This window comes from Pseudomonas sp. efr-133-TYG-23, from assembly GCF_030209215.1.
Taxonomy (GTDB): domain Bacteria; phylum Pseudomonadota; class Gammaproteobacteria; order Pseudomonadales; family Pseudomonadaceae; genus Aquipseudomonas; species Aquipseudomonas rhodesiae.
Map to the genome: position 1 here is coordinate 57,436 of NZ_JARVSL010000022.1, position 107,574 is coordinate 165,009.

Here is a 107,574-nt window from a genome sequence, read left to right on the forward strand (position 1 = left end):
CACGCTTTGCCTTGCTGCGCGGGCCGATCGCGCGCCTGCATCGCGCCCTGGCGCAGTTCATGATCAACCTGCACACCGGTGAGCACGGCTACGAAGAAGCCTACACGCCTTACCTGGTTCAGGCGCCAGCGCTGCAGGGCACCGGCCAGCTGCCGAAGTTCGAGGAAGAGCTGTTCAAGATCAGCCGCGACGGCGAGGCCGATTTCTATCTGATTCCGACCGCTGAAGTGTCGCTGACCAATATCGTCGCCGGCGAGATTCTCGACGCCAAGCAACTGCCGATCAAGTTCGTCGCCCACACGCCGTGCTTCCGTAGCGAAGCCGGCGCATCGGGGCGCGACACCCGCGGCATGATCCGCCAGCACCAGTTCGACAAAGTCGAGATGGTGCAGGTGGTCGAGCCGTCCACGTCGATGGAAGCCCTGGAAGGCCTGACCGCCAACGCCGAGCGCGTCCTGCAACTGCTGGAGCTGCCGTATCGCGTACTGGCGCTGTGCACCGGCGACATGGGCTTCAGCGCGGTAAAAACCTACGACCTCGAAGTGTGGGTGCCCAGCCAGGACAAGTACCGCGAGATTTCCTCGTGCTCCAACTGCGGTGATTTCCAGGCCCGTCGCATGCAGGCGCGTTTCCGTAACCCGGAGACCGGCAAGCCGGAACTGGTGCACACCCTCAACGGTTCGGGCCTGGCCGTAGGCCGTACGCTGGTGGCCGTACTGGAAAACTACCAGCAAGCCGACGGTTCGATCCGTGTACCAGAGGTGCTCAAGCCGTACATGGCGGGCGTTGAGGTCATCCGCTAAATGGAATTTCTGCCGCTGTTTCATAACCTGCGCGGCAGCCGCGTGCTGGTGGTCGGGGGCGGGGAGATTGCCTTGCGCAAATCCCGGCTGCTGGCGGACGCCGGTGCCGTGCTGCGAGTGGTTGCGCCTCAGATCGAAGACCAGTTGCGAGAGTTGGTACGGGGCAGCGGCGGGGAGCTGATTTTGCGCGGTTATCAGGAGGCGGACCTGGACGGCTGCACCCTGATCATCGCTGCGACGGACGATGAGCCGCTGAATGCGCAAGTGTCCAGCGATGCCAAGCGTCGGTGCGTGCCGGTCAACGTGGTGGATGCGCCGGCCTTATGCAGCGTGATTTTCCCTGCCATCGTCGATCGTTCGCCGCTGGTGATCGCGGTGTCCAGCGGCGGCGACGCGCCGGTGCTGGCGCGCTTGATCCGGGCCAAGCTGGAAACCTGGATTCCGTCTACCTATGGCCAGTTGGCCGGGTTGGCCGCGCGGTTCAGGGCCCAGGTCAAAAGCCTGTATCCGGATGTGCAGCAACGTCGCGCATTCTGGGAAGAGGTATTTCAAGGCCCGATTGCTGACCGTCAACTGGCCGGGCAGGGCGATGAGGCCGAGCGCCTGTTGGTGGCGAAGGTCAACGGAGCGCCGCCTCATGCGCCGGGTGAGGTTTACCTGGTGGGTGCCGGTCCGGGTGACCCCGATTTGCTCACATTCCGCGCGCTGCGCCTGATGCAGCAGGCCGACGTGGTGCTGTATGACCGTCTGGTCGCTCCGGCGATCCTGGAGTTATGCCGCCGCGATGCTGAGCGTGTGTATGTCGGCAAGCGTCGCGCCGAACATGCGGTGCCTCAGGAGCAGATCAACCAGCAACTGGTGAACCTGGCCAAGCAGGGTAAGCGCGTGCTGCGCCTTAAAGGTGGCGATCCGTTCATCTTTGGTCGTGGGGGCGAAGAAATCGAGGAACTGGCCGCCCATGGCATTCCGTTCCAGGTCGTGCCGGGTATTACCGCAGCCAGCGGGTGTGCGGCGTATGCCGGTATCCCGTTGACCCATCGTGACTATGCGCAGTCCGTGCGTTTTATCACAGGGCATTTGAAAGACGGCACCTCCGACCTGCCCTGGCAAGACCTGGTCGGGCCTTCGCAGACCCTGGTGTTCTATATGGGCTTGATTGGCTTGCCGATCATCTGCGAACAGCTGATTCAGCATGGTCGCGCCCCGGATACCCCGGCCGCGCTGATCCAGCAGGGCACCACGTCCAACCAGCGCGTGTTCACCGGCACCCTGGCGGATTTGCCGCGCATGGTGGCCGAGCATGAAGTGCATGCCCCAACCCTGGTGATTGTCGGTGAAGTGGTGTTATTGCGGGAGAAATTGAAGTGGTTCGAAGGCGCCCAGTCTCAAGTCTGAAACTAAAGCGCCACCACCCTTTGGAAGGGGGCTTGCCCCCGATGCGGTCTGGCAGTCAGCCAGGCTGTTGGATCAGCTCCACACCCCTTTTCCGCTCAACCGCTGCCGATCGTGCACGGTATCGAACGTCTGCAATGGTCCTTTCGGCACAATCCCCGTTGGGTTGATGGTGCGGTGGCTGGCGTAGTAGTGCCCTTTGATGTGTTCGAAATCCACCGTCTCGGCCACGCCAGGCCACTGATACATTTCCCTCAGCCAATTGGACAGGTTCGCGTAATCGGCAATGCGCCGCAGATTGCATTTGAAGTGGCTGTAATACACCGCATCAAAACGAATCAGCGTAGTGAACAGCCGCACATCGGCTTCGGTCAGGTATTCCCCGGCCAGGTAGCGGTGCTCGCCTAGGTGCTGTTCCAAGTGATCCAGCTCGGCAAATACATCGTCGAAAGCACTTCCATAGGCTTGCTGCGAGGTGGCGAAGCCCGCGCGATACACGCCGTTGTTGACCGCCGGGTAGATCCGCGCGTTCAGTGCGTCGATGGTCGGGCGCAACGGCTCGGGGTAGAAGTCCAGGGCGTTGCCAGTCAGCCCGTTGAACGCGCTGTTGAACATGCGGATGATCTCCGCCGATTCGTTGCTGACGATGCGCTGGCGTTGCTTGTCCCACAGCACCGGTACGGTAACGCGTCCAGTGTAGTCGGACGTGTCGGCGGTGTAGCGTTGGTGCATGTAGGCAAAGTCGTCGAGTCGATCACCAGTTGAGCCTGTGGCCTTATCAAAGGTCCAACCGTTTTCCAGCATCAGCCAGCTGACCACCGACACGTCGATCAGGCTTTCCAGGCCCTTGAGCTTGCGCAGGATCAACGTGCGATGTGCCCACGGGCAGGCCAGGGAAACGTAGAGGTGATAGCGCCCGGCTTCGGCCTTGAAGCCGCCCTCGCCACTGGGGCCAGGCTGGCTGTCGGCGGTGACCCAGTTGCGGCGTTGCGCCTGTTCGCGCTGGAAAGCGCCATCCGCGCTACTTTCGTACCACTGGTCTTTCCAGTGTCCTTCGATCAGCAAACCCATGACTGGCTCCTCGACTAATAAGCGTTGGAGCCCAGTCTAAAGATCAGGGTTCGATTTAAAAGCGCAAAGACTGCGGGTCACTTATCGATTAAATCGATCTATCCCGCGTTTGCCAGTAATCCTCCGCCATCGCAAACGCCTGATCGCGGGGGTGCCCAAGGCCGCGCAGCGCCAGTGCCATGGTGGCGATCAGCGCCAGTTGCGGATAGCTGTCCTCGACATCGCCGCGCCATACGGCTTTGAGGTGTTCAGGCTCCAGGGTTGCCGGTTTGACGTGGCGTTGGACGGACAGCGCGGGCCATTCTTCGTCCCAGCTCTGGCCGCCGGTGGTGCCGTAGAGATGGCTGAGGGTATCGGGGTTGATTTCGATCTCGCCGCCATCGCCCTTGACTACGATCACCGTGTCGCCGAGCAGGCCGCTGGCATCGCGGTGCACGCCTTGGTAACCGGGGTGGAAAATGCTTTGCAGGCCGCACCGAGCGTTCAGCGGGTTGAGCAGGCGCGCCAGGGAGTGGATCGGCGAGCGCAGGCCCAGGGTGTTGCGCAGGTCGATCATGCGCTGCAGCTGCGGCGCCCAATCGCCCAGCGGAATAAACGCCAGGTTGCCTTGGGCAAACGCCGCCTCCACCTGCTGCCAGTCACGGCACAGCGGAATCTGCAAACCGTGCAGTAATTGCTCGGTGTACAGGCGCCCGGCGGTGTGGGCGCCGCCGCCGTGCATCAGGATACGCACGCCGTTTTGTGCCAGGCACTTGGCGGCCAGCAGGAACCACGGCAGGTGGCGCTTTTTACCGGCATAGCTGGGCCAGTCGATATCGACGTTCAGCGCCGGGGCGTTGAGACGCTCGCGTACCGCCTCGGTAAAGCCGGCGAGCTCTTCCGGGCTTTCCTCCTTATGCCGCAGCAGCATCAGAAACGCGCCGAGTTGGGTGTCCTCGACTTTTTCGTCGAGCAACATGCCCATCGCCTCGCGGGCTTCTTCACGGGTGAGGTTGCGCGCACCGCGCTTGCCTTTGCCCAGGATGCGTACGAACTGCGCAAAGGGGTGCTCGGCAGGGGGTTGCAGGGTCAGCGGGGCAAAGTCGGTCATAAGCAATTCGTCGGCCTGGGCAGGCCCGCCAGCTTGGCGGCGAGTTTGGCGGGAGTGCCGTTGAACAGTTTGTTGAGGTGCAGGCTGTTGCCCTTTTCGGGGCCCAGCTTCAAGGCGGTGTATTTGATCAGCGGGCGCGTGGCCGGGGACAGTTGGAATTGGGCGTAGAACTCGCGCAGCAGGTTGAGGATCTGCCAGTGGTCCGGCGTCAGTTCCAAGGCCTCGGCGGCGGCCAGGGCGTTGGCTACTTCGACGGACCAGTCATTCAGGTCGACCAGGTAGCCGTCCTTGTCCAGTTCCAGGCTGCGCGAACCGACCGTGAGCGTATTCATAGCCAGGTATTGACCTTGTCGTAATCGATCGACAACTGCACGAACCCCGAATAATCCACGCTGCTGGCCCAGTCCGGCACTGGCAGGTTGCGCGCCTGGCTGTCTTCGGCCAGCACAAAGATTTTCACACCTTGACTGTGCAGCGCCGGGTTGTGCAGGGCGTAGGCGCCGTCACCGCACAGCAGGATTGCGTCCTTGGCGCCGCATACCCGTAGGCAACTGGCCAGGCGACCATCGGTAAAGGGCGAGTGGGAAACCACATGGAGAGTCGACATCAGAGGGTTATCACCTGGTCGTAACGGTCAATCAATTGGGAAATCGCAGCGCTGTCCATAGGCTGCGCGCTGGCGGGTGGGGTGAGCCCGCGTTCCGTGAGGCTGTGGCTACAGGCAAACACGTCGTCGATGCCAAACAGCCCGAGGGCCTGCAGGTTGGCACTGAGGTCTTTTTGCTGAACGGCTTTGGCGTCCTGGCCGGGCGCCAGTTGAAACACGCCGTCGTCCATAAACAGCAGGCCGATCGGCAAATCGAAGGCTCCGCCGGCCAGTACGATGTCCAGCGCTTCCCTCGCGCTGGGCCCAGACCAGGGCGCCTGGCGGCTGATCACCAATAGGGATTTGGACATGTCACGGCCCTCCAAAGCAGATCAGGCGGTCGGCGGCCTGGGCGGCGTCGTGCAGTTGGCCAAGGCCCGAGAGTGCCCAGGGGGCCTCCAGGTTCACCGCGCTGCGTTGATAGCGCGTGGCCTCTTCGGCATTGAGCACGCCTCGGCGCAGGGCAGCGGCGATGCACACCACGCCATCGAGCTGATGCTGGCTGACAAACTCACGCCACTGGCGCGCGATGTCCTGCTCATCCTGGGGGGCGACAATGCTGTTGGCCGCGCTGTAAACGCCGTCCTGATAGAAAAACAGCCGCACAATCTCATGCCCGCCAGCGAGCGCGGCCTGGGCAAACAGCAGGGCACGGCGCGAAGAAGGCGCATGGGCGGCGGAAAACAAGGCAATCGCAAACTTCATGGAACACTCGGCAAGCAAACGTGGGGCAATGATAAAGCCGACTGCGCGAAAAAGCCCGCCGTGATCAAAACGGTCAGTGTCGCTGACCGTTCTGACGATTGCCGATAGGCGCCGGGCTGCCTAGGCTGTGGGAACTCGCAACCCTACAGGAGTCCCTATGTCCGGTCCCTTGGCGTCCCTTAAAGTGCTGGATTTTTCCACCTTGCTGCCCGGTCCGTTTGCTTCATTGATGCTGGCGGACATGGGCGCCGAAGTGCTACGCATCGAGTCGCCCACGCGTCCGGACCTGTTGCGCGTGCTGCCGCCCCATGACCGGGGCACTTCAGCGAGCCACGCGTACCTCAATCGCAATAAACGCAGCCTGGCGCTGGACCTCAAGCAGGCCGAGGCGCTGGAGATCGTGCGCACGCTGGTGGCGGATTACGACATTGTGCTCGAACAGTTCCGCCCCGGCGTGATGGAGCGCTTGGGTCTGGGGTATGAGGCATTGAAGGCGATCAACCCGCGATTGATCTACGTGTCGATCACCGGTTACGGCCAGACCGGCCCCTACAAGGACCGCGCCGGCCACGACATCAATTACCTGGCACTGGCCGGCGTGGCCAGTTACACCGGGCGTCAGGACCGCGGGCCGTTACCTCTGGGCGTGCAAGTTGCGGATGTGGGGGGCGGCTCTCTGCACGCAGTGGTCGGTTTGCTGGCGGCGGTGATCGCGCGGCAGCAGAGTGGGGTGGGGCAATACCTGGATGTGAGCATGACGGACTGCTCGTTCAGCCTCAATGCCATGGCTGGCGCGGGGTATCTGGCGTGCGGTGTGGAGCCGGAATGGGAAAGCCAGGTGCTCAATGGCGGCAGTTTCTACGATTACTACCGCACGCGGGACGGGCGCTGGATGTCGGTGGGTAGCCTGGAGCCTGCTTTCATGCAGGCTCTGTGCGCAGCCTTGGGCCGGCCCGAGTTGGCGGCGCACAGCCTCAAGCCCGAGCAGCAACGGGTTCTTAAACAGGCGTTGCAGGTGGAATTCGAGAAGCGCAGTTTCGATGAGCTATGTGAATTGTTTGCCGGGTTGGATGCGTGCGTGGAGCCTGTGCTGACGCTCAGTGAAGCCGTGGCTCATCCGCAGCTAAAGGCGCGGGCGTTGGTCAGCCAAGTACCCAGAGGCGATGGCTCAAGCCAGGCGCAGATTGCCTGCCCGCTGAAGTTTTCAGAAGGGTTGCCGGCGCCTCGACACATTGGGGTAGCCGTGGGCGCACACAGCGATGAAGTGTTGGCGGAGCTGGGTTTCAGTGCTCAGCGGATAGCAGAATTGCGGCGCAGCAAGGTGGTCGGTTGAATGACCCACTGCTATCGGTGAATGGGTATGCACCTATCTTCATCGAAAACATCGACTATCAAAGGTGGGAGGGGGCTTGCCCCCGATGGCGGTGGGCCAGTGACAGATAGGCTGACAGACCCACTGCTATCGGTGCATGGGTATGCACCTATCTTCAGTGAAAACATCGACTATCAAAGGTGGGGGGGCTTGCCCCCGATGGCGGTGGGTCAGTGGCAGATAGGCTGACAGACCCGCCGCTATCGGTGCATGGGTATTCACCTATCTTCAGTGAAAACATCGACTATCAAAGGTGGGAGGGGGCTTGCCCCCGATGACGGTGGGCCAGTGGCAGATAGGCTGACAGACCCACTGCTATTGAGGGCAAGCCCCCTCCCATCTTTTGAGCCGGTTCTTTCAGTTAATACTGGTGATACCTAGGGCTAGTAGGGCAAGCCCCTTGCCACATTTAAATCGGTTGCTCGGCTCTAAATGGGCGCTTGCCTCGATAGCACCCGATGACCACCGACCCCATCACTCCACGCGAGTCTCTCCGGTAAACACCAGTGTCTGCCGACACCGCCGGCATAAATACCTGCGCCCCTGACGCACCAGGCCGTGACGCTGTGAGGAAAATGGAAAATCGCTGTCGGCACACGGGCAGCGGTAGATGTAGCGCGTTACCTGGCGCCGTTTCACCGCGTAGGTATGGCAGCGGTCCGGCGGCAGTTCGTACACGCCGCGCATGATCAATTGCCATTCTTCGCCATGGGGCTGGATGCGCTCGCCGAATAGTTGGTGGGCGATCAGGTGGGCCACTTCATGGGCCACGGTCTGCTTGAGGAAGTGTTGGCTGTTTTCCTGGTAAAGCTGGGGGTTGAAACGCAGCAGATTCTCGTGCAAGTGCGCGACGCCGGCCTTTTGACCGCGCAGCTTGAGGCTGACTTGGGGACGCTTGAAGCTTCGTTTGAAAAAGGACTCGGCTAGCTGGAAACACTCTTCGACGCGGGTATTGAGTTGCTCGGGCATGCTGTATCTATCTCCAGAGACGCCCAGTATGCCGTAAAACCAGGTGTTTCCGAATCTGTCAGGCGCCGAATGGTCATGCCAGACGCACAAGGCCACCTTGCGGTGGCCCTGCCTGCGCGGTGGTGTGCGTCAGTTGGTGTAGATCGGCCCAACGCCCAGGCCCCAGACAATCACGGTAAACGCCATGATCGCCACCAGCACCACCAGCCCCACGGCCAGTATGGAGCTGGAAAACAGGAAGCCTTCATCCGGATCGATGCTCATAAAGGTCGGCACGCCGACATACAACAGGTACACCGTGTAGCAGATCGCCGCCGTCCCCACGACCATGCCCAGCCACATATGCGGGTACAAGGCCGCCAGCCCGCCGATAAACAACGGCGTCGCGGTATAAGTGGCGAAGGCTACACAGCGCGCCATGCTGGGGTTAGCGTCATAGGTGCGCGCCATCCAGTGGATAAAGGCGCCCATCACCGCCACGCCGGCGAGCATGGCCGCGTAGGACATGATGGTCATCCACAATGCGCTTTCCTGGGTCAGCATAACGGGTGCGCGATTGCCGATGACCCAGCCGACCTGGGTGGTGCCGATAAAAGCCGATAGGGCGGGGATCGCCGCCAGGATCAGCGTGTGAGTGAGGTACATGTGGCCGATGCTTTCTTCTTTATCGCCACGGATTTCCCGCCATTCCTGATCGGGATGGGTAAACAGCCCCACGACGTGATGGATCATGCCAGTCACTCCTGTCGTTATTACTATCGCCCCCCAACGGAGCGCCCACGGGCCAGTTGGCCTGAAAGGTCTGGATAGCTTGTGCGCGACCTTATGTCGCAGTATAGGAATGGATGACCGGAAAAACTGTAAGGCCTTTAGAGCATATTGCACTGTAAACACTGGGCGTAATCGCCGCAGGCTCTGTAGAAGGAGCAATATAAGCGCGCATTGGACTCGCTGGCGCATACCGGTAAAATGCTGCGCTTTTCGTCACACACCTCAAGCGGATCCAAGCGCCATGGGCACTCTTACGGTCAACCAGAACAAACTGCAAAAACGCCTGCGTCGCCTGGCCGGTGAAGCGGTCGCCGATTTCAACATGATCGAGGACGGCGACAAGGTGATGGTCTGCCTCTCCGGCGGCAAAGACAGCTACACCATGCTTGACGTGCTGCTGCACCTGCAAAAGGTCGCGCCGATCAAGTTCGAGATCGTTGCCGTCAACATGGACCAGAAACAACCGGGCTTCCCCGAGCATGTGCTGCCGGCCTACCTGAAAGAGTTGGGCATCGAGTATCACATCGTCGAAAAAGACACCTACTCGGTGGTCAAGGAACTGATCCCGGAAGGCAAAACCACCTGCTCGCTGTGCTCGCGCCTGCGCCGTGGCACGCTCTACACCTTCGCCGATGAGATCGGCGCGACCAAAATGGCCTTGGGGCATCACCGCGACGATATCGTCGAGACGTTTTTCCTCAATATGTTCTTCAATGGTTCGCTCAAGGCCATGCCGCCCAAGCTGCGCGCCGATGACGGGCGCAACGTGGTGATTCGTCCGTTGGCCTACTGCAATGAGAAAGACATCCAGGCCTATTCCGACTTCAAGCAATTCCCGATCATCCCGTGCAACCTCTGCGGCTCCCAGGAAAACCTGCAACGCCAGGTGGTCAAGGAGATGCTGCAGGACTGGGAGCGCAAGACCCCGGGACGTACCGAAAGCATTTTCCGCAGCCTGCAGAATGTGATCCCGTCGCAGTTGGCCGACCGTAACCTGTTCGACTTCACCAGCCTGAAGATCGACGAGACCGCCGCGTCGCGCTTCGTTAATGTGGTGAACCTCTGAGCCGTTTCAAGGCTCTGACACACGGCGCTTGCGGGCGCCGTTTTCAATTCCACTGCCAGGAGAGGGCATGCGCGATTACAAGTGGCTGCACGAATATTGTCTGAACCGCTTCGGCTCGGCGGCCAAACTGGAAGCCCATCTGCCGGCTCCCAAGACCCCGGCGCAATTACGCAAGATCAGTGATGATCGCTACCTGTCGACCCTGGCGCTGCGGGTGTTCCGGGCCGGGCTCAAGCACAGCGTGGTAGATGCCAAGTGGCCGGCCTTCGAGCAGGTGTTCTTTGGCTTCGATCCGGAAAAAGTCGTGTTGATGGGCGCCGAGCACCTGGAGCGCCTGATGCAGGACACCCGCATCATCCGTCACCTGGGCAAGCTCAAGAGCGTGCCGCGTAATGCGCAGATGATCCTGGATATCACCCAGGAAAGAGGCAGCTTCGGCGCGTTCATCGCCGATTGGCCGGTGACCGACATCGTTGGGCTGTGGAAATACTTGAGCAAGCACGGCCACCAGTTGGGTGGGCTATCGGCCCCGCGCTTTCTGCGCATGGTCGGCAAGGACACCTTTGTGCCCAGCGACGACGTGGTCGCGGCGTTGAATGCGCAGAAAATCGTCGACAAGGTCCCCACCAGCCTGCGCGATCTGGCGACGGTGCAGGGCGCGTTCAACCAGTGGCATGCCGAGAGTGGTCGGCCGATGTGCCAGTTGTCGATGATGCTGGCGTACACCGTCAACCACTGACACATGCGGTGAGCGCAACTTTCGTGGCGAGTCACCTCGCCACGGTGACTTACGCGGCCAGACGCCGGTTCAACTGATGGCGCCAGCGCACGTACAGCAGCGCGGTACAGAACACCGCCAGGCTTGCCAGCATTTCCAGCACGCCGAACCACTGCCGGTTCGGGTCGTACGCCGCCAGCGCGCCCTTGATGAAATACAGGTTCACCGCAAAGCACATCCATGAATGCCCGCGCGCGCTGCCGAGCAGCATGCCCGGTGCCAGAATCAGCAACGGCACCAACTCGATCAGCAGGATCACCCAAGGGCGTGCGCCGTGCAGGTCGGCAACGAACAGGTAATACCCGCACAACAACCCCACCAGCGCAAAAAACGCCAGCAGGCTCAATGCGCGTGCCACCTTGACCCGCGGCTCCAACCACGCTTGTGGGGGCAGTACTTTAGGCTTTTTGGCCACGGCCGTTCTCCAGCAACGTGGCGGTGTTGGCCAGGCGTAGGCCGAGGGCTTTGCATAGGGCCATTTCATGTGGGTCGAGCAGGCGTTTGCCGTCCGGCCCGGCATGGTGGCTGGCGCCGTACGGCGTGCCGCCGCCCTGGGTGTCGAGCAGGGCCTGTTCGCTGTAGGGCAGGCCGGTGATCAGCATGCCGTGATGCAGCAGCGGCAGCAGCATCGACATCAGTGTGGTTTCCTGGCCGCCATGCAGGCTGGCGGTGGAGGTGAACACCCCGGCCGGTTTGCCGACCAGGGCGCCGGTGAGCCACAGGTTGCTGGTGCCGTCGAGGAAGTACTTGAGCGGCGCGGCCATGTTGCCGAAACGCGTCGGGCTGCCGAGGGCCAGGCCCGAGCAGTTTTTCAAGTCATCGAGGCTGGCATACAACGCGCCTTCGTCCGGAATACTCGGCGCCACCGCTTCGCACTCAGTGGACACCGCCGGCACCGTGCGCAGGCGCGCTTCCATGCCGCCCAGTTCGATGCCCCGGGCAATATGCCGGGCCATTTCACTGACCGAGCCGTTACGGCTGTAATACAGCACCAGCACATAAGGCGCAGTCACGGCAGGATCTCCAATACGTTTTCCGGAGGACGGCCGATGACGGCCTTGTCGGCGGTTTCCAGGATCGGGCGCTCCATCAGCTTGGGATGAGCGGCAATGGCGTCGATCAACTGGCTTTCACTGAGGTTGGGGTCAGAAAGGTTGAGGCTTTTGTATTCGTCTTCGCCGGTGCGCAGCAGTTGGCGCGCAGACAGGCCGAGTTTGCCCAGCAGGGCCTGGATTTGCGCGGCGTTGAGTGGGGTTTCCAGGTAGCGCACCACGGTCGGGGCGAGGCCGCGGGCTTCCAACAGTTCGAGAGCACCGCGGGATTTCGAGCAGCGCGGGTTGTGATAAAGCGTCAGATCGGTCATGTGCGGGTCGCATCTTGCAGGAGGTGGCGGGTATTCTACCTGCGCGGCGCCCGGTCCTTAAACCGTAAGAGGCATCCGGTCGCAGCCAACGTCTATTTTCACGAAGGATTACCCCATGACACGTCGACTGATCGGTGCATTGGCGATCATCACAACCCTGCTGCTCAGCGGCTGCGGGAATGACTATGGCATTGACCAATACGGCCAGAAAGTCGCGGCCGAGCGTTTGGACAAACAGTGGGTGGTGATCAACTACTGGGCGGAATGGTGTGGCCCGTGCCGCACGGAAATCCCTGAACTCAACGCGTTGGCCGAGCAGCTCAAAGGCCAGAATATCGGGGTGTTCGGGGTCAACTTCGACAATGTGCAGGGCGAAGAACTCAAGGCCGCCAGCGAGAAACTTGGGATCAAGTTCACAGTGCTGGCGCAGAACCCGGATGGCATCTTCGAGATCCCGCGCAGCGAAGCGCTGCCGGTGACTTACATCATCGATGACAAGGGTAAGGTGCGCGAGCAGTTGATGGGCGAGCAGACGGCCGAGGGGGTGCAGGCCAAGCTCAAGGCGTTGCGCGGTTAAAGCGACATCTCAAAGCAACGGTGGGAGGGCTTTTCACCCACCTTTAAATGTCCATCGGGTCAGAACCCGGATCAGCCTTCTTCGAGCCACAGGCGGATCGGCTTGCCTTCGGCCGGCCAGAAACGGGTCTGCTCGATGGGCGAGATGTCCCAGCGCTGCACGCCTTGCAGGGCCTGGAAGAAGCGGTGCTCCTGCTCCATCAAGGCTTCGGCGCAGAGCTTGCGGGTGCTGCCGATCTTGCCGAAGCTGAGTTTGTCGCCATCCAGGGTGTAGGGCGCGAACCAGTGGTTGCAGCCACCATTGCCGTAGGCACGTCCGTCATTGCCGAGGGTGACGGTCAGGTGCGCGTAATCCATCAAGGGCCGCTCACCGATCCATTCCACCACGTAGCTGTGGTCCTGCTGGAGTTTGACCGCATCTTCCGCGCAGCCGGCCAAGCCGGCGCCGAGTGCGGCGAGCAACACCAGGCCTTTCATTGGGTGGCCTTCTGGCAGCTCGGGCAGCGGTGCTTGTCGCCTTCACTGGCCCAGCCCAACTCGGCAATGCGTGCATTGGCGGCCGGTTGCAGCGGCTCTTTGGTCAGCTTGGTTTCCACGGCGAACTCAAACTCCAGCACGGCGTCGCAGCTGTCGCAGTTGACCTTCCAGGTGTGAATCTCCAGCTCGCCGAATTTCGGCCCCTGGGCCATGGCGACCCATTGGCCGGCCGGGCGGATGGAGTAGCGCGCATCGCCTTCGACGGTAAGGCGCATCGACAAAGTTTTACTGCCACGCAGGGTGACGATCAGGACGTCGCCATGCTTGATCGAACCACCGTTGCCGGTGACTTGGTAACGGCCCGGCACCAGGGCGCGGCATTCGATCAGGGTGTGTTGCGGGCTCAGCAAGCTGAAGCGGAAATCGTGTTCGGCCATGGATCCTCCAAATAGGCGCGGCATCCTATCACGGGTGCCGGCCTATCATGAGCGCGGTATGTGACCGCTGATCAACCTGCCACCTGGTTTTGCACGCGACCGTCGGCCCAAGCGGCGATATTGTCCAGCGTAGTGGTGGCGATTGCCGCCAGGGCCTCGTGGGTCAGGAACGCCTGGTGGGCGGTGATGATCACATTGGGAAAGGTCAGCAGGCGCGCGAGTACGTCGTCCTGCAGGGGCAGGTCGGAGCGGTCTTCGAAAAACAGCTGGGCCTCTTCCTCATACACGTCCAGCCCCAGGTAGCCGAGTTGGCCGTCCTTGAGAGCTTCGATCAATGCGGGTGTGTCCACCAGGCCGCCACGGCCGGTGTTGATCAGCATCGCACCAGGCTGCATCTGCGCCAGGGACGCGGCGTTGATCAAGTGCTTGCTGTCGGCGGTGAGCGGGCAGTGCAGGCTGATGATCCGGGCTTGGGCGAGCAACTCGGGCAGGCTCACGTAACGTGCGCCGAGCGCCTGCACATCGGGATTGGGGAAGGGATCATAGGCCAACAACGTGCAGCCGAATCCGGCCATGATCTTGGCGAAGGTTGCGCCGATCTGCCCGGTGCCGACCACGCCGACGGTCTTGCCCACCAAGTCGAATCCGGTCAAGCCGTGCAGGCTGAAATCGCCATCGCGGGTGCGGTTATAGGCACGATGCAAGCGCCGATTGAGCGCCAGGATCAGCGCCACGGCGTGCTCGGCCACGGCGTGGGGCGAGTAGGCGGGCACGCGCACGATGGTCAGGCCCAGGCGTTTGGCGCTGGCCAGGTCGACATGGTTATAACCGGCCGAACGCAGCGCAATCAGGCGCGTACCGCCCTTGGCCAGGCATTCCAGCACCGGTGCGCTGAGGTCGTCGTTGATGAACGGGCAGACCACTTCGTGGTGCTCGGCCAGCGCCACGGTATCGAGATTCAGCCGCGCCGGCTGGAACTGCAGTTCCAGGCCCGCAGGCAGCGGGGCGCCGAGGAAGCTGTCGCGGTCGTAGGTTTGGCTGCTGAACAGAATCATGCGCATGGCAAAGCTCCCTGCAAGTCAAATCAATGGAAAGGGACGCATCAGGCACTGACTCGCGCTTCACTGGCCAGGCGGGCAATGGCCATGTCCAGTTCGTCCAGCGCGTGCAGGGCCTTGGCATCGTCCTGCTTGAGCAGGGTTTCGGCGCGCTGGCAGGCGGCGCGCAGTTGCGGAACGCCACAGTAGCGCGTAGCGCCGTGCAGGCGGTGGACGCGTTCGATCAGCGCATTGTTGTCATTGGCTTCGCGGGCGATGCTGATGGCGGTGCGGTCGGCTTCCAGGGAGGCCAGCAACATGGCGAGCATGTCGGCGGCCAGGTCGGTTTTACCGGCGGCCAGACGCAGGCCTTCCTCGTGGTCCAGCACAGGCAGTTGCACGCCAGGAGCCAGGCCGTCAGTGGCGCGTTCCGGTGCCTGATTGCGCAGGGCCAGGCCCGTCCATTTGAGTACTACTTGGGCCAGTTGCCGTTCGCTGATGGGTTTGGTGAGGTAATCGTCCATGCCGCTTTGCAGCAAGGCGCGTTTTTCGTTGGCCATGGCATGGGCCGTGAGCGCCACCACTGGCAGCGGCGAGCCATGACGCTCGCTCTCCCACTGACGAATCGCTTCGGTGCTCTGGCGACCGTCCATGCCCGGCATTTGCACGTCCATCAGCACCAAATCGTAAGTCTCCTGCTTGACCGCGTCGACGGCGGCGTAACCGCTTTCCACTGCGTGCACCTTGGCACCCATATCCTCCAGCAAAGTTTGCACCAGCAACAGGTTCGCCGGGTTGTCATCCACGCACAGCACCCGTGGCGCGCGGCTGGCCAGGGGTTCGCCCGGCTCGCTGCGCGAAGGGCGCGGGTTGATCAGGTCGGACAATGCCCGGCGCAGTTTGCGGGTGCATGCCGGTTTGGCCTGCAATTGGCTATTGGGGTTGGGCACCGACTGGTTGAACAGCATCTGTTCGGTGGTCGGGCATAGCACCAGCACTTTGCAGCCCAGATGTTCGAGGTCCCACAGGTGCTGGTTGAGGCGCTCGGGGGGTATGTCGTTGGCGGTCACGCCGAGCACGGCCAGGTCGATAGCCTGCTCGGTCTGATGAGCGCTGGTAATGCCGTTGGTCAGGCTTTCCAAGGTGTTGAAAGGCGTGACCTCCAGGCCGCAATCTTCCAATTGGTGTTGCAGGGCCTGGCGCGCCAGTTCGTGGTTTTCCAGCACCGCCACGCGGTGGCCCAGCAGGGGCGCGCAGGGCAGGTCTTCAACGTCATCGCGGGTTTTGGGCAGGTTCAGGCTGATCCAGAATTCCGAGCCTTCGCCCGGCGTGCTGTCGACGCCGATTTCGCCGCCCATCTGTTCGATCAAGCGTTTGGAGATCACCAGCCCCAGGCCCGTGCCGCCGGGTTGACGCGACAACGAGTTGTCGGCCTGGCTGAAGGCTTGGAACAGCGCACGCACGTCCTGGCTGGAGAGGCCGATTCCGGTGTCCTGCACGCTGATGCGCAGTTGCACGGTATCTTCCTGCTCGTCCTCGATCATCGCCCGAGCCACGATGGTGCCCTCGCGGGTGAACTTGATCGCGTTGCTGATCAGGTTGGTAAGGATCTGCTTGAGCCGCAACGGGTCGCCCACCAGCGCCAGCGGCGTATCGCGGTAGACCAGGCTGACCAGTTCCAACTGCTTGGCATGGGCGGCGGGGGCGAGGATGGTCAGGGTGTCCTGTAGCAGATCGCGCAGGTTGAATGGAATGCTGTCGAGCACCAGTTTGCCGGCTTCTATTTTCGAGAAATCGAGAATCTCATTGATGATGCCCAGCAGGTTGTCGGCGGATTTTTCGATGGTACCCAGGTAGTCGAGCTGGCGCGGCGTCAGTTCGCTTTTTTGCAGCAGGTGGGTAAAGCCGAGGATGCCGTTGAGGGGCGTGCGGATTTCATGGCTCATATTGGCCAGAAACTCCGACTTGATGCGGCTCGCCTCCAGGGCCTCCTTACGCGCCAAGTCCAGCTCGATATTCTGGATCTCGATGGTTTCCAGGTTCTGACGCACGTCTTCGGTGGCCTGGTCGATGCTGTGCTGCAATTCTTCCTGGGCATTCTGCAAGGTTTCGGCCATGCGGTTGATGCCTGAGGCGAGTTGATCCAGCTCCTGGCTGCCCAGCGCGGGCAGGCGGGTTTCCAGGTTGCCGTCCTTGAGCTGGGCCACGGCTTGCTTGATCAGGCCGATCGGCGAGGTGATCGTGCGGCTGATACGCAGCGCCAGCGCGGCGGTGAAGATCAGCCCGATGGCGATCAGCAGCAGGCTGGCGAACAGGCTTCGATAGCCGCGCAGCAGCATGCCGTTGTGGGACAGTTCCACCTCGACCCAGCCCAACAGGCGGTCGCTTTCGTCGGGGATCAGTTCGCCCGCCAGGTTGCGATGGCGGCCGAACACCGGCAGCAGGTAGCGGGTGGCGTCGTTGCCCGTGCGCTGCAACAGATGTGAACTGTTGCCGGCCGGCGCCTGATTGAGCATGGTCGGACCGGCGTGGGCGAGGGTGCTGCGGTCCGGCGCGAGGAACGATACAGTGCGTACGTCCTGCTGCTCCAGGGATTGGGTGGCGATGCGCTCCAGCAAATCGACGTTTTTATTGCTCAGGGCCGGCGCCACCAGCGGTGCCAATTGCTCGGCGATCATTTCGCCGCGCTGCAGCAACTGGGTTTGCAGCTCCGACAGCTGCATCCAGGTGAAATAACCGCCCAACAACAACGCCATCAGGCTGGTCGGCAATAAGGTCAGCAACAGTACGCGGCCTTTTATCCCCATTCTTCTAAGCACGCCACTCTCCTGCTACCACATTGGAATCAATCTTTCGCGCCGGCATCCGGCCTGCGCCACCTGCGCAGTGTAGCCATTTGCGCGGCGAGGAATCTCGCAAAATCATCACAGGAGTCAATCTTCGGGCCATTGGCCGGCGAGTAGCGATTGCCTGTGGCGGGGTAATCTTGAATAATCGGCGATTGAGAATTACTTGCAGACGCTAATGAATCCCGCAGCCAGTATCCTGACCATCGAAGATGACCCCGTGCTCGGCGCCTACGTCCATGAGGAGCTGGCGCGCAGTGGCTTTCAGGTTACATGGTGCCAGAACGGCCAGCAGGGCCTGGACATGGCGCGTGAGCGTGCTTTCGACGTGGTGTTGATGGATATTCTGCTGCCGGGGCTGGACGGCCTGTCGATCCTGACGTATTTGCGCAAAAGCCATTCGACCCCGGTGATTCTGATGTCGGCCTTGGGTGCCGAAGCCGACCGCATCAGCGGTTTTCGCCTGGGCGCGGACGACTACTTACCCAAGCCTTTCAGCATGCTTGAGCTGCGCGTGCGCATTGAAGCGATCCTGCGCCGCGTGGCCCTGGATCGTCGGCCGCTGCCTGCTCTGCCAGTGCGGCGCGAGAACGCGCCGAGCTTGCGCTTTGACGATGAGTTAGGTGATGTTTTTTACCTGCAACACGCCGCCGGCCTGACCCGTAGCGAATTCCGCCTGCTGGAAACCCTGCATCGCAACGTTGAAGAGGTCTTGAGCAAAGCCTTTCTTTATCAGCATGTGCTGCAACGCGGTTATGCCCCCCATGACCGTAGCCTCGACATGCATATCAGCCAGATCCGCCGCAAGCTCAAAGCCATCGGCTACAGCGAGCGCGAAGTGCGCACCGTCTGGGGCAAGGGTTATGTGTTGAGCGGTCACGATGACAGCCTTTGAACGACCGCTAAAACGCCTGCCGGGCCGGCACTCATTGTTCTGGAAACTGGCCTGCCTGCTGATCGCGTTCTGTTTGTTGATGATCTGGCTGAGCTGGTCCTGGGGTCGCTATATGGAGCAGCAGAATGCCTATCTGTCCGAGGAGGCGAAAACCACCCTGAGCGGGTACGCGGCGCAAGCGGAGCAGGCGTGGAACCTAGGCGGCCCTTCAGGCGTCGATGCCTGGCTGCAGGCCATGGGCAAGCGTGAAACCACTTGGATCGGCGTGATTGGCAACGACCTGCAATCGTTGAGCAGCTACCCCTTGAGTAGTGCGCAAAACCAGCGCCTGACCTTTTTACGCGGCCTGGACTGGCCGGTGAGTCGGCATGTCAAGGGGCTGCCCTGGCTGAAGATCGCGTTTCCCGGCGACCCGGAGGCCGGGTCGTTGGTGATCGAACTGCCACAGCGCTTTATGCCCGGTCGCTATCAAGTGTTCTGGCGGGTGGTGACCAACGGTGTGATCCCCGGTCTGTTCACCCTATTGCTGTGCATAGGCCTGTACCGCTTGCTGATCATGCCCCTCAATCAATTGCGCGAGCAGGCCAACGCCTGGCGAGCCGACCAGTTGAATACGCGTCTGTCCCAGGATGCGACCAGTCGCCAGGATGAGTTGGGCGAGCTGGGCCGTGCTTTTGATCATATGTCCGAACGCTTGCAGGGGACCGTGGTGTTGCAACAGCAGTTGCTGCGCGATATGTCCCATGAACTGCGTACGCCCCTCAGTCGCTTGCGGGTGGCCTGTGACAGCGAGCAGGACCTCGCGCAACTGCGTCAACGCCTGGGCCGGGAAATCGATGCCATGCAGCGACTGGTGGAAGACAGCCTGCAATTGGCCTGGTTGGACGCCGAACGGACGCCGTTGACCAAAGAAACCATTCAGCTTCAAGCGTTGTGGGACATATTGCGTGAGAACGCATGCTTTGAAAGCGCTTGGCCAGCATCGCGCCTACCGTGTTTGCTGGGCCCCGAGTGCTGGGTGCGGGGCAACCTGAATGGCTTGGCCCAGGCCCTGGAAAATATCCTGCGTAATGCCATACGCCACTCTCCAGCGGACGGGGTGGTGTGCCTGGACGGGCGGCGCGAGGGTGAGTACTGGCACCTATGGCTGGAAGATCAGGGCGGCGGGATCGATGAGCGGGACCTGGAACGCATTTTTGCGCCGTTCACGCGCCTGGACGGCTCTCGCCCGGGCGATGGCGGCTTCGGCCTGGGGCTGAGCATCGCGCGCAATGCGCTGCAACGTCAGGATGGCAGCCTATGGGCGGAAAACACCGGTGCGGGCCTGCGTGTACATCTGCGCCTGCTGGCGCTTTAGGTTTTACCCGCGCCGCTGTTTGCGTTTCTTCCATTGGTGGGCCACCCACCACCGCCAGTAACCCATGGTCAGGCAATAGGCCAATGCGCCCAGTACCAGGCCCAATACCACCGAACCCAGCAAAAACGGTTGCCACAAGGTGCTCAACTGGCCGCTGATCCATTCCCAGGTGAGGTCGTCGGGGAGGCTGCGCGCAGGGACGTTCATCAGCCAGGCGCCGGTCAGGTACGTGCAAATGAACACCACCGGCATAGTGATCGGGTTGGTCAGCCATACCAGGCTTATGGCGATCGGCATGTTGCCGCGTACCGTGATCGCGAGGATCGCCGCGAGCAGCATCTGCAACGGAATCGGAATGAACGCCGCGAACAGACCCACCGCCATCGCTCGGGCCACCGAGTGCCGATTCAGGTGCCAGAGGTTCGGATCATGCAACAACGTACCGAGAAACTGTAATGACTTGTGTTCCCTGATACTGGTGGGGTCGGGCATGTACCGTTTGAATAAGCGCCGAGGCATAAGGGGTCCAGGTCGATTCGAGGGGCAAGTATGCCCGCATTCTATAAACAGGAAATTCAGACTTTGTGACAAAACATCATAGGCCGCGCCGAATGCACGGCTAAGACTGAATGGATCTCTCAAAAGGATGATCCATGAAGACAGGGATGTTCGCGCTTGCATCAGGGTTGCTTGCTCTGGTTTTTCTACCGGCACTGCCCGCCACGGGCTGGCTGATCGCCATGCTGGTGCTGGCGTTGATGGCGTTGCCATTTCGCACGTACCCGCTGGCGTTTTTTCTGATGGGGTTGAGTTGGGCGTGTTTCAGCGCGCAGTGGGCCTTGAATGATCGGCTGTCGCTGAAGCTGGATGGGCAGACGCGTTGGGTCGAGGGCTGGGTGGCCGGGTTACCGCAACAGACCGACGATGGCGTGCGCTTCGACCTGATCGACGGGCGGTCGCGTAAAGCCCGATTACCCCAGCGCATCCGCGTGTCCTGGCGCGGAGGTCCGCCCGTGCGCAGCGGTGAACGCTGGCGCCTGGCAATCAGCCTCAAACGACCGTCCGGATTACTGAATTTTCACGGCTTTGACCGCGAAGCCTGGCTGTTGGCCCGGCGCATCGGTGCAACCGGCTCGGTAAAGGACGGTGAGCGCCTGGCCCCGGCGCGCAGTGCGTGGCGCGATGGCCTGCGTCAACGGCTGCTGGCCGTGGATGCCCAAGGCCGCGAGGCGGGCCTGGCCGCTTTGGTGCTGGGGGATGGCTCCGGTCTGTCCGCTACGGATTGGCAGATTCTGCAGGACACCGGCACCGTGCATCTGCTGGTGATTTCCGGGCAGCACATCGGCCTGTTGGCGGGGTTGATCTACGGGCTGGTTGCCGGGTTGGCTCGTTACGGAGTTTGGCCGCGAGGTTGGCCATGGCTACCCTGGGCGTGCGGGCTGGCCTTTACCGCTGCACTCAGTTACGGCTTGCTGGCCGGGTTCGGTGTGCCGGTGCAGCGCGCGTGCGTGATGGTGGGGTTGGTGCTGCTCTGGCGTTTGCGCTTTCGCCATCTGGGCGTGTGGTGGCCGTTGCTGCTGGCCTTCAATGGGGTGCTGATCCTGGAACCCCTGGCCAGTCTGCAGGCGGGTTTCTGGCTATCATTTGCGGCAGTGGCGGTGCTGATCCTGGCGTTCAGCGGCCGCTTAGGACCGTGGAGCCCTTGGCAGGTGTGGACCCGTCCGCAATGCGTGATCGCCATCGGGCTGTTTCCGGTGTTGTTGGGGCTGGGGTTGCCCATCAGTATGAGTGCGCCGCTGGCCAATCTGGTGGCGGTGCCGTGGATCAGCCTGGTGGTGCTGCCACTGGCGCTGCTGGGCACCGCGCTGTTGGCGGTGCCCTTCGTGGGGGAGGGTTTGTTGTGGCTGGCGGGTGGCGCGTTGCAGGGGTTATTCGTCGGCTTGGGCTGGCTCGCCGGGTACGCGCCCGCTTGGGTACCGGCGCAGGTGCCCTTGGCGGCCTGGCTGATCAGCCTGCTCGGCGCGGTGTTGCTGTTATTGCCCAAAGGCGTGCCGTTGCGCCTGCTGGGTTGGCCGATGTTGCTGCTGGCCGTGTTCCCTCCTCGAGAATCGGTGCCCTATGGGCAGGTCGAGGTGCTGCAGTTGGATGTCGGTCAAGGGCAATCGCTGATTCTGCGCACACGCAATCACACCCTGGTTTACGATGCTGGCCCACGCTCGGGAGCGCTCGACCTCGGCGCGCGCGTGGTGCTGCCGTCGTTGAAAAAACTCGGCGTGGGCAGCTTGGACCTGCTATTGCTCAGCCATGCCGATGCCGATCACGCGGGGGGCGCGGCCGCAGTGGCCCGAGGCATGCCGATCAGGCGCGTGGTAGGCGGCGAAACCGAGGGCTTGCCGGCGTTTTTGGGCACCCAGCCTTGTGTCAGTGGCGAGCAGTGGCAATGGGACGGGGTCATGTTTGAAATGTGGCAGTGGCCTGATGCTATCAGTGGCAACGCCAAATCCTGTGTCTTGCAGGTGCAAGTCAACGGTGAGCGTCTGCTGCTGACCGGCGATATCGATCGCGACGCTGAACGGGCGCTGCTCAACTCGTCGCTGGCGGTGCCCACCGACTGGCTGCAAGCGCCGCATCATGGCAGTCGAAGTTCGTCCTCCAGGCCTTTCCTGCAACGGCTGGCGCCCCGGTCTGTGCTTATTTCACGCGGGCGCGGCAACGCCTTCGGTCATCCCCATCCGCAGGTCATGGAGCGCTATCGGGCACTCGGCAGTCGGGTCTATGACAGCGCCGAACAAGGCGCCGTACGCGTGCAATTAGGGGCCTTTGCCGAACCGGTCGTTGCCCGTGGTCAACGGCGTTTCTGGCGCGAACGGTTACCCTGACGGTGTAAGCGCGAAGGTCGTCGGCGGTGCCACGCTCGACGAACCCCGCTGCGGAACCTATATGGTAAAGTGGCGCACTTTTTCGAGGGGACATTCACTGTGTGGGAATTGGTCAAATCCGGCGGCTGGATGATGTTGCCGATCATCTTGAGTTCCATCGCCGCGCTCGGCATCGTTGCCGAACGCCTGTGGACCTTGCGTGCTAGTCGTGTCACCCCTGAGCATCTGCTGGGGCAGGTCTGGTCCTGGATCAAGAACAAACAACTGGACAAGGAAAAGCTCAAGGCTCTGCGCGCCGATTCGCCGCTGGGTGAGATTCTGGCCGCGGGCCTGGCCAACTCCAAGCACGGTCGCGAGATCATGAAGGAGTGCATCGAAGAGGCCGCCGCGCGGGTGATCCACGAACTGGAGCGCTACATCAACGCCCTCGGCACCATCGCCGCCATGGCGCCGCTGCTCGGTTTGCTGGGTACGGTGCTGGGCATGATCGATATTTTCAGTTCGTTCATGGGCACCGGCATGAGCGCTAACGCGGCCGTGCTGGCCGGCGGTATTTCCAAGGCGCTGATTACCACGGCGGCGGGCTTGATGGTGGGGATTCCATCGGTGTTCTTCCACCGGTTCCTGCAACGGCGCGTCGATGAGCTGGTGGTCGGCATGGAGCAGGAAGCCATCAAGCTGGTCGAGGTGGTGCAGGGGGATCGCGACGTGGATCTGGTTGGGGACAAAGCGTGAAATTTCGCCGCAAGCAACGGGAAAATGTCGATATCAACCTCGCGTCACTGATCGACGTGGTCTTTATCCTGCTGCTGTTTTTTGTCGTCACCACCACCTTCACCCGGCAGACCGAGCTGCGTGTCGACTTGCCGGAAGCGGTGAGCGGTTCGCCGGCCGAAGATCAGGAGGTCAAGCAACTGGATATCACCATCAGCGCCGAGGGCGTGTTTTCGGTGAATAACCAGGTGCTGGAGAAAAACGATCTCAACAGTCTGATGGACGCTTTGCAGAAGGAGTCCGGTGGCGATACCAAGATGCCGCTATCCATCAGCGCCGATGGCAAGACCCAGCACCAGGCCGTCATCACCGCAATGGACGCCGCCGGCAAACTTGGCTTCAGCCATTTGCGCATGAGCACCGTCGAGGCGGCGAGCCAACCCTGATGGCCATGTCCGATCGATTGCTTAAAGGCTGGTACGAAGGTCATCCGGCGCTGCTGTTGTTGCGGCCGCTGGAGGCGATGTATCGCCGGGTGGTTGAGCGCAAGCGCGCGCGATTCCTGGCGGGAGAGGGCCAGATCTATCGAGCGCCGGTGCCGGTGGTGGTGGTCGGCAATATCACCGTGGGGGGCACCGGCAAGACGCCATTGATCCTGTGGCTGATCGAGCACTGCCGACGTAGCGGCCTGCGCGTGGGCGTGGTTAGCCGAGGCTATGGCGCCAAGCCGCCGCACTTGCCGTGGCGGGTCGAGGCCGGCCATAGCGCCGAGACGGCGGGTGACGAACCCTTGCTGATCGTGCAGCGCTGCGGTGTGCCCTTGATGATCGATCCGGACCGCAGTCGTGCGGTCGAGGCATTACTGGCCAGCGAACCGTTGGACCTGATCCTCTCCGACGATGGCTTGCAGCACTACCGTCTGGCCCGTGACCTGGAGCTGGTGCTGATCGATGCCGCCCGTGGCTTGGGCAACCGCCGTTGCCTGCCTGCCGGGCCTTTGCGCGAACCGTTGGAGCGACTGCAGAGTGTCGATGCGTTGCTGTACAACGGTGCCCCCCGTGACCGCGACGACGGGTTTGCCTTCAGTCTGCAACCCACCGCTCTGGTTAACCTACAGACCGGTGAGCGCCGGCCGGTGGATCATTTTGCCAAGGGCCAAGCGGTGCATGCGGTCGCCGGCATCGGTAACCCGCAACGTTTCTTCAATACCCTTGAAACGCTACACTGGCGGCCGATACCCCATGCTTTTGCCGACCATGCACCTTATAGCGCCGAGGTCTTGAATTTTACCCCGTCATTGCCGCTGGTCATGACCGAGAAAGACGCGGTGAAGTGCCGCGCCTTTGCCCAGCCCGACTGGTGGTACCTTGCGGTGGATGCGCTGCCGTCGCCGGCGTTCGTCGCCTGGTTCGATGCGCAACTCTTACGCCTGTTGCCCACCCGTCACTTGCCTTAAACGCTGCCTACCAGGACATATTCATGGACACCAAACTGCTCGATATCCTCGCTTGCCCGATCTGCAAAGGCCCGCTCAAGCTCAGTGCCGACAAAACCGAGCTGATCAGCAAAGGCGCCGGTCTGGCGTATCCGATTCGTGATGGCATCCCGGTGATGCTGGAGAGCGAAGCCCGCACCCTGACCACCGAAGAGCGTCTGGATAAATGACCACCGCCTTTACCGTTGTTATCCCCTCGCGTTATGCATCGACCCGTCTGCCCGGCAAACCGCTGCAGTTGATCGGCAGCAAGCCGATGATCCAGCTGGTATGGGAACAGGCTTGTAAAAGCAGCGCCGAGCGGGTGGTGGTCGCCACCGACGACCCGCGCATCATCGACGTTTGCAAAGGCTTTGGCGCTGAAGCAGTGCTGACGCGTGAAGATCACAATTCCGGTACGGATCGCCTTGCCGAAGTGGCCACGCAACTGGGTCTGGCGCCAGACGCTATCGTGGTCAATGTGCAAGGCGACGAGCCGCTGATCCCGCCCAGTGTGATCGATCAGGTCGCCGCCAACCTGGCTGCCCATGGTGAAGCGCGCATGGCGACCCTGGCCGAGCCGATTGAAGATATCGAAACCCTGTTCAACCCTAACGTGGTCAAGGTGGTCAGCGATATCAATGGCCTTGCCCTGACTTTCAGCCGTTCCACCTTGCCGTGGGCGCGCGATGCGTTTGCCAAGCGCCCCGACGCGTTGCCCGAAGGTGTGCCTTATCGCCGCCATATCGGTATCTATGCCTACCGCGCCGGGTTCCTGCATGACTTTGTCAACTGGGGCCCGTGCTGGTTGGAAAACACCGAATCCCTAGAGCAACTGCGGGCTTTGTGGCATGGCGTGCGCATTCATGTGGGCGACGCCCTGGAAGCACCGCCGGCCGGTGTCGATACCCAGGAAGACCTTGAGCGCGTCCGTCGTTTGCTGGGGGCTTGATGGAAGTTTTGTTCGTCTGCCTGGGCAATATCTGCCGTTCGCCGACTGCCGAGGGGGTTCTGCGCCATAAATTGCGTGAGGCGGGCCTGGCGGGTCAAATTGAGGTCGCATCGGCCGGTACCGGCGACTGGCATGTCGGCAACCCGCCCGACCAGCGCAGCCAGCGGGCGGCGCTGGTGCGCGGTTATGACTTGTCGGCCCAGCGCGCCCAGCAGGTCTCGCGCGCCGATTTTGCTCGTTACGACCTGATCCTGGCCATGGACCATAGCAACCTGCGCAACCTCAAGGCGCTCCAACCCACTCAGGGCAAGGCGGAACTTGACCTGTTTTTGCGCCGTTACGAAGGGGAAGTGGACGAAGTGCCAGACCCGTATTATGAGGGCGAACAAGGCTTCGAACGGGTCCTGGACCTGATCGAGCGGGCCTGCGATTTATTGGTGGTTGAATTGAAGGGGCGGTTATGACTCTGCATGTGCGCCCGCAAGCGTCGCTCAAGCCATTCAACAGCTTTGGCATCGATGTGCGTGCTCAGCTGTTTGCCGAAGCCCACAGCGATGACGATGTGCGCGAAGCGCTGGCCTTTGCTGCGACGCGGTCGCTGCCACTGTTAGTGATTGGCGGCGGTAGCAACTTGCTGCTGACCCAGGATATTCCAGCGCTGGTGCTGCGCATGGCTACCCAAGGCATCCGGATATTGCAGGATGACGGCATGCAGGTAGTGGTCGAAGCCGAGGCAGGGGAGGCTTGGCATCCCTTTGTGCTGTGGACCCTCGCGCAGGGCTTATGTGGGTTGGAAAACCTCAGCCTGATCCCAGGCACCGTCGGCGCGGCCCCCATGCAAAACATCGGCGCCTATGGCGTAGAGATCAAGGACGTGTTTGCAGGCCTGACCGCTCTGGATCGCCACACTGGGGAATTGCGCGACTTTAGCCTGGAAGACTGCGGCTTCGCCTATCGCGACAGTGTGTTTAAGCATGAGACCGGTCGTTGGCTGATCCTGCGTGTGCGCTTTGCCCTCAGTCGTGCCAATCACCTCAAGCTTGATTACGGCCCGGTACAGCAACGATTGGCCGGGCAGGGCATCACCGAGGCCACGCCGAGTGATGTGAGCCGGGCAATTTGCAGTATCCGCCAGGAAAAACTGCCGGACCCGGCCGTGCTGGGCAACGCCGGCAGCTTCTTCAAAAATCCGCTGGTGTCCAAGGCGTTGGCCGAAGAGCTCAAGGCGCTGTATCCGGATCTGGTGGCCTATCCCCAGGCCGACGGGCAGATGAAACTCGCCGCCGGCTGGCTGATCGACAAGGCCGGCTGGAAGGGCTTCCGGGAGGGCGACGCAGGCGTGCACGCGCTGCAAGCGTTGGTTCTGGTCAATTATGGCGGCGCCTCAGGACACGACATCGCCCATCTGGCCCAGCGCATCCAGCGCGATATTGCTGAGCGCTTCAAGGTTGAGCTGGAAATGGAACCCAACCAGTATTGATCCCGCGAAAATAAAAATGCCCCGCATCTTTCGATGCGGGGCATTTTTTATACCGCAGTGAATCAGTCGTCACGGCTCATGATGCCGAAGATCTGCAACAGGCTGATGAACAGGTTGTAGATCGATACATACAGGCTCACGGTCGCCATGATGTAGTTGCGCTCACCGCCGTGGATGATGGCGCTGGTCTGGAACAGGATGCACACCGAGGAAAACAGCACGAAGCCGGCGCTGATCGCCAGTTGCAGGCCACTGATCTGGAAGAACATGCCCGCAACCACGGCCGCCAGCAACACGAAGAAACCTGCGGTGATGAAGCCGCCCAGGAAGCTCATGTCTTTACGGGTGACCAGCACATAAGCCGACAGACCACCGAACACCAGCGCGGTCATGGCAAAAGCCGAACTGACCACTTCCGCGCCGCCAGCCATTCCAAGGTAACGGTTAAGGATCGGGCCGAGGATAAAACCCATGAAACCGGTCAAGGCAAACGCCGACACCAGGCCCCAGGCCGAGTCGCGAAGCTTGTTGGTGAGGAAGAACAGGCCGTAGAAACCGATCAGCACCACGAAGATATTCGGGTAGCCGACACGCATCTGCTGCGCCACGAACGCCATCAGGCCACTGAAGGCGAGAGTCAGGGCGAGCAGGCCATAGGTGTTGCGCAACACGCGGCTGACTTCGAGCTGCTCAGCCTGCGCGTTGCCATTCACTGCGTAATTCTGTTCGCGCATGGCGACACTCCTTGGGTTTTGAAACGTTCAGTCGCAAAGATCATAACAGACGCTCTGTAACAAGCGATGGCGAGAGTTTGACAGTGTGTTTCATTCGGGTATTATGGCGCCCGCTGAGACGGGATGGGCTATTATCCTCCTGTGTCACACAAGGGAAATTGGCAGAGTGGTTGAATGCACCGGTCTTGAAAACCGGCGGACGTTAATAGCGTCTCCAGGGTTCGAATCCCTGGTTTCCCGCCAAGATTCAAACGAAAGCCCCGCAATTGCGGGGCTTTTGTGTTTCTGGGGTTTGGCAAAACTCTCAGCGTAGGGATGGATCGTTTCCAGATCATTTCAGCTGGTTTCCTACGGTCCCCACCAGATTTGTGAGCGAGGTGTGTAATGCGTAGCGCCACTCGATCAACCCTGCGGGTTTGGTCGCCTCTTTAAGTGCAGCCATTTTTGCACTGTGTATTCCTTCCAGGAATGCGCCACATAAAACTAATGAATTTTTATTATTGCGGTGTCTGGCTTAGCTTGGTGTCAGGACATGGAGACCCGCATTGAAATCATCCCCTCTCGACTCAGTTGAAAAATTTGATACCGCCCGAGCCAATGAGTACGGTCGACAGAGCCGTATTGCGTTAGCGGGATATGACGCCTGCCAAGACTTGGCTGCGTGCATGCTGGCGGCAAGCCTGGGTAATACAAGTTCGGCAAAAATCCTGGTCGTTGGCGCTGGCGGTACGGCGCAGGAGATTATTGCGATGGCTAAGCTTGAACCGAGTTGGCGCTTTACGGCCGTTGACCCTTCCGAGCCGATGCTGGAGGCAGCAAAGCAGCAGTTAAACGCAAACAACTTGCTTGAAAGAACGATCATGTATCTTGGGCAAGTTGAAGACCTGGCAGCAGATGGGTCATACGACGCAGCGACTTTGATCGGTGTACTCCATCATCTGAATGGAGATGAAACCAAGCGAAAAATTTTACGATCCATTCGGGCTCATCTAAAACCGGGTGCGCCGCTGATTGTCGCGGGGAATCAATACGCTTACGCCAGCCAGCCGTTACTGCTTGCGGCCTGGGGGCAGCGGTGGCGGCAGCATGGGGCCAGCGCGGATGAAGTGAAGGTCAAGCTTGGGAAAATCCTTCAAGGCGCTGATCCTCCACATTCCGAGGCGGCGGTTCAAAAACTCTTGTATGACGCCGGATTTGGAGACGCTACCCGTTTCTTCAGCAGCCTTTTCTGGGGGGCGTGGTTGACGTGCAAAGTGGTCTGAACATAGCCGCGAATGGCTGCTTCTAGTCGATTCTGTTGAAAACGGTCAACCATCCCCAGCCGATCCAAGTGCACGACGTCTTCGTCGCCCTGCAATTTCAATGCAGATGCCACCGGCTGTGAGGGTTTTTGCCGGGTCTTTGCCAAGATGTGGCTGGTCGGTATTTCGCGCCCACCCGCAGCATTCTCCCACAGCGACCGCGACGAGACACAGCCATGATGTCGCGTGTCGCCGACACCTCGGCGTCGTCACGCCTCCACCCACTGAGCCTGCTTATCGCGATCGCGATATTTAGGGCTAGAAACCGGAACCCTTGAAGGACTTTAACAAGAGCGGCATTGCGCCTGGTGCCTGTTGATTGGCCGAACTATTGCTAGCGTCGCCGTACTCATCCGTCAGCGACGCTTTTTCCGCTCAATGGCGCTGCCGATGAAATGGCAGTGGCGGTTCGCACGGGCATTACTGCGCGATCAACAAAAAAGCTGAGCCACCGACAGCAGGCAAATCATCTGTGCAAACATTTGAGCACGAATAGGATGTCTCATTGCCCTGACCCTCACGGTAAGGTTCCGGTTAAACAAGTCGTTGCCCGTATTCAGTATAGGTCGTGTAATGAATTGTCCACGGGTGCAGCACGTTCCCGTTACGACAACTGTAGACCTGCGCTGCACTTTTCGTCATTTTTCCGATCTATCTGTGTCCGACCCATGCCGACTTCCTGCGTGGGCAGAGTCGTCAAATCGGGTGCCAATGGATCGCAGGTCAACGGTTTCAATCTTTAATCGAATGCGTCGGCTGTCGCTACCAGCGATGGCTTTTATCGTGCTGGCGGCCTCCGGTTGCACCCAGCAGCAGGGCCGTGATATCGCCAAGCAGTTCAGCAATGGCAAGCCCGATGAATTCTTTCAGACCAGCGTCGACCGTATGGCCACCCTGGGTATGCGTGACAATCTGCAAAGCCTGTATTTACTGATGAGCAAGCTGTATTTGCGTAACCCCAACCAGTGGCGGCAGTCGGGTTACCCGGATGCGGTGAGCGCGCAGCGGGAGATTCGCCAGGCCATTGAGCAACGTCGGCCGCTGGCGGCCTTGGGCGAACGTCGGGACCTGGCGGCGTTGAGTTATTCGTTGAGCCCAGAGTTCAAGGGCGACCGCGTCGGTGCGTTTATCTATGCCATCGGCAGTATGATCGTGACCGCCCATGGCGGGCGTACCGAGTTCTACTTGACCGATTCGATCAACCCGCAGTTCGTCAGCAACGCGGCGCGCAATATCGAGAAAGCCACCTGGCTGCTCAGCCAGCGCCAGGATGCGAACGGTGTGCTACTGCTGTTTTCCAACGAAATATCGGAGGAGGGCAGCAACCTCAGTTTTGCGGTCGAGTTCGGCAAAATAGTGGCGCGCTTGGACCTGCTCACGCAAATGCTCGATGAGCGCTATCGGCGCATCGGCCTGAATTATGCGCAAAGTCTGCTGCTGATGAATTTTCTACCGGTGCAGTGATCGCCGTTTTCGTCCCGGCGGGTGCGTTGCTTCCCTTTCCTCCGTAGGAAACAGCCTATCTTGCATGGCGGTGCTTGAAACACTTCTGCCTCGGCAATAGCCTCGGACTTTTCTGAAAAAACGAGGCCCTACCTTGGGTAAGCGGAAAACGGTCTGGCCTACTGATCGCGAAATACGCCTGCGCTTTATGCTCTTCGCTGTGATCAATGCCGCAACGGTCCAGGATGTCGGCGCTGAAGTGCTGTTGCCGGCGCATAAGTTACTGAGTGAGTCGCCTAACGAAACGCAATTGCTGGCAGCCCTTGGGGAAATACTGGCGACCGAGGAAATGGAGGGCTTCAGGTTTACTCCAGGTTCCGAGGCCGATGAATTGATGCAGACGCTGCAAATACCCATCCCCTGAAACGCTCATACCACAGGCCGCAAGACGGCCTGGCGCGTCTTCAACCGAGAGCTATCATGACAGTTCGTCGACCGGTGTTTAAGCATTGGACGACTTAGCCGATGCAGTGATGACAACCCTCAGTGGACGCCAACATGTTTAATCGACGCTTGAAGAAGGACCTTCTGGACCAGGACGACGAACTCTTCCTGCTCCGTCAACTCGTCGCTCAATGTGATCGAGGCATGATCTCGATACGCTTGGATGCCGACTTTCGCATCACGGTCGTGAATGAGGCGTTCGCGCGGGCCTTGGGCTATTCCCGTGAGCAAGTGGAGGGACGCCTGTTGAATGAAATTGTCCCGGCTTACGTCAAGGACCTGCCGTGCTTTCGAAATTTCAATGCGGCGGTCGCGCGCTGCGAGCCGGTCAACGATGATTATCGCTACCTGCGTAACGATGGCAGCCTGGCCTGGTTCCACCTGACCTGGCTCCCCATTAAAGGGCGTGATGGCCAGCTTTCATCTGTACAGGCATACGGCGCAGAAGTCACTCGCGCCATCGAAATCGGCAAGGAAAACGAAGCGTTTATCAACGCGTTGTTGCGCTCGACGGCGGTCATCCAGTTCAAGCTGGATGGCACCGTAGTCACCGCCAATAAACAATTTCTCGACGCCATGGGTTATACGCTCGACCAGATCGTGGGCAAGAAACACAGCATGTTCTGCACCGCGCAGGAAGCGGCGTCGCCGGCGTACAGCCATTTCTGGCAGACGCTCAACCGCGGGGAATACGTGGCCAGCCGTTTCAAACGCTTGGACAGTCGTGGCCATGAAGTGTGGCTCGAAGCGACCTACAACCCTGTGCACGATGCCGAAGGTAACCTGTGCAAAGTGGTCAAGTTTGCCAGTGTGGTAACCGACCAGGTCTTGAGGGAGTCAGAGGTCAAGGAAGCTGCCGGGGTGGCCTATGAAGTGTCACAGCAAACCGATGTGACCGCCGAGCGCGGCGCGGCGGTGGTGCAAAATACCGTGCAGACCATGCAGAACATCGCCACGCAAATGCAGTCGGCCACCGGCAGCATTGAGGCGCTGGGCAAGCAATCGTTGTTGATCAGTGCGATTGTGCAGACCATCGGTGGTATCGCCGCGCAAACCAACCTGTTGGCGCTCAATGCGGCCATTGAGGCCGCGCGGGCGGGTGAACAGGGCAGAGGATTCGCAGTGGTCGCCGATGAGGTCCGGCAGCTGGCCAGTCGTACCAGTGCCGCGACGGAGGAGATTGTCAGCGTGGTTCAACAGAACCAGAGGCTGGCCGATGAAGCCATCGCCGAAATGTTCAGCAGCCGCGAACAGGCCGAGCAAGGCCTGACATTGGCCAACCAGGCCGGTGCGGTCATCACCGAAATCCAAGGCGGCGCCAAGCAAGTGGTCAGTGCAGTAGGGCGCTTTGCCAACGAGCTGCAATAGCGCCTGACGCGCTCGATCAGGCAACTAACGGGCTAAGTGCGTTCAGTCATCCAGGCTGAACGTCAGCCAGTGGGCGTTATCTGTTTGCCGATTGATCTCCACGATCACCCCCTTTATTTCCCGCCCCTGGGGCAATGTCACCGTGACATGGTTGGCGTGCCCCGGCCATTGCAGCGGACCATCCGCCTCCAGGCGCACGATGGTCGGCGTGCCATTTTCCGACAGACGAATATTGACCGATGGGTTCGGGCATTCCTCCGGCTCGGCGCCGAGGTGGCGTGAGGCCAGGAGTACATGGGCGGTACCTTCGTGTGTCAGCGACATAGTGGTTTCCTTTTGAATGCGCGCGGTGAGTTGAGCAGTGGACCTCACGCAGGTGCTGGAGGTTTCGTCGGGTTGCGACGTGCTGTTCTGCCTTCATTCGGTTCTGATGCTGTCGTGGGAAAGTTCGATGTGCTAATCGGGCGTGACTTGTCGCCCACCGTTGCCTTCCCAACACTGCCCGCGTGCTGGGCCAAGCCTTGCACGCCTCCGAATTTCAAGGATTTGCCCTCATGCTGTTGCGTCAACCTCCGTTTCTGTTTGCTGCCTTGGCCCTGACCTCTCTGGCGCATGCCGAAGAACTGCAATTGGCGCCGGTGGAAGTCACCAGCAGCGAGGCCAGTGCTGGCGAAGTGGCACAGGTGCAATTGCGCAGCGTGCCTGGCGCCACTAACTACATCGACATGAACAGCGTGCAGCAGGGGCGGGTCAGTTCCAACGAGGACGTGTTCAAGTACCAGGCTGGGGTGTACGCCAAGGCGGCTAATAACGAAGGGGTGAAACTGTCCATTCGCGGCTCGGGCCTCAATCGCGGCCCAGGCGCCCACGCCTCCGGCTTGTACGAAATGTTCGACGGCCTGCCATTGACTGGTCCCGGCGGCACGCCCTACGAACTCAAAGACCCGCTATGGCAAAGCCGGGTCGAGGTGTTGCGTGGCGCCAACGGTTTTGACCAAGGCGCGCTGGCGCTGGGTGGGGCGGTCAATTACGTGACCCGCACCGGCTACGACGCGCCCAAGCTGCAACTGCGCTATGAGATGGGCAGCCGTGGCTACGGGCAGCGTGAGATCAGTTCGGGCCAGGTGCTGGGGGATGCCGATTACTACATCAGCCTTACCGATTCCGAGTCCGACGGCTATCAGCACCAAAGCGCCGCCACCGGCAAAGGGGTTGCCGCCAACTTCGGCTATCGCTTCAACCCGAATCTGGAGACGCGTTTTTACCTGCGCTACCGCGAAACCACCAACGACACTCCCGGCAAACTCACCCGTGACCAGATCAGCCATGATCCACGCGCGGCCAATCGCCTCAATGCCGCCCGCGATTCCAAGCGCCTGCAACCCGGTTCCACCTGGTTGGCCAACAAGACCACCTTGCAGTTGGATGACAACAGTCGGGTCGAGGTAGGCCTGGCCTACCACGATTACCCCATGGACCTGCGCGAAGGCACCAATCGCCTGAAAGTCGCCTACACCGATATCAGCGGCACCCTCAATTACATCCGCCAGGACACGCTGTTCGGCCACGACAGCAAGACCACCGTGGGGCTGCGCACCACTCAGGCAATGCCCAACAATGGCACGTCGGAATATGTACGCACTCCCGCGGGTAATACTGCGTCCTACGCTCCCGGCACTAAAACCCGCGACTACAGCTACCTGGGTTCCGACACCGTGCTGCATGTGGGCAACGACTTGGAGCTGGTTCCGGACCTGTGGCTGACCACTGGCCTTGCGGCGATCTACACCCGCCGCGAAACCGAAGTGACCTACCCGGCCACGGGCACGCCGGTCAGCCAGCACGATTGGGACTACGCGCCGCGCATCGGCCTGCGCTATGACTTCACCGCGCAATTGCAGGTGTACGGCAACCTGAGCCGCTCGGTGGAGCCGCCGCACGCCTGGTCGATGATCTGGGGTTCCAACCGCTATTTCCCTAAAGACAGCGGCCCGGCCACTGGCTTGCAGCGTGAAGGCGTGAAGTTGAAAAACCAGACCGCCACTACCCTGGAAATCGGCGGGCGGGGCGAGCAGTGGTTTGGTCAGTGGGACTTGGCGCTGTATCGCTCCGAGGTGCGCCACGAACTGCTCAGCGTCGAGACCCAGGCACAAACAGCCACGTCCAATGCCGTGATCGCCGAATCCAATGCCAGCCCCACCGTGCATCAGGGCGTAGAACTGAGCCTGCTCAGTCCGCTGTGGGAGGGCGGCCGCAACGGTCAGCTCGCCCTGCGCCAGGCCTACACCTTCAGTGACTTCCATTACCGCGACGACGAGCGCTTTGGCGACAACAGCTTGCCGGGCATCCCCAAGCATTACTACCAGGCGCAACTGCGCTACAGCCACCCGACGGGGTTCTACACCAGCCTCAACACTGAGCATTCGTCGCGAGTGGCGGTGGATTACGCCAATTCCTACTACGCCGCGTCCTACACCACACTGGGCGCCACCCTCGGCTACGACGCCCCCAAACAAGACTGGCAAGCCTGGGTCGATCTGCGCAACCTGACCAACCGGCGTTACGCCAACACCGTGACGCCCGGTTACGACGACAAAGGCTTGGATGCCGCGCGTTCAACCCCGGCGGACGGTCGTGGCATTTACACCGGTGTGTCGTGGAGCTGGCGTTAAGCCGGGTGTCAACCCTTGCTCCCATAGCGTTTTACTGGCATTGTTCGCGCAATTGGTAATATTTCCCATTTGAGAAGTTTTTGCGCATGCATGACATTCCGGCCGCGCTGGGCGATCCAGTGCGTCAGCAGACCCTTACGGCGATGTACCGCGAACACCATGGCTGGTTGCACGGTTGGCTGCGCAAAAAACTCGGGTGCTCGCAACAGGCTGCGGACCTGGCCCATGATGCGTTTATTCGCGTCTTGATGCTGTCCGAGCCGCAGCACATCCAAGAGCCGCGAGCTTTTTTGGCGACCACGGCGGGGCGCCTGCTGATCGATGGCGCGCGTCGGCGGCGCATTGAAAAAGCCTACCTGCAAGCGCTGGCAATCCAGAGTGAAGATGCCGGCATGCCCGATCCGGCGGCCATTCATGTGGCACTGCAAGCCTTGGAGCGTATCGCCGAGATGCTCACCGGTTTGCCGGCCAAGGCCCGCGAAGCGTTTCTGCTGAGCCGCCTCGACGGGCTGACCTACAGCGAAATCGCCCTGCGCTTGAACGTGTCCCCCAGCTCGGTCAAAAACTACATTTCCAGTGCCCTGGTGCACTGCTACCACAGCCTGCACGCGGCGGACCCGCTGTCGTGAGTTCCGAACAGATCATTCAGCAAGCGGCGAATTGGCTGACGCGTCTGCACGACGAAGATGTCAGCGACGCCGAGCGACGGGCGTTCGAGGCCTGGTGCCAGGCCGACCCGCGCCACGGGGTGGCCATCGAGCGTATGCGCGGCCTGTGGGGGAGTTTCGACACCGTTCCCGCGCAACCGGCGCGCATTGCCCTGAAGCGCGCTTTTCCCACGCCACGCGCGCGCGGAGCCCAGGTGGTGGGCCTGCTCGGTGTGTTGCTGTGCGGATGGCTGAGCCTGGAACATATGCCGGTGTGGATGGCCGACCAGCGCACCGGCGTCGGCGAGCGGCGCCAAATCGCCCTGGCAGACGGCAGCCAGTTGCAGCTCAACAGCAACTCGGCGGTGGACGTGAAATTCGACGGCCATCAGCGAGTGATCGAGCTGTTGCAAGGGGAGCTGTGGGTCGATGTGGCCAAGGACGCGCAACGGCCCTTCGTGGTGCGCACCGACCAAGGCACGGCGACGGCGTTGGGTACGCGCTACCTGGTCAAGCGCGCGGCGGACGGCTCGACGGTGGTGACGGTGATCGAGTCCACCGTGGCGGTCAAAGGGCAGGCCAGCGAAAGCGTCAAGGTCACGGCCGGGCAACGCTCGGTGGTGGATCACGGCCGCGCCCAGCCGCCCCAGCCTATCGGTAATGCCGACGCGGACGCCTGGACCCGTGGCCTACTCAAGGTCAACGACCAACCCTTGGGCGAGGTGCTGCAAACCCTGGCCAGCTACCGCCACGGCCTGTTGCGGTTCGATGCCGCTGCTTTGGGCGATATGCGCGTGTCCGGGGTGTTCAAGCTGGATGACACCTCGGCGGCGCTGTCGGCATTGGCCGATAACCTGCCGATTCAGGTTGAGTACTTCACCGACCTGCTGGTAGTGGTCAAGCCGCGCTAGTGCTGGCGCAGGCGTTTATACAAGGTATTGCGGCTCACTCCCAGTTCCCTGGCAAGGTGGGAAATATTACCGCCGGCGGCTTTGAGGCGCCGGGTCAGGTCGTCGCTGTCGTCCAGCCCATCGTTGGCCGGGGCCGGCGCTGCCCGGTCCAGGTCGACGAAGAAGTCGTCCGGCAGATGCTCGACGCGGATCGGCTGCTCTTCGGCCATCGCCAGCGCCACCTGCAGCACGCTGCTGACCTGGCGCAGATTGCCCGGCCAAGGGTGCTGCTCGAACAGCGCCAGCACCTCGGCGCTCAAGCCGGCCCTTTGCGTCGGCTCGCGATGCTGTTGCCACAGTTGTTGGAACAGCGCCTGTTTGTCACGGCGTTCGCGCAATGGGGGCAGTTCCAGGGTCAGGCCGCCGATGCGGTAGTACAAATCCTCGCGGAAACGCCCGGCCTGCACCCACTCGCGCAAGGCTCGATTGGTGGCGGAGATTATGCGCAGATCCACCGGGAACAGGTCGCTGCTGCCCACCGGTTGCACGCAGCGTTCTTGCAAAACCCGCAATAGCCGCGCCTGGGTCGGAAGTGGCATGTCACCAATTTCATCGAGAAACAGTGTGCCCTTGTCCGCTTTGCGGATCAGGCCGATGCTGCCTTTCTGATTGGCACCGGTGAACGCGCCTTTTTCGTAGCCGAACAACTCCGATTCCACCAATTCGGCGGGAATCGCCGCACAGTTCACCGCGATAAAGGCCTGGCGGCTGCGGGAACTGGCCTGGTGCAAGGCTTTGACGAACACTTCCTTGCCCACCCCGGTTTCACCGTGGATCAGCAGCGGAATGTCTTTTTCCAGCAGGCGCTCGGCCTGGCGCACGGCTTTTTCCACGCGCGGGTCGCCAAAGTGCAGAGTCTTGAGACCGATGGCCGTGGGGGCAGGCGTAGGGCGCGGTTCGCGAGCCTTGGGATCGGTAAATACGCGGGCCTGCACCGGCTGCTGGAGGGGGCGCTTGAGCAGGCACTGGAAACGGTTGCGCCCGGCCGCCTGCAATGAGAACGGCAAGCCTTCGGGCTGGTTGAGCAATTCCAGCAACGACACTTTGAACAGGCTGTCGATCATCACGCGCGACAAACTGATGCCCAGCAGGTTGTCGGCGCGACGGTTGGCCGAGAGCACCTGGCCGCTTTCATCGAAAATCAGCAACCCCGCCCACTGGCTATCGAGATTGCTCAAACCGGTGTTGAAGGTCAGCTGGAAGTGCTCGCCGCGAAACAGGTTGAGGATCAACCGGTTCTCCACGGTCTGGCTCATCATCTTGACCATGCCGAGGGTATGGGAGGGTGGCAGGTAGCTGTCGCTGGAAACGTCCAACACCGCGATGATTTCGCGCTGGGCATCGAAGATCGGCGCCGCGGAACCGGTCATAAAGCGGTTGGCCTTGAGAAAGTGTTCGTCGTGCGCGATGTGCACCGCCTGGGCACAGGCCAAGGCGGTGCCGATGGCATTGGTGCCGCTGGCGCGCTCCAGCCAGCTGGCGCCGGCGCTGAAACCACGGGCCAGCTTGGGTTCGATAAAACGCTGGGTGCCCCACGACGTCAGCACTTGGCCCTGGTTGTCAGCCAGCATGATCAGGCAGTTGGAGTTGCTGAGGATATTTTCGTAGTAGGGCAGGACTTCCTGGTGAGTGGTCTGCACCAGGGAATGCTGGCTCTCCAGCAATTGGCTGATGCCCTCTGCAGGCAGTTGGTCAAAGCTGGGCGGGCTTTGGTGGTCCAGGCCAAAAGCGCGGCAACGGCGCCAGGAGTCCTGAATGATGGTGTCGTGAGCCAAGGGTTCGGCCATGGGGCGACCTTCTTTTTATTGTTTTGGGGTCTTGCGCAATCTACTGACGCCACCGCTACAAAATGCGTTGAGCATTCAATCGGCTTCAAAGAGTGTTGTTCAGAACTGTTCACTGTCAAGCCCCAAACTGTTCACTTGCTCAACCAAATTGTTCACTCCTGAACATCACCTAAGCCCCATTTCCTTGTGAATCAAGTACCTGCATTTTTGGCACGAAACTCGCTCTGACGACTGGCCAGATTCATTCCAATAATAAAAAGGTCGTGTCATGTCATTGACCCTGGAACATGTCTCCCGCGTTGTCGAAGGCCAGACTTGGATCGACGACGCCAACCTGCGTTTCGAACCCGGTTCCTTCAACGTTCTGCTTGGCCGGACGCTCTCCGGCAAGACCAGCCTGATGCGTCTGATGGCTGGGCTGGACAAGCCCGACAGCGGCCGCGTCCTGATGAACGGCGTGGACGTCACCCACAAGCCGGTGCGCCTGCGTAATGTGTCGATGGTCTATCAGCAGTTCATTAACTACCCGACCATGACCGTGTTCGAGAACATCGCCTCGCCGTTGCGCCAGGCCGGCATGGCCCATGAGCTGATCCAGAGCAAGGTGCTGGAAACCGCCAGGATGCTGCGCATCGAAAAATTCCTGCAACGCCACCCGCTCGAACTGTCCGGTGGCCAGCAGCAACGTACCGCCATGGCCCGGGCCTTGGTGAAGGATGCCGAACTGATCCTGTTCGACGAGCCGCTGGTGAACCTGGACTACAAACTGCGCGAAGAGCTGCGTCAGGAAATGCGCGAGCTGTTCGCCGCGCGGCACACCATCGCCATCTATGCCACCACCGAGCCCAACGAAGCCCTGGCCCTGGGCGGCACCACCACCATCCTCCACGAAGGCCGAGTGATCCAGAGTGGCAAGGCCGCCGAGGTCTATCACCAGCCCCAGACGGTACTGGCCGCCGAGCTGTTTTCCGAACCACCGATCAACCTGATGCCCGGGCGGATCAGCGGCAACGAAGTGAGCTTCGCCAATTTCGTGCATTTCCCCCTCAATGTGGACCTGCGTCCGATCGGAGAGGGCGAGTTCCGTTTCGGGGTACGCCCCAGCCATATCAGCCTGGTGCCGAGCAACGACGATGACCTGGAGCTGGCGGTGACCGTGGAAGTGGCTGAGATCAGCGGCTCCGAAACCTTTTTGCATGTGCGCAGCGAACATTTCCTACTGGTGCTGCACCTGCCGGGGGTGCATGAGTACGACGTCGATGCGCCGATCCGCGTGTATATCCCCACCCATAAACTGTTTGTGTTCGATGGTCAGGGCCGCTTGGTCCAGGCCCCCGGGCGCCGTGTCGCGAGGGTTGCCTGATGGCCGAGATCCATTTGCAGAACCTGGCGCACAGCTACAGTCCTACGCCGAACGGGCCTGAAGACTACGCGATCCGGGCAATGAACCATGTGTGGGAGCAGGGCGGTGCCTACGCCTTGCTCGGCCCGTCGGGCTGCGGCAAGTCGACCTTGCTTAATATCATCTCCGGGTTGCTCAGTCCGTCCGAAGGCCAGGTGCTGTTCGATACCCAAGTGGTCAACGACCTTACGCCGGAAAAACGCAACATCGCCCAGGTGTTCCAGTTCCCGGTGGTCTACGACACCATGACGGTGTTCGACAACCTGGCCTTTCCATTGCGCAACCAGGGCATGGCCGAGGCGAAAATTCACAGCAAAGTGCAGGAAATCGCTGAAGTCCTCGACCTGCAAAACCTGCTGAACAAAAAAGCCCGCAACCTCACCGCCGACGAAAAGCAAAAAGTCTCCATGGGCCGCGGCCTGGTGCGTGACGACGTGTCGGCGATCCTGTTCGACGAGCCGTTGACGGTGATCGATCCGCACCTGAAGTGGAAGCTGCGGCGCAAGCTCAAGCAGATCCATGAGCAGTTCAATATCACCATGGTCTACGTCACCCACGACCAGTTGGAAGCCTCGACCTTCGCCGACAAAATCGCGGTGATGTACGGCGGGCAGATTGTGCAATTCGGCACGCCGCGAGAACTGTTCGAACGGCCCAGCCATACCTTTGTCGGCTATTTCATCGGCAGCCCTGGGATGAATCTGATCGAGGTGCAGGCCGAGCCGGGTGGGGTGCGCTTTGCCGGCACCCATCTGCCGCTATCCACTGCAATGCAACAGCGCCTTGCCGAGACAAGCTACCAGAGGTTACAGGTCGGCATCCGCCCGGAATTTATCCACGTATGGGACGAGCACAACGCTGACGCCCTGCAAGCCGATGTCACGCATCTGGAAGACCTCGGCACCTACAAGATCATGACCCTCGACCTCGACGGTGCGACGCTCAAAGTGCGCCTGGCCGAAGACAAACCGGTGCCCGAACTCAAGGCTTCCATCAGTTTCCCCGCGCAATGGCTGATGCTCTACGCCGACGACTACCTGCTGGAGGTGTTGCCATGAACAAGGTGCAGAACAACAAAGCCTGGTGGCTGGTACTGCCGGTGTTCCTGCTGGTGGCGTTCAGCGCGGTGATCCCGATGATGACCGTGGTCAACTACTCGGTGCAGGACATTTTCGACCAGTCCAGCCGCTACTTTGTCGGGGCAGACTGGTACAAGCAGGTGCTGCTCGACCCGCGCCTGCACGACTCGTTGCTGCGCCAGTTCATCTATTCGGCCTGCGTGCTGTTGATCGAAATCCCGCTGGGTATCGCCATTGCCCTGACCATGCCGACCAAAGGTCGCTGGTCGTCGCTGGTGCTGATCATCCTGGCGATCCCGCTACTGATTCCGTGGAACGTGGTGGGCACCATCTGGCAGATCTTCGGCCGCGCCGATATCGGCCTACTGGGCTCGACCCTCAACGCCCTGGGGATCAACTACAACTACGCGGCCAACACCATGGACGCCTGGGTCACGGTGCTGGTGATGGACGTATGGCACTGGACCTCACTGGTGGCCCTGCTGTGTTATTCCGGCCTGCGGGCGATTCCGGACGTGTACTACCAGGCTGCGCGTATTGATCGCGCGTCGGCCTGGGCAGTTTTCCGACATATCCAGTTGCCCAAAATGAAGAGCGTGCTGTTGATCGCGGTGATGCTGCGCTTTATGGACAGCTTCATGATTTACACCGAACCCTTCGTCCTGACCGGCGGCGGACCGGGTAACGCCACCACGTTCCTGAGTCAGACATTGACCCAGATGGCCGTAGGTCAATTCGACCTGGGCCCGGCGGCGGCGTTTTCCCTGGTGTATTTCCTGATCATCCTGTTGGTGTCCTGGCTGTTCTACACCGCCATGACCCACTCCGACGCCAACCGCTGAGGCCGCCAACATGAGCAAACGCAAGCTGATTCCATTGTTGCTGTACATCCTGTTCCTGCTGGTGCCGATCTACTGGCTGCTGAACATGTCCTTCAAGAGCAACACCGAGATCCTCGGCGGCCTGACGTTGTTTCCGCAGGATTTCACCCTGGCCAACTACAAGGTGATCTTCACCGATCCGAGCTGGTACACCGGCTACCTCAATTCGTTGTACTACGTGAGCCTGAACACGGTGATCTCCCTGAGCGTGGCGCTGCCGGCGGCCTATGCGTTTTCGCGCTACCGCTTTCTGGGGGACAAGCACCTGTTCTTCTGGCTGCTGACCAACCGCATGGCGCCGCCGGCGGTGTTTTTGCTGCCGTTTTTCCAGCTCTACTCTTCCATCGGCCTGTTCGACACCCACATCGCTGTGGCGCTGGCCCATTGCCTGTTCAACGTGCCGTTGGCGGTGTGGATTCTGGAAGGTTTTATGTCCGGCGTGCCCAAGGAAATCGACGAAACCGCCTACATTGACGGTTACTCGTTTCCTAAGTTCTTCGTGAAGATTTTTGTGCCGTTGATCGGCTCCGGCATCGGGGTGACGGCATTTTTCTGCTTTATGTTTTCCTGGGTCGAGCTGCTGCTGGCGCGCACGCTCACGTCGGTCAACGCCAAGCCCATCGCGGCGGTGATGACCCGCACGGTGTCGGCCTCCGGTATCGACTGGGGCGTGCTGGCCGCGGCGGGGGTGTTGACCATCCTGCCGGGCATGCTGGTGATCTGGTTTGTTCGTAACCACGTGGCCAAGGGCTTTGCCCTGGGCCGGGTCTAGAGGATTCGATGATGGAATGGATGGCCTGGACCACCCCCACCGCACTGTTCTTTGGCGGCATCGCCCTGATTCTGGCGGGCATGACTACCTGGGAGCTGCGTTCGCCGAGCATCCCGCGGCGCGGGTTTCTGCCGATCAGCACCACCCGTGGCGATCGTTTGTTTATCGGTCTTCTCGGCAGCGCCTACCTGCATTTGCTGGTAATCGGCGTTACCGACTGGAGCATCTGGGTAGCGTCCGCGCTGTCCCTGGTATGGCTGTTGAGTGTGATGCGTTGGGGCTGATGCCCTTATGAAATAAACAACCAGGAGGTCTCTATGTTGAATAAGAACAATAAGCTGCGACATAGCATTTCATTGGCCGCCGTACTGGCCCTGAGCGGTTTGAGCGCTTCGGCCTGGGCCGATGCCTACGAAGACGCCGCGAAAAAATGGATCGGCAGCGAGTTCAAACCGTCCACCCTCACCGAAGCCCAGCAGCTCGAAGAGTTGAAGTGGTTTATCAAAGCTGCGGAGCCGTTCCGTGGGATGAAGATCAACGTGGTGTCGGAAACCCTCACCACCCACGAGTACGAATCCAAGGTGCTGGCCAAGGCCTTTAGCGAGATCACCGGGATCAAGCTGACCCACGACCTGCTGCAGGAAGGCGACGTGGTGGAGAAACTGCAAACCCAGATGCAGTCCGATAAAAACATCTATGACGGCTGGGTTAACGATTCCGACTTGATCGGTACCCACGTTCGCTATGGCAAGACCGAATCGATCACCGACCTGATGGCCAACGAAGGCAAGGGCTTCACCTCGCCGACCCTGGACCTCAAGGACTTTATCGGCCTGTCCTTCACCACCGGTCCGGACGGCAAGCTCTACCAACTGCCTGACCAACAGTTCGCCAACCTCTACTGGTTCCGCGCCGACTGGTTCGAACGCCCGGAGCTGAAAGCCAAGTTCAAGGAAAAGTACGGCTATGAACTCGGTGTGCCGGTGAACTGGTCTGCCTACGAGGACATCGCCAAATTCTTCAGCGAAGACGTCAAGGAAATCGACGGCAAACGCATCTATGGGCACATGGACTACGGCAAGAAAGACCCGTCCCTGGGCTGGCGTTTCACCGATGCCTGGTTCTCCATGGCCGGCGGCGGCGACAAAGGCCTGCCCAACGGTTTGCCGGTGGACGAGTGGGGCATTCGCGTGGAGGACTGCCACCCGGTGGGTTCCAGTGTCACCCGTGGCGGCGACACCAATGGCCCGGCGGCGGTGTTCGCCACCCAGAAATACGTGGACTGGATGAAAGCCTACGCGCCACCGGAAGCAGCGGGCATGACCTTCTCCGAATCCGGCCCGGTGCCGTCCCAGGGCAATATCGCCCAGCAGATTTTCTGGTACACCGCGTTTACCGCCGACATGACCAAACCGGGCCTGCCGGTGGTGAATGCCGACGGCACACCGAAATGGCGCATGGCGCCGTCGCCGGTAGGGCCTTACTGGGAAAAGGGCATGAAAAAGGGCTATCAGGACGTAGGTTCCTGGACGTTCCTCAAGTCCACCCCCGAGAAGCAGAAACTGGCGGCCTGGCTCTACGCGCAGTTCGTGACCTCGAAAACCGTGTCGCTGAAGAAAACCATCGTCGGTCTGACGCCGATTCGTGAGTCCGACATCAACTCCCAGGCCATGACCGACATGGCGCCGAAACTCGGCGGGCTGGTGGAGTTCTACCGCAGCCCGGCCCGCGTGGAGTGGACGCCTACCGGCACCAACGTGCCGGACTACCCGCGCCTGGCGCAACTGTGGTGGAGCAATATCGCCGCCGCCGCCAGCGGCGAGAAAACCCCGCAACAGGCGTTGGACAACCTGGCCAAGGAGCAGGACGCGATCATGACGCGCCTGGAACGCTCCAAGGTGCAGCCGGTGTGCGGCCCGAAAATGAACCCCGAGCGTGACGCGCAATACTGGTTCGACCAACCGGGCGCACCCAAGCCGAAACTGGCCAACGAGAAGCCCAAAGGCGAGACTGTCGGCTACAACGACCTGCTTAAACAATGGGAGGCGGCGCGCAAGTAAGCGCCTATTTGTAGTGAGCGGGCTTGTCGAATCGTCGCACCGCCCGGGCTGGGCTGCGTAGCAGCCCCTTTTTAAGGTGCCTCGGTGTGTCAGATGGGACACATCGCCTGAGATAGGGGCTGCTTCGCAGCCCGGCGCGGGGCAAGCCCGCTCACCACAGCAAGCCCCCTCCCACAGTTAAACTCCTCTGGGCCACCACCCGGCAACTCGGTGCATCTGGCCCAATAGCCATAGATCTCTACACAAGTTTTAAGGCTGAAATAGCTCTGTGGTGAGCCCCTCCCACAGTTAAGTTCCTCTGGGCCACCACCCGGCAACTCGGTGCATCTGGCCCCAATAGCCATAGATCTCTACACACGTTTCAAAGGCTGAAATAACTCTGTGGTGAGCGGGCTTGCCCCGCGCTGGGCTGCGAAGCGGCCCCATTCCAGGCGATGTGGTTTAGCTGACACACCGAGGTGCCTGGGTTTGGGGCTGCTTCGCAACCCAGCGCGGGGCAAGCCCGCTCACCACACAAACGTGCCCGTTCACTACACAAGTCTCTCCACCCCATAACCTCTGCCAGGCCTTGCCCTGCCAAGGCTTTCAGGCCGATTCTGCGCTACAGCAATCGACCGCTGGTCCACCCCGTCTTAATCGGATTTGAATTTTCCGCACCTCCCGAGGCTCTGCATTCTAGACACGCGCCGTTCAGCGTGCTTATGGGGCCGCCTTGTCGGGAGGCCTGGTTGTTTAGGACTTTGCGGACACTGCCATCATGACGTTCCTCACAGCGCTCTCAGGCCAGCCGGCCTCGATGCATCATTCGGCTCACGGTCGTTATCACTCCCTGTACCAACAGCTGTACAGCGAAGCCGAGGGCGCAGGAGAAGCCGCACGGGATTTTGTGCAAGCGCAATTGGCCCAGGCGCGCAAGTTGCCCGGCGACCTGCCCGAGGTGCCTGAACATCTGACCGCTTGGGTTGAGCAGCGCTGCGCCGAAGTGGCCCAGACCTACGCCGACTACCTGGAGCAACGCCAGCAAGGCCGGCCCCGTCGATTTTTTCACAACAAGGCCCATGCCTTGTATTGCCTGCAGCGCGTGGCGCCGACCAAACAGGTCGACGGCGCCTGGCTGTATGGCCTGCTGCCCCATTGGCACGACCCGCGCTTTGACGGCCTGCTCACCACCTACCTGGAAGAGTTGGGCGACGGCCACGCCGCGCAGAATCATGTGGTGATTTACCGCAAGCTGCTCAGCGACCACGATGCCACCAGCGAAGCCGGCCTGGACGACGATCACTACCTGCAAGGCGCTCTGCAACTGGCGCTGGGTCTGTGCGGTGAGGACTTCTTGCCGGAAATCATCGGCTACAACCTGGGCTATGAGCAGTTGCCCCTGCACCTGTTGATCACCTCGTACGAACTGAGCGAACTGGGCATCGACCCCTATTACTTCACGCTCCATGTAACCATCGACAACCCCAGCACCGGACACGCCTGCAAAGCGGCGCAAGCGGTCATCGACCTGCTGCCGTTGGGCGAGGGCAGGGCGGACTTCTATCGACGTGTGGCCGAGGGCTATCGCCTCAATGACTTGGGCCCGGGCACCACAGCCGTGATCAATAGTTTCAACCTGCACGACGAACTGGTGGCCATGCTCGAGCGCAAGCGCACCTTCGGTCAGCACATGCATTCGGACTATTGCCGCTTCGAAGGCAAGACCGTCAACCAATGGCTCGCCAAGCCCGGGCAGATCGGCGCGTTTCTCCAGGCACTGGAAGACAAGGGCTGGATCAAACGCAACAAGAACCCGGCCGAAAGCCGCTTCTGGCAACTGATCGAAGGCGCCGGTGCGGCGATGTTCGGGGTGTTCAGCGGCTATGAAAAACAGGTGCTGCATGACTGGATCGCCGGTGATTGGATCAGCGCCGAACGCGTGCCTGCGGTGCGCCCCGGTCGTGGCAAACCGCTGCCCCGCGACACGCATCGGCCGACGGACCCGGACACCCAGGCGCTGGTCGAATCGCTGTGCAACCTCACCGATCAACAGCAACTCATTGCGCTGCTGCCGTGGTTATCGGCCCGTCGCCACTGCACCCCCGCGGGGCTGTACGCCACGCGCCGCTTTATCCAACTGCGCGCGCGCCTGCGCTAAGGAACCTGTTTTATGTCCGCACAACAACTGGCCGACCGTGCGCTGCTGAACCTGGGACGCGGTTTGCAACAGAGCGGCTACCGCTTTATCACGCCCACGCCGTTGACCCATGACCGCGTCTACGCACGCCTGGCGACGCCGCTGGCCATGAACCTGCGCGATGTCTTCGGCTGGTCGATGCCGTTCGACCGCGACCTGTTGCCCGACGCCTTGCGCGAAGAGTTGCAACACGCCGATGTCGTTGAAGAGCACGATTCGCTTTGGCGCAGCGCCGTGCGCTGGTCGAGCCTGGATGACCTGTTGATCGCCCACTCGGCGTATCCCACCACCCAAGCGGATGCGGTGTTTTTCGGGCCTGACAGCTACCGCTTCGCGCAACTGATCGATGCCCACTTGCAACAGCGCTTTGAGCCGATCAAGCGTGCCGTGGACATCGGCTGCGGCGCCGGCGTCGGTGCGCTGGTAATCGCCCGTTCGCGGCATGACGCCCAGGTGCTTGCGGTGGACATCAACCCGCGCGCCTTGCGTCTCACCGCAGTGAACGCTGAGTTGGCCGGCCTGAGCAATATCAGCGCGTATCACAGCAACGTGTTGGACAGCGTGGAAGGCGAGTTCGACTTGATCGTCGCCAACCCGCCTTATATGAACGATGACCGCCAGCGGGCCTACCGGCATGGCGGCGGCGCCTTGGGCGAGCAGCTGTCGGTGCGGATTGTCAGCGAGTCCCTCGGGCGCCTGGCGGTGGGCGGCACATTGGTGCTGTATACCGGTGCGGCGATTGTCGCCGGGGAGGATCCGTTCCTCGCGGCGGTCAAACCGTTGCTCGGCGGCGATGCCTACGGCTGGACCTACCGCGAACTAGACCCGGATGTATTCGGCGAAGAGTTGGAAAAACCCGGTTATGAGCGCGTAGAGCGGATCGCCGTGGTCGCATTGGCAGTGACCCGTTTGCGCTGAGGGCCGGTTTAGCAACTCTCGGCCCGCCCATCATCGACGAAGCGTTTAGCCAGAAAACCGTACAGCACATAACCGAACGCCAGCACCAGCATCGCGCCGAACACCGCTTCTTCGCCGCAGGCGTAGATCGCATACAGTGAATACGCCGCAGCCACCAGCACCACCAGCGTATTGCGTACTTGCAGCGCTTGAGGGGCGCGGGCCTTGTGCATCATTACCATTAGCCCGGTGAGGGCGGTGACGTAGGGCACCAGGTTGGTCACCACCGCCAGGCTGACCAATTTGCTGAACTGCGCTGAGGCGGTGGGCGAGATGGTCGACAAGGCGATCAGGCTTTGCAGAGCGGCGCAGGCCAACAGGCCCAGGAGTGGCGCGTTGGCTTGGGTGATCCGACTGAAGAAACGCGGAAACATGCGCTGGTCCGCCGACATTTTGGCCGTCTGGGCCAGGGTGAACTGCCAGCCCAGCAATGAGCCGATACAGGCCACCACCGCCAGCGCCATGATCACCTCGCCGACCCACGGCGCGAACATCTGCGCATACACCACCGCGAAGGGCGCGGACGCGCTCGCCAGTTCGGCGTTCGGCACGATGCCCTGGATCACAGTGGTGGACAGCACGTACACCAGCGCCGCGCCGAGGGTACCGAGCAGGCAGGCCAGAGGCACGGTGCGCTGCGGGTCTTCCACGGCGTCATGCCCCTGGGCCGCCGACTCCATGCCAAGGAATGCCCACAGTGTCAGCGGAATGCTCGCGCTGATCGCGTCCCATCCTTGAAGCTGGTGCGGGTTCCAGGCCGCCACGAACACCTCGACCTTGAAATAAAACCAGCCGATCACACTCAGCCCCACCACCGGGATAATCACGCCCCACACCGTCACCACGCCTATGCGCCCGGTCAGGCGTGGGCCGCCGAAATTGGCGGCGGTGGTCAACCAGATCAGCGCCAGGCTGCCGATAAACAGCGGCACCGGGCCACTGGCCAGCCATGGAATAAACGCCGAGAGATAGCCCACCGCCGAAATCGCAATCGCCACATTGGCGATGATCAGCGACAGAAAATACAGAAACGAACACAGGAAGAACCCCGACTTGCCGTGGGCTTCTTCGCTATACGCCGACATCCCCCCGGCGCGTCTGCAGAACACGCCGCATTGGGCAAAGCCATATGCGATCGCCATCGAGCCCACCGCCGTGATCAGCCACGACAGCAATGAAATCGCGCCCAACTGCGCCATGCTCGCCGGCAACATGATGATGCCCGAGCCCATCATATTGATCGTCACCAACGTGGTGAGGCCCAGCAGGCTCATCTTTTTGCTTGGCGTGGTCATCGAGTACTCCGTTGAGCCTGTGGGCCGGTATGACCGTCAGCAATAGCGCGGATTCAGGCGTTTGTCTCGCTCGGGCAACCAGGGGCCAGCGCCTGGCGCGGCAGCAACGTCATCACATCGCAGAACAATGCGCGCTTTTGCCAGTCGTTGCGGTCGCCGATCACGTACAAGCGGCGCTTGGCCCGGGTGGCGGCCACGTTCAGCAGGTTCGGCTCGCTGACCACCCAGTCCCGCGCACCGGCGTTTTCGCTGCTGCCGCCCAGCACCATGATCACCACGGGCGCCTCCTTGCCCTGCATGGTGTGAATGGTGCCGTAGAGCATTTTGCGCGGCAGCAGCTCTTTAAGGCGATCGCGCACCGCCTGGAAGGGTGTGACCACGGCAATATCGGCGATTTTCACACCGTCCTGGCGCAGCATCGCCAGCAGGCGCATCAGGGCATCGCCTTCGGCCGCGACCCAGTTGCCGGACGAAGGGCCATGGGCTTGGACCCAGCCGGTGGCCAGGCTGGCCGGTGTTTCTTTGGCCGGGGAGGGCGGCACAGTGCCGAAGACCATGGCGCCGTCGTAGGCGATGCGGTTCGCCAGCGCATACATCGGACGGTCGCAGCGACGATGCACCACCAGCGGCAAGCCGACCCAGCGCTTGGCCTGCGGCGGGCCCATCATTCGGCCCCAGCGGGTGGCTTCGTCGGCCAGGGTTTGCGCGGACTGGCGCGTCGGCATCCAGTATTCGTCGACGCCGTAGCGGGTGCGCATATGTTCCAGCACCGCTTCCGACACGGTGACGATGGGCTTGAGTTGCAGCGGATCGCCTACCAGCACGGCACGGCGCGCGCGCCATAGGGCACCGACCGCCCCTTGCGGAGTGGCCTGGCCGGCTTCGTCCACCAGCAGCCAGCCGATTTCACCAACCCCCAGGGAGCCGAACGAGCGCGCGAACGAGGCAAAGGTGCTGCTCAACACCGGCACGAGCATAAATAACGACGCCCAGCTCGAACGGATCGCCGCGCGCGAGACGCCCTGGAAGCGCCCGCCCTGTAACACACGGTTGATGAAATACAGATTGGCGCGAACGCGCTTGGCTTCCAGCTCGAAGAAGCATTGGTGCAACTTCAGAGCCTGGATAAACACTCGGGCGCGGGCCTGGCGCCAGCCTTTGATCGACCACGGTTCAATCAGCTCAATGGCCTCGCCGCGTCCGATAATGCCGTGGCGCAGCCAGGCCAGCAGGTGCTCTGCCTTGCACGCCTTGGCCAGTGCGGTGATTTGCTCGATCTGCTGGCGCTGACGCTCGCGCAAACCACTCAGGGCTTGCTGGTGTTCCGTGCTCAGGTGATTGAGCGCCTTGCTTTCGCCGGTCAGACGCGCGGCGCTGCGTTTGACTTGTTCGAAGCTTTCCTCGGCCAGGGTATGCCGGCTGCGGATAACACCTTGTACTGCATTCCAACGCCGCTGCTCGCCCCACAGGCTCAGGAGGTTGGCAAAGAACCCGGGCTTGGCCGCCAGGTGCTGCTGCACCTCGTTCAGGCTGTGTTGCAGAGCGTCGTGGGCGGGCTTGAACTCGCGCTCGTCGAGTTGTGCGATACGCGCATCGGTCTCTTTGATCGTGTGGGTCAAGCGCTTGAGTGCGTCCTCTTGCTCAGCGATTTGCGCGCGCAACGCGCTGACAGCCTGCAAATGGTCGTTGATGCGCTGGGCGTCGGCGCTCAAGCGTTCGGCGTGAGCCTTGGCCGCCTGATAATCCGCCACTGCCTGCTGCCAGGTGCTCAGGCGTTGCGCGGAGGTGCGGCTGATATCGGCCTGGGTTCCGAGCCAGCCGAGGAAGCCACGGCGCGCCTGTTCTGGGCTGTCTTCGCCGGGCTCGTCTTCTTCTTCCTGGTCATCGTCCAGCTCCTCGGCCTCCAAGGCCGACAGCCAGTCGTGCGCCTGTTCTTCGAGGTCGCTGGCCTTGGGTTTGCGGGGTGGCTGGCCGTAGAAGTAGCGGCATAAAGGTGCGGCGCCGCGCTTTGCTGCCCAGCGCGGCGGAGATCAGGCCCCAGGCGGGTTTACCGCTGACCAGTTCACCCAGTTCGCCGAAATAGTCAGCGTCCGGCAGCCAACTGGGGTCGATTTTGTCGCGCTGCGGCAACTCCAAGGTGACGTTTTCGACGGCGCCGTTATTGGACGACGCGATCACCATCTCAAAGCCGAACAATACCGGGTTGAGCGCATGCACCGTTTGGAAGTCGGTGCCGTCGCTCACCCGTTCGGGCGTGCCGTCGACAAAAGCGGCAGACGCGCGGGGCAGGGCGGCCAGGGCATCGGCGCGCTGGGTGACCACGGCGGCCAGCAGATCACGCAACAGGGTGGTTTTGCCGGTGCCGGGCGGGCCGTTGATGCCCAGCACACCTTCGCCATCGCTCAACGTATGCAGCAGGGTATTCACCGCCAATTGCTGGGAATGCACCAGCCCCAGGTGATGCTCGGCCGGCCAGCAGCCCAACGGGTAGTGTTTGGGCGCCAGACGCTCGATTAACGCCAGGGAGGCATCGTCATCGTCGATGTGCAAGCGCTGTTGCGGGGCATGTCGCGCCAGGTACTGCGCCAGCGGTGCGCTGGTGATGCCATTGCGCAGGCTGTCCGCCACGTCGGCCAGGTCCGCGAGCAGAAAGCTGTTGAGCGGGTCGTCTTCCTGGGCGGGGTTCTTGACCTTGATGGGCGTGGAGCGCCAGCGGTGGGTGTAGCGCTCGGTGGCGCTGAAGAAGTCGTCCAGGCCGAGGAAGTTTCGAATCTTCTCCGTCAGCTCGACCAACATCGCTGCATCGACTGGGCCGCCCATCAGCGGCTTGATGTCCTCGCGCAGATAGTTTTGTTCCTCGTCGAAGCCGCGGGTCCAATCCCTGTTTGCCAGGGCGCGGCCGAGGAACCAGGCTTCGCTGGAGAGCACCAGGCTGTCTTGCACCATCAGCCCCTGCTCGGTGAACTTCAGCGCGAAAAGCGCGGATTCGCGGGTTTTCGGCGGCTCTTTATAGCCTTGGTCGGCACCGTAGAGTTGCTTAAGGCTTTCGGCCACGCGACGGCTGTCGTACAGGTGGGCGAAGAGGGTGTGGCTCCAGACCCGGTCTTTAGGTTTTTGCTGGCCGTGCGCCGGGCTGCCGGCAGCCCATGGCATCACCGGCCGCGCCGCATTGCAGTCATGCAGGAACGACGCAAACAGACTGTCGCGCTTTTCGATTTTGGGGGCCGATTGCGGTTGCAGCAGCTCCACGGCGTGCCAGTAGCGGGTGATGCTTTCTCGGGTCATCAATCTCAATCCTTTGCGTAAAACGCCGGTTCATCCCGGTTCGGCGCGCATTGCGGGGGGCTTTAAGCCAGTTGGGGCAACAGGTTCAAGTGACCGTCGACCTCGTTGACCAGGCCGCTGGCCAAAAACAGTGGCACCAGGCGTTTGTGCAGTTGCGGCTCGACAAATTCCTTTACGGTATCCAGGGCCAGCACACCGGTAGTCGGCAGCTCTGCCTTGGTATAAGACAACCAGGCCTTTTTCAACGCCTGCAACACATCGCTGCCTGCCGTGGATGCAAAGCGGCGATGGGTGGGTTTGCCGTCGAAGCTGAAGGTGTGCTGGAAGGCGTAACCGCTTTCGTCGCCGCCGCTGGCGGTGCAGCGGATGCAGGTGCAAGGGCCGTCGCCGAACGCGCTGCGCAGGTAAGTGTTGAAGTCCACCACCGGTTTGAGTGACAGGCGCTTATCGACCTCGAACAGGTCCCCGGTCATTTTTTCGTCAGTGTTCAACGTCCGTTTCCTCGCAGTGGCATGGCAGCTTTTCAAAGCGCCGCACAATAACAGTCGAGGGCGGGTTTGGGCACTACTTGCGCTCGCGGGTGGATGAGTTGCGATGGAACGACAGGATTGCCAGCAACTGAACGACCACTGTCGCGGCCACCATCGCCCGGCCAGCGTTGCTCGCACCTGGGCCGTGCGTTGGGCGCAGTTGCTGACGCATATGCTGCATGAGCGCTGGCTGATGCGCACGCTCGATACCCGCGCGTTAACGGTCACCCCGAAAGGCCGCAACCGCCTGGCTGCTGTATTTGATATTTCATCCTGACGCGGGGCTCAGCGGAAAAACTCCCCCGGCGTGGCATCGAACTGCTGGCGAAACGCATTGATGAACGCCGACGTCGACTCATACCCGCTGGCCAGCGCCACGTCCGTGACCCGTTCGCCATGTTCCAGGGCGGGCAGGGCGCTGAGTAGGCGCAGGCGTTGGCGCCAGGCGCGGAAGGTCAGGCCGGTGTCGTGCAGGAACAGGCGGCTGAGGGTTTTTTCGCTGACCCCCAGTTTGTCGCTCCATTGCCCCAAGGTGGTTTGCTGCTCCGGGTGGAGGTTGAGGCTGCGGTAGATTTGGCGCAGGCGCGGGTCCACCGGTAGCGGCAGCATCAGGTCGACCTGCGGCGCGGCGGCGAGTTGGTCGAGGATCACCTGGGCCAGCCGCCCGTCGGGGCCGTCCTCGGCGTATTCCACCGGCAGTTCGCTGAAGCTGCGGATCAGCTCGCGCAGCAGGTTGCTCACCTCCAGTACGTGGCAGTGCGCGGCCGCCCATTGGGTGACGCTGCAATCGAGGTACAGGCTGCGCATCTCGGTGTGGGGCGTGCTGTACACCCGGTGCGGCATGCCCGCCGGAATCCACACGGCTCGTTGCGGCGGAGCGACAAAGCGGCCGGCGCTGGTCTGGATCTCCAACACCCCGGAAATTGCGTAGGACAATTGCACCCACGGGTGACTGTGGCGGCGGGTCAGTGCGCGATTGGGCAGCGATTCAGTGCGCCCATATACCGGCCGTGGCAGGCTGGACAGCCCGGGAATGCTGCGGCGCACGGTGTTGGCATGTCCTTTAAGCGGCATTTACTGGCTCGTTGGCGTTAGTCGGTAACAGAGCGTTACGTTAGAGTCGCCACGACGCTCTTGGCAACCCCTGGATGACCTCACTATGACTCGGCCCCGCTTTCTGCCCGACAACTTCACCCTCACGTTGATCGCGACGGTGATTCTCGCTTCCTTGCTGCCCGCCAGCGGCCAGACCGCCGTGGCATTCGGTTGGGTCACCAACCTGGCCATCGCGCTGCTGTTTTTCCTGCACGGCGCCAAACTGTCGCGCCAGGCCATCGTGGCCGGTGCCGGCCATTGGCGTCTGCATCTGCTGGTGTTCAGTCTGACCTTTGTGCTGTTCCCATTGCTGGGCCTGGCACTTAAACCGCTGCTGTCGCCGTTGATCGGCAAAGACCTGTACATGGGCATGCTCTACCTCTGCGCGTTGCCGGCCACGGTGCAGTCGGCGATTGCCTTCACCTCCCTGGCGCGCGGCAATATCCCGGCGGCGATCTGCAGCGCGGCGGCGTCGAGCCTGTTTGGGATCTTCCTCACACCGTTACTGGTGACCCTGTTACTTAATGTCCATGGCGACGGCGGCTCCACCGTCGACGCCATCGTGAAAATCAGCGTGCAGTTGCTGCTGCCGTTTATCGCCGGGCAGATCGCGCGGCGCTGGATCGGCGAGTGGGTAGGGCGCAACAAGGCGTGGCTGAAATTCGTCGACCAGGGCTCGATCCTGCTGGTGGTGTACGGCGCGTTCAGCGAGGCGGTCAACGAAGGCATTTGGCACCAGATCCCATTGTGGGAGCTGGGCGGGCTGGTGGTGGCCTGCTGCGTGCTGCTGGCGCTGGTGTTGGTGGCCTCAACCGTGCTGGGCAAGGCGTTTGGGTTCAATCAGGAGGACCGCATCACCATCCTGTTCTGCGGCTCGAAGAAAAGCCTGGCGACCGGCGTGCCGATGGCCCAGGTGCTGTTTGCCGGGGCGAGTATGGGCGTATTGATTCTACCGTTGATGCTGTTTCACCAGATCCAACTGATGGTGTGTGCGGCGCTGGCACAGCGTTATGCCAAGCGTGCGGAGAGTGTTGCGGAGTTGATGGCGCAGGTGGATCCATAACATTTTGTTGCTCTGCGACGATTAACCTCAAGTTAGTACCTGTGCTGACGACTTACTTCTTAATCACCAGGAAGGAGTATCAGCATGCGTATCAACGGTTTTTCGGCAGCGACAGCTCTCCTTTGCCTCTGGGCAAGCGCATGCGGCGCGGCGCAGCCGGCAAGTCAGGGCACCATCGGGTTTACCGGCAGTATCGTCGAGCCGATGTGTGCGACAAATGCGCACAGTGACGCGCAGTTTGACGTCACGGGGTGCCCCAGCGCCAGCCGAGGTAACCAGTTCACGGTCCGCAGCGTGGCACCCGTGGTCAGCGTCAACGGGGCCAGTCTGCGGCTGGTGGCGGACAGCGGCAGCGGGCGTTATTACGATCAGCGCTACCTGTTGGTGGACGGACGCGGTCAGCCGGTCAAATCGGGTGGGTATGTGGTGACGCTGACCGCGCCCTGATTCTGCGCTGCGGATGAGCGCCAACAGTCGGCCCAGAAACCTATAGAATGCTCGGCGGCGGCGCTTGTCCTGGGTGGCCGCTCGATCACCGTCAGAGTACCGCGCCCGTCAATGAGCCTTTCAACCGCAACTCCCCAGCCCAACTGGCAACCGGTCATCGCCCTGGCGTTGGCCGCTTTTGTGTTCAACACCACCGAATTCGTCCCCGTCGGGCTGCTCAGTGCGATTGGCGCCAGCTTCGACATGCCCATCGCCAACGTTGGTCTGATGCTCACGATTTATGCGTGGATCGTCTCGCTGACCTCGCTGCCGGTGATGCTGCTGACCCGCAACATTGAGCGGCGCAAGTTGCTGATCGTGCTGTTCGGGTTGTTTATCGCCAGCCATATCCTGTCCAGTGTCGCCACCAGCTTCGGCCTATTGATGGTCAGTCGTATCGGCATCGCCTTGTCCCATGCGCTGTTCTGGTCGATCACCGCCTCCCTGGCCGTGCGCCTGGCGCCGCAGGGCAAGCAAGTGCAAGCCCTGGGCCTGTTGGCCACCGGCACATCCCTGGCGATGGTGCTGGGCATTCCCCTGGGGCGTCTGCTCGGCGAAGCCATGGGCTGGCGCACCACGTTCCTGGTGATCGCTGCCTTTGCGGCGGGCCTGGTGTTCTGGCTGGCGCGTACTTTGCCGCTGTTGCCGAGCCAGAACTCCGGCTCCCTGCGCAGCCTGCCACTGCTGTTCAAGCGCCCGGCGCTGGTGGCGTTGTACGTGCTTACGGCAATGACCGTGACCGCGCAATTCACCGCCTACAGCTACATCGAACCGTTCGTCGAAGGCGTGGCAGGCCTGGGCGGCGGCGCCGTGACCCTGATCCTGCTGGTGTTCGGCGGCGCCGGCATCATTGGCTCGCTGCTGTTCAGCCTGGTACATCGCTTCAACCCGCACCTGTTCGTGGTCGGGACGGTGTTCCTGCTGGCGGGCTGCCTGGCGCTGTTGCTGCCATTGAGTGGCGCCGAATCCTACCTGGTGGGCTTGAGCGTGTTCTGGGGCATGGCGATCATGGGCTTCGGCCTGGCCATGCAGTCCAAGGTGCTGGTGCTGGCACCCGACGCCACGGATGTGGCCATGGCGATGTTTTCCGGTATCTACAACATCGGCATCGGCGGCGGCGCCCTGATGGGCAGTTGGGTCGGCAGCCATTTCGGCTTTGCCTGGATCGGCGCGGCGGGCGGGTTGCTGGCGGCGCTGGCGTTGGTGGGGTATTGCCTGGCGATTCGGCGGTTTGGGACGGGGGTGGTGCCGCGGGAGTAGCCAACCAATTGGCTACTCCGGGTTTTGTCAGCGAGGGACGTGGTTGCGTCCATACATCATCAGGAATCGGTCCAGTTCAGAAAAGCTGCGCTGAGGCATGGCTACCAGGACCTGCGACATAAAGTCTTTGAGCACTTGAATGTCATTCCAACTGGATGGCCGTTTCTTGCGTTTCTGGGACGGGCGCACTGTCTCGAACAGGGCGTTCATCGCGCGAAAGTTGTGCTGGTCGATAATGGGCAGGGGCGCGCTGTGATGTACAAGGTGCGTAATGTAGGCCGACGTGATGTAGGTCGTTTGTCGTTTGAACTGCGCCTGCCACCACTGGAAGGTTTGGTCTGGCGCTTGAGCGCAACCGGAACCGATGAACCGTGGCCAGAGCGCCTCTACCTCTGCAATCAGATTGCGATGGCGTTGTGGGTAGTTCGGTTTACCCCAATGGCCCCACTTCCACAGCAGCGAATCTGCAATCTGTGGGTTCTGGGCCGTTCGCGCTGAGTAAGAGGTCTTGAATGCTTGGTAATGGGCTGCCGGATACTTGAGGAAGTCGTACTCGTTCAGCACTGCGTCAAACACGGGAGCAATCCGAGCAGCGATCAGTGTGGCTTCTGAAGGTGTGGTTTTCGAAAACAATGGAGTCATGTCTTAAGTGCTTGCCTGGTCAATGATGTGTGCGGAATGTGCAATCAGCTGTGATTGCACGCCGGGTACCTTCCCCATGTGCATACATATTCCCAGAGCAGCTTGCGCTCCAAATGCTTGATGTAGGCGGTGGTGTAAGGCATGCCCATGCTCACCGGGCAAGTAGACGCCCAGATATGTTCGGCGGGCGTTGTTTCAAGCAGCGTCAGCCTGAAGGTGTTCCCTCCCGAGTGTCCGGCCCGTTCGCTGAAAGCCGATACATTGAATTGACGCAGCCGATCAGCCAGGCTCTGACCGGTGGTCTCACCGATATAGATAGTCGCATCGCAATTTCGGTGAGTATCTGGTTTGTGTTTGCTGCGCGCGATGAAATACACCCCGGGCAAGTGTTTACCAGGCAGTTCGCCACGGTCGGACCACGGGTGCCACTCTGAAAAACCTACTTCGCCTGACATATGTGTTCATCGTCCTTGTTGAGGTCAAGGGCGCTGATCCTATCTCAAAATATGGCTATGAGCCATCATTGTTGGCTGCGGTCGTTCTGCTGGCGATAGCCTTGGAACGCACCTATGTGGAAGGTTGCGCGAGGGTCAACCTGGCGCCTATCTAAGTTCATGGGACGGTGCAGCACCTGGGCATTTGAACTACTTTGATTGACGACCGACCCCTGCCCGGTGATGACTGATGCGTACGTTCTGGAAGCGATATGTGGCCCTGCTGGAAAACGACTTGAGTGCGCAGATTTTCGATAACGTGAAAAACCTGCTGGTGTGCGCGCTGCTGTTCGCCGCTGGCACCAATACGTTGCTCGGGCAGCAGCCGCTGTTTATCGGAGTGTTCGCCGCTAACGTAGCGGGGTGGGGGCTGATTGTGTTGTCGAGCATGCTGATGCTGTTGAACGTCAGCGATGGCATCCGCCGCCTCGCTAAGTTGCGCTATCACCTGGCGCTGCAACTGCTGTTGATCCTGGTGTATCTGGTCGTGGCCGAGCGAGTGGTAGAGATTGTGTGGGGCTTTCGCGCCCACTGAAGTATCCTGCGCGCCCCGTTTACCACTGATTCAATCCACGATGACAGGACAAGACATGCAGGCGCTGCTGGAGTCGATTCTCGACGAAGTGCGCCCTTTGATCGGCCTCGGCAAAGTCGCCGACTATATCCCCGCGCTGGCCGATGTGCCGGCCGACCAACTCGGTATCGCGGTGTACGGCAACGACGGCTCGGCTTACTGCGCCGGCGACGCCGATACGCTGTTCTCGGTGCAGAGTATTTCCAAGGTGTTCAGCCTGGTGCAGGCCATCGAACACGGCGGCGAGAGCATCTGGGAACGCCTCGGTCACGAGCCGTCGGGGCAGCCGTTCAACTCTCTGGTGCAGCTGGAGTTCGAACGCGGTCGCCCGCGCAACCCATTCATCAATGCCGGCGCGTTGGTGATCTGCGACATCAACCAATCGCGCTTCGCCGTGCCAATCCTATCGATGCGCGATTTCGTGCGGCGCCTGTCCGGCAACCCGCAGATCCTGGTCAATAGCGTGGTCGCCGATTCCGAAGCCCAGCATGGCGCGCGCAACGCAGCCATGGCGTATCTGATGAAATCCTTCGGCAACTTCCACAACGACGTGGACGCGGTGCTGCACAGCTATTTCAACTATTGCGCGCTGCAAATGAGCTGCCTGGACCTGGCCAAGGCGTTCAGCTTCCTGGCCAACGAAGGCGTCAGCGCCCACAGCGGCGAACAGGTCCTCAGCGCGCGCCAGACCAAGCAAGTCAACTCGATCATGGCCACCAGCGGGCTGTATGACGAAGCGGGCAACTTTGCCTATCGCGTGGGCTTGCCGGGCAAGAGCGGTGTGGGCGGCGGGATCGTCGCGGTGGTGCCGGGGCAATTCACGGTGTGCGTGTGGTCGCCGGAGTTGAACGCAGCGGGGAATTCGCTGGCGGGGATCAAGGCGTTGGAGTTGTTGAGTGAGCGGATTGGGTGGTCGGTGTTTTAAGTCATCCAGGGTCTTTTTTACGCGTCGCCGTCCACGGCAAAATCATGCCTACCTCCTTCTGGTAGCGGCGATAACGTTCACCGAACGTCGCCACCAGATCCCTCTCTTCAAAGCGGGCGCCAATGAAGAGATACACCGTCATCCCCAGCGCAAACAATAGATGCCCGGCGGTCATGTGTGGCGTCGCCCAGAAGGCGATCAGAAAGCCCAGGTACAAGGGATGACGTACCCGTTTGTAGAACAGCGGCGTGCTGAAGGTGGGCGTTTGTGGTGGGACGGCGCGCCAATGGTCGAGGGGCTGCTTGAGCCCGAATAGCTCGAAGTGATTGATCAGAAAAGTCGACACCAGCGCAATGCCCCAACCCAGCCAGAACAGGCCAACCAGCAGGGCCTGGGCCCATGGCGCTTCAACCTGCCATAGGTTGAACCTCATCGGTTGCCACAGCCAGAACACCATTGCGAGCACCAGGCTGCTGAGCAATACATAGGTCGGGCGTTCAATCGGCGCCGGGACGATTGCCGTCAGCCACCGCTTAAAGCGTTTGCGCGCCATGACCGAGTGCTGGATACCGAATAGCAGGATCAGCGCGCTATTGATCGACAGAGCGGCCGGCCACGCCATATACACGCCGTCGTTGATGTTCTTGGGCACGGCCAGGCTGCCAACGAAGCCGATCAGATACAAACAGGTGAACAGGAACACCCCGTAGCAGCACGCGCTGTACACCAGACCGATGACCCCGGCGATGGGTTTGTTGTTGACGTTCATGAGCGTGTTTTTCCCACAGGATTGATGGACCGCAAAACCCGCCATTCAGCCAGTCCAGGCTTAAGCCTAGCGGGTTTTGCAGACCGAGCGACCTATGAGAAATGACCGTTCTCAATGCGTTTGGAAATCGGATTCAGCTGATATTGAGCCGATCCAGCAAGCTGTACCACGCCACCCCCGCACCGATGTAGAAGCGTTGCAGCCCATGCATCGGCAAGCGTTGCAGCGGCGTCACCGGGTAGGCGAACTGCGCCTGGCGGTCACACAATCGCCCGGCCAGTTGCTGGCCCAGGCTGGTACACAAGGCGATACCGCGTCCATTGCAACCCAGCGCCAAGGTCAGCCCGGGTGCCGGTTCATGTACGTGGGGCATAAAATCCCGCGTGATTGCGATCCGACCAGCCCAGCGGTACTCGAACTCCAGCGGACCCAGTTGCGGAAACAGCAGCGCCAGGGAGCGTTCCAGGTGCGCGAAATCCGTGGGCGAGGTGGGGTCGTTGAACAGCCCGCGCCCGCCCATTAGCAAGCGCCCATGGCTGTCTTTGCGCCAATACAGCAGCAGGCGTTGCGCGGTGGAGACGGTTTCCTGCCCCGGCAAAATGGAATCGGCCGCGCGACCGCTGAGGGGCTTGGTGGCGACGATGAAGCTGTTCGCCGCAAGAATGCTCTGGGCCATGCCCGGCCACAGGTTGCCGCTATAGCCATTGGTCGCGAGTACCACTTGATCGGCGGTCACATGGGCACCGCCGGCCGTCTTTAATAGCCAACCTGCGCCGCTGCGCTGTAACCCGGTCACCGCACTTTGGCCGTGAATCCGTGCACCGGCCGCCAATGCCGCGCCCACCAAGCCCCGGGCGTATGCCAACGGCTGAATCGCCCCGGCGCGGCCATCCAACCAGCCGCCGGCGAAGGCCTGACTGCCCATGCGCGCGGTCACCGCCGCGGCATCCAGCGGTTGCACCGGCACCCCCCGGCGGGCCCACTGATCTGCTCGCGCGTGCAGGCCGGCCACGCCTTTATCGGTGTACGACACTTGCATCCAGCCTTTACGCACCGGTGCGCAATCGATGCTATGGCGCTTGATCAAATTGAATACCAGGTCCGCCGAATTCGACACCGTCGAAATCAATGGCTCGGCCCGTTCCGGCCCGTACATCTGTACCAATTGCTCCGGGTCGTATTTGAGCGTCGGGTTGACCTGCCCACCATTGCGCCCCGAAGCGCCCCAGCCCGGCTCGTGAGCCTCCAGCACACACACGCTGACCCCGCGCTCGGCCAAATGCAGGGCCGTCGACAGGCCGGTGTAGCCGGCACCGACAATCGCCACATCCACCTTCACCGATTCGCTCAACGCAGGCGTCGGCACAACCGACGGCGCCGTCGCCGACCACAATGACTTCATGACAGGCTCCGAGTGTTACCGGTGGGGTGCAGCACGCGGCGTAGGAAGTCCTGGGTGCGTGCGTGTTGCGGATTGCCCAACACCTCTTCGGCCGGGCCGCTTTCAACGATGTAACCGCCATGCAGAAAGCACACGCGGTCGGCCACTTCGCGGGCAAAACCCATCTCGTGGGTGACCACGATCATGGTCATGCCTTCGTCGGCGAGGGTGCGCATTACCGCGAGCACGTCGCCGACCAGCTCCGGATCGAGGGCCGAGGTGGGTTCATCGAACAGCATCGCGTCGGGTTTCATCGCCAGAGCGCGGGCGATGGCGACGCGTTGCTGCTGGCCGCCGGAAAGCTGTTCCGGGTAAGCGTCGGCCTTGGCGCTCAGGCCGACTTTTTCCAGCAATACCAGCGCTTCTTCGCGCACTTGCTGCGGCGGTTCGCCCTTCACATACAGCGGGCCTTCCATAACGTTTTCCAGCACTGTGCGGTGGGGGAACAGGTTGAAGCGCTGGAACACCATGCCCATGCGGCTACGCAAGGCGTGCACGGTTTTGCTGCCCCGTTGTACGGTTTCGCCGAATACCGTGATCACGCCGCCATCGTAGGCTTCCAGCGCGTTGATGCAGCGCAGCAGGGTGGATTTGCCCGAGCCCGATGGGCCGATCAAGCAGACCACTTCGCCCTTGGCCACATCCAGGTCGACGCCGTGCAACACGCGATGGCTGCCGTAATGTTTTTGCAGTTGGCGAATCTCAATCATGCTTTTTCCTCCGGCTCAAGTGCTGTTCCATACGGCGCAGGCCGTACACAAGCGGCAGGCTCATCAGCAGGTAGAGCAGGGCGACCAGGGTGTAGACGGTCATGTTCTGGAACGTGGACGAGGCGATCAGCTGACCCTGGCGGGTCATTTCGGCCACGGTGATGGTGGACACCAGCGACGAGTCCTTGAGCATCATCACCAGGGTGTTGCCATAAGGCGGCAGTGCGATGCGAAACGCCTGGGGTAGGATCACCCGGCGCATCATCAGCGCTGAACGCATGCCCAGTGCTTCGGCGGCTTCACGCTGGCCCTGTTCGACGGCGATGATGCCGGTGCGGAAGTTCTCCGCCTGGTACGCCGAGTAGGCGATGCCCATGCCGATCACGCCGGCGTAGAACGCCGTCAGGTGCACGCCCATGTCCGGTAGCACGAAGTAGATGTAGAACAACTGCACGATGATCGGCAGGCCCCGGATCACGTTGATGATGGTGCTCGCCGTCCATGACAGCGCACGGATCGGCGACAGCTTGAGCAGCGCCAGCACCAGGCCGATGGCACTGCTGAGCAGGAACGACAGCACGGTGATCTGGATCGTCACCCAGGCGCCTTGCAGCAAAATCGGCAAGAAGTCTTGGGCGTTTTGCAGGAATTCGGCCGGGCTCATGGGCGCACCTGGGTGTCGAGCCCCCACTTCTTGAGGATGCTGTCCAGGGTGCCGTCCGCCCGGATGCTGGCGATGGCGCTGTTCAAACGTTCAAGGGTTTGTGCATCGCCTTTGCGTACCACCAGGCACACTTCGCCGACGTTCGTAGGCTGATAGTCGGGAGCCAGTTTCACGCCTTTGAACAGCTTCTGACGGATCTGATAGGCCACCACCGGTTGATCGCCCACCGCAGCCTTGATGCGGCCAAGGGACAGGTCGCGGACCATCTCGCCGATAGAGTCATAGGTGCGGATCTCTTTGAAGATCCCGAGCTTGTTCAATTGGTCATAGAACACCGTGCCGGCTTGCACGCCGACCACTTGGTCTTTCAACGGCTGCAGGTCCGGGTACGCGGTGTTGTCGTCGGCGTTGACGATCAGGCCCTCACCGTAGGCGTACACCGGCGCGCTGAAATCCACTACCTTGCTGCGCTCTGCGGTCTTGAGCATGCCGGCGGAAATGAAGTCGAGCTTGCCGGCGGTGAGGGAGGGAATCAGCGCAGCGAAGTTGGTCTGCTCGATCTGGCTGGTAAAGCCGCCGGCCTTGCCGACAGCCTCGGCCACATCGACCATCACCCCCTGGATGCTGTTGCTCTTGATGTCGAGGAAGGTGAACGGCGAACCACTGGCGGTCGCACCGACTTTGTACGTGGATGCACTTTCAGCGTGCGTCGTGGTGACGCACAGTGCGACGCAAAGACCAAACGCGAGACGGCGGAACAAGGGCGAAAGACTGTTCATCGGGTTACTCCAGGAGGAAAACGGAAAGTCAGTAGCGCAAGCGGCTGCCGATGAAACCGCAAGCTCTGTGCCATTTCGATACTAAAAAATCGCATAGCGCGGTATAAAATCGACAAAATGAACCATTCGTATCGATATGCGATATTCGATAGTCTATTTTCGTGTTTTCAGGTACAAATAGTCCCACGCCTGATTGACCTGACCGTGAGTTCGCCATGTCCGAAGAACGCAACAGCTTGCACAACCAATCCCTGGAAAAAGGCCTGTCGGTGCTCAAGGCATTCAGCGCCCAGCGCCGCAGCATGAGCCTCGCAGAGGTGGCCGAGGCGGCCGGGATGACCAAAAGCTCGGCCCAACGCATGGTGTTTACCCTCGAAAGCTTGGGTTACCTTCGGAAACACTCCCGCACCCGGCATTACCAACTCACCCCACGGGTATTGGAACTGGGCTTCAGTTACCTGGATGCGCATTCATTGATTGAGGTGGCCAACCCGTTTCTCTCCGAGTTGACGCGGCTGACCGGCGAAACCTCCTGCTTGACCGAACCGGCAGGCTACGACATGACCTACATCGCACGCTTCGTCAGTTCAGGCTTTGTGCCGGTGCATATGCCGATCGGCTCGCGGGTGCCGATGTATTGCACGGCGTCGGGGAGGGCGTATTTGAGCGCGCTGCCGGCGCAGGAGGCGTTGGGCTTGATCGAGCATAGCCAGCGTATTGCACACACCAGCCATACGTTGACGGATGTGGCCGCGATCATGGCATCGCTGGAACAGGTGAGGGAGCAGGGGTACGCGGTGAATACCCAGGAGTTGTTCCTCGGCGACATGACCATCGGCGCGCCCGTGTTGGGTGCCAATGGCCGCCCGGTAGCAGCGGTGCATGTGGTGGCGCCGACCAGTCGATGGAGCAGGGCGGACGCGGAGCGGCAGTTGGCGCCTGCGCTGTTGCAGTGTTCGCGGGCATTGAGTAATTCGGCGCGGAACCTGGAATAACCGGCAACGCAGATGCGGGAGAGGGCTTGTCCTAAAGCCTGTCAGTTAAGGACTCAGTGAGTGATTTTCTGCCCTGGCTGAGTACGCCGTATGATCCAGACCAGGCAATGATTATCAAAGGTGGGAGGGGGCTTGCCCCCGATGGCAATGTGTCAGCCAAGCTATCTTTGCTGATCCACCGCTATCGGGGGCAAGCCCCCTCCCACATTGCGTTCGGAACGCTATCGCCTATCAGGCCATTGCATCCCAGGCCCGATCACCGTGCTCGTCTTTGATCCGAGTCGGTAAGCCCATCACATCCAGCGCCTTCAGGAACGGTTCGGCCGGCAGTTCCTCGACGTTGGCCATGCGTTGCACGTCCCATTCGCCACGGGCTACCAGCAGCGCGGCGGCTACCGGTGGCACCCCGGCGGTGTAGGAGATGCCCTGGCTGTCGGTTTCGGCGAAGGCTTCTTCGTGGTCGGCGACGTTGTAGATGAACACCTCACGCGGCTGGCCGTCCTTGGTGCCTTTGACCAGGTCGCCGATGCAGGTCTTGCCGGTGTAGCCAGGGGCGAGCGAAGACGGGTCGGGCAGCACGGCCTTGACTACCTTCAACGGCACCACTTCCAGGCCTTCGGCGGTGGTGACCGGTTTTTCGGAGAGCAGGCCGAGGTTGTTCAGCACGGTGAACACGTTGATGTAGTGCTCGCCGAAGCTCATCCAGAAACGCACGTTGGGCACGTCGAGGTTCTTCGACAGCGAGTGCACTTCATCGTGGCCGGTCAGGTACAGATTCTGCGAACCGACCACAGGCAGGTCGTCGGTGCGTTTGACTTCGAACATGGTGTTGCTGGTCCACTGGCTGTTCTGCCAGCTCCACACCTGTCCGGTGAATTCGCGGAAGTTGATTTCCGGGTCGAAATTGGTGGCGAAGTACTTGCCATGGGAGCCGGCATTGACGTCGAGGATGTCGATCGAATCAATGCGGTCGAAATGCTGTTGCTGCGCCAGCGCGGCATACGCGTTGACGACACCCGGGTCGAAGCCCACGCCGAGAATGGCGGTGATGTTCTTCTGTTGGCACTCTTGCAGGTGGTTCCATTCGTAGTTGCCGTACCACGGCGGGGTCTCGCAGACCTTGCCCGGCTCTTCGTGGATGGCGGTGTCGAGGTATGCTACGCCCGTGTCGATGCAGGCACGCAGGACCGACATGTTGAGGAACGCGGAACCGACGTTGATGACGATCTGCGATTCGGTCTCGCGGATCAGGGCCTTGGTCGCTTCCACGTCCAGGGCGTTCAGCGCGAAGGCTTGGATATCGGCGGGAACCTTGAGGCTACCCTTGGCCTTGACGCTGTCGATGATGGCCTGGCATTTGGAGATGTTGCGCGACGCGATAGCAATACGACCGAGTTCGTCGTTGTGCTGCGCGCACTTGTGGGCCACCACCTTGGCGACACCTCCTGCACCAATGATAAGAACGTTCTTTTTCAATTGCTTTATCTCTCCTTTATCCGCCAGCTTACGAAAGGCTGGACAGGTAGTCGTCGTAACCAAATTCACGAACCACCTCGACTGTACCGTCGAGTTGTTTCACTACGATGGACGGCATTTTCAGGCCGTTGAACCAGTTTTTCTTGACCATGGTGTAGCCCGCGGTGTCGATGAACGACAGCCGATCGCCGATGGCCAGCGGACGATCGAATTGATATTCGCCGAAGATATCCCCGGCCAGGCAGGATTTGCCGCACACCATGTAGGTGTGTTCGCCTTCGCTTGGCGCCAGCTTGGCGTTCAGACGGTAGATCAGCAGGTCCAGCAGGTGGGCTTCGATGGAGCTGTCCACGACGGCGAGGTGTTTGCCGTTGTAGAGGGTGTCGAGCACGGTGACTTCCAGGGAGGCGCTGTTGGTGATCGCCGCTTCACCCGGTTCCAGGTAGACCTGCACGCCGTACTTCTCGGAGAACGCCTTCAAGCGTGCGCAGAATGCGTCCAGCGCATAGCCTTCGCCGGTGAAGTGGATGCCGCCGCCGAGGCTGACCCACTTGACCTTGTGCAGCAGCGCGCCGAAGCGTTCTTCGATGGTGCCGAGCATCTTGTCGAACAGGCTGAAATCGCCGTTCTCACAGTTGTTATGGAACATGAAGCCGCTGATCTGCTCGATCACGCCTTCGATCTTCACCGGGTCCCATTCACCCAGGCGGCTGAACGGACGCGCCGGGTCGGCCAGCAGGTAGTCGGAGCTGCTCACCTGCGGGTTGACTCGCAGGCCGCGGGTCTTGCCTTCGGAACGTTCGGCAAAACGCTGCAACTGGCTGATGGAGTTGAAGATGATCTTGTCGCAGTTCTCCAGCATCTCTTCGATTTCATCGTCGGCCCAGGCCACGCTGTAGGCGTGCGCCTCACCTTCGAACTTCTGGCGGCCGAGCTTCAACTCATACAGCGACGACGACGTGGTGCCATCCATGTATTGCTGCATCAGGTCGAACACCGACCAGGTCGCAAAGCACTTGAGCGCCAACAGCGCCTTGGCGCCGGACTGCTCGCGCACGTAGGCGATCTTCTGCATGTTGACCAGAAGCTTCTGTTTATCGATGAGGTAGTACGGCGTTTTGATCATTTTTCAGAGCCTGCGGCGGTGCCTGCCAAAAAAGGACACGCATTGTGCCCGCACTTGGAACAGATCGAAAGGTTAGTGGGCGGATTTTGCCGCCCCCGTTTAATCTGGCCTGCCAATATGACAGGCCGTCAGTATGATGGGCCCCTTCGATGATGGAACCGATTCAGGACGACGAGAGGTGAGAATGGATGCATGGACACTGCACTGGCTGGAAGCCTCGGGCTCCTTGGCCGAGTGTCGCCCCGAGGTGAGCGCGGCATTCGAAAGTGCTTACCGCGCGATTGCCGGCTGGATGCCGCCGCCGCGACTCGACGTACTGATCCAGCGTCTGCCCGGCGAAACCCTTGCCGAACTGGGTCTGGTCGGACGGGCCTACCGCAGCACGATGTTCTCCATGACCCTGGACCCCGACAACCCGTACTTTGCCCACAGCCTCCACAACGGCGCGCTGCAACGTCACATTGTGCACGAGGTGCATCACTGCCTGCGCATGGCCGGTCCCGGCTACGGCTGGACGTTGGGAGAAGCGCTGGTCAGCGAAGGGCTGGCGGGGCAGTTCGTGGCGCATCTGTTGGGCAGCGCAGCGGAACCCTGGGAGCGGGCGTTCAGCCTTGAAGCGCTGCAAACCGCGCCTGTGCCGATGGGTGAACTTGAGGCGCGGTATTACGACCATAGCGCCTGGTTTTTCGGCACTGGCGACAAGCCTCGGTGGTTGGGGTATGCGTTGGGGTATCAGATGGTCGGGCGTTGGCTGGCGTCGGTTGGCGAGCCAGGCGTGGAGGCGTGGCTCAATGTTTCGGCGCAAGAGGTGATGGCGGTAGCGCTCAAGGAGGGCTTGCTGAGTTGCTAATGGCCAGTATCTGATCATGAGCTATATTCGTGATCATCTAGAATAAAATGAGTTTGTTTCACGATCAGTGTCTGCCGACAATGCCTGCCATCACTTACGGCATTGGAGTTGCACGTCATGGCAGTCGCACATTCCCTCGGGTTTCCACGCATTGGACGCGATCGTGAATTGAAAAAAGCCCAGGAAGCATTCTGGAAGGGCGAACTCGACGAAGCCGGCCTGCTTGCCGTTGGCCGCGACCTGCGCAAGGCCCATTGGGATGTGCAGAAACAGGCGGGCATCGAGCTGTTGCCGGCCGGCGATTTTGCCTGGTACGACCAGGTGCTGACCCACTCGCTGATGTTCGGAGTGATCCCCGAGCGCTTTCGCCCTGCCGATGGCCAGGCCACGCTGCATACCCTGTTCGCCATGGCCCGGGGTGTCAGCGACAGTTGCTGCGGCGGTGCCCACGCCCAGGAAATGACCAAGTGGTTCGACACCAACTACCACTACCTTGTGCCTGAGTTCAGCGCCGACCAGCACTTCCACCTTGGCTGGGATCAGTTGTTCGATGAGGTCAAGGAAGCCCGCGAGCTGGGCCACAGCGTCAAGCCAGTGATCATTGGTCCGCTGACTTACCTGTGGCTGGGCAAAGCCAAGGGCGGCGAATTCGACAAGCTCGATTTACTCGACCGCCTGTTGCCCCTGTACGGCCAGATCTTCCAGCGCCTGGCCGAGTTGGGTGTGGAATGGGTACAGATCGACGAGCCAATCCTGGTGCTCGACCTGCCGCAGGCGTGGAAAAACGCTTTCGAACGCGCTTACAACCAAATCCAGCGCGACCCGCTGAAAAAACTGCTCGCCACCTACTTCGGTGGCCTGGAAGAAAACCTCGGCCTGGCCGCCAACCTGCCGGTGGACGGCCTGCACATCGACCTGGTACGTGCGCCGGAGCAATACCCGACCATCCTCGACCGTTTGCCGGCTTACAAAGTGTTGTCCCTGGGCGTGGTCAACGGCCGCAACGTCTGGCGCTGCGACTTGGAAAAAGCCCTGGCAACGTTGCAGCACGCCCACGAACGGCTTGGCGATCGGTTGTGGGTGGCGCCGTCGTGCTCGTTGCTGCACAGCCCGGTGGACCTTGGCCGTGAAGACCAACTTGATGCCGAGCTGAAAAGTTGGCTGGCATTTGCGGTACAGAAATGCGCCGAAGTGGCCGTGCTGGCCCAGGCAGTCGACCAACCCGACGCCGCCAACGTACGCGCCGCGCTCGCTGAAAGCCGCGCCGTGCAGGCCGCTCGCGCGGCGTCGCCACGTATCCATAAACCGGCGGTGCAGGCGCGCGTGGCGGCCATCACTGCCAGGGACAGCCAGCGCCAGTCGCCGTTTGCCCAGCGTATAGAGCAACAGCGCGCCGGCCTGAATCTACCACTGCTTCCCACGACCACCATCGGTTCATTCCCGCAGACCGCGTCGATTCGCCTGGCGCGTCAGTCCTACAAGCAAGGCAAGTTGAGTGAGGCCGAATACGTCGAAGCCATGCACAGTGAGATTCGTCACGCCGTCGAGGTGCAGGAACACCTCGGGCTGGACGTGCTGGTACACGGCGAAGCCGAACGTAACGACATGGTTGAGTATTTTGCCGAGCAGTTGGATGGCTATGCGTTCACCCGTTTTGGCTGGGTGCAGAGCTATGGTTCGCGTTGCGTGAAGCCGGCGGTGATTGTCGGCGATCTGAGCCGTCCGCACGCCATGACCGTCGAGTGGATCCGCTACGCTCAGGGCCTGACCCGCAAGGTAATGAAAGGCATGTTGACCGGCCCGGTGACCATGCTGATGTGGTCATTCCCGCGCGAAGACGTGAGCCGCGAAGCGCAGGCTCGGCAACTGGCCCTGGCGATTGGCGATGAAGTGCTGGACCTGGAAGCCGCGGGCATCCGCATCGTGCAGATTGACGAAGCGGCATTCCGTGAAGGCTTGCCGTTGCGTCAGGCGCAGTGGCAGTCCTACCTGGCTTGGGCCACCGAAGCGTTCCGCTTGTGTGCCGCTGGCGTGCGCGATGAAACCCAGATCCACACGCACATGTGCTACAGCGAGTTCAACGACGTGATCGAGTCCATCGCGGCCATGGATGCCGATGTGATTACCATCGAAACCTCACGTTCGGACATGGAACTGCTGGAGGCCTTCGAAGCCTTCGATTACCCCAACGAGATTGGCCCGGGCGTGTATGACATCCACTCGCCTCGCGTGCCGGATGCTTCGGAGATGGCCAACCTGCTGCGCAAGGCGGCTCGGCGCATCCCCGCCGAGCGGCTGTGGGTCAACCCCGATTGCGGCTTGAAAACGCGGGGTTGGGCGGAGACGGAGGCGGCGTTGATTCATATGGTCGCCGCCGCCCGCCAATTGCGTGCCGAGTTGGCTTGAATGGGGAGGGGGCTTGCCCCCGCCCAGATTTGTGTCGGATCAAAGGTACTTAAGCTCAAAGGTACTTAAGCCAGGCCAGGTCGCGGCGGCGATCCTTGAGCCTGGCGAACCAGCGCACGGGCGGGTAGAGCGCCAGGGGCAACATCAACGCCAGCAGCCACACTGCACCCACAGAGTCGAAGCCGAAGTAGTTGCCATGGTTGAGACCGAACAGCGCGACACAGGCGATATACAGCACCTTCAGCACATAAAGATGCAGCAGGTAAAAGAACATCGGCACCGACCCCATCACCGCCAACACCCCGATCCAGCGTCGATGCCCAGCGCGTTCAAACGCCAATAACAGCAGCAGGCCTATGCCCAGGGTCAACGCCAGAAACAACAGTGAAGGCGGGTACTTGGTCACATTGAAAAAACTCATCATTGTTTGCACGCCTGCGTCATACGCCTGCCACGGCTTTTCGCCGTAGCCGTTGATGGTGCGCAACACCACAAAACCCACCAGCGCACTCACGCCCGCCAGTCGCAGATAACGCTGACGGGTGCCGGGCGGCGTGGCATTGGCAAACCACGGTCCCAGGCCGTAACCCAGGGCAATCACGCCGATCCACGGCAACACCGGGTAGGTGACGCGCAGGCGCAGGTTGTCGCTGACATCGATCCAACTGCGCTCATGCAGAATCGACCATAGGGTTTGCAGCGCCGACCCTGGCGCAAAGTGCACACCATCGAGCAGGTTGTGCCCGGCGATAAGCAGCAGCGCGAACACGATCAACAGCGGGCGCGGCAACCACACCAGCGCGCCGAGGGCGAGCATGCTTACGCCGATGGCCCAGATCACCTGCAGGTAGATCACGCTGGGCGGCAGTTGGAAGGTCCAGGCGAAGTTGACCAAGGTGAATTCCAACGCCACCAGAAACAGCCCGCGCTTGAACAGAAACGCGGACACGTCGTGCCGTCCCTGGTACTTCTGACCGTACAACCACGCCGACAGCCCGGTCAGCAACACAAACACCGGCGCGCACAGGTGGGCGAGGGTACGGCTGATAAACAGCGCCGGCTCAGTGCTGTCGATGTTCATGGGGTCGCCGACCTGGCGGTGCAGTAAGAAGGTCTCGCGTACATGGTCGAGCAACATAAATAGAATCACCAAGCCGCGCAGGGCGTCGATGGAGAGCAGGCGTTGGCGCAGGGGAGGGGCGTCGGTCATGGGCTAGGGTCGCAGGGTAGAGATAAGCGGAGTGTTATCCTATAACATTCAGGTGCGCAGCGTCCTGCTTCTGATACCTTCTGCGGTATTCGCTCAACCCTCACTGGAGGCCGCCACCGTGACCCTGCATGACGCAACAGCCAGCCATACTCCCCACAGCGTTGTTGATTTTTGGAAAACCGCGGGCCCCAAACGCTGGTTCGCCAAGAACGACACCTTCGATGCCACATTCCGCGACAGGTTCTACGCGACCCATCTGCAAGCCGCTCGTCGCGAGCTGGAGGGCTGGCTCGATTCGGCGGAAGGTGCGCTGGCCTTGCTGATCCTGCTCGATCAATTCCCGCGCAATGCCTTTCGCGGCACGGCGCATATGTTCGCCACCGACCCGCTGGCACGGCTATATGCAGAGCGTCTGCTCGACGCCGGCCTGGATCAGCAGGTAGAGCCGGCCCTGCGGGCATTCTGCTACTTGCCGTTTGAACACTCCGAAGACCCTGCCGACCAGCAACGCTCCCTGGACCTCAACCAGCACCTGGACGCAAGCACCTATCACTGGGCCAAGGAACACGCGCGCATCATCGAGCGTTTTGGGCGTTTCCCCCATCGCAATGCCGTGTTGGCGCGGGTCACTACCGCGGAGGAACAGACGTTTCTGGACGCAGGAGGTTTTGCCGGCTAAGTGCTATTCCTGCCGGGAATGCCCCCATAAAAAGCCTGCATTGTCTTTATCGTCGCCGATCTCGTAGCGTGGGCTTTATTTCAAGGAGATCGCCATGCACCACGAACCGCTGCGTCTTTATGTCGATTCGCTCTACACCAGTCCGTACGCCATGTCGGTGTTCGTCGCCCTGCGGGAAAAAGGCCTGGCTTTTGACACCATTCCCGTGGACCTGGACGCTGCGCAGAACCAGGCAGCCGATTACACCCGGTTGTCGCTGACGCAACGGGTGCCGACCCTGGTTGAGGGTGACTTTGCATTATCGGAGTCTTCCGCGATCACGGAGTATCTGGATCAGGTCTACCCGCACACGCCGGTGTACCCGACCGACCCAAAGCAGCGGGCCAAGGCGCGCCAAGTGCAGGCATGGTTGCGCAGCGATTTACTGCCGATTCGCCAGGAGCGCTCGACGCTGGTGGTGTTTTGCGGGCAGAAGATGCCGCCGTTGTCGCCGGTGGCCGAAGCGGCCGCGGCCAAACTGATCGCGGCGGCCCAGGCGCTGCTGGCGGGTAATCCGGATTATCTATTCGGCCAGTGGTCGATCGCCGATGTAGACTTGGCAGTGATGCTCAACCGCTTGATCCTCAACGGTGACCCGATGCCTGCCGAGCTGGTGGCGTATGCGCAGCGCCAATGGCAACGCCCATCGGTACAGGCGTGGGTCAATCAGCAACGTCCGGCGCTGTAGCCGGTTCGGTCAACTGCGCGGCACGCCGGTCGAGGTCTTCCCAATCGGCCATGCCCAGCACCCGCGTGGTGTTCAAACCGCGCAGGTAACCGCGCAGTTGGTGGGCGCTGGCCTGGAAACGGTCGGCGTCCACCGTCTTATCCTGCAGCACCTGCTCGTACTCGGCCAGGTAATCGGCGACCCGATCGCGAAACTCCGGCAGGACGGCTTCGCGGATGCGGTCGAAGGTTTTCTGGTGGGGCTTCATGGAATAGTCCTTACAGTTTTATCGGTGCACTATCGGTTCAGATAATAGTCACCATCACGTAACGCAAGTTCTGTTTTTGCCGCATAAGCGCAAAATTGCCCCATCGACACGCCGTTCAGGGAAATGCGCGATGAGGACTTTAATTCAACTGTGTTCAATGTTGCTGATGCTCGGCGCTGCCTTGCTCACCAACCCCGCAATCGCCGGCGATCTGCGTACAGGCCATTTGCTACCGATCGACGCTAGCGTAGACTCTCTGCAGCCTACGCAGTCGGTGGGTGTTTTGCTGAGCGACTACACCCGCGACAACCTCAGCTACCTTGAACGCTACCACGACATGGCCTTGAATGGCGCCAAGGATGCCCTCGACTCACGCATCCGTGCGGCGTTCGTTAATAGTTCCGACCCGGAGCTGGCCATGGACTGGTTGATGCATTCGCTGCAGGGCAGTTTTGTCTCGGTCACCGTTTACGACACTCTGGACGCCTTGGTACAAGCCCATCCCGATGTGGTGGTGATGCTCGACACCCATAATCAGTTGCTCACACCGCGCAATGACCAGGTCCAAGCGCGGTTTGTGGCGCGGTTCTATGACGCCAACCTGCAATACATCGCCAAAGCCGAAGGCTCGGTGCAGCGGCAAGTGCCGTCGGTGTGGGTGCGTGACAAGGCTGCACCGGAGATTGCCGCGCAGATCGAACAGCAGCGCGATGTGCAGCTCGATGCCCTCAAGCAGTTCGACGCGTCGCTCAAGGCCCTGATTCGTGCGGGTTGATATGAACTTTTATTGTTATCGTCAGGATTTTTTCATGCGCTCTTTTTTCGTACCGGCCACGGCCTTCGCTTCTGTATTACTGGCCGGATGCGTTTCCGCACCCAACACCCCGAGCTTGACCTTGCAGACCACCAAGGCGCCTGAAAGCTATATGCAGTGCGTGCTGCCCAAGCTGGAAAAACACGGCATCTCTTCCACGGTCACGCAAAATTCCCGTCACGCCAAAGTGGTGTTGACCAGCAAGATTGCTGCCGACGATGTGCTGGAAGCCTATAAGGCCGGGGAGGGCGCCAAGGTGTTTTTGTATGAGCGCAAGCCGCTGGCATCGACCATTACCCCGTCGCGGCTGGAGATAGCGGCCAAGGAATGCCAATAACCCGATGACGGCGATGAGAGGGGCTTGGCCCCTCTCACCAAGGGCGATTTACGGTTTGGCTTCGTCAGCGAAGTGGCCCACCGTTTTGATCAGCCCCTGAGCAGCCAACGCCACCAACTCCCCACCTTTTTCCACCGTCGCCAGTGCCGGGTCCGAGCCCATGCGGCCATCGGGGAAGCGCGCGCGGAAGTCCAGGGCTTCGCGGATTGGCCCGGTGTTGGCAATTTGTGGCGAGTACTCGGCCGTCTTGATTGCGTCCGGATAGGCCCATTGGGTCACCGCAATTTCCGACGGTGTGGCGTGGCTGCCATGGCCGACCGGGAACTGACGCTGGGCCAGCTCGTTGACGCCCTCCAGATCCCACCAGTTCACCAGTTTCAGCGCGAACCCGGCCGGGCGCCGCGCAAAGCTGGCTTCAGCGTACAGCTCGGAAAAGGCCGCTTCGATGGTAGCGATATTGCCGCCATGGCCGTTCAAGAACAGGATCTTCTCGAAACCATGCCCGGCCAGCGAACGCACCCAGTCGCCAATCGCAGCGATAAAAGTGGAAGGGCGCAGCGAGATGGTGCCGGGAAACCCCAGGTGGTGCTGGGCCATACCGATATTGAACGTGGGGCCGATCAGCAGATCGGCGTGCCGTTGCGCTTCATGGGCGATGATTTCCGGGCACATCCAGTCGGTGCCCAGCAGGCCGGTGGGGCCGTGTTGCTCGTTGGAACCGATGGGCACCACCACCGTGCGGCTGCGCTGTAGAAACTGCTCGATCTCGATCCAGGTGGACTTATGTAGAAGCATTGAGTGCTCTCTCTAATCGGTGGGGACAGGCTAACCGCCACGGATTGTACGACTACTGGCCACCTGCTGGGGTTTGCAATTGAGGTAGGTCGAGGACTTCAACCAGCGCTGGTCGGGATACCACGAAAACATGAACTGCCCGTCCTTGAGCTTGTCCACCACTTGACGCGCCACTTGCGGGCGGACGGCCGGGCAACCCTGGCTGCGACCGATACGGCCTTCGCGCTTGCTCCACAGCGGGCTGACGTAGTCGGCGGCATGAATCACAATGGCGCGGTCGCGGGCTGAGTCATTGAAGCCCGGCTCCAGGCCATCCATGCGCAGCGAATAGCCGTGGGTGCCCAGGTAACTCTCCTGAGTGCGGAACAGGCCCAGGCTGGATTGATGGCTGCCTTCAAGGTTGGAGAACTGCGTGGCGAAGTTTTCCCCGGACTTGGCGCCGTGGGCCACCAGGTCGCGCAGCAGCAGGGTTTTCTTGCGCAGGTCGAAGATCCACAGGCGACGGGCGGTCGAAGGTTGGGAATAATCGATCACGGCCAGGCGTTCGGAACGTTCTTCGCCATTATTGACCGCGCATTGCACAGCGTTCAGGGCGCTTTTGAGCACAGTGGGATTGAGTTCTGGAGCCGAGCGCGCCAGGCTGCTATACAAGGAAGGAACGTTGCCGTCGGCGGCGAGCACAGATGTACTCAACACAGCCAGGCTTGCGGTGATCAGGCCGAGGCGGCACATAAAAGTCAGCATCTACAGTACTTCCCCCACTGTGGATTGGAGCTAAGGCATTGTTCAAAAAACACGCATGTTACTTGAGCATTTGCTTGCTCGTTGCACCACTGGTCGCCACGGCCGAAGCGCTGCCCGTTGAACCCTTGCCGGTGACCACGCCGGCGCCGATCGACCTGGCCCCCGTGCAACAGGCGCTGGCACAGTTGCCCAGTGTCTGCCCTGGCCTGGCGCCGCAGATCGACGCCGCCGCGCAACTGCGTTTGCAAGCCTTTTATCAGCAGCAGGGCGATGTCGCGTTGTGGTCCGACGAAGCCCGTCGCCAAGCCTTGCATGCCCAACTGCAACTGCTCGCCGACGACGGCCTGGACCCTTCCCACTATAGCCTGCCAACCGTAGATGCCACGGCCAACGTGCTGTGCAGCGATATCGACAGCAGCCGCCACTATCTGCAAGCCCTACAGGATTTGCACTACGGGCGCTTGCAGCAATCGCGCTTCGAGCCGCTGTGGCACGCGCAGCCGCCGAGCGGCGATCCGAATGCCGAGGTGTTGGCCTTCGCTGCATTGGGCCTGCACGACATGGCGCAAGCCTTCGACCAAGCGCGTCCCAGCGCCGACCTCTACCGCAGCCTGCGCAATGCCTACGCCAGCGTGCGTCAGCAACCCTTGCCCCATTGGGACCCGGTGGGCAGCGGCCCGTTGTTGCGCCCTGGCATGGAAGACGCGCGAGTACCGGAGCTGGCACGGCGTCTCTTTAGTGGCGGCTACCTGGCCGCTGAACCCAAGGGGGGCGGCAAGCAGTACCGCGCGGAACTGGTAGACGCGGTCAAAGCCTTTCAGCTCAGCCATTCATTGCAGGCCGATGGCGTGATCGGCGCCGGCACCGTGGCCGAACTCAATATCAGCCCGGCGGTACGGCGCGAGCAGTTGCGCATCAACCTCGAACGCTTCCGCTGGCTGGCCCAGGACCTGGAACCCGAAGGCGTGCTGGTCAACGTCGCTGCTGCGCAACTGAGCGTGTACCAGAGCGGCATCCCCGTGTGGCAAACCCGTCTGCAGGTGGGGCGCGCCGAGCGCCAGACACCGTTGCTCAAGTCGCGCATCACCCGCTTGACCCTCAACCCCACTTGGACCATCCCGCCCACTATCATGCGCGAGGACAAGCTCCCGGCCATTCGCCTCAACCCCGAATACCTGCGCCAGCAGAACCTGCAAGTGCTCGATGCCGAAGGCCACCCGCTGACGCCGGACCAGATCGACTGGGCGCGCCCCGGCAATATCCTGCTGCGCCAGGAAGCCGGTCCGCGCAATCCGCTGGGCAAAATCGTGATGCGCTTTCCCAATCCCTACTCGGTGTACCTGCACGACACCCCCAGCCAGCCGCTGTTCACCAAGGGCCCGCGCGCGTTCAGCTCCGGCTGCGTGCGGGTTGAACAACCGTTGCTGCTGCGCGACCTGCTGGTCAGTCCTGCCGAGCGCGCTCGCACCGACGAACTGCTGGCCACCGGCGTGACCCACGAATTCCGCCTGGCCACTCCCGTGCCGGTGCTGTTGAGTTACTGGACCGTGGAAGTGGATCGTCAAGGCGGGCTGGTGTACGCGCCGGATATCTACGGGCGCGACCCGGTGCTGATGAAGGCGATGGGCAGCGTGCTCTGATACAGGGCCGCTTCGCGCCCTCGCGCGGGCGGTGCGACGATTCCACAAGCCCGCTCGCCACCTAAAAGCTCACGGCAAAAGCGTGCTTAGGGTGGCTTTATGGGGTGAGCGGACTTGCCCCGCGCTGGGTGGCGCAGCAGCCCCAAAAACACCAGCGCGATTCCACTTATCGCCCCAGATGAGCGAGCAGCCTTTCAACCGCCTCGGCTGCCGATAGGTTCGCCGTGTCAACGCTCAATGGCGCCTGCGCCCAGGCTTCGTACTCATGGGCCATCACCGACCGCCAGGTGGGTGGCGTCAGGCCGGGGATATCCCCCGTACGGCATTCAACCCGGCGTTGATGTTCTTGTCGGTCAGAGCAAATCACCTGTACGTCCACTAACTCGACGCCCGCCGCCAGGGCTACCGTTTGCCAAGCGGCGCGGCTTTCCCGCACGGGGTTGACACCGTCCGCGATCACACAATGGCCCAAGCGCAGATTGCTCAACGCCACGGCATTGGCCACACCGTAACCGCTGCTGCCCACATCGCCCGCCAGCACCCCGGCATCGCGAATGGCCTGCTCGATCACATCGATCCGCAGGTGAACCGCGTTGAGCCGCCGCGCCAGTTCATAGGCCAGGGTGGTCTTGCCGGTGCCGGGCAATCCGCTGAAGACGATAAGCATGGTTCGGTCCTTCGATAGGTCAAGGCGGCGGCTTCAGGGTATCCTCAGGTTCCCTCTGCGGTCGACCTCAGGACAGCCCGTGACTCTACCTTTCGTGAAAATGCACGCCCTGGGTGATGACTTCATCATCATCGACCGCCGGGGTCTGGACGACCCCATTACCGCGCAGATCGCTCGGCGTTTGGGCAATCGTCATACCGGCATCGGCTTCAATCAACTGGCCGTGCTGCTGGACTGCGATGACGCCGCCGCACGCGTCAAATTCTGGAATGCCAATGGCACGGCCTTGCAAGCCTGCGGCAGTGCGACGCGAGGGGTGGCCGACCGTTTGATGCATGAAGCCGGCAGTGACTCGATTGTGCTGCGGACCGATCGCGGCTTGCTCACTTGCACGCGCGAGGCAGGGCGGCGGGTGTCGGTAAGCATGGGGCCGCCGTCGCTGGAGTGGGCAGCAGTACCGTTGGCCGAAGCCCTGGACACCCTTGACTTACCGCTCGAAGGGCGCCCGGCGGCGTGCAGCATGGGCAACCCGCATTGCACGTTTTTCGTGGCGGATATCCTCGCCGTCGACCCGGCCGTTGCGGGTCCGGAGCTGGAGCAGCATCCATTATTCCCGGCGGGAACCAACGTACATTTCGTCCAGGTGCTCAACCGTGGCCACATCCGCCTGCGTATCTGGGAGCGCGGCGGCGGCGTGCCGTTGGGCTCGGGAACGTGTTGTTGTGCGGCAGTGGTCAATGGTATCCGCCGTGGTTTGCTGGACAGCAGGGTGCAGGTGCAATGCGATGGCGGCACGGTCAGGGTGGATTGGGACGGGAGAGGCGCAGTGGTGTTGACCGGCAGTGTCGAGCCGGTCATGCAGGGCAACGCCTACGTGTTCTGAAACGTCACCGTAAACGTAGTGCCGGCGGTCGCGCAGGAACTTACCGTCACATCGCCGCCATGCACCTTGGCCAATTCGCGCACGATGTACAAACCCAGGCCTACGCTGCGCACATCACTGCCTTGGTCGGTGCCGCGGGTCATCGGTTCGAACAGCCCGGCCAGCAAGACTTGAGGGATCGGCGCGCCGTGGTTATGCACGGATACCGCGCCTGCGCCATTGTCCAGGCACGAGGTGATGGTGATGGGCTGCTGTAGATCGCCATAGGCCACGCTGTTGGCCACCAGGTTGCCGATGATTTGCTGCACGCGGTCGGCGTCCAGGCACGTCTCGCCCGCGCCTTCGGTGCAATGCACCAGGGTGGCCTTGGGGAAGGCCACACGCAGTTCATCCACCGCGCGATGAATCACGTTGTGCAGGTCCAGTGGCGCGGCTTTGATCACGATGCCGTGGCCGACCCGCGCCTGGGTGAAATCCAGCAGGTCGGCGATCATGCGCTGGGCGCGTTCTGAGGATTGGCCGATATGCCCCAACAGCTGACGCTCCTTGGCGGTGCGCTCGTTGCGGCTGAGAAAGTCCGAGGCCATGCGAATCGCGGTCAGCGGGTTTTTCAGGTCGTGGCTGACGATCGCCATCATTTGTTCGGCGAACACCGCACGTCGCTGGGAGATAGCGTAGGCCTGCTTCAGCTCCGCCTGGGCATTCTGCAAAGCCAGTTCGGTGGAGGTTTTTTCCTGCAGCAACGCTTCGGCCAGGTTGCGGGCGTTCAGCAGTTCGCGTTCGTATTTGTCGCGGTCGGTGGTGCCGAACAGCGCCAGGTCGTAGACCACCTCATCGGCCTGCTGGCGTTTATTGCCGTTGAGCAGCACCGTCACCTTGTGGCCATCGCGGTGCAGGATGTCCAGTTTCACTTCGGTGACGCTGCCGTGCATGCGCAGCATAGGGGCCAGATGGGTCTGGTGGAAAATTCGCCCACCCATGGTCAGCAGGTCCTGAAACCTGCGCGTGCACAGCTCGGCAATACTGAACCCCAGCCAATCGCCGAACCGCGCATTGGCCTTGAGGATCGTGCCGTCTTCGCCGGTAACGGCCAGGGCACACGCGGCGCTGTCGAATAACTCAGCCGGCACGGGTCGCCGTCCACGGCGCCAGGAAACCCTGCATGGCCGCCGCGCACGCTTGGGGGGCGCTCATATGCGGGCAGTGGCCGACGTTGTCCACCAGGCAGTACGTGCTGTTGGGCATCACGCTGTGCAGGTACTTGCCCACCGCCACCGGGGCGATCAGGTCATCGCTCGATTGCAGGATCAACACCGGGGTGGTCAGGCCGATCACGTCCTGGCGGTTGTCCGAGGTGAACGTCACCCGTGCGAAGTGCTTGGCGATATCCGGCTCGGTGCGGCAAAAGCTGTCGGTCAGGGTGTCGCTGAGTGCCGGTTGCCCCGGCGCGCCCATGATCACCGGGGCCATGGCGCTGGACCAGCCCAGGTAGTTGCTGTCGAGGGTGTCGAGCAGCTCATCGATATCGCTGCGCTTGAAACCGCCCACGTAACCGTCCGTATCGATATAGCGCGGCGACGGGCCGATCATCACATGGGCCGCGATACGCCCTGGCGCCAGGCGGTCGGCGAGGGTGCCGATCATTGCACTGACCGAATGCCCGACCAGAATCACCGGGCCCTCGGCATAGGCGTCGATAATCTCGTTCAAGTCGTGGGCGTAGCCGTCCAGCGTGCCGTACTTGGTCTTGTCGAACGCGCTCAGGTCCGACAGGCCCGCGCCCACCAAGTCATAGAGCACTACGCGAAAGTGCTCTAGAAACGGTGGCGCCAAGTCGTTCCACATGGCCTGGTTGCAGCCGAAACCGTGGGAGAACACCAGGGTCGAGGTCCCGTTGCCCATGACGTTGACGTTGTTGCGGTGACGTAGATCCATGGGCATCTCAAGATTATGGCGTATCGCTATTGGCGGCCAGTTTAGATAGTCAAGCGCTTTGGGTCACGCGTTATAGCGCCGATGGGGTAAAGTCGGCGTCTTCAGGAAGAAACCTCAGGTAACAAATATGATGCGTCGGTTGCGGCAAACACTTTTGAGTCTGCTGGTGCTTGTGTGTGCCAGCCTGTTGCTGACCGTTCGCGCCGAGACTTCTCCCATCGGCGTCGCCTTGGACCAGCGGGTGATCGACCTGACCGATACCTTGGACGCCGCTACTACCGCCCGCCTCAAGCAACAATTGGCTGACTTGGAACAGCGCAAAGGCGCGCAAGTCGCCGTGCTGTTGGTGCCCACCCTAGGCGGCGCGGACCTTGAGGACTATACCAATCAACTGTTCCGCGCCTGGAAGCTGGGGCGCAAGGACGTTAACGACGGCATCCTGTTGCTGGTGGCCAAGGACGATCGCAAGGTGCGCATCGAAGTGGGCTACGGCCTTGAAGGCACGGTCACCGACCTGCTGGCGCACCGCATCATCGCGGAACATATCACCCCGGCTTTTCGCCAGGGCGACTATGCAGGAGGGATACAACAAGCGGTCGATGACCTGATCACATTAGTGGATGGCGGCGATCTGCCGGCGGTCGCCGGTTCGGCCATCGCGCCCGGCGCTATCGCAGTGTTGCTGGCATTTATCCTCGGCGCCATCGCTGGTGTGCTGCTCGCGGCGCGCAAGGTAGGTTGGCGCGCTGCGCTGATCGCCACACTGGTGATTACCGTCGGATTGGCGATCTTTGCCGGTGGCCGCGAATGGCCTATGTACCTGCTGGTGGTGCCGCTGACCCTGTTGATCGGCGGCGCGACGTTCGGTGCATTGTGGCTGGCGCGCGCAGCCTTCTACGCTGTGATAGGGCTGTTGACCTATATCCTCGGGGTGGTGATAGCGAACCGGTTTGTGGACCTCAGTTATGTCCATTGGCTGGCGTGGCCGCTGGGTGGCCTGGTGGTCCTGGGGTTGTACGTCCTGCTGTTTCTGCTGATCAAGGCTTCCTGGAAGAACAGCCCGCGCGGGTTCCTGCTGCGATTGTTTGCGGTGGCGGCGATCTACGCAGCGGCGGGGCTGCTGCTGGGGCACGGCGCCCAGGGCTGGCTGATCGCGGTGCCGATCGCATCGTTTCTGGCGCTGTTTGTGTTTATCCAAAGCAGCGCGGGGACCGGGTCGGGTGGCGGGTCAAGCTCCAGCAGCTCCAGTTCGAGTTCAAGTTCCAGCAGCAGTTCATCCGGTGGTGGCGGTTCCAGCGGCGGTGGCGGGGCGTCGGGGAGTTGGTGAAGTCACGCCAGCGTTCACAGGGTCTTGGACAAGAACACCCGGCTACTGCCGACGGGGTCACACGGGATCTCGCCAAACCGCACCCACCCGTGTTTTTCGTAGAACCCCGGCGCCTGGAAACTGAGGGTATACAGCACCGCCTGCCGGCAGCCTCGGCGCCGGGCTTCATCCTCGAAAGCGTGCAGCAACTGTCGGCCCAACCCGGCACCGCGCAGTGAGTCGGGCAGGTGAAACAGATCGAGGAACGCCATGCCGAGGGTGGTTTTACCGCTGATGCCGCCAAGGATTTGCTGGGTGTCCGGATCTTTGATCAACAGCGTGAGCGGCACGCGGTCGTTGTAACCGGTGATGGCCTCGTTGAACGCGGCCAGACCGCCACCCAGAATGCGCTCGGCTTCGGGGTTGGGTTGGTCGCTGATTTCAATGCGCGGTGCGGTCATCATCGATCCTCCCTGGATTACAGCGCCATCACCATCTCATGCCACGCCATCCCGCCGTGATCCGAAGGCGATGGCCGTACATAGGTGTAACCCATGCGCGTATACAGCGGCACGTGCTGCTCTTTGCACATCAAATGAATCGTCTGTTTGCCCATGACGCGCATGTGCTGCACGAACTCGGTCATCAGCACGTTGGAATAGCCGTGGCCCTGATGTGCCGGGTCGACCACCACCGACATGATCACCACATTCGGCGCCTCGGGCGCATGGCCAACCAACTCCTTGAACGCCTCGTCCGACATCACCACCTGATGGGCGCAGCCGCTGTTGATAAACCCCACCACCTCGCCATCCGCCTCCAGGATCAGAAAGCCCTGGGGGTACTGCGCAATGCGCGTGGCGATCTTTTCCAGCGTCGCGGCTTCGTCGCCTTCGTAGGCGGCGATTTCGATTGCATAGCAGCGAGCGGCATCAGTGGGGAGGGCGTTGCGCAGGGTTAGGGCAGGCATGGGTGTTTCCTGGGACATTGAGCGAAAGGCCACATCATAGCGGCCTCGCTGGGCCTCTGCGCTGAACAGGGCTCAAAAAATGGGAAGGGGCTTGTTCGCGTCAAGCATGGTAACGGATACTTTTTCGACGATTTTGGCCATGGTCGTCGACGTCAAGCAGGCAGTGTGAAACCTGACGGTAACCGAGATACCAATGTGGGAGGGGGCTTGCCCCCGATGGCGGCGTGTCGGTCAGCGCATCTATCACTGAACCCGCGCCGCATACCATTGGCGAAACCAGGCTTACCAACTACGCACGGATAGCGACCGTTATTCATTCACCCGAGCGGGTATGAATACGTATGAAGGAAGGACCTCATGCTGGAAATAAAATGCGCCACCCTCAACGATGCCGATGCCGCGTTTGACATCCGCCGCGAAGCCATCCGCAGCCAATGCGTCGGCGCCTACACCGCTGAACAAATGGCACTCTGGACGCGTGGCAACGCTGAGGACGGCTACAGCGCACTGATGGACAGATCGTTTTATCTGGGCTGGTTCAACGACGAGCCTGTCGCCACCGGCATGCTTGACCTGGACAACAACGAAATCGGTGCGCTGTTCGTGTTGCCCGCTTTCACCGGGCGTGGCTATGGCAAGGCGATGCTGGATCACCTTGAAAGTCTCGCGCGGGAACTGTCGATTGAAGAGGTGGTGCTGGATGCGACGTTGAACGCCGCGAGTTTCTATCGAGCATGTGGTTATGTCGGGGATGAACAGGCCATTTACCACTCACCGTCGGGGTTGCAGTTGGCGTGTATCCCGATGAAGAAGCGGGTTGGCCGAACCGATGGCCTGATGAGCGAGGGCCATAGGTTTGTTACGCAATAATTGGCTCCGCTCGTCACTCGCCACGGCTCGTCAATTTCAGCCGATGTTATAGCCCCGGCGTTTTTTTACCATTTGATCGCGCCGGCAGGCCTTAGGAGAATCTGCATGAACCTCTACATCGCAGGCTACGAGGGACTGACCATCGACGCATTCATTGCACGACTCAAGCAGGCCGGGATCGACAGAGTGCTGGATGTGCGTGAATACCCGTTATCGCGGAAAAAAGGTTTTTCCAAAAATGCCTTTGCCCGGGATCTGGCCGCACAGGGGATCGCTTATGAGCATAATCGGTCGCTCGGCTGCCCAAAGCCCATACGCAAGCAGTACAAGGAAGACGGTGATTGGACAACCTATGCGCGCGAGTTCAGGGCTTATATCCGCACCCAAGGCACGGTGTTGAACGAGCTGGTTTGCAATGCAGCCCAGCAGCGGATTTGTATGGTCTGTTATGAGGCGGACGCCCGTTTTTGCCACCGCAGTTTGATCGCTGAAGCCGCGCTGGAATTGAAGCCCTCGCTCGACATTCAACACCTACCCTTCAAAACAACGCTATTTGATGATCGTCTTCTTTCTGTGGCTTAGGCGGATAAATCAGGCTCACGATCAACCACTGGTTGATTGCAGCTTGTCAATTTCCTCCGAAGTCCATGCTTGCGAGGCTGATTTCTGAATGCGAAGTGCGGTGACGCGTGCAGGTTTGATCAGGCCTAGCGTGACGTTATGCTCAGCCCTGGCTTTATCCAAGGCGTCAAAATTCTCATAAATTTTCAGCCTGTCCAGCAACACCCGCCGCTCGCACCAATCACCTGCGGGCAAAACTCTCCCCGCACAAATGCTGTCCACACCGATCAATATCCGAACTTTGCGTTTCATGCGGGCCATATCCAGACGTCTTATTTGAACTGTATCCAGAGACCGGAAAACTGCCAGATAGACGTGTAACCGCATATGCAGATCGCCTGCATCACCGCTATGTCAGTTCACGCAAAGGTCGGTATCAGTCGCGCATACAGGCGCGCAGGCGGTTGATGACCTGCGCGACGGACGGACCTTGAGTCGCCGGCGTCGTCGGACTCTCGCCGAACTCGCGCCATACAAATAGCGTCAGCTCAGCCCCGTCGGTCACTAGTTGGGTCGGGTTATGCGAGCCAAAGCGTTGCAACTGCCGATAACGTTCATCCTGCCAGAACGCGTCTTCCACCCAGTCGTACACCGGGATCAAATGAAAATGCAACGGGAAGCCCGGCATATGCCCATAGCGGCTGATATAGAGCCACTTTGGCCGCAACTGCGTCTCCATAATCCGCTGGGCTCTCGCCAGCAATCCCCCCAGTTCGGCCAGTGCGGCGTCGGGCATGTCGGCAAGAGAATCTATCGGCGCCTTGGCGCCCAGCATCAAGTAACCCGGTAGCCTGGACGTCAGGTGATGATTGAGCTGCCAATGGTCGGTCTCAAACAAGACGTAAGCGGGGTCGATCAGCATCAGCATGTCTCCTCGGAGATGGGCGAGCAGAATAACAAGCACGCTTGCCTGTATGCCGCAAAACCACTCCATCTGTGTCTACCCGCCCCCCAATCAGCCAGTTAGCCTCAAGCCACCCTAACCCACGACCGAGTCCCCCATGGATCTTACCGCCGTCCCGTTTTGCACCACCGATTGGTCCACTGTTGAACCGGTCATCTACCCCGGTGTGACCGGTAGCGCTACCTGGCGCACCGGGCACTTTGGTACGACTCGCGTGCGTATGGTGGAGTACAGCGCCGGGTACCTGGCGGATCACTGGTGCACCCGTGGGCATGTGTTGCTGTGTCTGGAAGGCGAGTTGCACACCGAGCTGGCGGATGGGCGTCGGTTTACGTTGACGGCCGGGATGAGTTATCAGGTGGGCAATGAGATGGAAGCGCACCGTTCATCGACGCTGCACGGTGCGAAGCTGTTTATCGTGGATTGATGGGCGGGTTGAGGTGAGCCAACCCTTACCGAACGGGTGCAATCAATGCTTATGGCTAGGGGCCATGCCGTCCACGCCACGAGCGATAGCCTTGACTTCAACGGCTTGCTGTTCGCCCTTGGCGTTTTCCACGGTCAGGGTCAGCGGCACCGGGTCGCCTTCTTTGATCTGGCCGGTCAGGCCCATCAGCATCACGTGGTAACCATTGGGGTCGAGGGTGACGGCTTTGCCGGCAGGCAGGGCCACCGAGTCCACCGGGCCCATGCGCATCACGTCGTCTTGCATGCTCATTTCATGGATCTGCACGTCCTTGGCCACCGGCGAGGCCACGCGCAGCAGCTTGCTGTCGACGTCGGCGGTGACGGTCATGAATGCGCCGCTGGCGGGTTGGCCCGGGACGGTCGCGCGGACCCAGGCGTCGCTGACCTGCACCTGGGCGCTGGCGTGGGCGGCGAGGCCCAGCAGGGTCAGGCCGAGGGTGAGGCGCTTGAGGTGTTGAACGGCAGTCATTAGCAGACCTCCATGACGGTGAGCAGGTCTTCTGCGCACTCTTGAGCGGTAAGGGATGCCTGGAGCCCCAGGCGCAGGTTGCCACGGGTGTCGAAGACAAAACTGGTGGCGGTATGGGACAGGGTGTAGGTGTCGCCGGCCGGGATCTTTTCATAAAAGATGCCGAATTCCTTGGCGGCCACGGCGATTTCTTCCGGGGTGCCGTACAGCGCTTCGAAGCTGGGGTCGAAGGCCTTGACGTACTTGTCGAGAATCTCCGGCGTGTCGCGCTCTGGGTCCAGGGTGATAAAGATCACCTGCATGATCTCGCCGTCGCGGCCCATCAGCTTCTTGGCCTGGGCAGCGCGGGCGAGGGTGGTGGGGCACACCGCCGGGCATTGGGTAAAGCCGAAGAACACTACCGGCATCAGGCCGCGATAGGAACTGAGGGTGACCGTCTCGCCCTCGGTGTTCTTGAGCTTGAACGTGCGACCCATGATCTTGTCGCTCAAGTCCTTGCCGTACTTGAAGTTCAGTTTGGGGCTATTGTCACAACCGGCCAGCAGGCCCAGGCCCAACAAGCCCATACCGGTCAGGACCTTGCGGCGGGTGAATAACGTACTCATCAACTGTGCATCCTGTGAAACGCCTGCATTGCGCTGGATCTACCCATCAGGCCGTGAAAAAGCAGGCATTTGAAGTAAGAAACGAGGAGGGCGGCAAGTCTACCAACCCACGCCGGCCTGCGTAATCTGCGACGTTCTGCCACAGGGGCGCGTCGCGCTTCATCCGTCGGCGGCTGGGATGGTAGAGTCGCGGCCATGAAATTGAGCCTGCCCGACCGTTCGCTGATCGCCTGGATCCTGTACTGCTGCGTGCTGATGAACCTGTTCGTGTGCGGTTTGAGCCATGGTCAGATGCTCGGCCAGCAGCTCAATGGAATCGGCGGGGCGTTCTGTTCGGTGGACGGCAAACCGGCGCCACTTTCCGATAAAGGGTCGGGCGACGCGGCTTCCAGCAACATTTCGAACTACTTTGCCTGCCCGGTGTGCGCCGCCTTGACCGTCGCCCTGGTGTTCCTGATCGGCTTGGCCTGGCTGCTCGGCCTGGGTCAAACCCCGCGCGCAGCCCATGCCCAGCGCAACAAAGCGCCGCCGCGCTACGCCTGGCCCTCGGCCAACCCCCGCGCTTCTCCCGCCTGCTGACGTGTGCCTTGGGCCCCTGTGACCAGGGGGCGTTCTATCGTCACGAGTGTGAGTGCGTTCATGAATCATCCATCGCCAGCCGGCGCCGTGCGCCTGCGCGCAGCACCGGCGCCTGCGCAATACCCCAGTAATGCCCGCTGTTTCGTCCACCTGAACGCGCGTCTGTTGCCGTATTGGCACAGCCTGTTCGACATCTGCCCGGCGCTGCTCAAGCTCGACCCACCCGAAGGCCTGAACCTGTTTCGCAGCTTTATGACCTGGGCCTACCGCAACCAGCCGGCCGCGGATTGGACCTACCACCTGAACGTGTGCCGTTGGTTGCTCGGCTCGGCCTACCGCACGCGCATCAATGAGGAACCCATCGAAGCGTTCATGGCCGCCGCTGCGGCGAGTTGGATCAATACCGACCACAGCCAGGCCGAGGGCATCGTGCTGGCGTGGCGCGCGCTGCGGGTATTCGATTGGAAAGTCACGCCGCCCGCCGCCGTTGAACAACCGCCATTGCCAGCGTCCGGCTGGGATTTCGTCTGGAGCCCGCTGAGCCGGCGCGGTGAGTGCTACGGCTGGCAGGTGCTGACTTGATCGGCATCAAGGTGGCCCGCCGCCGCGCGCGCCACACTGCAATCCCGGTGCGATCTGTGAGGCCATCATGCTCTATCTGCTGTTTCTGTTGACCCACCTGTTCGCGGCGCTGATCTTTATCGGCACGGTGTTTTTCGAAGTGCTGATTTTGGCCAAGGTGCAGGCGCAATTGCCCGCCCGGGCGCGGGTGTTGGTGGAACAAGGCATCGGCCGCCGCGCCCGGGCGCTGATGCCGTGGGTGCTGTTGGTGCTGTTCGGTGCCGGTCTCGGCATGGTCTGGCTGCGATACCTGCCGGTGCTGGCCGCGCCTACGGCGTCGTCCTTTGGCATGTTGCTGTCGCTCAAACTGCTACTGGCCGCCAGTGTGCTGCTGCATTTTGTGACGACCTTACTGCTTATGCGCCGTGGCCGCGCCAGCGAGCGCTACCTGCGCGGGGTACACCTGAGCCTGTTTGGGCATATGGTCGCCATCGTGCTGTTGGCCAAGAGCATGTTCTACCTCAGCTGGTAGGGCCCTTGATGCACATCAAGGTGCGTCGAGGCCCGCCGCCGGACAATGGCTCACCGCCCCTTGATCCGGAGCCTGCCATGCACACTGTCATCCCCCTCGCTCGTCACGGTCCAGGCGTGCTGGACCTGAATGGCCAGGCCGATATCCGCCGTTTCCACCCTGGCATAGGCTCCCTGGATATGTTGCGCGCCCTGCGCACCAGCCGCCAACGGCAACGCCCGCTGGCCGTGACCCTGCATTGGCCGGCCAACCCACCGAGTGACGAATACCCACGCAGCCTGGCCCAAGAGATCCAGCTGGTCGGCTGCCACCTGGGCGCTCGCCAGCCGCTGGAGTACTTCCAGTGGCGCGGCGCGGCGAGCATCGGCGCGGTACAAACACTGATGGCGGCCATGCGCGAGCGCTTTCATTTTCTCGCTCCTGGCCGCGGTGACTACGGCATCGACCTCGACCCGTACCACACCGATTGGGCCGGCATGGGTCTGCTGCGCGACCTGGGCTTCAACCACGTCTGTATCGGCGTGCCCGACGCGCGCGCCGAAGGGGCGCACGCCCTGGCCTGGTACCGCGACCCAGCGCCGATCCAGTCCTTGATCGATGCGGCGCGCACTTTCGATTTCCGTTCGGTCAGCGTCGATCTCGGCTACGGCAGCGCTTGGCAGACCCTCGCCAGCTTCGATACCAAGCTCGCCAGCCTGATCGCCCTGGAGCCGGACCGCCTGCAGGTGTTTGACTACGCCCGGCCGCCCAGCCGTTATCTGGCCCAGCCTGCCCAGGCGCAATGCAGCGCGGCGGATAAAGCCGAAATGCGCCAGTTGTGCTTCGAGCGCCTCGGCGCGGCGGGTTACCACTACATCGGCCTGGGCCTGTTTGCCCGTGGCGACGACGACCTGATCCAGGCCCAGGAGCGCGGCCGCCTGAGCCGCACCAGCGAAGGCTTCACCCTGCACGGTTATTGCGACCATATCGGCCTGGGCCTGGGCGCCATCAGCCAGATCGACGGCCTGTGCGCGCAAAACAGCAGCACCGAACCGGCCTACGCCCAAGCCCTGCACAATGGCCAGCTCCCTACCTGCCAGGGCTGGCAACGCCAGGTCGGCGACGGGTTGCGCGAATACGTGGTGGAGCGCTTGGCCTGCGACCTGGAACTGGATATCCAGGCCATCGAGCGGCGTTACGGGTTGGTGTTTTCCCAGTATTTCGCCACGCTCTGGCCGCTATTGGAGCAATGGGCGCGGGACGGCCTGATCGAATTGTCGGCGCAGTTTCTGTGTGTGCTGCCGGACGGGCGCCGGCAGGTGGATGAGCTGTGTGGGTTGTTCGAACAGGCCTAGTGGGAAGTGCCCTCGGCGAATTCGATTTTATTGCCCACGTTGTATTTGCCCGACGGCTTGTTCATGGGCAGGCGCTTGACCTCCTTGAGGGTTTGGCTGTCGTAAACGATCAACGCGCCGTCCGTGGCCCAGATGCTCAGTAACACGTAGCGCCCGTCGCGGGTGAATTCCACATGGGCGGCGGTCTTGCCCGGCACCGGGCGCAAGGTGTGGGAGATTTCCAGGGTCTGTTTGTCGATCAGGTGGATGGCGTCGTTGTCCGGGCCGAAGAACACGTCGCTCCACACATAGCGTGAGTTCACATGGCTGCGCATAAAGAAGCCTGGACCCAGGGTGGGAATCTGTTTGATCAGCGCCCAGGTGTTCAGGTCGATCACCGAGATTTGCCCTTTGCTGATATTCGGTGTGGCGAACACCCAGTGCCCATCGCGTTGCCAATAGGTGCCCGAGCCCAGGTGCGGCATGCCCGCCAGCGGGATATCGGTGACCACCGCGCCGCTGTCCAGGTCGATTACCTGGCCGCCCCCGGCCTTGCGCGAGGTGGCGACCAACTGTCGGTAGTCGGGAGAAAACGAAAAGTCATCGAGCACGTCCTGGGCCTGGATGCGCCGGGGCTCGAAGCGCGGTTGCGCGTCGGCATACGCCAGTTCCCACACCTCGTTCAGATCCTTGAGCGCGACGATAAAGCTGTTGCGCGGCGGTGCGGTATACACGGCGCTGACCCGCGAACCGGTGTCCAGGATCTTGACCAGCGACAGATCACGCGCATCCAGCAGCACCAGATTGCCCGGCAGGTAGTTGCCCGCCAGCACCCAGCGCCCGTCTTTGCTCACCGCCAGGTTGCGAGTGTTGAGGCCGACGCGGGTTTCGGCGATCAGCTTGAGGTTATGCAGGTCGTATTGGCTGATCCAGCCGTCCCGGGAGGCGAAGTACACAAAGCGCCCATCCGGGGAAAACTTCGGCCCGCCGTGTACCGCGAAGTGGGTGGGGAAGCGGTCCAGCACATTGAAAGTGTCACCGTCGAGAATGTCCATGTGGTGATCCCCCGATTCCACCACCACAAACAGGTTGAGCGGGTCGGCGTGGTGCTGCGGGGTAGTCGGCAGTTGGCTCAGGTCCGCCAGTACGGTGTGGCTGGCGCGGATCGCCTGGGCATCCCAGGTCGGTGGCGATGCCGGCGGCTGTTGCAGAAAATCCGCCAGGCCGTCGATGCGCGCGCTGTCCAATTGCGCGGCGAATCCGGCCATTTGGCTGGCGGGTCGGCCGTCGCGTATCACCTGGCGCACCTCGTCGGGCTTGATCCGCCCCAGGCTCTCAGGCAGCAACGCCGGGCCGCTGGCACCGATGCGGTTGAGGCCGTGGCACTGCTCGCAGTACTGGCGGTAATCCTCGGCCGGCGTACCGTGGGCGACGTTGGCCCACAACAGCGGCACCAGCAGCAGGCGTTTCATACCGCCACCGCTGCGCGCGGCGCTGCCAGGCTGGCCGGGAAGTGCAGGGCGGCGCCGGCGAACAGGTCCACGACCTGGCCGATCACCGTCAGGGTTGGCACGCCGGGTTCGCAGTCGGCGGCCAGGGTCGGCAACTGGCGCAAGGTGCCACGGGCCACCTGTTGATCGGCGCGCGCACCGTTGCTGATCAGCGCCGCCGGGGTATCCGCCGACAAACCGGCAGCCATCAGGTGTTCGGCGATCAGCGCCAGGTTCGACAGGCCCATATAGAACACCAGGGTCTGGCTCGGCTCGGCAAGGCTGGCCCAGGGTAATTTCAGCGCACCGTCGCGCTGCAGGTGCCCGGTGACGAAACGGCACGAGTTGACCAGATCGCGATGGGTCAACGGGATTCCGGCGTAGGCGCTGCACCCGGACGCGGCGGTGATCCCTGGCACCACTTGGCACGGAATATCCCGCGCCAGCAGGTATTCGAGCTCCTCGGCGCCGCGCCCGAAAATAAACGGGTCGCCGCCCTTGAGGCGCACCACGCGCTGGCCTTCGCCGGCCAGTTCCGCCAGCAGTTCGTTGAGTTGATCCTGGGGCAGGCTGTGATGGCCGCTGGCCTTGCCCACGTAATGGCGGGCGCAGGTGAGCGGGATCAGCGTGAGCAGTTCGGCGCTGATCAGCCGGTCGAACACCACGGCATCGGCCTGCATCAGCAGGCTCCAGGCGCGCAAGGTAAGCAGGCGTGGGTCGCCGGGTCCGGCGCCCACCAGCGCGACTTCACCGGGATGCAAAGGGCTGTGCAGGCTGGGGGGGAGGGCAGTGGTGTGCATGGGACATCCTTGGTCGATCATCAGGAGCGCTGCCCCGGTTGTGTCACCGGGTGGAGCACGGAATCAGGTTGGGCGAGCGCGTGGCAATTTCATCGTCGCTCAGGTAGCAACCCGGGTCCGGGCCCCACAGGTCGCCATCGGCCCAGGCGCGGGTACGGGTGTTGCCGTTGCAGATCGGCAGCCAGCGACACTCGGCGCAGCGCCCGCCGATGCGGCGCGGGTATTCGCGCAGGCGCTGCAGCAAGGGGTCGGGTTGGTCGAGCCAGAGCTGGCGGAATGTGGTGTTGCGCACATTGCCCACCGAGTGCTGCCACCAGTAGGTGTCCGGATGCACCTCGCCGGTGTTGTCGATATTGGCGATGCCGCTGCCCGACGCATTGCCGCCCCAACCGTGCAACAGGTGCTCCAGCTGCGGGTAGTGCTCGGGCAGATGGCGATGTACCCATTGCAGCAACAGCACCGCGTCGGCGTCGTTGTTGCCGCTGACAAAATCGCTGGCCACGCCGTTTTCGATGTCCTCCCAGGCTTGCTGGAAAATCAGCGCCATGGCGTCGCGGCTGATCTGCCGGTGCGCGTCCAGTTGGCGGCTGCGCTTGCCGCGCCCGCTGTAGTTGAGGTGCGACAGGTAGAACTTCTGCACGTCGTAAGCGCGCATCAGTGCGAGCAATTGCGGCAGCTGCGCGTGGTTGTCCTGGGTCAGGGTGGTCCGCAGGCCCACGCGAATGCCGGCTTCGCGGCACAGACGTATGCCGTGCAACGAGCGCTGGAAGCTGCCGTGTGACTGGCGAAAGGCATCGTGGGTCGCCTCCAGGCCATCGATACTGATGCCCACGTAGTCGAAATGCGCGTCGGCAATCTGCTGGATATTGCGCTCATCAATCAGCGTGCCGTTGGTGGACAACGCCACGAAAAAGCCTTTGTCGCGGGCGTAGGCGCTCAGCTGGAATATATCTGCGCGCAGCAGCGGCTCGCCGCCGGAAAGGATCAGTACGCGCACGCCGGCTTCGTGCAGGTCATCGATCACCCGCAGCGCGGTGGCGGTGTCCAGCTCATCGCGGAACACACTGTCGGCGCTGGTGGCGTAGCAATGCTTGCAGGTCAGGTTGCACCGGCGCAGCAGGTTCCAGATCACCACTGGCGGCCGCTTGCTGCCGGGGGCCGAGACGCGCGGCGCCGGGCATTGGCCGGCCAAAGTGCGCAAGTACTGACTGATTCGCAGCATGGGCTATTCCTTTTTCAGTGCGCCGGCGGCAAGCGCAGGCCGGTTTTTTTCAGGATGCGACTGCTCACCAGCATCTCGTCGGCGCGGCAGGCATCGGCAAGCAAAAAACGCAGGTGCTCGCGGTAGCTGTCGATTTCTTCACGGCTGCGCCCATGCACCATGGCGAACAGGTTGTAGGGCCAGCCCGCGCGCCGGGGGCGGCGGTAGCAGTGGCTCACGAACGGCTGCGCGCCTATCAGTTCGCCCAGGCGTGGCAGTTGCTCGTCGGCCACGTCCCACACAGTCATGCCGTTATGCCGATAGCCCAGGCGGTAATGGTTGGGCACCGCCGCGATACGCCGGATCACGCCCTCGGCTTGCAGGCGCTTGAGCAGATCGAGAGTCGACTCGACGCTGATCCCCAACTGCTCGGCCAGCCACGCCCACGGGTCTTCCAGCAGCGGCAGGCCGTCTTGGGTGAGGGCGATCAGGCGCAGGGCCAGGGGGCTGTCAGACCGGGAAATGCAGACCGACATGGTAGGTGTGCTCCTTGGGCAGGTTGAGCACCGTCAACCCGGTCAGGGTTTCGATGCGCGACAGGGTGGCGTCGAGTTCCTCAGGGCTGGCGCAGGCCAGCACGAACCACATGTTCCAGGCATGTTCGCGGCGGTAGTTGTGGGCCACCTGGGGCAGGGCGTTGAGCTGCTCGGCGACGGCATCGAAGCGCGCCTCGGGCACTGTTAGCGCGGCCAAGGTGAACGCCCCGCCGACGCGCTCGATATCAAACATCGGGCCGAACCGGGTGAGCACGCCGTCTTCAAGCAACGCGTGCAGGCGGTCGAGTACCTCACCGGGGGCGCAGCCCAGTTCCTGCGCCACTGACTGCCAGGGCTGACGCACCAGGGGCAGGCCGTGCTGCAGGCGATTGATCAATTGGCGATCCCGTTCATCCATGGGCCCACACCTGCGACGGTGGCGGCGCAAAACGTCCGCCGCATTGTTTGAACGCGTGGGTACTGAACAGCACCTGGTGGGGAAGGTCGTTGAGCAGGTGCTCGGCCAATAGCGTCTCGATGTGCGCCTCGACCACCGCCCGCTCGCGGCCGTGGACCATACAAAACAGGTTATAGCGCCACTGCGGCAGGCGGCGCGGACGCTGGTAACACAGGTTCACCCCCGGCGCGCGGCCCAGGCGCTGGCCGACGTTATCCACCAAGGCATCCGGCACATCCAGCACCAGCATGGCGTTGGCCACAAAACCCAGGGCGCGATGGTTAAGCACCAGCCCGACGCGCCGGAACAAGCCTTGTTCATGCCAGTGCTGCATTTGCTGCAACACCTGGTCGTGATGGGCACCGATCTGCTCCGCCAGCGCGTCGTAAGGCCGCGAGACCCGTGGCAAACCGCGCTCCAGGCACTGGCGCAGGTCGAGCATCTGCTCCTGGGTCAGCGGCGCGATCACGGATGCCCTCCCAGGGAGAACCCGAGGTCGATGCGGTAGGCGCTGAGCATCGGCAGATCCAGCGGTGTCAGGCCGGTGTCTTGTTCCAGCTCATCGAGGATCTGCTGTAGATGTTGACGGTGCGGGCCGGTCACCACGAACCACAGGTTGTAGTGATGCTCGCGGGCGTAGTTGTGATTGACTTCCGGGTATTGGCTGACCCGCGCCGCCACCTGTTCCAGGCGTTCGGCCGGGACTGCCAGGGCGGCCAGGGTGCTGGCACCGGCGCGGGTATGTTCGAACACCGGGCCGACGCGCGAGAGGGCGCCGGCCAGTTCCAGGCGTTGCAGGCAGGTCATCAGTTCGGCCTCGCTGCACTTCAAGACCTGGGCCATTTCCCGGTACGGTTCGGCGCACAGCGGCATGCCGTGCTGGTAGCGTTCGATCAAGTGCTGGCTGAGTCGATCAAGGTCCATCTCAATACCCCATTTTTTGTGCACGAGTGCTGAAGAAAATTCCGCTGGGGCTCAAGGCCGGCAAGGTCTTGAGCAAAGTCATTCGATACGGGTCCCAGACCTGCACCTGCTCGCCGTCGCGCACCGACAGCCACAGCTGTTCGCCGCGCCCGGTGAACTCCATGTGCAGCACGCCGGGGCCGGGGCGCAGGTCGGCGATCACTTGATGGGTTTCGCTGTCGATCACCTGCACGCGGTCGTTGTCCGGGTAGGCGAAATTGACCCACAGCTGGCGCCCATCCGGCCGTGCGGTGACGAAGATCGGCTGGCCGGCCACGGCGATCGCGGCGCTCTGCTGCCAACTGCGCGCGTCCATCACCAACACCTGGTGTTGGCCCACGGCGGGCACGAACGCCTGGTTGTCGGCTACGGCCCAGCCTTCCAGGTGCGGCATTTTGTAAACCGGCAACTTGGCCTGCCCGCGTCCGTAGTCCTTGAGTACCCGTTGCACACCGCGCTCCGGGTGCCACAGGTCGAGCTGGGCCATGCCGTCCTCGCCGAACAGACCGGCCATGTAGTAGCGACCGTCGGCGGTGATCAGTGCGTCATAGGGCTGCTCGCCGATGCCGGTGAAACGGGTGAGGGTTGGGGTGTTGCCGTGGCTGAAGTCCGCGCTCCAGATCTCGCCGGTGTCGAACAGGCTGAACACGAAACGCTGCCCCGGCGCGTCCACCAGCCCCACCACCCGCGAGCGTTTGCCGTTGGCCAGGGGCGTGGCGGGAATGTCGGCGACCTGCTTCAAGGTGACGGCATCGAACACCTTGACCCCGCCCGGCTGGTAGTTGGACACGGCAATCAGGCGGCCATCCTGGCTGATCGCGCCGCCAATACTGTTGCCGCCCTGGATGATGCGTTTAGCGATGCGCTGGGTCAGCAAGTCGACCTTGGTCAAGCCGCCGTCGCGGGCAAACACATAGGCATAGCGTTGGTCGCGGGAAAACACCGCCGAGGCGTGGGACAGATCGCCCAGCCCTTCGATGCGCGCCAGCTCGGTCATGCCGCTGCTTTCAACGATCTGCACACTGCCGCTGGCACGTTCGATCACCAGGCCCAGATCACCGCTGCCGCGCAGCGTCGGTTGGGCACAGGCGCCGAGCAGCAGGCACAGGGAGAACACGGCGGGTCGCATCATGGGGTGGGGCGTCCTTGCAGCAGGCGGTCGGCCAGCCAGGCAATATCGCCGGCGCTGAGCAGTGGGCCCCAGCCGGGCATGGCGCGGGCTGGGCGACCGTAAGTGATGGTGGCGATCAGGCTGGCGCGGGGTTGGCCGGCCAGGGCCTGGGGCGTGAGGGGCGGGCCGAGGCCGCCGGTCAGGTGCAGGCCATGGCAGGCGCCGCAGTCCTGAGTCAGCAGGTGTTCGAGGCGGGCGGCGTCGGGTGTCGCCGTCGCCCACGCGGGAATCAGCATGAGCACCGCCATGGCCGAACCGAACATCGATGCTTTCATGGCGTGCTCCTTGTGGTTATTTCAAGCTCAGGACCCAATCGGCCAACACCTTGGCTTCTTCATCGGTGACCTGGTTCGGCGGCATCGGGATCGGCCCCCAGTTACCCTGGGTGCCGTTCTTGATATGACTGGCCAGGGTCGCGGCGGCGTCTTTCACGCCGGTGTTCTTGGCGGCGACATCCTTCATGGCCGGGCCTACCAACTTGCTGTCCAGGGTGTGGCAGCCGACACAGGGTTTACTGTTGAACAGGGCTTGGCCGTCTTGAGCCAGGGCCGGCTGCAGGCTGAACGCAGCGCTGCAAGCCAGCAGTGCGAGGAGCATATTTTTCATGGGCGGACCTCGTGTTGATGGGGCTCAATAAATGTCGTGTTGGGTGTTGTAAACGTTGAATTTGCCGGTTGGGGTGATCAGGCGTTTGTCCTTGATCACCTGCTTGAGCTTCAGGGTTTTGTCATCGATCACCACCAGCGCCGATTCTTCGGTCTGGCCGTTCCACACCGAGAACCACACCTCGTCGCCGGCCTTGTTGTATTCCGGTTGCACCACGCGCAGAGCGCCTTGCTTGATCCCCGAGTATTCGGCGATCGGCAGCACGGTGTAGCCCTTGTCGAGCTGGTTGATATCGAACACCGCCACCGACTGGCTGAGCTTGGCGTCGGGGTTGAGAGTGGTGTCCACGTACAGGTGATGGGAGTTGGGGTGGGTCTTGATAAACAGCGAACCGCCGCCCTGGCCCTTGAGGGTTTCCACCTGTTTCCAGGCGTATTGCGGGTGCTTGATCGGGTCGGTGCCGATCACCGAAATACCGCCGTCGCCCAAGTGGCTGGTGGCCCACACCGGCCCGTAGGTGGGGTGGATAAAGTTGGCGCCACGCCCGGGGTGCGGGGTCTTGCCCACGTCCACCAGCGCGGCGAGGGTGCGCGCCTTGGAGTCGATCACCGCCACCTTGTTCGAGTTGTTGGCCGCCGTGAGGAAGTAGCGGTGGGTGCTGTCCCAGCCGCCGTCGTGCAGGAACGGCGCGGCGTCGATGGTGGTGATGGTGAGGTTCTTGATGTCCTGGTAGTTGACCAGCATGACCTTGCCGGTTTCCTTGACGTTGACGATGAACTCCGGCCACTCATGGGACGCGATGATCGCCGCCACACGGGGTTCTGGGTGGTACTCCTGCTTGTCGACGGTCATGCCGCGGGTGGAGACGATCTGCTTGGGTTCCAGGGTTTCGCCGTCCATCAGGGTGAACTGCGGCGGCCAGTAGGCCCCGGCAATCGTGTACTTGTCTTCGTAGCCCTTGAACTTCGAGGTCTCCACCGACCGCGCCTCGATGCCCACCTTGATTTCGGCGACTTTGGTGGGCTCGGCGGGCCACAGGTCGATCATGTCGATCTTGGCGTCACGGCCGATCACCAGCAGGTAGCGACCCGAGGCGGAGATCCGCGAAATATGCACGGCATAACCGGTGTCGATCAGCTTGACGATCTGCTTGGTGTCGCCGTCCACCAGGGCGATCTTGCCGTCGTCGCGCAAGGTCACTGAAAACAGGTTTTGCAGGTTGAGGTGATTGAGCTGTTTTTTCGGGCGGTCTTCGGGCTTGACCAGCAGTTTCCAGGTCTTGAGCGTCTCGGCCATGCCCCATTCCGGCGGCGTCGGCGCGGTGTGCTGGATAAAGGTGGCCATGCTGCTGATCTGCGCTTTGGTCAGCGCATTGGAGGTGCCCCAGTTCGGCATGCCGGCGGGCGAGCCGTAGGTGATCAGCGCTTCCAGGTAGGCCTGGCCACGGGCCTGGGTGATATCCGGCGTCAGGGGCTTGCCGGTGGCTCCCTTGCGCAGCACGCCGTGGCAGCCGGCGCAGCGTTCGAAATAGATCTGTTTGGACGCGTCGAAATCAGCCTGGCTCATGTCCGGCGCGCCGGCGGTCTTGACCACGGCGGGCTGGGCGTTGCCGTGGGCGCTCAGGGGCAGGGTCAGGGCCAGTGCGCAGCCGAGGCTGGCGAGGCTTAAGGTGAAGGGGTTCGTGCGGCGAGTCAGCATTCCATTTACTCCTCAGGCGAGACCTTTGCGGTGCCTCGCAACACGGTGCGGGGCGCAGGTTCTTAGTGCCGGGCCAGACTATGGCGTGGCGTTGCAAAGCTCGCTTGACGGCGATCAAGTTTGCCTGGGTTAGCGCTTGCCAGGTTGTCGCAGGCGCCCTTAGCGTGGCCCTCGAACCCGCCTCGGATATACACGATGAACGCGCCTTTCTATCAGCCTCTCGACAACGAACAGCGTCTGTTCGAACACGCCTGGCAGCACCGCATGCCGGTGCTGATCAAGGGCCCTACCGGCTGCGGCAAGACCCGCTTCGTGCAGCACATGGCGCATCGCCTGAACCTGCCCCTATACACCGTGGCCTGCCACGACGATCTGAGCGCCGCCGACCTGGTCGGTCGCCATCTGATCGGCAGCCAAGGCACCTGGTGGCAGGACGGCCCGCTGACCCGCGCTGTGCGCGACGGCGGCATCTGTTACCTGGATGAAGTGGTCGAAGCGCGCCAGGACACCGCCGTGGTCCTGCACCCGGTAGCCGACGACCGTCGCGAGCTGTACCTGGAACGCACCGGCGAAGTGGTCAAGGCGCCGCCGTCATTCATGCTGGTGGTGTCGTATAACCCCGGTTACCAGAACCTGCTCAAGGGCATGAAACCCAGCACTCGCCAGCGCTTCGTGGCGCTGCGTTTCGACTACCCGGCGGCGGCGGACGAAGCGCGTATCGTCGCGCGCGAAGCGCAGGTGGATAACGCCCTGGCCAGCCAGGTGGTGCGCCTTGGCCAAGCCTTGCGGCGCCTCGATCAGCACGACCTGGAGGAAGTGGCCTCCACCCGCCTGCTGATTTTTACCGCGCGCCTGATCGCCGCCGGCATGCCCCCGCGCGAAGCGTGCATGGCCTGCCTGGCCCAGGCCCTGAGCGACGACCCGCAAACCATCGCGGCGCTGATGGACGTGGTGGATGTGCACTTTGCCTGAGCCCCGGCGCCTGCCGGGGGACGTGGCGATGTGGTTGTTCATACTCGCTGAACTGACCGTGTTCGCGATATTGATCCTGGCGTTTGCCGTGACCCAGCGGCTCCAGCCCGAGGTGTTCGCCCTAGGGCGCGCGCAACTGGATACCTCGACCGGCCTGGCAATGACCTACAGCCTGTTGAGCGCGGGTGCGTTGGCCGCATTGGCCGTGCAGCAGGTGCGCCTGGGTCGCGCGCGGCGCGGTAGTGTCTTGCTGCTCGGCGCATGGCTGGTGGCGCTGGTGTATGTGTGGATCAAACTCACCGAATACCGCCATCTGATCGACGCAGGGCTGGGGCTTGAGCGCAGCACGTTCTTCACCTTGTACTGGATCGTCACCGGCTTTCACTTTTTGCATGTGCTGCTGGGCCTGGTGATTCTCGCTTGGCTCGGGTGGCGCTGCTGGCAACGGCAGTACCTGGCACCGCGCTTGAGTGGGCTGGAATCCGGCGTGTTGTATTGGCACATGGTCGACCTGGTGTGGGTGGTGTTGTTTGCCCTGGTGTATGTGATCCGATGAACAGCTCAGTGAGGTTGTGGCTGTGTTGGGCGGGCCTGATGGTACTGAGCCTCGGCACCGTGTGGAGTGGCGCGGCGGGGGTAGTGGTGCTGCTGGCGATGGTCAAGGGCTGGGTGATTGTGGATGGGTTTATGGAGTTGCGGCACGGGCCCTGGAAGTGGAGGGTGGCGATGCTGGGGTGGGGGCTGGTGGTGTTGGCGGGGATTGTGGGGTTGAGTGCTTGAGAATTCGATCACCCTTAAGGACCTGGCAGGACACCAATGCCTGAACCGCGCGCCTCGTGGCCTGGGGCGCTGGGAGGCAAGCCTCCCACTGAGGACGGTCGTTCGCTCAGAGCTTACCGGGCGCCGGCGGCTTGGTTCGTACAGTTCTCTTGAGTCTCGCTGCTGCAATCGGCTGTACAGTCAGTTCGACACCTAAGGCCAGCATCAGCTTCTGGACCGTTTCATAACGGGTTTTCGAGCCACCCTTGAGCGTTTTATACAGGCTCTCGCGATTAACCCCCGCGGCCTCCGCGACCTTGTTCACACCTTGGGCCTTGGCCACTTCGGCAAGCGCTTTCATCAGCAACTGCGGGTCGTGCGAGTGCATGCTTTGCGCCAGATAAGCGCTGATGGTTTCCGGGCTGTCGAGGAAGCGCGAAGCCTCATAAACGCTTGTGCCGGAGGTATCAAGATCGAGGACCGGCATGTCCTCGGGTTTGAATTTCGATTCAGTCATTTCATCCACCTCTCAGGGCATCGAGAATCTCTTTTGCCCGTTTGATCGCTCTTTTCTGGTCGGTTTTATCGCTGCCCCAAAGCATCAAGTAAGCAGCGATACCCGTACGCACAAAATAAATTCTGTAGCCAGGCCCGACAAACACACGCATTTCACTCATGCCGTCGCCAACGGGTTCACAATCGCCGAAGTTGTTTTCCTCGGCTCGATCCAACCGCGTCAGTACAGCGGCTTTTCCATCGATATCTCTCATACCGTCGAGCCATGTATCGAACTCCGGCGTCCTGCCGATGAGATTGGTCATACAGTTTAATGTAGCCTACTGGCTACTTCTCTTGATTGCTAGGGATTTTTAGTTCCGCAAAGAACCGGAAGAAAAAAACCTAGTCCAGCGGTCGTACTTGCGGCCAGACGAGACTATTAGCGCGTGTTTCTCCTTCTGCCTTCATGCGCTGAAACTCGTTTAGAGCACTCCCATTTGTGCCGAATGAAGTGGCAGGTGGGTCCGATCCATACCCGACCAAAACCATCAACATTTCTTGATCGCCATCAAGCCGTTTTCGCCCGCCGCCTTCCTATCATGACCCCCGCCAAGCCATGAGGAAGCGACCATGTCAGATACCTTCACCAAGGGCATGGCCAGGAATATCTACTTCGGAGGAAGCGTGTTTTTCTTCCTGATTTTCCTGGCCCTGACCTATCACACCGAACAAACCTTTCCCACCCGCAGCAACGTTGATCAGCTCACCGAATCGGTGGTGCGCGGCAAGGGCGTGTGGGAGCGCAACAATTGCATCGGCTGCCACACCCTGCTCGGCGAGGGCGCGTACTTTGCCCCGGAGCTGGGCAATGTGTTCAAGCGGCGCGGGGGCGAAGAGGGGTTTAAACCGTTCCTGCATGCCTGGATGAAAATGCAGCCCCTGGGGGTTCCGGGGCGTCGGGCCATGCCGCAATTCAACCTTACTGACCAAGAGGTGGATGACATGGCCGAGTTCCTTAAATGGAGTTCGAAGATCGATACCAATAACTGGCCACCGAACAAGGAGGGCTGAGCCATGCACAGCGCCAACCCCTATCTGAAATTCCAATCCCAGGCCGTGGCCAAACCCTACTTCGTGTTTGCGCTGATGCTGTTCGTCGGCCAGGTGCTGTTCGGGCTGATCATGGGCCTGCAATACGTGATCGGCGACTTTCTGTTCCCGCTGATTCCTTTCAACGTGGCGCGGATGGTTCACACCAATCTGCTGATCGTGTGGCTGCTGTTCGGCTTTATGGGGGCCGCGTATTACTTGGTGCCCGAAGAGGCCGACCGCGAATTGCACAGCCCCAAACTGGCGATCGTGCTTTTCTGGGTGTTCGCCGTGGCGGGGGTGCTGACCATTCTCGGCTACCTGCTGGTGCCGTATGCGGCGCTGGCCAAACTGACCCACAACGAACTGCTGCCGACCATGGGGCGTGAGTTTCTTGAGCAACCGACCATCACCAAAATGGGCATCGTGGTGGTGTGCCTGGGCTTTCTCTACAACATCGGCATGACCCTGCTCAAAGGCCGCAAAACCACGGTCAGCCTGGTGATGATGACCGGTCTGATCGGCCTCGCGGTGTTCTTCCTGTTCTCCTTCTACAACCCCGGCAACCTGGCACGGGATAAGTTCTACTGGTGGTGGGTGGTGCATCTGTGGGTGGAAGGCGTGTGGGAATTGATCATGGGCTCGATGCTGGCGTTCGTGCTGATCAAGGTGACCGGGGTCGACCGCGAAGTGGTGGAAAAATGGTTGTACGTGATCATCGCCATGGCCTTGATCACCGGCATCATCGGCACCGGCCACCACTTTTTCTGGATCGGCGCACCGCAGGTGTGGTTGTGGGTCGGTTCGATCTTCTCGGCCCTGGAACCGCTGCCGTTCCTGGCGATGGTGATGTTCGCCTTCACCATGGTCAAACGCCGGCGGCGCCAGCACCCTAATCGCGCGGCGACGTTGTGGGCCAAGGGCACCACGGTCACGGCGTTTTTCGGCGCGGGTGTATGGGGGTTCCTGCATACCCTGGCACCGGTCAACTTCTACACCCACGGCACTCAGCTCACGGCGGCTCACGGCCACCTGGCGTTCTTCGGCGCCTACGCCATGATCGTGATGACCCTGATCAGCTACGCCATGCCGCGCTTGCGCGGAATCGGTGAAGCGCCGGATGCGCGCTCGCAGACCGTCGAAGTGTGGGGCTTCTGGATGATGGTGCTGTCGATGGTGATGATCACCTTGTTCCTCACCGCCGCCGGCGCCGTGCAAGTGTGGTTGCAGCGCTGGCCGGTGGATGGCGTGGCACTGCCGTTCATGGCCACGGTGGAGCATCTGCGCCTGCTGTTCTGGGCCCGATTGGTTTGCGGCCTGGTGTTCCTGCTTGGGCTGCTCTGCTACCTGTACAGCTTCCGGCAACGCGCCCGAATGGCTGGGGCAGCGGTGCCGATCGTCTACTGAAAGTAACGCGATCCCAATGTGGGAGCAGATTTGTTGTAGTGAGCAGGCTTGCCCTGCGCTGGGCTGCGAAGCGGCCCCCCAGCCAGGCGCCTCGGTATACCAGATGAAACGCATCGTCTGGAATGGGACTGCTTCGCAGCCCAGCGCAGGGCAAGCCTGCTCACCACAGCGTCAGGTGTCAGTCTGTGGAATTTGTTTAGACACCTCTGCCCAGCGGCAGCTCCTCACACATTTGGATCCCGCTGTGCCCGTCGAATCCCTAAGTTGGAGCCCATCCCATGGCCTTTACCCTGGAGCTGGAAGAGTGGGTCGGCAGTGTCTGGCATCGCTTTATCACTCGCCGTGCCCGCGTGGATTTTCCCCTCGCGCGGGTCGATCTGGCCGACCGCCAGCGCAGCCTGGCGCTATTGTTCCGTGCCCTGGGCGGTGCCAGCGGGATCGCCCTGGAAGCTGCCAGCGAACGCGACCTGCTGCTGCGTCGCAACCTGCTGATGCGCATCGCCGGCACCTGTAAGCAGGCGCCACTGGCGTGCTGCGATGGCAACCGCCTGCGCCTGCCGTCGAGCCTGGCGGTGTTCCCGACCGTCGCGTTGAACCTGGAGTTGTACCGCTGGCTGGCGCTGCTGGCCGCCCACGCCGGCCCCATGACCCATTGGGCCCGGGACAACCAACGCTGGACCTGGCTGCTGCTGCAACGCTACCCGGCGCTGCTGCCCGGCTACCAGCGTTTGGTGGAAGCCCATATCGCGCTGCGCCCCGACCCGGCCAGCCTCAATCGCGCTGAAGCCGCCCTGGAAAACGCCTTGCGCAAGGCCCTGCGCGAGCCGGGCAGTGTGCGCCAGCTGCCCCGTAGCGAACGCGCCGCCTGGCCGCTGCCCTTATGGCTCTATCCGCCGTTGCACCTGGATTCGCCTCAAGCCCTGGACGGTGAAGATGACGACGGCGACGACTTCGCCACCCCGCCCGGGGAGCAGCAGGGCGCGCCCAAGCGTGCCAGCCGTGTGGACGATCACAGTCGCGACGGCGGCCTGCTGGTGGTGCGCTTGGAGAACCTGTTCAGTTGGAGCGAACACGTCGAGCTTGATCGCTGGTCCGACGACAGCCACGACCCCGACGCCGCCCGTGTCGCCGAAGACCTCGACCACTTGAGCCTGTCGCGCCAGCGGGTGCGCAAGAGCGGCGGCCTCAAGCTGCACCTGGACCTGCCGCCGGCGGATGTGGATGACATTCCCTTGGGGGAGGGCATCAAACTGCCCGAATGGGACTACCGCCGCCAGTGCCTGCAAGACGGCTTCGTCAATCTGCAAACGATGCAACCGCGCGACGCCCAGCCGCAGCCCTTGCCGCCCCGTCTACACGCCGAGGCCCGGCGCCTGCGCCAGCAATTTATGCGCCTGCGCACCGACCGCCAGTGGCAGCGCCAGCAAGCCCAAGGCAGTGAATTGGACTTGCAGGCCTGGCTGGATTTTCACGTCGAGCGTCAGCACGGCGCGTGCGCCGAACGGGGTCTGTTCCTGGAGCAGCGTCACCATCATCGCGACCTGGCGTGCTTGCTGCTGGCGGACGTGTCGATGTCCACCGATGCGCACCTGAACGACGAGCAAACCGTGATCGACGTGATCCGCGACAGCCTTTTGCTGTTCGGCGAAAGCCTGGCGGGGGCGGGGGATCGTTTTGCGCTGTATGGGTTTTCATCCCTGCGTCGCCATCAGGTGCGTTTGCAACAGCTCAAAAGTTTTGCGCAACCCTACGACGACCACACCCGCGGCGCGATCCAAGCGCTCAAGCCCGGGTACTACACGCGCATGGGCGCGGCCATTCGCCAAGCCACCCAGTTGCTCGGGGCCTGCGCCCAACGGCGCAAATTGCTGTTGCTGTTGACCGACGGCAAGCCCAATGACCTGGACCTGTATGAAGGACGCTACGGCGTCGAAGACACCCGTCAGGCGGTGTTGGAGGCGCGGCGCCAGGGGTTGATCCCGTTCTGTATCACCATCGACAAACAGGCCGGCGACTACCTGCCGTACATGTTCGGTGCCCATGGCTTTACCCTGATCCGCCAACCCGGCCAGTTGCCCCAGCGGTTACCGCAGCTGTACCGGCAATTGACCGAACGTCAGTAGATGTCCCGTGGCAGCCAGAAGAACATGGCGACGCAAAACAGCGTGAGGCCCACGCAGAACCATTGGAAGCGGCTCAGTCGGCGGGCCATGCCGCTGGCCTCGGACGCCGGCAGCGGCATGCCGCAGCCTTCGCAGGTATCGCGTTCCAGCGCGTTGCGCCGTTGGCAATACAGGCAGGTTTTCACTCGAATTGCTCCAGGCGCGCACGGTCGAGAATGGTGATCTGGCGACCGTCCTGAGTGATGATGTGTTCGTCGATCAAGCGCCGGATAATTCGCGAAAACGTCTCCGGCTGGATCGACAGGTGCCCGGCGATCAACTGCTTGGCCATCGGCAGTTCAAAACGGCTGTCACCGCCGTGCAAGTGCATTAGTTGGGTCAGCAGATAGCGCACCACACGGTGCGTAGCGTTTTTCAGCGACAGGGTTTCGATCTCGTTGACCCGCTGGTGCAGGCGCACACACAGCTTGCCGAGCAGGGCAAAGGTCAGGCGGCTGTTGCTGTGCAACAGGCGCATATAGGTGGCGTTGGACAACCGGTACAACTGGGTCGGGCACACCGCTTCAGCGCAGGCCACGTAGTTGGGAGTGTCCATCAGCATCATCGCCTCGGCGAAGGTCTGTCGCTCGCCGATCACCTCAAAGACCTTCTCCTGGCCATCCGGAGTCAGGCGGTAGATCTTCACCGCGCCGGCAATCACGAAATAAAACGCCTCGGCCGGCTCGCCCTGGCGGAACAACGGCTCGCCTTTGTCGACGCTGAGCAACTGACTGCTGCTCATCAAGTCGTCCAGTTCCTCCTCGTTCAGCGGTTCGAACAGGTGGTGGCTGCGCAGGATCTGGTGATGCACGCGATGCAACACCCGGCCTGGCTCCTTGAAAATCAGCGGGGCGTTCACACCAACACCAGGGACACGCCGCTGGCCGCAGCGAGCATGGAGCCAAGGATCACAAACCAGGCGAGGGGGACGTAGGCGTTTTTCATCGTGGCTCCACGGTGATAGTCAATATTGGCGTAGCGCAAGCGTACGCGCGATGGCCGGGCCGCGACTTGATCTACGACAAGGGCAACGCACGGCCATCGGCGCAACATCGCCACAGTCCTGAAGGGAGACCGTGTTATGCAAGTGCTCGATCGGCGCAAGGCCATGTCGATTACCCCATTGTTTCGCCTGGCTTTC

General features: G+C 61.6%; 122 protein-coding genes and 1 tRNA gene (2 of these 123 cut by a window edge). 62 read left to right on the plus strand and 61 right to left on the minus strand.

Translation table 11 applies throughout. The annotated features are described in order from the left end of the window. Together serS and cysG are read left to right on the plus strand one after the other, a co-directional pair. Positions 1–803, plus strand: the 3' portion of a protein-coding gene (gene serS / locus QRN41_RS15975) for a serine--tRNA ligase (protein WP_034098658.1). Its footprint begins 478 nt before the window's first position; only the last 803 of its 1,281 coding nucleotides appear in the window; its start codon lies beyond the left edge, outside the window; it ends in the stop codon at positions 801–803. After that, a complete protein-coding gene (cysG, locus tag QRN41_RS15980; protein WP_285421812.1) occupies positions 804–2,198 on the plus strand; it encodes a siroheme synthase CysG in 1,395 nt (464 codons plus the stop codon). Between the two features lie 72 nt (positions 2,199–2,270). On the opposite strand, the gene QRN41_RS15985 is transcribed toward cysG, so the two are convergent. From QRN41_RS15985 to tusD, 6 genes are all read right to left on the minus strand, one after another. Beyond that, positions 2,271–3,266, minus strand: a complete 996-nt coding sequence (locus QRN41_RS15985; RefSeq protein ID WP_285421813.1) for a glutathione S-transferase family protein — start codon at positions 3,264–3,266, stop codon at positions 2,271–2,273. An 88-nt stretch (positions 3,267–3,354) separates the two neighbouring features. Beyond that, the gene (locus QRN41_RS15990; protein WP_285421814.1) at positions 3,355–4,356 is read right to left on the minus strand and encodes a glycosyl transferase family protein; all 1,002 of its coding nucleotides are present in this window, start codon (positions 4,354–4,356) and stop codon (positions 3,355–3,357) included. Then, positions 4,353–4,688 (minus strand): TusE/DsrC/DsvC family sulfur relay protein, encoded by a 336-nt coding sequence (locus tag QRN41_RS15995; protein ID WP_034114174.1) that lies wholly within the window; start codon positions 4,686–4,688, stop codon positions 4,353–4,355. Before QRN41_RS15995 ends, QRN41_RS15990 begins: the two co-directional genes overlap by 4 nt. Beyond that, positions 4,685–4,963, minus strand: a complete 279-nt coding sequence (tusB, locus tag QRN41_RS16000; protein WP_285421815.1) for a sulfurtransferase complex subunit TusB — start codon at positions 4,961–4,963, stop codon at positions 4,685–4,687. Before tusB ends, QRN41_RS15995 begins: the two co-directional genes overlap by 4 nt. Further along, positions 4,963–5,313 (minus strand): sulfurtransferase complex subunit TusC, encoded by a 351-nt coding sequence (tusC, locus tag QRN41_RS16005; protein WP_034098646.1) that lies wholly within the window; start codon positions 5,311–5,313, stop codon positions 4,963–4,965. The genes tusB and tusC overlap by 1 nt, the downstream gene beginning before the upstream one ends. A gap of 1 nt (position 5,314) precedes the next feature. Continuing rightward, a complete protein-coding gene (gene tusD, locus QRN41_RS16010) occupies positions 5,315–5,707 on the minus strand; it encodes a sulfurtransferase complex subunit TusD (RefSeq protein WP_034098644.1) in 393 nt (130 codons plus the stop codon). A 157-nt stretch (positions 5,708–5,864) separates the two neighbouring features. Here tusD and QRN41_RS16015 point away from each other — a divergent pair, with 157 nt between their 5' ends. After that, the gene (locus QRN41_RS16015; RefSeq protein ID WP_285421816.1) at positions 5,865–7,040 is read left to right on the plus strand and encodes a CaiB/BaiF CoA transferase family protein; all 1,176 of its coding nucleotides are present in this window, start codon (positions 5,865–5,867) and stop codon (positions 7,038–7,040) included. A 513-nt stretch (positions 7,041–7,553) separates the two neighbouring features. Here QRN41_RS16015 and QRN41_RS16020 read toward each other — a convergent pair. Next, positions 7,554–8,048 carry a SprT family zinc-dependent metalloprotease gene (locus QRN41_RS16020; RefSeq protein WP_034098640.1) on the minus strand — a complete coding sequence of 165 codons (495 nt, stop codon included), beginning with the start codon at positions 8,046–8,048 and terminating at the stop codon, positions 7,554–7,556. A 129-nt stretch (positions 8,049–8,177) separates the two neighbouring features. Beyond that, positions 8,178–8,780, minus strand: a complete 603-nt coding sequence (locus QRN41_RS16025; protein WP_034098638.1) for a Yip1 family protein — start codon at positions 8,778–8,780, stop codon at positions 8,178–8,180. A 280-nt stretch (positions 8,781–9,060) separates the two neighbouring features. On the opposite strand from QRN41_RS16025, the gene ttcA reads away from it, so the two are divergent. Both ttcA and QRN41_RS16035 read left to right on the plus strand, forming a co-directional pair. Next, a complete protein-coding gene (ttcA, locus tag QRN41_RS16030; RefSeq protein ID WP_034098636.1) occupies positions 9,061–9,885 on the plus strand; it encodes a tRNA 2-thiocytidine(32) synthetase TtcA in 825 nt (274 codons plus the stop codon). A gap of 67 nt (positions 9,886–9,952) precedes the next feature. Next, on the plus strand, positions 9,953–10,624 hold the full coding sequence (locus tag QRN41_RS16035) for a DNA-3-methyladenine glycosylase I (protein WP_285421817.1): 672 nt from the start codon (positions 9,953–9,955) through the stop codon (positions 10,622–10,624). Positions 10,625–10,673: 49 nt separating this feature from the next. On the opposite strand, the gene QRN41_RS16040 is transcribed toward QRN41_RS16035, so the two are convergent. The 3 genes from QRN41_RS16040 to arsC are packed head-to-tail and all read right to left on the minus strand — an operon-like array spanning position 10,674 to position 12,026. Next, a complete protein-coding gene (locus QRN41_RS16040; RefSeq protein ID WP_034098632.1) occupies positions 10,674–11,078 on the minus strand; it encodes a DUF2069 domain-containing protein in 405 nt (134 codons plus the stop codon). Further along, positions 11,062–11,676, minus strand: coding sequence for an NAD(P)H:quinone oxidoreductase (gene wrbA / locus QRN41_RS16045; protein WP_034098630.1), 615 nt, complete (start codon positions 11,674–11,676; stop codon positions 11,062–11,064). Before wrbA ends, QRN41_RS16040 begins: the two co-directional genes overlap by 17 nt. Next, positions 11,673–12,026 carry an arsenate reductase (glutaredoxin) gene (gene arsC, locus QRN41_RS16050; RefSeq protein ID WP_094065853.1) on the minus strand — a complete coding sequence of 118 codons (354 nt, stop codon included), beginning with the start codon at positions 12,024–12,026 and terminating at the stop codon, positions 11,673–11,675. Before arsC ends, wrbA begins: the two co-directional genes overlap by 4 nt. Positions 12,027–12,141: 115 nt before the next feature. Between arsC and QRN41_RS16055 the strand changes: the two genes are divergently transcribed. Beyond that, entirely contained in the window at positions 12,142–12,603 is a 462-nt protein-coding gene (locus tag QRN41_RS16055) for a TlpA disulfide reductase family protein (RefSeq protein ID WP_285421818.1), read from the plus strand. A gap of 71 nt (positions 12,604–12,674) precedes the next feature. On the opposite strand, the gene QRN41_RS16060 is transcribed toward QRN41_RS16055, so the two are convergent. The 4 genes from QRN41_RS16060 to QRN41_RS16075 form a co-directional block, all read right to left on the minus strand. Beyond that, a complete protein-coding gene (locus QRN41_RS16060; protein ID WP_285421819.1) occupies positions 12,675–13,079 on the minus strand; it encodes an META domain-containing protein in 405 nt (134 codons plus the stop codon). Then, the gene (locus QRN41_RS16065; RefSeq protein ID WP_034098623.1) at positions 13,076–13,516 is read right to left on the minus strand and encodes a hypothetical protein; all 441 of its coding nucleotides are present in this window, start codon (positions 13,514–13,516) and stop codon (positions 13,076–13,078) included. Before QRN41_RS16065 ends, QRN41_RS16060 begins: the two co-directional genes overlap by 4 nt. Before the next feature lie 71 nt (positions 13,517–13,587). Next, positions 13,588–14,577: a 2-hydroxyacid dehydrogenase gene (locus QRN41_RS16070; protein ID WP_167417857.1), complete on the minus strand. Its 990-nt coding sequence runs from the start codon at positions 14,575–14,577 to the stop codon at positions 13,588–13,590. A 41-nt stretch (positions 14,578–14,618) separates the two neighbouring features. Continuing rightward, the gene (locus QRN41_RS16075; RefSeq protein ID WP_285421820.1) at positions 14,619–17,372 is read right to left on the minus strand and encodes a response regulator; all 2,754 of its coding nucleotides are present in this window, start codon (positions 17,370–17,372) and stop codon (positions 14,619–14,621) included. A gap of 205 nt (positions 17,373–17,577) precedes the next feature. On the opposite strand from QRN41_RS16075, the gene QRN41_RS16080 reads away from it, so the two are divergent. After that, the gene (locus QRN41_RS16080) at positions 17,578–18,294 is read left to right on the plus strand and encodes a response regulator transcription factor (RefSeq protein ID WP_034098618.1); all 717 of its coding nucleotides are present in this window, start codon (positions 17,578–17,580) and stop codon (positions 18,292–18,294) included. After that, positions 18,281–19,651, plus strand: coding sequence for a sensor histidine kinase (locus QRN41_RS16085; protein WP_285421821.1), 1,371 nt, complete (start codon positions 18,281–18,283; stop codon positions 19,649–19,651). The genes QRN41_RS16080 and QRN41_RS16085 overlap by 14 nt, the downstream gene beginning before the upstream one ends. A 3-nt stretch (positions 19,652–19,654) precedes the next feature. Here QRN41_RS16085 and QRN41_RS16090 read toward each other — a convergent pair whose 3' ends face one another. Beyond that, positions 19,655–20,170, minus strand: a complete 516-nt coding sequence (locus QRN41_RS16090; protein ID WP_034098616.1) for a DUF2062 domain-containing protein — start codon at positions 20,168–20,170, stop codon at positions 19,655–19,657. Between the two features lie 134 nt (positions 20,171–20,304). Here QRN41_RS16090 and QRN41_RS16095 point away from each other — a divergent pair, with 134 nt between their 5' ends. From QRN41_RS16095 to murB, 8 genes are all read left to right on the plus strand, one after another. Next, on the plus strand, positions 20,305–22,530 hold the full coding sequence (locus tag QRN41_RS16095) for a DNA internalization-related competence protein ComEC/Rec2 (RefSeq protein ID WP_285421822.1): 2,226 nt from the start codon (positions 20,305–20,307) through the stop codon (positions 22,528–22,530). Between the two features lie 99 nt (positions 22,531–22,629). Further along, entirely contained in the window at positions 22,630–23,265 is a 636-nt protein-coding gene (pocA, locus tag QRN41_RS16100) for a flagellar polar localization protein PocA (RefSeq protein ID WP_034098613.1), read from the plus strand. Next, on the plus strand, positions 23,262–23,690 hold the full coding sequence (pocB, locus tag QRN41_RS16105) for a flagellar polar localization protein PocB (protein WP_285421823.1): 429 nt from the start codon (positions 23,262–23,264) through the stop codon (positions 23,688–23,690). Before pocA ends, pocB begins: the two co-directional genes overlap by 4 nt. Continuing rightward, on the plus strand, positions 23,690–24,700 hold the full coding sequence (gene lpxK / locus QRN41_RS16110) for a tetraacyldisaccharide 4'-kinase (RefSeq protein WP_285421824.1): 1,011 nt from the start codon (positions 23,690–23,692) through the stop codon (positions 24,698–24,700). The genes pocB and lpxK overlap by 1 nt, the downstream gene beginning before the upstream one ends. Before the next feature lie 23 nt (positions 24,701–24,723). After that, positions 24,724–24,909 carry a Trm112 family protein gene (locus QRN41_RS16115; RefSeq protein ID WP_011060103.1) on the plus strand — a complete coding sequence of 62 codons (186 nt, stop codon included), beginning with the start codon at positions 24,724–24,726 and terminating at the stop codon, positions 24,907–24,909. Further along, complete coding sequence (gene kdsB / locus QRN41_RS16120; protein WP_167417852.1) at positions 24,906–25,670, plus strand: 3-deoxy-manno-octulosonate cytidylyltransferase; 765 nt, start codon at positions 24,906–24,908, stop codon at positions 25,668–25,670. The genes QRN41_RS16115 and kdsB overlap by 4 nt, the downstream gene beginning before the upstream one ends. Then, a complete protein-coding gene (locus tag QRN41_RS16125; protein WP_034138562.1) occupies positions 25,670–26,134 on the plus strand; it encodes a low molecular weight protein-tyrosine-phosphatase in 465 nt (154 codons plus the stop codon). Before kdsB ends, QRN41_RS16125 begins: the two co-directional genes overlap by 1 nt. Beyond that, the gene (murB, locus tag QRN41_RS16130; RefSeq protein WP_167417850.1) at positions 26,131–27,150 is read left to right on the plus strand and encodes a UDP-N-acetylmuramate dehydrogenase; all 1,020 of its coding nucleotides are present in this window, start codon (positions 26,131–26,133) and stop codon (positions 27,148–27,150) included. The genes QRN41_RS16125 and murB overlap by 4 nt, the downstream gene beginning before the upstream one ends. A gap of 62 nt (positions 27,151–27,212) precedes the next feature. Here the strand turns inward: murB and QRN41_RS16135 are convergent, their stop codons facing one another. Next, on the minus strand, positions 27,213–27,884 hold the full coding sequence (locus QRN41_RS16135; RefSeq protein ID WP_258694743.1) for a Bax inhibitor-1/YccA family protein: 672 nt from the start codon (positions 27,882–27,884) through the stop codon (positions 27,213–27,215). A 152-nt stretch (positions 27,885–28,036) separates the two neighbouring features. Here QRN41_RS16135 and QRN41_RS16140 point away from each other — a divergent pair. The 5 genes from QRN41_RS16140 to QRN41_RS16160 all read left to right on the plus strand — a co-directional run bounded on the left by QRN41_RS16140 (position 28,037) and on the right by QRN41_RS16160 (position 32,500). Then, positions 28,037–28,127, plus strand: a tRNA-Ser gene (locus tag QRN41_RS16140). A 302-nt stretch (positions 28,128–28,429) separates the two neighbouring features. Further along, positions 28,430–29,146 carry a class I SAM-dependent methyltransferase gene (locus tag QRN41_RS16145; RefSeq protein WP_285421825.1) on the plus strand — a complete coding sequence of 239 codons (717 nt, stop codon included), beginning with the start codon at positions 28,430–28,432 and terminating at the stop codon, positions 29,144–29,146. 786 nt (positions 29,147–29,932) lie between these two features. Continuing rightward, positions 29,933–30,649 carry a hypothetical protein gene (locus QRN41_RS16150; protein ID WP_236218652.1) on the plus strand — a complete coding sequence of 239 codons (717 nt, stop codon included), beginning with the start codon at positions 29,933–29,935 and terminating at the stop codon, positions 30,647–30,649. A 133-nt stretch (positions 30,650–30,782) separates the two neighbouring features. Continuing rightward, the gene (locus QRN41_RS16155; protein WP_034114144.1) at positions 30,783–31,052 is read left to right on the plus strand and encodes a hypothetical protein; all 270 of its coding nucleotides are present in this window, start codon (positions 30,783–30,785) and stop codon (positions 31,050–31,052) included. A 134-nt stretch (positions 31,053–31,186) separates the two neighbouring features. Beyond that, the gene (locus tag QRN41_RS16160; protein WP_123480054.1) at positions 31,187–32,500 is read left to right on the plus strand and encodes a methyl-accepting chemotaxis protein; all 1,314 of its coding nucleotides are present in this window, start codon (positions 31,187–31,189) and stop codon (positions 32,498–32,500) included. Between the two features lie 42 nt (positions 32,501–32,542). On the opposite strand, the gene QRN41_RS16165 is transcribed toward QRN41_RS16160, so the two are convergent. After that, positions 32,543–32,824 (minus strand): hypothetical protein, encoded by a 282-nt coding sequence (locus QRN41_RS16165; RefSeq protein ID WP_034098596.1) that lies wholly within the window; start codon positions 32,822–32,824, stop codon positions 32,543–32,545. Between the two features lie 230 nt (positions 32,825–33,054). Here QRN41_RS16165 and QRN41_RS16170 point away from each other — a divergent pair, with 230 nt between their 5' ends. The 3 genes from QRN41_RS16170 (at position 33,055) to QRN41_RS16180 (ending at position 36,730) form a co-directional block, all read left to right on the plus strand. Further along, positions 33,055–35,172, plus strand: coding sequence for a TonB-dependent receptor family protein (locus QRN41_RS16170; RefSeq protein ID WP_285421826.1), 2,118 nt, complete (start codon positions 33,055–33,057; stop codon positions 35,170–35,172). Between the two features lie 86 nt (positions 35,173–35,258). Then, positions 35,259–35,801 (plus strand): sigma-70 family RNA polymerase sigma factor, encoded by a 543-nt coding sequence (locus QRN41_RS16175; protein WP_034114140.1) that lies wholly within the window; start codon positions 35,259–35,261, stop codon positions 35,799–35,801. Beyond that, on the plus strand, positions 35,798–36,730 hold the full coding sequence (locus tag QRN41_RS16180) for a FecR family protein (RefSeq protein ID WP_285421827.1): 933 nt from the start codon (positions 35,798–35,800) through the stop codon (positions 36,728–36,730). The genes QRN41_RS16175 and QRN41_RS16180 overlap by 4 nt, the downstream gene beginning before the upstream one ends. Here QRN41_RS16180 and QRN41_RS16185 read toward each other — a convergent pair. Next, complete coding sequence (locus QRN41_RS16185; protein ID WP_034138518.1) at positions 36,727–38,556, minus strand: sigma-54-dependent Fis family transcriptional regulator; 1,830 nt, start codon at positions 38,554–38,556, stop codon at positions 36,727–36,729. The two genes, QRN41_RS16180 and QRN41_RS16185, sit on opposite strands and share 4 nt — an antisense overlap. 268 nt (positions 38,557–38,824) lie before the next feature. Here QRN41_RS16185 and QRN41_RS16190 point away from each other — a divergent pair, with 268 nt between their 5' ends. The 8 genes from QRN41_RS16190 to QRN41_RS16225 all read left to right on the plus strand — a co-directional run bounded on the left by QRN41_RS16190 (position 38,825) and on the right by QRN41_RS16225 (position 47,844). After that, positions 38,825–39,919 carry an ABC transporter ATP-binding protein gene (locus tag QRN41_RS16190; RefSeq protein ID WP_123480049.1) on the plus strand — a complete coding sequence of 365 codons (1,095 nt, stop codon included), beginning with the start codon at positions 38,825–38,827 and terminating at the stop codon, positions 39,917–39,919. Further along, the gene (locus QRN41_RS16195) at positions 39,919–41,016 is read left to right on the plus strand and encodes an ABC transporter ATP-binding protein (RefSeq protein WP_285421828.1); all 1,098 of its coding nucleotides are present in this window, start codon (positions 39,919–39,921) and stop codon (positions 41,014–41,016) included. The genes QRN41_RS16190 and QRN41_RS16195 overlap by 1 nt, the downstream gene beginning before the upstream one ends. Next, a complete protein-coding gene (locus tag QRN41_RS16200) occupies positions 41,013–41,879 on the plus strand; it encodes a carbohydrate ABC transporter permease (RefSeq protein WP_034098582.1) in 867 nt (288 codons plus the stop codon). Before QRN41_RS16195 ends, QRN41_RS16200 begins: the two co-directional genes overlap by 4 nt. Positions 41,880–41,889: 10 nt before the next feature. After that, positions 41,890–42,690, plus strand: a complete 801-nt coding sequence (locus tag QRN41_RS16205) for a carbohydrate ABC transporter permease (RefSeq protein ID WP_034098580.1) — start codon at positions 41,890–41,892, stop codon at positions 42,688–42,690. Between the two features lie 11 nt (positions 42,691–42,701). After that, the gene (locus QRN41_RS16210; protein ID WP_003232363.1) at positions 42,702–42,974 is read left to right on the plus strand and encodes a DUF2160 domain-containing protein; all 273 of its coding nucleotides are present in this window, start codon (positions 42,702–42,704) and stop codon (positions 42,972–42,974) included. A 33-nt stretch (positions 42,975–43,007) separates the two neighbouring features. After that, positions 43,008–44,750, plus strand: a complete 1,743-nt coding sequence (locus tag QRN41_RS16215; protein WP_285421829.1) for an ABC transporter substrate-binding protein — start codon at positions 43,008–43,010, stop codon at positions 44,748–44,750. Between the two features lie 757 nt (positions 44,751–45,507). Then, entirely contained in the window at positions 45,508–46,887 is a 1,380-nt protein-coding gene (locus tag QRN41_RS16220; RefSeq protein WP_285421830.1) for an iron-containing redox enzyme family protein, read from the plus strand. A 12-nt stretch (positions 46,888–46,899) separates the two neighbouring features. Continuing rightward, complete coding sequence (locus QRN41_RS16225; protein ID WP_034114131.1) at positions 46,900–47,844, plus strand: methyltransferase; 945 nt, start codon at positions 46,900–46,902, stop codon at positions 47,842–47,844. An 8-nt stretch (positions 47,845–47,852) separates the two neighbouring features. Here QRN41_RS16225 and potE read toward each other — a convergent pair whose 3' ends face one another. The 4 genes from potE to QRN41_RS16240 all read right to left on the minus strand — a co-directional run bounded on the left by potE (position 47,853) and on the right by QRN41_RS16240 (position 52,954). Then, positions 47,853–49,178 carry a putrescine-ornithine antiporter gene (gene potE, locus QRN41_RS16230; protein WP_285421831.1) on the minus strand — a complete coding sequence of 442 codons (1,326 nt, stop codon included), beginning with the start codon at positions 49,176–49,178 and terminating at the stop codon, positions 47,853–47,855. A 53-nt stretch (positions 49,179–49,231) separates the two neighbouring features. Continuing rightward, complete coding sequence (locus QRN41_RS26180) at positions 49,232–51,085, minus strand: DEAD/DEAH box helicase (RefSeq protein ID WP_350310307.1); 1,854 nt, start codon at positions 51,083–51,085, stop codon at positions 49,232–49,234. Next, entirely contained in the window at positions 51,060–52,463 is a 1,404-nt protein-coding gene (locus tag QRN41_RS26185) for a hypothetical protein (protein WP_350310308.1), read from the minus strand. The genes QRN41_RS26180 and QRN41_RS26185 overlap by 26 nt, the downstream gene beginning before the upstream one ends. Before the next feature lie 62 nt (positions 52,464–52,525). Continuing rightward, complete coding sequence (locus tag QRN41_RS16240; protein WP_040268658.1) at positions 52,526–52,954, minus strand: hypothetical protein; 429 nt, start codon at positions 52,952–52,954, stop codon at positions 52,526–52,528. Positions 52,955–53,057: 103 nt separating this feature from the next. On the opposite strand from QRN41_RS16240, the gene QRN41_RS16245 reads away from it, so the two are divergent. Then, positions 53,058–53,270: a hypothetical protein gene (locus tag QRN41_RS16245; protein WP_285421832.1), complete on the plus strand. Its 213-nt coding sequence runs from the start codon at positions 53,058–53,060 to the stop codon at positions 53,268–53,270. An 8-nt stretch (positions 53,271–53,278) separates the two neighbouring features. Here the strand turns inward: QRN41_RS16245 and QRN41_RS16250 are convergent, their stop codons facing one another. Next, positions 53,279–54,067, minus strand: coding sequence for an AraC family transcriptional regulator (locus QRN41_RS16250; RefSeq protein WP_285421833.1), 789 nt, complete (start codon positions 54,065–54,067; stop codon positions 53,279–53,281). A gap of 85 nt (positions 54,068–54,152) precedes the next feature. Here QRN41_RS16250 and QRN41_RS16255 point away from each other — a divergent pair, with 85 nt between their 5' ends. The 3 genes from QRN41_RS16255 to QRN41_RS16265 all read left to right on the plus strand — a co-directional run bounded on the left by QRN41_RS16255 (position 54,153) and on the right by QRN41_RS16265 (position 56,897). After that, complete coding sequence (locus tag QRN41_RS16255) at positions 54,153–55,151, plus strand: bile acid:sodium symporter family protein (protein ID WP_285421834.1); 999 nt, start codon at positions 54,153–54,155, stop codon at positions 55,149–55,151. Positions 55,152–55,235: 84 nt separating this feature from the next. Next, positions 55,236–55,598 (plus strand): type 1 fimbrial protein, encoded by a 363-nt coding sequence (locus QRN41_RS16260; protein WP_167417442.1) that lies wholly within the window; start codon positions 55,236–55,238, stop codon positions 55,596–55,598. A 111-nt stretch (positions 55,599–55,709) separates the two neighbouring features. Further along, entirely contained in the window at positions 55,710–56,897 is a 1,188-nt protein-coding gene (locus QRN41_RS16265; protein WP_034138508.1) for a sugar transporter, read from the plus strand. Between the two features lie 27 nt (positions 56,898–56,924). Here the strand turns inward: QRN41_RS16265 and QRN41_RS16270 are convergent, their stop codons facing one another. Both QRN41_RS16270 and QRN41_RS16275 read right to left on the minus strand, forming a co-directional pair. Further along, the gene (locus tag QRN41_RS16270; RefSeq protein WP_146375038.1) at positions 56,925–57,539 is read right to left on the minus strand and encodes a hypothetical protein; all 615 of its coding nucleotides are present in this window, start codon (positions 57,537–57,539) and stop codon (positions 56,925–56,927) included. Between the two features lie 44 nt (positions 57,540–57,583). Then, entirely contained in the window at positions 57,584–57,994 is a 411-nt protein-coding gene (locus tag QRN41_RS16275; RefSeq protein WP_285421835.1) for a hypothetical protein, read from the minus strand. A gap of 229 nt (positions 57,995–58,223) precedes the next feature. Here QRN41_RS16275 and QRN41_RS16280 point away from each other — a divergent pair, with 229 nt between their 5' ends. Further along, positions 58,224–58,568, plus strand: coding sequence for a hypothetical protein (locus QRN41_RS16280; RefSeq protein ID WP_034114108.1), 345 nt, complete (start codon positions 58,224–58,226; stop codon positions 58,566–58,568). Positions 58,569–58,623: 55 nt separating this feature from the next. Further along, on the plus strand, positions 58,624–59,532 hold the full coding sequence (gene glsB / locus QRN41_RS16285; protein WP_034098563.1) for a glutaminase B: 909 nt from the start codon (positions 58,624–58,626) through the stop codon (positions 59,530–59,532). A 1-nt stretch (position 59,533) separates the two neighbouring features. Here glsB and mddA read toward each other — a convergent pair whose 3' ends face one another. The 5 genes from mddA to QRN41_RS16310 form a co-directional block, all read right to left on the minus strand. Beyond that, positions 59,534–60,301 carry a methanethiol S-methyltransferase gene (gene mddA / locus QRN41_RS16290; protein ID WP_285421836.1) on the minus strand — a complete coding sequence of 256 codons (768 nt, stop codon included), beginning with the start codon at positions 60,299–60,301 and terminating at the stop codon, positions 59,534–59,536. Positions 60,302–60,434: 133 nt separating this feature from the next. After that, positions 60,435–61,703 (minus strand): NAD(P)/FAD-dependent oxidoreductase, encoded by a 1,269-nt coding sequence (locus QRN41_RS16295; RefSeq protein WP_285421837.1) that lies wholly within the window; start codon positions 61,701–61,703, stop codon positions 60,435–60,437. Further along, positions 61,700–62,452, minus strand: a complete 753-nt coding sequence (locus tag QRN41_RS16300; RefSeq protein WP_034098558.1) for an amino acid ABC transporter ATP-binding protein — start codon at positions 62,450–62,452, stop codon at positions 61,700–61,702. The genes QRN41_RS16295 and QRN41_RS16300 overlap by 4 nt, the downstream gene beginning before the upstream one ends. Further along, entirely contained in the window at positions 62,445–63,116 is a 672-nt protein-coding gene (locus QRN41_RS16305) for an amino acid ABC transporter permease (protein ID WP_285421838.1), read from the minus strand. Before QRN41_RS16305 ends, QRN41_RS16300 begins: the two co-directional genes overlap by 8 nt. Beyond that, on the minus strand, positions 63,113–63,895 hold the full coding sequence (locus QRN41_RS16310; protein WP_167417446.1) for an ABC transporter substrate-binding protein: 783 nt from the start codon (positions 63,893–63,895) through the stop codon (positions 63,113–63,115). The genes QRN41_RS16305 and QRN41_RS16310 overlap by 4 nt, the downstream gene beginning before the upstream one ends. A gap of 215 nt (positions 63,896–64,110) precedes the next feature. Between QRN41_RS16310 and QRN41_RS16315 the strand changes: the two genes are divergently transcribed. Continuing rightward, on the plus strand, positions 64,111–64,890 hold the full coding sequence (locus QRN41_RS16315) for an IclR family transcriptional regulator (RefSeq protein WP_034098552.1): 780 nt from the start codon (positions 64,111–64,113) through the stop codon (positions 64,888–64,890). Positions 64,891–65,121: 231 nt separating this feature from the next. On the opposite strand, the gene QRN41_RS16320 is transcribed toward QRN41_RS16315, so the two are convergent. Further along, positions 65,122–66,366 (minus strand): saccharopine dehydrogenase family protein, encoded by a 1,245-nt coding sequence (locus QRN41_RS16320; RefSeq protein ID WP_034098551.1) that lies wholly within the window; start codon positions 66,364–66,366, stop codon positions 65,122–65,124. A gap of 28 nt (positions 66,367–66,394) precedes the next feature. Continuing rightward, the gene (locus QRN41_RS16325) at positions 66,395–67,492 is read right to left on the minus strand and encodes a carboxynorspermidine decarboxylase (RefSeq protein WP_034098549.1); all 1,098 of its coding nucleotides are present in this window, start codon (positions 67,490–67,492) and stop codon (positions 66,395–66,397) included. A 184-nt stretch (positions 67,493–67,676) separates the two neighbouring features. Here QRN41_RS16325 and QRN41_RS16330 point away from each other — a divergent pair, with 184 nt between their 5' ends. Both QRN41_RS16330 and metE read left to right on the plus strand, forming a co-directional pair. Continuing rightward, on the plus strand, positions 67,677–68,342 hold the full coding sequence (locus tag QRN41_RS16330) for a DUF2268 domain-containing putative Zn-dependent protease (RefSeq protein WP_285421839.1): 666 nt from the start codon (positions 67,677–67,679) through the stop codon (positions 68,340–68,342). Positions 68,343–68,459: 117 nt separating this feature from the next. Further along, positions 68,460–70,748, plus strand: coding sequence for a 5-methyltetrahydropteroyltriglutamate--homocysteine S-methyltransferase (gene metE, locus QRN41_RS16335; RefSeq protein WP_285421840.1), 2,289 nt, complete (start codon positions 68,460–68,462; stop codon positions 70,746–70,748). Positions 70,749–70,803: 55 nt separating this feature from the next. Here the strand turns inward: metE and QRN41_RS16340 are convergent, their stop codons facing one another. Further along, a complete protein-coding gene (locus QRN41_RS16340; RefSeq protein WP_167417450.1) occupies positions 70,804–71,958 on the minus strand; it encodes an acetyltransferase domain-containing protein in 1,155 nt (384 codons plus the stop codon). A gap of 124 nt (positions 71,959–72,082) precedes the next feature. Here QRN41_RS16340 and QRN41_RS16345 point away from each other — a divergent pair, with 124 nt between their 5' ends. Together QRN41_RS16345 and yfcF are read left to right on the plus strand one after the other, a co-directional pair. Continuing rightward, positions 72,083–72,637 carry a DUF924 family protein gene (locus tag QRN41_RS16345; protein ID WP_034114329.1) on the plus strand — a complete coding sequence of 185 codons (555 nt, stop codon included), beginning with the start codon at positions 72,083–72,085 and terminating at the stop codon, positions 72,635–72,637. Between the two features lie 94 nt (positions 72,638–72,731). Continuing rightward, positions 72,732–73,364 carry a glutathione transferase gene (yfcF, locus tag QRN41_RS16350; protein ID WP_167417451.1) on the plus strand — a complete coding sequence of 211 codons (633 nt, stop codon included), beginning with the start codon at positions 72,732–72,734 and terminating at the stop codon, positions 73,362–73,364. Here the strand turns inward: yfcF and QRN41_RS16355 are convergent. Continuing rightward, a complete protein-coding gene (locus QRN41_RS16355; RefSeq protein ID WP_034098540.1) occupies positions 73,339–73,611 on the minus strand; it encodes a hypothetical protein in 273 nt (90 codons plus the stop codon). The genes yfcF and QRN41_RS16355 overlap by 26 nt on opposite strands. Before the next feature lie 130 nt (positions 73,612–73,741). On the opposite strand from QRN41_RS16355, the gene QRN41_RS16360 reads away from it, so the two are divergent. Continuing rightward, the gene (locus QRN41_RS16360) at positions 73,742–74,386 is read left to right on the plus strand and encodes an ATPase (RefSeq protein WP_167417452.1); all 645 of its coding nucleotides are present in this window, start codon (positions 73,742–73,744) and stop codon (positions 74,384–74,386) included. A gap of 34 nt (positions 74,387–74,420) precedes the next feature. Continuing rightward, on the plus strand, positions 74,421–74,762 hold the full coding sequence (locus QRN41_RS16365) for a hypothetical protein (RefSeq protein WP_094065920.1): 342 nt from the start codon (positions 74,421–74,423) through the stop codon (positions 74,760–74,762). Between the two features lie 48 nt (positions 74,763–74,810). On the opposite strand, the gene QRN41_RS16370 is transcribed toward QRN41_RS16365, so the two are convergent. Both QRN41_RS16370 and QRN41_RS16375 read right to left on the minus strand, forming a co-directional pair. Continuing rightward, positions 74,811–75,557: a creatininase family protein gene (locus QRN41_RS16370; RefSeq protein ID WP_094065921.1), complete on the minus strand. Its 747-nt coding sequence runs from the start codon at positions 75,555–75,557 to the stop codon at positions 74,811–74,813. 30 nt (positions 75,558–75,587) lie between these two features. Further along, positions 75,588–76,301, minus strand: a complete 714-nt coding sequence (locus QRN41_RS16375) for a murein L,D-transpeptidase catalytic domain family protein (RefSeq protein ID WP_034098532.1) — start codon at positions 76,299–76,301, stop codon at positions 75,588–75,590. A gap of 38 nt (positions 76,302–76,339) precedes the next feature. Between QRN41_RS16375 and QRN41_RS16380 the strand changes: the two genes are divergently transcribed. Next, a complete protein-coding gene (locus tag QRN41_RS16380) occupies positions 76,340–77,941 on the plus strand; it encodes a L,D-transpeptidase family protein (RefSeq protein WP_167417453.1) in 1,602 nt (533 codons plus the stop codon). Positions 77,942–78,107: 166 nt separating this feature from the next. Here the strand turns inward: QRN41_RS16380 and QRN41_RS16385 are convergent, their stop codons facing one another. Next, entirely contained in the window at positions 78,108–78,608 is a 501-nt protein-coding gene (locus QRN41_RS16385; RefSeq protein ID WP_167417454.1) for a P-loop nucleotide/nucleoside kinase family protein, read from the minus strand. A gap of 79 nt (positions 78,609–78,687) precedes the next feature. Between QRN41_RS16385 and dapF the strand changes: the two genes are divergently transcribed. After that, positions 78,688–79,491, plus strand: coding sequence for a diaminopimelate epimerase (dapF, locus tag QRN41_RS16390; protein WP_167417455.1), 804 nt, complete (start codon positions 78,688–78,690; stop codon positions 79,489–79,491). On the opposite strand, the gene QRN41_RS16395 is transcribed toward dapF, so the two are convergent. Continuing rightward, positions 79,479–80,621 (minus strand): PAS domain-containing sensor histidine kinase, encoded by a 1,143-nt coding sequence (locus QRN41_RS16395; protein WP_285421841.1) that lies wholly within the window; start codon positions 80,619–80,621, stop codon positions 79,479–79,481. The genes dapF and QRN41_RS16395 overlap by 13 nt on opposite strands. Further along, on the minus strand, positions 80,611–81,426 hold the full coding sequence (locus tag QRN41_RS16400) for an alpha/beta fold hydrolase (RefSeq protein WP_285421842.1): 816 nt from the start codon (positions 81,424–81,426) through the stop codon (positions 80,611–80,613). The genes QRN41_RS16395 and QRN41_RS16400 overlap by 11 nt, the downstream gene beginning before the upstream one ends. Before the next feature lie 127 nt (positions 81,427–81,553). On the opposite strand from QRN41_RS16400, the gene QRN41_RS16405 reads away from it, so the two are divergent. Then, on the plus strand, positions 81,554–82,753 hold the full coding sequence (locus QRN41_RS16405; RefSeq protein ID WP_285421843.1) for a TPM domain-containing protein: 1,200 nt from the start codon (positions 81,554–81,556) through the stop codon (positions 82,751–82,753). Between the two features lie 14 nt (positions 82,754–82,767). Here the strand turns inward: QRN41_RS16405 and QRN41_RS16410 are convergent, their stop codons facing one another. Together QRN41_RS16410 and QRN41_RS16415 are read right to left on the minus strand one after the other, a co-directional pair. Then, positions 82,768–83,193: a GNAT family N-acetyltransferase gene (locus QRN41_RS16410; protein WP_034099831.1), complete on the minus strand. Its 426-nt coding sequence runs from the start codon at positions 83,191–83,193 to the stop codon at positions 82,768–82,770. Between the two features lie 17 nt (positions 83,194–83,210). Continuing rightward, on the minus strand, positions 83,211–83,702 hold the full coding sequence (locus QRN41_RS16415; protein WP_167417459.1) for a GNAT family N-acetyltransferase: 492 nt from the start codon (positions 83,700–83,702) through the stop codon (positions 83,211–83,213). Positions 83,703–84,059: 357 nt separating this feature from the next. On the opposite strand from QRN41_RS16415, the gene QRN41_RS16420 reads away from it, so the two are divergent. Next, a complete protein-coding gene (locus tag QRN41_RS16420; protein ID WP_285421844.1) occupies positions 84,060–84,572 on the plus strand; it encodes a GNAT family N-acetyltransferase in 513 nt (170 codons plus the stop codon). A 105-nt stretch (positions 84,573–84,677) separates the two neighbouring features. Continuing rightward, the gene (locus tag QRN41_RS16425) at positions 84,678–85,154 is read left to right on the plus strand and encodes a DUF488 domain-containing protein (protein WP_285421845.1); all 477 of its coding nucleotides are present in this window, start codon (positions 84,678–84,680) and stop codon (positions 85,152–85,154) included. Positions 85,155–85,175: 21 nt separating this feature from the next. Here the strand turns inward: QRN41_RS16425 and QRN41_RS16430 are convergent, their stop codons facing one another. Together QRN41_RS16430 and QRN41_RS16435 are read right to left on the minus strand one after the other, a co-directional pair. Next, positions 85,176–85,445 (minus strand): hypothetical protein, encoded by a 270-nt coding sequence (locus QRN41_RS16430; protein WP_034098514.1) that lies wholly within the window; start codon positions 85,443–85,445, stop codon positions 85,176–85,178. Between the two features lie 124 nt (positions 85,446–85,569). Beyond that, a complete protein-coding gene (locus QRN41_RS16435) occupies positions 85,570–86,055 on the minus strand; it encodes an HIT family protein (protein WP_034138546.1) in 486 nt (161 codons plus the stop codon). 139 nt (positions 86,056–86,194) lie between these two features. On the opposite strand from QRN41_RS16435, the gene QRN41_RS16440 reads away from it, so the two are divergent. Continuing rightward, on the plus strand, positions 86,195–86,524 hold the full coding sequence (locus QRN41_RS16440; protein ID WP_094065932.1) for a DHCW motif cupin fold protein: 330 nt from the start codon (positions 86,195–86,197) through the stop codon (positions 86,522–86,524). 42 nt (positions 86,525–86,566) lie between these two features. Here the strand turns inward: QRN41_RS16440 and QRN41_RS16445 are convergent, their stop codons facing one another. Next, positions 86,567–87,034 carry a copper chaperone PCu(A)C gene (locus QRN41_RS16445; RefSeq protein ID WP_040268625.1) on the minus strand — a complete coding sequence of 156 codons (468 nt, stop codon included), beginning with the start codon at positions 87,032–87,034 and terminating at the stop codon, positions 86,567–86,569. Beyond that, the gene (locus QRN41_RS16450) at positions 87,034–87,639 is read right to left on the minus strand and encodes an SCO family protein (RefSeq protein WP_034098508.1); all 606 of its coding nucleotides are present in this window, start codon (positions 87,637–87,639) and stop codon (positions 87,034–87,036) included. The genes QRN41_RS16445 and QRN41_RS16450 overlap by 1 nt, the downstream gene beginning before the upstream one ends. Positions 87,640–87,834: 195 nt before the next feature. Between QRN41_RS16450 and QRN41_RS16455 the strand changes: the two genes are divergently transcribed. From QRN41_RS16455 to QRN41_RS16470, 4 genes are all read left to right on the plus strand, one after another. Continuing rightward, the gene (locus tag QRN41_RS16455) at positions 87,835–88,218 is read left to right on the plus strand and encodes a DUF2946 domain-containing protein (protein WP_034138485.1); all 384 of its coding nucleotides are present in this window, start codon (positions 87,835–87,837) and stop codon (positions 88,216–88,218) included. Between the two features lie 60 nt (positions 88,219–88,278). Further along, positions 88,279–88,800 carry a putative natural product biosynthesis protein gene (locus QRN41_RS16460; RefSeq protein ID WP_285421846.1) on the plus strand — a complete coding sequence of 174 codons (522 nt, stop codon included), beginning with the start codon at positions 88,279–88,281 and terminating at the stop codon, positions 88,798–88,800. A gap of 67 nt (positions 88,801–88,867) precedes the next feature. Next, positions 88,868–89,311, plus strand: a complete 444-nt coding sequence (locus QRN41_RS16465; protein ID WP_285421847.1) for a hypothetical protein — start codon at positions 88,868–88,870, stop codon at positions 89,309–89,311. Positions 89,312–89,388: 77 nt separating this feature from the next. After that, positions 89,389–90,645 carry an oxygen-independent coproporphyrinogen III oxidase gene (locus QRN41_RS16470; RefSeq protein ID WP_285421848.1) on the plus strand — a complete coding sequence of 419 codons (1,257 nt, stop codon included), beginning with the start codon at positions 89,389–89,391 and terminating at the stop codon, positions 90,643–90,645. Here the strand turns inward: QRN41_RS16470 and QRN41_RS16475 are convergent. From QRN41_RS16475 to nirS, 11 genes are read right to left on the minus strand one after another with little or no spacing between them, the layout of a single operon-like run. Next, positions 90,642–92,096 carry a nitrite reductase gene (locus QRN41_RS16475; protein ID WP_285421849.1) on the minus strand — a complete coding sequence of 485 codons (1,455 nt, stop codon included), beginning with the start codon at positions 92,094–92,096 and terminating at the stop codon, positions 90,642–90,644. The two genes, QRN41_RS16470 and QRN41_RS16475, sit on opposite strands and share 4 nt — an antisense overlap. Next, positions 92,093–92,914, minus strand: a complete 822-nt coding sequence (gene cobA, locus QRN41_RS16480) for a uroporphyrinogen-III C-methyltransferase (protein WP_167417465.1) — start codon at positions 92,912–92,914, stop codon at positions 92,093–92,095. The genes QRN41_RS16475 and cobA overlap by 4 nt, the downstream gene beginning before the upstream one ends. A gap of 43 nt (positions 92,915–92,957) precedes the next feature. Continuing rightward, positions 92,958–94,136, minus strand: coding sequence for a heme d1 biosynthesis radical SAM protein NirJ (nirJ, locus tag QRN41_RS16485; protein ID WP_169903153.1), 1,179 nt, complete (start codon positions 94,134–94,136; stop codon positions 92,958–92,960). Positions 94,137–94,150: 14 nt separating this feature from the next. Continuing rightward, positions 94,151–94,651, minus strand: coding sequence for a siroheme decarboxylase subunit beta (ahbB, locus tag QRN41_RS16490; protein ID WP_034138478.1), 501 nt, complete (start codon positions 94,649–94,651; stop codon positions 94,151–94,153). Beyond that, positions 94,626–95,069: an Lrp/AsnC family transcriptional regulator gene (locus QRN41_RS16495; RefSeq protein ID WP_285421850.1), complete on the minus strand. Its 444-nt coding sequence runs from the start codon at positions 95,067–95,069 to the stop codon at positions 94,626–94,628. Before QRN41_RS16495 ends, ahbB (QRN41_RS16490) begins: the two co-directional genes overlap by 26 nt. Continuing rightward, a complete protein-coding gene (gene ahbB, locus QRN41_RS16500; RefSeq protein WP_034099829.1) occupies positions 95,062–95,550 on the minus strand; it encodes a siroheme decarboxylase subunit beta in 489 nt (162 codons plus the stop codon). The genes QRN41_RS16495 and ahbB (QRN41_RS16500) overlap by 8 nt, the downstream gene beginning before the upstream one ends. 23 nt (positions 95,551–95,573) lie before the next feature. Continuing rightward, complete coding sequence (locus QRN41_RS16505; protein ID WP_034098492.1) at positions 95,574–96,032, minus strand: Lrp/AsnC family transcriptional regulator; 459 nt, start codon at positions 96,030–96,032, stop codon at positions 95,574–95,576. Between the two features lies 1 nt (position 96,033). Continuing rightward, on the minus strand, positions 96,034–97,203 hold the full coding sequence (locus QRN41_RS16510) for a cytochrome D1 domain-containing protein (protein WP_285421851.1): 1,170 nt from the start codon (positions 97,201–97,203) through the stop codon (positions 96,034–96,036). Then, positions 97,200–97,517: a c-type cytochrome gene (locus QRN41_RS16515; protein ID WP_034098488.1), complete on the minus strand. Its 318-nt coding sequence runs from the start codon at positions 97,515–97,517 to the stop codon at positions 97,200–97,202. The genes QRN41_RS16510 and QRN41_RS16515 overlap by 4 nt, the downstream gene beginning before the upstream one ends. A 16-nt stretch (positions 97,518–97,533) precedes the next feature. Next, the gene (locus QRN41_RS16520; RefSeq protein WP_167417468.1) at positions 97,534–97,848 is read right to left on the minus strand and encodes a c-type cytochrome; all 315 of its coding nucleotides are present in this window, start codon (positions 97,846–97,848) and stop codon (positions 97,534–97,536) included. Positions 97,849–97,872: 24 nt separating this feature from the next. Beyond that, a complete protein-coding gene (gene nirS / locus QRN41_RS16525) occupies positions 97,873–99,546 on the minus strand; it encodes a nitrite reductase (protein WP_167417469.1) in 1,674 nt (557 codons plus the stop codon). 195 nt (positions 99,547–99,741) lie between these two features. On the opposite strand from nirS, the gene QRN41_RS16530 reads away from it, so the two are divergent. From QRN41_RS16530 to QRN41_RS16540, 3 genes are read left to right on the plus strand one after another with little or no spacing between them, the layout of a single operon-like run. Further along, positions 99,742–100,518 (plus strand): CbbQ/NirQ/NorQ/GpvN family protein, encoded by a 777-nt coding sequence (locus tag QRN41_RS16530; RefSeq protein ID WP_167417470.1) that lies wholly within the window; start codon positions 99,742–99,744, stop codon positions 100,516–100,518. After that, positions 100,502–101,074 (plus strand): cytochrome c oxidase subunit 3, encoded by a 573-nt coding sequence (locus tag QRN41_RS16535; protein ID WP_034098480.1) that lies wholly within the window; start codon positions 100,502–100,504, stop codon positions 101,072–101,074. The genes QRN41_RS16530 and QRN41_RS16535 overlap by 17 nt, the downstream gene beginning before the upstream one ends. Continuing rightward, entirely contained in the window at positions 101,071–101,298 is a 228-nt protein-coding gene (locus tag QRN41_RS16540; RefSeq protein ID WP_034098479.1) for a cytochrome C oxidase subunit IV family protein, read from the plus strand. Before QRN41_RS16535 ends, QRN41_RS16540 begins: the two co-directional genes overlap by 4 nt. 106 nt (positions 101,299–101,404) lie before the next feature. On the opposite strand, the gene QRN41_RS16545 is transcribed toward QRN41_RS16540, so the two are convergent. Together QRN41_RS16545 and QRN41_RS16550 are read right to left on the minus strand one after the other, a co-directional pair. Then, a complete protein-coding gene (locus QRN41_RS16545; RefSeq protein WP_167417471.1) occupies positions 101,405–101,794 on the minus strand; it encodes an addiction module antidote protein in 390 nt (129 codons plus the stop codon). A 1-nt stretch (position 101,795) separates the two neighbouring features. Next, positions 101,796–102,098: a type II toxin-antitoxin system RelE/ParE family toxin gene (locus tag QRN41_RS16550; RefSeq protein WP_034138472.1), complete on the minus strand. Its 303-nt coding sequence runs from the start codon at positions 102,096–102,098 to the stop codon at positions 101,796–101,798. A 307-nt stretch (positions 102,099–102,405) separates the two neighbouring features. Here QRN41_RS16550 and QRN41_RS16555 point away from each other — a divergent pair, with 307 nt between their 5' ends. From QRN41_RS16555 to QRN41_RS16565, 3 genes are all read left to right on the plus strand, one after another. Then, the gene (locus tag QRN41_RS16555) at positions 102,406–102,846 is read left to right on the plus strand and encodes a c-type cytochrome (protein ID WP_040268608.1); all 441 of its coding nucleotides are present in this window, start codon (positions 102,406–102,408) and stop codon (positions 102,844–102,846) included. A 3-nt stretch (positions 102,847–102,849) separates the two neighbouring features. After that, positions 102,850–104,271 (plus strand): cbb3-type cytochrome c oxidase subunit I, encoded by a 1,422-nt coding sequence (locus QRN41_RS16560; protein WP_167417472.1) that lies wholly within the window; start codon positions 102,850–102,852, stop codon positions 104,269–104,271. A 278-nt stretch (positions 104,272–104,549) separates the two neighbouring features. After that, a complete protein-coding gene (locus QRN41_RS16565) occupies positions 104,550–106,394 on the plus strand; it encodes a nitric oxide reductase activation protein NorD (RefSeq protein ID WP_167417473.1) in 1,845 nt (614 codons plus the stop codon). Here the strand turns inward: QRN41_RS16565 and QRN41_RS16570 are convergent. Both QRN41_RS16570 and QRN41_RS16575 read right to left on the minus strand, forming a co-directional pair. Further along, complete coding sequence (locus tag QRN41_RS16570) at positions 106,388–106,579, minus strand: hypothetical protein (protein WP_034138468.1); 192 nt, start codon at positions 106,577–106,579, stop codon at positions 106,388–106,390. The two genes, QRN41_RS16565 and QRN41_RS16570, sit on opposite strands and share 7 nt — an antisense overlap. Continuing rightward, positions 106,576–107,292 (minus strand): Crp/Fnr family transcriptional regulator, encoded by a 717-nt coding sequence (locus tag QRN41_RS16575; RefSeq protein ID WP_276574144.1) that lies wholly within the window; start codon positions 107,290–107,292, stop codon positions 106,576–106,578. The genes QRN41_RS16570 and QRN41_RS16575 overlap by 4 nt, the downstream gene beginning before the upstream one ends. A gap of 222 nt (positions 107,293–107,514) precedes the next feature. Here QRN41_RS16575 and QRN41_RS16580 point away from each other — a divergent pair, with 222 nt between their 5' ends. Beyond that, a protein-coding gene (locus QRN41_RS16580) for an NnrS family protein (protein WP_167417474.1) crosses the window boundary here: on the plus strand, positions 107,515–107,574 show its 5' portion. Its footprint extends 1,131 nt past the window's final position; 60 of the gene's 1,191 nt are visible here — the first part of the coding sequence; it begins with the start codon at positions 107,515–107,517; the stop codon falls past the right edge of the window.

What these genes read in the sequence shown, in the direction of transcription:
- QRN41_RS15990 (WP_285421814.1), bottom strand. Translation starts at nt 4,356, where the DNA reads ATGACCGACTTTGCCCCGCTGACCCTGCAACCCCCTGCCGAGCACCCC.
- nirS (WP_167417469.1), bottom strand. Translation starts at nt 99,546, where the DNA reads ATGCTGACTCGCCGCACGAACCCCTTCACCTTAAGCCTCGCCAGCCTC.
- QRN41_RS16545 (WP_167417471.1), bottom strand. Translation starts at nt 101,794, where the DNA reads ATGACTGAATCGAAATTCAAACCCGAGGACATGCCGGTCCTCGATCTT.
- QRN41_RS16375 (WP_034098532.1), bottom strand. Translation starts at nt 76,301, where the DNA reads ATGCTGACTTTTATGTGCCGCCTCGGCCTGATCACCGCAAGCCTGGCT.
- QRN41_RS16300 (WP_034098558.1), bottom strand. Translation starts at nt 62,452, where the DNA reads ATGATTGAGATTCGCCAACTGCAAAAACATTACGGCAGCCATCGCGTG.
- QRN41_RS16070 (WP_167417857.1), bottom strand. Translation starts at nt 14,577, where the DNA reads ATGCGCATGATTCTGTTCAGCAGCCAAACCTACGACCGCGACAGCTTC.
- QRN41_RS16555 (WP_040268608.1), top strand. Translation starts at nt 102,406, where the DNA reads ATGTCAGATACCTTCACCAAGGGCATGGCCAGGAATATCTACTTCGGA.
- QRN41_RS16360 (WP_167417452.1), top strand. Translation starts at nt 73,742, where the DNA reads ATGAGGACTTTAATTCAACTGTGTTCAATGTTGCTGATGCTCGGCGCT.
- QRN41_RS16415 (WP_167417459.1), bottom strand. Translation starts at nt 83,702, where the DNA reads ATGCCTGCCCTAACCCTGCGCAACGCCCTCCCCACTGATGCCGCTCGC.
- QRN41_RS16440 (WP_094065932.1), top strand. Translation starts at nt 86,195, where the DNA reads ATGGATCTTACCGCCGTCCCGTTTTGCACCACCGATTGGTCCACTGTT.
- QRN41_RS16250 (WP_285421833.1), bottom strand. Translation starts at nt 54,067, where the DNA reads ATGCCGCTTAAAGGACATGCCAACACCGTGCGCCGCAGCATTCCCGGG.
- QRN41_RS16190 (WP_123480049.1), top strand. Translation starts at nt 38,825, where the DNA reads ATGTCATTGACCCTGGAACATGTCTCCCGCGTTGTCGAAGGCCAGACT.
- QRN41_RS16065 (WP_034098623.1), bottom strand. Translation starts at nt 13,516, where the DNA reads ATGGCCGAACACGATTTCCGCTTCAGCTTGCTGAGCCCGCAACACACC.
- QRN41_RS16015 (WP_285421816.1), top strand. Translation starts at nt 5,865, where the DNA reads ATGTCCGGTCCCTTGGCGTCCCTTAAAGTGCTGGATTTTTCCACCTTG.
- QRN41_RS16550 (WP_034138472.1), bottom strand. Translation starts at nt 102,098, where the DNA reads ATGACCAATCTCATCGGCAGGACGCCGGAGTTCGATACATGGCTCGAC.
- QRN41_RS16215 (WP_285421829.1), top strand. Translation starts at nt 43,008, where the DNA reads ATGTTGAATAAGAACAATAAGCTGCGACATAGCATTTCATTGGCCGCC.
- tusC (WP_034098646.1), bottom strand. Translation starts at nt 5,313, where the DNA reads ATGTCCAAATCCCTATTGGTGATCAGCCGCCAGGCGCCCTGGTCTGGG.
- ahbB (WP_034138478.1), bottom strand. Translation starts at nt 94,651, where the DNA reads ATGTCGGTCTGCATTTCCCGGTCTGACAGCCCCCTGGCCCTGCGCCTG.
- QRN41_RS16090 (WP_034098616.1), bottom strand. Translation starts at nt 20,170, where the DNA reads ATGCCTCGGCGCTTATTCAAACGGTACATGCCCGACCCCACCAGTATC.
- QRN41_RS16225 (WP_034114131.1), top strand. Translation starts at nt 46,900, where the DNA reads ATGTCCGCACAACAACTGGCCGACCGTGCGCTGCTGAACCTGGGACGC.
- metE (WP_285421840.1), top strand. Translation starts at nt 68,460, where the DNA reads ATGGCAGTCGCACATTCCCTCGGGTTTCCACGCATTGGACGCGATCGT.
- QRN41_RS16535 (WP_034098480.1), top strand. Translation starts at nt 100,502, where the DNA reads ATGTGCACTTTGCCTGAGCCCCGGCGCCTGCCGGGGGACGTGGCGATG.
- QRN41_RS16515 (WP_034098488.1), bottom strand. Translation starts at nt 97,517, where the DNA reads ATGAAAGCATCGATGTTCGGTTCGGCCATGGCGGTGCTCATGCTGATT.
- QRN41_RS16400 (WP_285421842.1), bottom strand. Translation starts at nt 81,426, where the DNA reads ATGGATCTACGTCACCGCAACAACGTCAACGTCATGGGCAACGGGACC.
- QRN41_RS16195 (WP_285421828.1), top strand. Translation starts at nt 39,919, where the DNA reads ATGGCCGAGATCCATTTGCAGAACCTGGCGCACAGCTACAGTCCTACG.
- QRN41_RS16470 (WP_285421848.1), top strand. Translation starts at nt 89,389, where the DNA reads ATGCACACTGTCATCCCCCTCGCTCGTCACGGTCCAGGCGTGCTGGAC.
- QRN41_RS16410 (WP_034099831.1), bottom strand. Translation starts at nt 83,193, where the DNA reads ATGACCGCACCGCGCATTGAAATCAGCGACCAACCCAACCCCGAAGCC.
- QRN41_RS16170 (WP_285421826.1), top strand. Translation starts at nt 33,055, where the DNA reads ATGCTGTTGCGTCAACCTCCGTTTCTGTTTGCTGCCTTGGCCCTGACC.
- cysG (WP_285421812.1), top strand. Translation starts at nt 804, where the DNA reads ATGGAATTTCTGCCGCTGTTTCATAACCTGCGCGGCAGCCGCGTGCTG.
- QRN41_RS16365 (WP_094065920.1), top strand. Translation starts at nt 74,421, where the DNA reads ATGCGCTCTTTTTTCGTACCGGCCACGGCCTTCGCTTCTGTATTACTG.
- QRN41_RS16295 (WP_285421837.1), bottom strand. Translation starts at nt 61,703, where the DNA reads ATGAAGTCATTGTGGTCGGCGACGGCGCCGTCGGTTGTGCCGACGCCT.
- QRN41_RS16260 (WP_167417442.1), top strand. Translation starts at nt 55,236, where the DNA reads ATGCGTATCAACGGTTTTTCGGCAGCGACAGCTCTCCTTTGCCTCTGG.
- ahbB (WP_034099829.1), bottom strand. Translation starts at nt 95,550, where the DNA reads ATGCTCGACCTGCGCCAGTGCCTGGAGCGCGGTTTGCCACGGGTCTCG.
- QRN41_RS16265 (WP_034138508.1), top strand. Translation starts at nt 55,710, where the DNA reads ATGAGCCTTTCAACCGCAACTCCCCAGCCCAACTGGCAACCGGTCATC.
- arsC (WP_094065853.1), bottom strand. Translation starts at nt 12,026, where the DNA reads ATGACCGATCTGACGCTTTATCACAACCCGCGCTGCTCGAAATCCCGC.
- QRN41_RS15995 (WP_034114174.1), bottom strand. Translation starts at nt 4,688, where the DNA reads ATGAATACGCTCACGGTCGGTTCGCGCAGCCTGGAACTGGACAAGGAC.
- QRN41_RS16530 (WP_167417470.1), top strand. Translation starts at nt 99,742, where the DNA reads ATGAACGCGCCTTTCTATCAGCCTCTCGACAACGAACAGCGTCTGTTC.
- QRN41_RS16020 (WP_034098640.1), bottom strand. Translation starts at nt 8,048, where the DNA reads ATGCCCGAGCAACTCAATACCCGCGTCGAAGAGTGTTTCCAGCTAGCC.
- QRN41_RS16160 (WP_123480054.1), top strand. Translation starts at nt 31,187, where the DNA reads ATGTTTAATCGACGCTTGAAGAAGGACCTTCTGGACCAGGACGACGAA.
- QRN41_RS16080 (WP_034098618.1), top strand. Translation starts at nt 17,578, where the DNA reads ATGAATCCCGCAGCCAGTATCCTGACCATCGAAGATGACCCCGTGCTC.
- QRN41_RS16450 (WP_034098508.1), bottom strand. Translation starts at nt 87,639, where the DNA reads ATGAGTACGTTATTCACCCGCCGCAAGGTCCTGACCGGTATGGGCTTG.
- QRN41_RS16150 (WP_236218652.1), top strand. Translation starts at nt 29,933, where the DNA reads ATGCGTCGGCTGTCGCTACCAGCGATGGCTTTTATCGTGCTGGCGGCC.
- QRN41_RS16425 (WP_285421845.1), top strand. Translation starts at nt 84,678, where the DNA reads ATGAACCTCTACATCGCAGGCTACGAGGGACTGACCATCGACGCATTC.
- QRN41_RS26185 (WP_350310308.1), bottom strand. Translation starts at nt 52,463, where the DNA reads ATGACCCGAGAAAGCATCACCCGCTACTGGCACGCCGTGGAGCTGCTG.
- QRN41_RS16165 (WP_034098596.1), bottom strand. Translation starts at nt 32,824, where the DNA reads ATGTCGCTGACACACGAAGGTACCGCCCATGTACTCCTGGCCTCACGC.
- QRN41_RS16435 (WP_034138546.1), bottom strand. Translation starts at nt 86,055, where the DNA reads ATGCTGATCGACCCCGCTTACGTCTTGTTTGAGACCGACCATTGGCAG.
- QRN41_RS16520 (WP_167417468.1), bottom strand. Translation starts at nt 97,848, where the DNA reads ATGAAAAATATGCTCCTCGCACTGCTGGCTTGCAGCGCTGCGTTCAGC.
- QRN41_RS16060 (WP_285421819.1), bottom strand. Translation starts at nt 13,079, where the DNA reads ATGAAAGGCCTGGTGTTGCTCGCCGCACTCGGCGCCGGCTTGGCCGGC.
- QRN41_RS16540 (WP_034098479.1), top strand. Translation starts at nt 101,071, where the DNA reads ATGAACAGCTCAGTGAGGTTGTGGCTGTGTTGGGCGGGCCTGATGGTA.
- ttcA (WP_034098636.1), top strand. Translation starts at nt 9,061, where the DNA reads ATGGGCACTCTTACGGTCAACCAGAACAAACTGCAAAAACGCCTGCGT.
- QRN41_RS16175 (WP_034114140.1), top strand. Translation starts at nt 35,259, where the DNA reads ATGCATGACATTCCGGCCGCGCTGGGCGATCCAGTGCGTCAGCAGACC.
- QRN41_RS15985 (WP_285421813.1), bottom strand. Translation starts at nt 3,266, where the DNA reads ATGGGTTTGCTGATCGAAGGACACTGGAAAGACCAGTGGTACGAAAGT.
- potE (WP_285421831.1), bottom strand. Translation starts at nt 49,178, where the DNA reads ATGACCACGCCAAGCAAAAAGATGAGCCTGCTGGGCCTCACCACGTTG.
- lpxK (WP_285421824.1), top strand. Translation starts at nt 23,690, where the DNA reads ATGGCCATGTCCGATCGATTGCTTAAAGGCTGGTACGAAGGTCATCCG.
- QRN41_RS16220 (WP_285421830.1), top strand. Translation starts at nt 45,508, where the DNA reads ATGACGTTCCTCACAGCGCTCTCAGGCCAGCCGGCCTCGATGCATCAT.
- QRN41_RS16560 (WP_167417472.1), top strand. Translation starts at nt 102,850, where the DNA reads ATGCACAGCGCCAACCCCTATCTGAAATTCCAATCCCAGGCCGTGGCC.
- murB (WP_167417850.1), top strand. Translation starts at nt 26,131, where the DNA reads ATGACTCTGCATGTGCGCCCGCAAGCGTCGCTCAAGCCATTCAACAGC.
- glsB (WP_034098563.1), top strand. Translation starts at nt 58,624, where the DNA reads ATGCAGGCGCTGCTGGAGTCGATTCTCGACGAAGTGCGCCCTTTGATC.
- QRN41_RS16455 (WP_034138485.1), top strand. Translation starts at nt 87,835, where the DNA reads ATGAAATTGAGCCTGCCCGACCGTTCGCTGATCGCCTGGATCCTGTAC.
- QRN41_RS16465 (WP_285421847.1), top strand. Translation starts at nt 88,868, where the DNA reads ATGCTCTATCTGCTGTTTCTGTTGACCCACCTGTTCGCGGCGCTGATC.
- QRN41_RS16565 (WP_167417473.1), top strand. Translation starts at nt 104,550, where the DNA reads ATGGCCTTTACCCTGGAGCTGGAAGAGTGGGTCGGCAGTGTCTGGCAT.
- QRN41_RS16185 (WP_034138518.1), bottom strand. Translation starts at nt 38,556, where the DNA reads ATGGCCGAACCCTTGGCTCACGACACCATCATTCAGGACTCCTGGCGC.
- QRN41_RS16310 (WP_167417446.1), bottom strand. Translation starts at nt 63,895, where the DNA reads ATGAACAGTCTTTCGCCCTTGTTCCGCCGTCTCGCGTTTGGTCTTTGC.
- QRN41_RS16255 (WP_285421834.1), top strand. Translation starts at nt 54,153, where the DNA reads ATGACTCGGCCCCGCTTTCTGCCCGACAACTTCACCCTCACGTTGATC.
- QRN41_RS16085 (WP_285421821.1), top strand. Translation starts at nt 18,281, where the DNA reads ATGACAGCCTTTGAACGACCGCTAAAACGCCTGCCGGGCCGGCACTCA.
- QRN41_RS16355 (WP_034098540.1), bottom strand. Translation starts at nt 73,611, where the DNA reads ATGAAGCCCCACCAGAAAACCTTCGACCGCATCCGCGAAGCCGTCCTG.
- QRN41_RS16445 (WP_040268625.1), bottom strand. Translation starts at nt 87,034, where the DNA reads ATGACTGCCGTTCAACACCTCAAGCGCCTCACCCTCGGCCTGACCCTG.
- QRN41_RS16505 (WP_034098492.1), bottom strand. Translation starts at nt 96,032, where the DNA reads ATGGACCTTGATCGACTCAGCCAGCACTTGATCGAACGCTACCAGCAC.
- cobA (WP_167417465.1), bottom strand. Translation starts at nt 92,914, where the DNA reads ATGCACACCACTGCCCTCCCCCCCAGCCTGCACAGCCCTTTGCATCCC.
- yfcF (WP_167417451.1), top strand. Translation starts at nt 72,732, where the DNA reads ATGCACCACGAACCGCTGCGTCTTTATGTCGATTCGCTCTACACCAGT.
- QRN41_RS16135 (WP_258694743.1), bottom strand. Translation starts at nt 27,884, where the DNA reads ATGCGCGAACAGAATTACGCAGTGAATGGCAACGCGCAGGCTGAGCAG.
- QRN41_RS16305 (WP_285421838.1), bottom strand. Translation starts at nt 63,116, where the DNA reads ATGAGCCCGGCCGAATTCCTGCAAAACGCCCAAGACTTCTTGCCGATT.
- QRN41_RS16270 (WP_146375038.1), bottom strand. Translation starts at nt 57,539, where the DNA reads ATGACTCCATTGTTTTCGAAAACCACACCTTCAGAAGCCACACTGATC.
- QRN41_RS16210 (WP_003232363.1), top strand. Translation starts at nt 42,702, where the DNA reads ATGGAATGGATGGCCTGGACCACCCCCACCGCACTGTTCTTTGGCGGC.
- QRN41_RS16340 (WP_167417450.1), bottom strand. Translation starts at nt 71,958, where the DNA reads ATGACCGACGCCCCTCCCCTGCGCCAACGCCTGCTCTCCATCGACGCC.
- tusB (WP_285421815.1), bottom strand. Translation starts at nt 4,963, where the DNA reads ATGTCGACTCTCCATGTGGTTTCCCACTCGCCCTTTACCGATGGTCGC.
- nirJ (WP_169903153.1), bottom strand. Translation starts at nt 94,136, where the DNA reads ATGCTGCGAATCAGTCAGTACTTGCGCACTTTGGCCGGCCAATGCCCG.
- QRN41_RS16315 (WP_034098552.1), top strand. Translation starts at nt 64,111, where the DNA reads ATGTCCGAAGAACGCAACAGCTTGCACAACCAATCCCTGGAAAAAGGC.
- QRN41_RS16275 (WP_285421835.1), bottom strand. Translation starts at nt 57,994, where the DNA reads ATGTCAGGCGAAGTAGGTTTTTCAGAGTGGCACCCGTGGTCCGACCGT.
- QRN41_RS16430 (WP_034098514.1), bottom strand. Translation starts at nt 85,445, where the DNA reads ATGAAACGCAAAGTTCGGATATTGATCGGTGTGGACAGCATTTGTGCG.
- QRN41_RS16205 (WP_034098580.1), top strand. Translation starts at nt 41,890, where the DNA reads ATGAGCAAACGCAAGCTGATTCCATTGTTGCTGTACATCCTGTTCCTG.
- QRN41_RS16035 (WP_285421817.1), top strand. Translation starts at nt 9,953, where the DNA reads ATGCGCGATTACAAGTGGCTGCACGAATATTGTCTGAACCGCTTCGGC.
- QRN41_RS16025 (WP_034098638.1), bottom strand. Translation starts at nt 8,780, where the DNA reads ATGATCCATCACGTCGTGGGGCTGTTTACCCATCCCGATCAGGAATGG.
- QRN41_RS16055 (WP_285421818.1), top strand. Translation starts at nt 12,142, where the DNA reads ATGACACGTCGACTGATCGGTGCATTGGCGATCATCACAACCCTGCTG.
- QRN41_RS16280 (WP_034114108.1), top strand. Translation starts at nt 58,224, where the DNA reads ATGCGTACGTTCTGGAAGCGATATGTGGCCCTGCTGGAAAACGACTTG.
- QRN41_RS16325 (WP_034098549.1), bottom strand. Translation starts at nt 67,492, where the DNA reads ATGATCAAAACGCCGTACTACCTCATCGATAAACAGAAGCTTCTGGTC.
- QRN41_RS16405 (WP_285421843.1), top strand. Translation starts at nt 81,554, where the DNA reads ATGATGCGTCGGTTGCGGCAAACACTTTTGAGTCTGCTGGTGCTTGTG.
- QRN41_RS16125 (WP_034138562.1), top strand. Translation starts at nt 25,670, where the DNA reads ATGGAAGTTTTGTTCGTCTGCCTGGGCAATATCTGCCGTTCGCCGACT.
- QRN41_RS16385 (WP_167417454.1), bottom strand. Translation starts at nt 78,608, where the DNA reads ATGCTTATCGTCTTCAGCGGATTGCCCGGCACCGGCAAGACCACCCTG.
- QRN41_RS16495 (WP_285421850.1), bottom strand. Translation starts at nt 95,069, where the DNA reads ATGGATGAACGGGATCGCCAATTGATCAATCGCCTGCAGCACGGCCTG.
- QRN41_RS16330 (WP_285421839.1), top strand. Translation starts at nt 67,677, where the DNA reads ATGGATGCATGGACACTGCACTGGCTGGAAGCCTCGGGCTCCTTGGCC.
- QRN41_RS16200 (WP_034098582.1), top strand. Translation starts at nt 41,013, where the DNA reads ATGAACAAGGTGCAGAACAACAAAGCCTGGTGGCTGGTACTGCCGGTG.
- kdsB (WP_167417852.1), top strand. Translation starts at nt 24,906, where the DNA reads ATGACCACCGCCTTTACCGTTGTTATCCCCTCGCGTTATGCATCGACC.
- QRN41_RS16420 (WP_285421844.1), top strand. Translation starts at nt 84,060, where the DNA reads ATGCTGGAAATAAAATGCGCCACCCTCAACGATGCCGATGCCGCGTTT.
- QRN41_RS16370 (WP_094065921.1), bottom strand. Translation starts at nt 75,557, where the DNA reads ATGCTTCTACATAAGTCCACCTGGATCGAGATCGAGCAGTTTCTACAG.
- QRN41_RS16510 (WP_285421851.1), bottom strand. Translation starts at nt 97,203, where the DNA reads ATGATGCGACCCGCCGTGTTCTCCCTGTGCCTGCTGCTCGGCGCCTGT.
- QRN41_RS16245 (WP_285421832.1), top strand. Translation starts at nt 53,058, where the DNA reads ATGGAACGACAGGATTGCCAGCAACTGAACGACCACTGTCGCGGCCAC.
- QRN41_RS16475 (WP_285421849.1), bottom strand. Translation starts at nt 92,096, where the DNA reads ATGAAACGCCTGCTGCTGGTGCCGCTGTTGTGGGCCAACGTCGCCCAC.
- mddA (WP_285421836.1), bottom strand. Translation starts at nt 60,301, where the DNA reads ATGAACGTCAACAACAAACCCATCGCCGGGGTCATCGGTCTGGTGTAC.
- QRN41_RS16095 (WP_285421822.1), top strand. Translation starts at nt 20,305, where the DNA reads ATGAAGACAGGGATGTTCGCGCTTGCATCAGGGTTGCTTGCTCTGGTT.
- tusD (WP_034098644.1), bottom strand. Translation starts at nt 5,707, where the DNA reads ATGAAGTTTGCGATTGCCTTGTTTTCCGCCGCCCATGCGCCTTCTTCG.
- QRN41_RS16115 (WP_011060103.1), top strand. Translation starts at nt 24,724, where the DNA reads ATGGACACCAAACTGCTCGATATCCTCGCTTGCCCGATCTGCAAAGGC.
- QRN41_RS16460 (WP_285421846.1), top strand. Translation starts at nt 88,279, where the DNA reads ATGAATCATCCATCGCCAGCCGGCGCCGTGCGCCTGCGCGCAGCACCG.